This is a genomic window from Agromyces sp. Root81, assembly GCF_001429165.1.
Taxonomy (GTDB): Bacteria; Actinomycetota; Actinomycetes; order Actinomycetales; family Microbacteriaceae; genus Agromyces.
Map to the genome: position 1 here is coordinate 1 of NZ_LMIR01000002.1, position 114,363 is coordinate 114,363.

109 protein-coding genes, 1 tRNA gene, 1 other RNA gene and 1 pseudogene (1 of these 112 only partly in view) are annotated in these 114,363 nt (G+C 68.4%); 49 read left to right on the plus strand and 63 right to left on the minus strand.

The features are described from left to right. A pseudogene (locus tag ASE14_RS05025) lies at positions 1–171 on the plus strand (ABC transporter permease); the annotation flags it as partial. A 176-nt stretch (positions 172–347) separates the two neighbouring features. Here ASE14_RS05025 and ssrA read toward each other — a convergent pair. Further along, positions 348–719, minus strand: a transfer-messenger RNA (tmRNA) gene (ssrA, locus tag ASE14_RS19920). Positions 720–899: 180 nt separating this feature from the next. Between ssrA and ASE14_RS05030 the strand changes: the two genes are divergently transcribed. Further along, a complete protein-coding gene (locus ASE14_RS05030) occupies positions 900–1,577 on the plus strand; it encodes an SIMPL domain-containing protein (RefSeq protein WP_056651810.1) in 678 nt (225 codons plus the stop codon). Between the two features lie 48 nt (positions 1,578–1,625). Here ASE14_RS05030 and ASE14_RS05035 read toward each other — a convergent pair whose 3' ends face one another. From ASE14_RS05035 to prfB, 5 genes are all read right to left on the minus strand, one after another. Next, positions 1,626–2,363: a tyrosine-protein phosphatase gene (locus ASE14_RS05035; RefSeq protein ID WP_056651812.1), complete on the minus strand. Its 738-nt coding sequence runs from the start codon at positions 2,361–2,363 to the stop codon at positions 1,626–1,628. Between the two features lie 62 nt (positions 2,364–2,425). After that, entirely contained in the window at positions 2,426–2,902 is a 477-nt protein-coding gene (gene smpB, locus ASE14_RS05040; protein ID WP_056655819.1) for an SsrA-binding protein SmpB, read from the minus strand. Positions 2,903–2,997: 95 nt separating this feature from the next. After that, a complete protein-coding gene (gene ftsX, locus ASE14_RS05045) occupies positions 2,998–3,909 on the minus strand; it encodes a permease-like cell division protein FtsX (protein WP_056651815.1) in 912 nt (303 codons plus the stop codon). Continuing rightward, positions 3,906–4,961, minus strand: a complete 1,056-nt coding sequence (ftsE, locus tag ASE14_RS05050; RefSeq protein ID WP_056651819.1) for a cell division ATP-binding protein FtsE — start codon at positions 4,959–4,961, stop codon at positions 3,906–3,908. The genes ftsX and ftsE overlap by 4 nt, the downstream gene beginning before the upstream one ends. Positions 4,962–5,195: 234 nt before the next feature. Then, positions 5,196–6,302, minus strand: coding sequence for a peptide chain release factor 2 (gene prfB, locus ASE14_RS05055; protein ID WP_056651822.1), 1,107 nt, complete (start codon positions 6,300–6,302; stop codon positions 5,196–5,198). 87 nt (positions 6,303–6,389) lie between these two features. On the opposite strand from prfB, the gene ASE14_RS05060 reads away from it, so the two are divergent. Both ASE14_RS05060 and ASE14_RS05065 read left to right on the plus strand, forming a co-directional pair. Then, entirely contained in the window at positions 6,390–6,899 is a 510-nt protein-coding gene (locus ASE14_RS05060; protein ID WP_056651825.1) for a type VI secretion system tube protein Hcp, read from the plus strand. Between the two features lie 63 nt (positions 6,900–6,962). Continuing rightward, positions 6,963–8,252, plus strand: coding sequence for an MFS transporter (locus ASE14_RS05065; protein WP_056651828.1), 1,290 nt, complete (start codon positions 6,963–6,965; stop codon positions 8,250–8,252). A gap of 31 nt (positions 8,253–8,283) precedes the next feature. Here ASE14_RS05065 and ASE14_RS05070 read toward each other — a convergent pair whose 3' ends face one another. Then, positions 8,284–8,577, minus strand: coding sequence for a hypothetical protein (locus ASE14_RS05070; protein ID WP_056651830.1), 294 nt, complete (start codon positions 8,575–8,577; stop codon positions 8,284–8,286). Then, on the minus strand, positions 8,574–8,972 hold the full coding sequence (locus ASE14_RS05075; protein WP_056651832.1) for a PPOX class F420-dependent oxidoreductase: 399 nt from the start codon (positions 8,970–8,972) through the stop codon (positions 8,574–8,576). The genes ASE14_RS05070 and ASE14_RS05075 overlap by 4 nt, the downstream gene beginning before the upstream one ends. A 264-nt stretch (positions 8,973–9,236) precedes the next feature. Here ASE14_RS05075 and ASE14_RS05080 point away from each other — a divergent pair, with 264 nt between their 5' ends. Then, a complete protein-coding gene (locus ASE14_RS05080; RefSeq protein ID WP_056651835.1) occupies positions 9,237–9,458 on the plus strand; it encodes a PadR family transcriptional regulator in 222 nt (73 codons plus the stop codon). 197 nt (positions 9,459–9,655) lie between these two features. Here ASE14_RS05080 and ASE14_RS05085 read toward each other — a convergent pair whose 3' ends face one another. The 9 genes from ASE14_RS05085 to ASE14_RS20350 all read right to left on the minus strand — a co-directional run bounded on the left by ASE14_RS05085 (position 9,656) and on the right by ASE14_RS20350 (position 15,828). Continuing rightward, complete coding sequence (locus tag ASE14_RS05085) at positions 9,656–10,060, minus strand: hypothetical protein (RefSeq protein WP_056651837.1); 405 nt, start codon at positions 10,058–10,060, stop codon at positions 9,656–9,658. 26 nt (positions 10,061–10,086) lie between these two features. Next, the gene (locus ASE14_RS05090) at positions 10,087–10,524 is read right to left on the minus strand and encodes a pilus assembly protein TadG-related protein (RefSeq protein WP_162257700.1); all 438 of its coding nucleotides are present in this window, start codon (positions 10,522–10,524) and stop codon (positions 10,087–10,089) included. An 8-nt stretch (positions 10,525–10,532) separates the two neighbouring features. After that, positions 10,533–11,000 (minus strand): hypothetical protein, encoded by a 468-nt coding sequence (locus ASE14_RS05095; RefSeq protein ID WP_056651843.1) that lies wholly within the window; start codon positions 10,998–11,000, stop codon positions 10,533–10,535. After that, the gene (locus ASE14_RS05100) at positions 10,975–11,406 is read right to left on the minus strand and encodes a TadE/TadG family type IV pilus assembly protein (protein WP_056655822.1); all 432 of its coding nucleotides are present in this window, start codon (positions 11,404–11,406) and stop codon (positions 10,975–10,977) included. The genes ASE14_RS05095 and ASE14_RS05100 overlap by 26 nt, the downstream gene beginning before the upstream one ends. Beyond that, complete coding sequence (locus ASE14_RS20900; RefSeq protein WP_200953277.1) at positions 11,403–11,570, minus strand: hypothetical protein; 168 nt, start codon at positions 11,568–11,570, stop codon at positions 11,403–11,405. Before ASE14_RS20900 ends, ASE14_RS05100 begins: the two co-directional genes overlap by 4 nt. A 54-nt stretch (positions 11,571–11,624) precedes the next feature. Beyond that, positions 11,625–12,578: a type II secretion system F family protein gene (locus tag ASE14_RS05105; RefSeq protein WP_082600190.1), complete on the minus strand. Its 954-nt coding sequence runs from the start codon at positions 12,576–12,578 to the stop codon at positions 11,625–11,627. After that, positions 12,566–13,435, minus strand: coding sequence for a type II secretion system F family protein (locus ASE14_RS05110; protein WP_056651849.1), 870 nt, complete (start codon positions 13,433–13,435; stop codon positions 12,566–12,568). The genes ASE14_RS05105 and ASE14_RS05110 overlap by 13 nt, the downstream gene beginning before the upstream one ends. Continuing rightward, positions 13,432–14,664 carry a CpaF family protein gene (locus tag ASE14_RS05115; protein WP_082600193.1) on the minus strand — a complete coding sequence of 411 codons (1,233 nt, stop codon included), beginning with the start codon at positions 14,662–14,664 and terminating at the stop codon, positions 13,432–13,434. Before ASE14_RS05115 ends, ASE14_RS05110 begins: the two co-directional genes overlap by 4 nt. Before the next feature lie 423 nt (positions 14,665–15,087). Continuing rightward, the gene (locus ASE14_RS20350) at positions 15,088–15,828 is read right to left on the minus strand and encodes a hypothetical protein (RefSeq protein WP_157372823.1); all 741 of its coding nucleotides are present in this window, start codon (positions 15,826–15,828) and stop codon (positions 15,088–15,090) included. Positions 15,829–16,414: 586 nt separating this feature from the next. Between ASE14_RS20350 and ASE14_RS05120 the strand changes: the two genes are divergently transcribed. The 3 genes from ASE14_RS05120 to ASE14_RS20355 all read left to right on the plus strand — a co-directional run bounded on the left by ASE14_RS05120 (position 16,415) and on the right by ASE14_RS20355 (position 18,030). Further along, positions 16,415–17,692 carry an acyltransferase gene (locus tag ASE14_RS05120; RefSeq protein ID WP_056651854.1) on the plus strand — a complete coding sequence of 426 codons (1,278 nt, stop codon included), beginning with the start codon at positions 16,415–16,417 and terminating at the stop codon, positions 17,690–17,692. 15 nt (positions 17,693–17,707) lie between these two features. Beyond that, positions 17,708–17,789: transfer RNA gene (locus tag ASE14_RS05125), tRNA-Leu, on the plus strand. A 91-nt stretch (positions 17,790–17,880) separates the two neighbouring features. Continuing rightward, on the plus strand, positions 17,881–18,030 hold the full coding sequence (locus tag ASE14_RS20355; protein ID WP_157372824.1) for a hypothetical protein: 150 nt from the start codon (positions 17,881–17,883) through the stop codon (positions 18,028–18,030). A 27-nt stretch (positions 18,031–18,057) separates the two neighbouring features. On the opposite strand, the gene ASE14_RS05130 is transcribed toward ASE14_RS20355, so the two are convergent. Further along, positions 18,058–18,924 (minus strand): LLM class flavin-dependent oxidoreductase, encoded by an 867-nt coding sequence (locus tag ASE14_RS05130; RefSeq protein WP_056651857.1) that lies wholly within the window; start codon positions 18,922–18,924, stop codon positions 18,058–18,060. Between the two features lie 122 nt (positions 18,925–19,046). On the opposite strand from ASE14_RS05130, the gene ASE14_RS05135 reads away from it, so the two are divergent. Further along, the gene (locus tag ASE14_RS05135) at positions 19,047–19,700 is read left to right on the plus strand and encodes a heme oxygenase (biliverdin-producing) (protein WP_056651860.1); all 654 of its coding nucleotides are present in this window, start codon (positions 19,047–19,049) and stop codon (positions 19,698–19,700) included. 174 nt (positions 19,701–19,874) lie between these two features. Next, positions 19,875–20,615 (plus strand): DedA family protein, encoded by a 741-nt coding sequence (locus ASE14_RS05140; RefSeq protein WP_235511398.1) that lies wholly within the window; start codon positions 19,875–19,877, stop codon positions 20,613–20,615. Positions 20,616–20,679: 64 nt separating this feature from the next. Here ASE14_RS05140 and ASE14_RS05145 read toward each other — a convergent pair whose 3' ends face one another. The 3 genes from ASE14_RS05145 to ASE14_RS05155 all read right to left on the minus strand — a co-directional run bounded on the left by ASE14_RS05145 (position 20,680) and on the right by ASE14_RS05155 (position 24,249). Then, positions 20,680–22,173 (minus strand): hypothetical protein, encoded by a 1,494-nt coding sequence (locus ASE14_RS05145; RefSeq protein WP_162257701.1) that lies wholly within the window; start codon positions 22,171–22,173, stop codon positions 20,680–20,682. 119 nt (positions 22,174–22,292) lie between these two features. Continuing rightward, the gene (locus tag ASE14_RS05150) at positions 22,293–23,213 is read right to left on the minus strand and encodes a cation diffusion facilitator family transporter (protein WP_056651872.1); all 921 of its coding nucleotides are present in this window, start codon (positions 23,211–23,213) and stop codon (positions 22,293–22,295) included. 100 nt (positions 23,214–23,313) lie between these two features. Continuing rightward, a complete protein-coding gene (locus tag ASE14_RS05155) occupies positions 23,314–24,249 on the minus strand; it encodes an NAD(P)-dependent oxidoreductase (protein ID WP_056655824.1) in 936 nt (311 codons plus the stop codon). Positions 24,250–24,334: 85 nt separating this feature from the next. Here ASE14_RS05155 and ASE14_RS05160 point away from each other — a divergent pair, with 85 nt between their 5' ends. Further along, positions 24,335–25,252, plus strand: a complete 918-nt coding sequence (locus tag ASE14_RS05160; protein ID WP_056651875.1) for an RNA polymerase sigma-70 factor — start codon at positions 24,335–24,337, stop codon at positions 25,250–25,252. A gap of 80 nt (positions 25,253–25,332) precedes the next feature. Here the strand turns inward: ASE14_RS05160 and ASE14_RS05165 are convergent, their stop codons facing one another. From ASE14_RS05165 to ASE14_RS05175, 3 genes are read right to left on the minus strand one after another with little or no spacing between them, the layout of a single operon-like run. After that, a complete protein-coding gene (locus ASE14_RS05165; RefSeq protein WP_056651879.1) occupies positions 25,333–26,826 on the minus strand; it encodes a sensor histidine kinase in 1,494 nt (497 codons plus the stop codon). A 52-nt stretch (positions 26,827–26,878) separates the two neighbouring features. Continuing rightward, positions 26,879–28,126 carry a P-loop NTPase gene (locus ASE14_RS05170; RefSeq protein WP_056651882.1) on the minus strand — a complete coding sequence of 416 codons (1,248 nt, stop codon included), beginning with the start codon at positions 28,124–28,126 and terminating at the stop codon, positions 26,879–26,881. A 1-nt stretch (position 28,127) separates the two neighbouring features. Further along, entirely contained in the window at positions 28,128–28,757 is a 630-nt protein-coding gene (locus tag ASE14_RS05175; RefSeq protein WP_056651885.1) for an SAF domain-containing protein, read from the minus strand. A gap of 122 nt (positions 28,758–28,879) precedes the next feature. Between ASE14_RS05175 and ASE14_RS05180 the strand changes: the two genes are divergently transcribed. Continuing rightward, positions 28,880–29,173, plus strand: a complete 294-nt coding sequence (locus ASE14_RS05180) for a helix-turn-helix domain-containing protein (protein WP_056651888.1) — start codon at positions 28,880–28,882, stop codon at positions 29,171–29,173. A gap of 12 nt (positions 29,174–29,185) precedes the next feature. Here the strand turns inward: ASE14_RS05180 and ASE14_RS05185 are convergent, their stop codons facing one another. Next, positions 29,186–29,788 carry a hypothetical protein gene (locus ASE14_RS05185; RefSeq protein WP_056651889.1) on the minus strand — a complete coding sequence of 201 codons (603 nt, stop codon included), beginning with the start codon at positions 29,786–29,788 and terminating at the stop codon, positions 29,186–29,188. Between the two features lie 184 nt (positions 29,789–29,972). On the opposite strand from ASE14_RS05185, the gene ASE14_RS05190 reads away from it, so the two are divergent. Then, the gene (locus ASE14_RS05190; RefSeq protein ID WP_235511109.1) at positions 29,973–30,422 is read left to right on the plus strand and encodes an Rv3235 family protein; all 450 of its coding nucleotides are present in this window, start codon (positions 29,973–29,975) and stop codon (positions 30,420–30,422) included. Between the two features lie 93 nt (positions 30,423–30,515). Here the strand turns inward: ASE14_RS05190 and secA are convergent, their stop codons facing one another. The 6 genes from secA to mtrA form a co-directional block, all read right to left on the minus strand. Further along, positions 30,516–33,302: a preprotein translocase subunit SecA gene (gene secA, locus ASE14_RS05195; protein WP_056651894.1), complete on the minus strand. Its 2,787-nt coding sequence runs from the start codon at positions 33,300–33,302 to the stop codon at positions 30,516–30,518. Between the two features lie 189 nt (positions 33,303–33,491). Then, complete coding sequence (hpf, locus tag ASE14_RS05200) at positions 33,492–34,199, minus strand: ribosome hibernation-promoting factor, HPF/YfiA family (RefSeq protein WP_056651898.1); 708 nt, start codon at positions 34,197–34,199, stop codon at positions 33,492–33,494. Positions 34,200–34,222: 23 nt separating this feature from the next. Then, positions 34,223–35,074: a ComF family protein gene (locus ASE14_RS05205; RefSeq protein WP_056651901.1), complete on the minus strand. Its 852-nt coding sequence runs from the start codon at positions 35,072–35,074 to the stop codon at positions 34,223–34,225. 93 nt (positions 35,075–35,167) lie between these two features. After that, positions 35,168–36,853, minus strand: coding sequence for a GerMN domain-containing protein (locus ASE14_RS05210; RefSeq protein WP_162257702.1), 1,686 nt, complete (start codon positions 36,851–36,853; stop codon positions 35,168–35,170). Beyond that, positions 36,846–38,597, minus strand: coding sequence for an MtrAB system histidine kinase MtrB (mtrB, locus tag ASE14_RS05215; RefSeq protein WP_082600199.1), 1,752 nt, complete (start codon positions 38,595–38,597; stop codon positions 36,846–36,848). Before mtrB ends, ASE14_RS05210 begins: the two co-directional genes overlap by 8 nt. 8 nt (positions 38,598–38,605) lie before the next feature. After that, the gene (gene mtrA / locus ASE14_RS05220) at positions 38,606–39,286 is read right to left on the minus strand and encodes an MtrAB system response regulator MtrA (protein ID WP_056651907.1); all 681 of its coding nucleotides are present in this window, start codon (positions 39,284–39,286) and stop codon (positions 38,606–38,608) included. Positions 39,287–39,445: 159 nt separating this feature from the next. On the opposite strand from mtrA, the gene ASE14_RS20905 reads away from it, so the two are divergent. The 6 genes from ASE14_RS20905 to ASE14_RS05250 all read left to right on the plus strand — a co-directional run bounded on the left by ASE14_RS20905 (position 39,446) and on the right by ASE14_RS05250 (position 46,025). After that, entirely contained in the window at positions 39,446–40,720 is a 1,275-nt protein-coding gene (locus ASE14_RS20905) for a hypothetical protein (RefSeq protein ID WP_200953278.1), read from the plus strand. Next, the gene (locus tag ASE14_RS05230; protein WP_200953279.1) at positions 40,717–41,403 is read left to right on the plus strand and encodes a DUF4129 domain-containing protein; all 687 of its coding nucleotides are present in this window, start codon (positions 40,717–40,719) and stop codon (positions 41,401–41,403) included. Before ASE14_RS20905 ends, ASE14_RS05230 begins: the two co-directional genes overlap by 4 nt. Continuing rightward, positions 41,400–42,677, plus strand: coding sequence for a DUF4350 domain-containing protein (locus ASE14_RS05235; RefSeq protein WP_056651913.1), 1,278 nt, complete (start codon positions 41,400–41,402; stop codon positions 42,675–42,677). The genes ASE14_RS05230 and ASE14_RS05235 overlap by 4 nt, the downstream gene beginning before the upstream one ends. Further along, on the plus strand, positions 42,674–43,759 hold the full coding sequence (locus tag ASE14_RS05240; RefSeq protein WP_082600201.1) for a MoxR family ATPase: 1,086 nt from the start codon (positions 42,674–42,676) through the stop codon (positions 43,757–43,759). The genes ASE14_RS05235 and ASE14_RS05240 overlap by 4 nt, the downstream gene beginning before the upstream one ends. Before the next feature lie 19 nt (positions 43,760–43,778). Then, positions 43,779–45,116 (plus strand): DUF58 domain-containing protein, encoded by a 1,338-nt coding sequence (locus tag ASE14_RS05245; protein ID WP_056651917.1) that lies wholly within the window; start codon positions 43,779–43,781, stop codon positions 45,114–45,116. A gap of 153 nt (positions 45,117–45,269) precedes the next feature. Beyond that, entirely contained in the window at positions 45,270–46,025 is a 756-nt protein-coding gene (locus ASE14_RS05250) for an aquaporin (protein ID WP_235511110.1), read from the plus strand. 120 nt (positions 46,026–46,145) lie between these two features. On the opposite strand, the gene ASE14_RS05255 is transcribed toward ASE14_RS05250, so the two are convergent. Next, a complete protein-coding gene (locus tag ASE14_RS05255; RefSeq protein WP_056651920.1) occupies positions 46,146–47,141 on the minus strand; it encodes a stage II sporulation protein M in 996 nt (331 codons plus the stop codon). A 17-nt stretch (positions 47,142–47,158) separates the two neighbouring features. On the opposite strand from ASE14_RS05255, the gene ASE14_RS05260 reads away from it, so the two are divergent. After that, positions 47,159–48,001, plus strand: a complete 843-nt coding sequence (locus ASE14_RS05260) for an RDD family protein (protein WP_056651923.1) — start codon at positions 47,159–47,161, stop codon at positions 47,999–48,001. A 43-nt stretch (positions 48,002–48,044) separates the two neighbouring features. Here the strand turns inward: ASE14_RS05260 and ahcY are convergent, their stop codons facing one another. From ahcY to ASE14_RS05275, 3 genes are all read right to left on the minus strand, one after another. Next, positions 48,045–49,526: an adenosylhomocysteinase gene (gene ahcY / locus ASE14_RS05265; RefSeq protein WP_056651926.1), complete on the minus strand. Its 1,482-nt coding sequence runs from the start codon at positions 49,524–49,526 to the stop codon at positions 48,045–48,047. A gap of 64 nt (positions 49,527–49,590) precedes the next feature. Continuing rightward, positions 49,591–51,024: a phosphomannomutase/phosphoglucomutase gene (locus tag ASE14_RS05270; protein ID WP_056651930.1), complete on the minus strand. Its 1,434-nt coding sequence runs from the start codon at positions 51,022–51,024 to the stop codon at positions 49,591–49,593. Then, positions 51,021–51,236 (minus strand): DUF3499 family protein, encoded by a 216-nt coding sequence (locus tag ASE14_RS05275; protein ID WP_056651933.1) that lies wholly within the window; start codon positions 51,234–51,236, stop codon positions 51,021–51,023. Before ASE14_RS05275 ends, ASE14_RS05270 begins: the two co-directional genes overlap by 4 nt. A 45-nt stretch (positions 51,237–51,281) precedes the next feature. On the opposite strand from ASE14_RS05275, the gene ASE14_RS05280 reads away from it, so the two are divergent. After that, entirely contained in the window at positions 51,282–51,725 is a 444-nt protein-coding gene (locus ASE14_RS05280; RefSeq protein WP_056651937.1) for a hypothetical protein, read from the plus strand. A gap of 45 nt (positions 51,726–51,770) precedes the next feature. On the opposite strand, the gene ASE14_RS05285 is transcribed toward ASE14_RS05280, so the two are convergent. The 5 genes from ASE14_RS05285 to ASE14_RS20365 all read right to left on the minus strand — a co-directional run bounded on the left by ASE14_RS05285 (position 51,771) and on the right by ASE14_RS20365 (position 58,258). Then, on the minus strand, positions 51,771–53,246 hold the full coding sequence (locus ASE14_RS05285) for a DUF5719 family protein (protein WP_056651939.1): 1,476 nt from the start codon (positions 53,244–53,246) through the stop codon (positions 51,771–51,773). Next, the gene (locus ASE14_RS05290) at positions 53,236–56,376 is read right to left on the minus strand and encodes a glycosyltransferase family 2 protein (protein ID WP_056651942.1); all 3,141 of its coding nucleotides are present in this window, start codon (positions 56,374–56,376) and stop codon (positions 53,236–53,238) included. The genes ASE14_RS05285 and ASE14_RS05290 overlap by 11 nt, the downstream gene beginning before the upstream one ends. Positions 56,377–56,541: 165 nt before the next feature. After that, a complete protein-coding gene (locus ASE14_RS05295) occupies positions 56,542–56,862 on the minus strand; it encodes a WhiB family transcriptional regulator (RefSeq protein ID WP_082600208.1) in 321 nt (106 codons plus the stop codon). Between the two features lie 153 nt (positions 56,863–57,015). Beyond that, the gene (gene galE, locus ASE14_RS05300) at positions 57,016–57,984 is read right to left on the minus strand and encodes a UDP-glucose 4-epimerase GalE (RefSeq protein ID WP_056651945.1); all 969 of its coding nucleotides are present in this window, start codon (positions 57,982–57,984) and stop codon (positions 57,016–57,018) included. Positions 57,985–58,108: 124 nt separating this feature from the next. Further along, entirely contained in the window at positions 58,109–58,258 is a 150-nt protein-coding gene (locus ASE14_RS20365; RefSeq protein ID WP_157372826.1) for a hypothetical protein, read from the minus strand. Between the two features lie 83 nt (positions 58,259–58,341). On the opposite strand from ASE14_RS20365, the gene ASE14_RS05305 reads away from it, so the two are divergent. Further along, a complete protein-coding gene (locus tag ASE14_RS05305; RefSeq protein ID WP_056651947.1) occupies positions 58,342–59,298 on the plus strand; it encodes a GlxA family transcriptional regulator in 957 nt (318 codons plus the stop codon). Here the strand turns inward: ASE14_RS05305 and manA are convergent. Beyond that, positions 59,295–60,551 carry a mannose-6-phosphate isomerase, class I gene (gene manA, locus ASE14_RS05310; protein WP_056651950.1) on the minus strand — a complete coding sequence of 419 codons (1,257 nt, stop codon included), beginning with the start codon at positions 60,549–60,551 and terminating at the stop codon, positions 59,295–59,297. The genes ASE14_RS05305 and manA overlap by 4 nt on opposite strands. 204 nt (positions 60,552–60,755) lie before the next feature. Then, a complete protein-coding gene (locus ASE14_RS05315; protein WP_056651952.1) occupies positions 60,756–62,051 on the minus strand; it encodes an aspartate aminotransferase family protein in 1,296 nt (431 codons plus the stop codon). Between the two features lie 197 nt (positions 62,052–62,248). Between ASE14_RS05315 and ASE14_RS05320 the strand changes: the two genes are divergently transcribed. Beyond that, a complete protein-coding gene (locus ASE14_RS05320; RefSeq protein WP_162257703.1) occupies positions 62,249–63,715 on the plus strand; it encodes a hypothetical protein in 1,467 nt (488 codons plus the stop codon). A 3-nt stretch (positions 63,716–63,718) separates the two neighbouring features. Here the strand turns inward: ASE14_RS05320 and ASE14_RS05325 are convergent, their stop codons facing one another. The 3 genes from ASE14_RS05325 to ASE14_RS05335 are packed head-to-tail and all read right to left on the minus strand — an operon-like array spanning position 63,719 to position 66,320. Next, positions 63,719–64,453: a cytidylyltransferase domain-containing protein gene (locus tag ASE14_RS05325; RefSeq protein WP_056651958.1), complete on the minus strand. Its 735-nt coding sequence runs from the start codon at positions 64,451–64,453 to the stop codon at positions 63,719–63,721. Next, positions 64,450–65,328 (minus strand): aldo/keto reductase, encoded by an 879-nt coding sequence (locus tag ASE14_RS05330; protein ID WP_056651961.1) that lies wholly within the window; start codon positions 65,326–65,328, stop codon positions 64,450–64,452. The genes ASE14_RS05325 and ASE14_RS05330 overlap by 4 nt, the downstream gene beginning before the upstream one ends. Then, positions 65,325–66,320 carry a PseG/SpsG family protein gene (locus ASE14_RS05335; protein WP_162257704.1) on the minus strand — a complete coding sequence of 332 codons (996 nt, stop codon included), beginning with the start codon at positions 66,318–66,320 and terminating at the stop codon, positions 65,325–65,327. The genes ASE14_RS05330 and ASE14_RS05335 overlap by 4 nt, the downstream gene beginning before the upstream one ends. Positions 66,321–66,444: 124 nt before the next feature. Here ASE14_RS05335 and pseB point away from each other — a divergent pair, with 124 nt between their 5' ends. From pseB to pseI, 3 genes are read left to right on the plus strand one after another with little or no spacing between them, the layout of a single operon-like run. After that, positions 66,445–67,425 (plus strand): UDP-N-acetylglucosamine 4,6-dehydratase (inverting), encoded by a 981-nt coding sequence (pseB, locus tag ASE14_RS05340; RefSeq protein WP_056651965.1) that lies wholly within the window; start codon positions 66,445–66,447, stop codon positions 67,423–67,425. Positions 67,426–67,427: 2 nt separating this feature from the next. Next, entirely contained in the window at positions 67,428–68,558 is a 1,131-nt protein-coding gene (locus ASE14_RS05345; RefSeq protein WP_056651968.1) for a DegT/DnrJ/EryC1/StrS aminotransferase family protein, read from the plus strand. Between the two features lie 52 nt (positions 68,559–68,610). Next, positions 68,611–69,654 (plus strand): pseudaminic acid synthase, encoded by a 1,044-nt coding sequence (pseI, locus tag ASE14_RS05350; RefSeq protein ID WP_056651971.1) that lies wholly within the window; start codon positions 68,611–68,613, stop codon positions 69,652–69,654. A 4-nt stretch (positions 69,655–69,658) separates the two neighbouring features. On the opposite strand, the gene ASE14_RS20760 is transcribed toward pseI, so the two are convergent. From ASE14_RS20760 to ASE14_RS05365, 3 genes are all read right to left on the minus strand, one after another. Further along, the gene (locus tag ASE14_RS20760) at positions 69,659–70,159 is read right to left on the minus strand and encodes a GNAT family N-acetyltransferase (RefSeq protein ID WP_162257705.1); all 501 of its coding nucleotides are present in this window, start codon (positions 70,157–70,159) and stop codon (positions 69,659–69,661) included. Beyond that, on the minus strand, positions 70,156–71,748 hold the full coding sequence (locus ASE14_RS20765) for a hypothetical protein (RefSeq protein ID WP_162257706.1): 1,593 nt from the start codon (positions 71,746–71,748) through the stop codon (positions 70,156–70,158). The genes ASE14_RS20760 and ASE14_RS20765 overlap by 4 nt, the downstream gene beginning before the upstream one ends. A 268-nt stretch (positions 71,749–72,016) precedes the next feature. Further along, complete coding sequence (locus tag ASE14_RS05365; RefSeq protein ID WP_157372829.1) at positions 72,017–72,700, minus strand: serine acetyltransferase; 684 nt, start codon at positions 72,698–72,700, stop codon at positions 72,017–72,019. Positions 72,701–72,775: 75 nt separating this feature from the next. On the opposite strand from ASE14_RS05365, the gene ASE14_RS05370 reads away from it, so the two are divergent. The 13 genes from ASE14_RS05370 (at position 72,776) to ASE14_RS05430 (ending at position 87,465) form a co-directional block, all read left to right on the plus strand. Next, on the plus strand, positions 72,776–73,771 hold the full coding sequence (locus tag ASE14_RS05370) for a GDP-mannose 4,6-dehydratase (protein ID WP_056651982.1): 996 nt from the start codon (positions 72,776–72,778) through the stop codon (positions 73,769–73,771). Between the two features lie 37 nt (positions 73,772–73,808). Then, complete coding sequence (locus ASE14_RS05375) at positions 73,809–74,945, plus strand: LegC family aminotransferase (RefSeq protein ID WP_200953280.1); 1,137 nt, start codon at positions 73,809–73,811, stop codon at positions 74,943–74,945. 9 nt (positions 74,946–74,954) lie between these two features. Next, positions 74,955–76,148, plus strand: a complete 1,194-nt coding sequence (gene neuC / locus ASE14_RS05380) for a UDP-N-acetylglucosamine 2-epimerase (protein WP_056651987.1) — start codon at positions 74,955–74,957, stop codon at positions 76,146–76,148. After that, a complete protein-coding gene (locus tag ASE14_RS05385) occupies positions 76,145–77,239 on the plus strand; it encodes an N-acetylneuraminate synthase family protein (protein WP_056651990.1) in 1,095 nt (364 codons plus the stop codon). Before neuC ends, ASE14_RS05385 begins: the two co-directional genes overlap by 4 nt. Next, positions 77,214–77,867, plus strand: coding sequence for an acetyltransferase (locus ASE14_RS05390; protein WP_157372830.1), 654 nt, complete (start codon positions 77,214–77,216; stop codon positions 77,865–77,867). Before ASE14_RS05385 ends, ASE14_RS05390 begins: the two co-directional genes overlap by 26 nt. A 26-nt stretch (positions 77,868–77,893) precedes the next feature. Further along, entirely contained in the window at positions 77,894–78,958 is a 1,065-nt protein-coding gene (locus ASE14_RS05395) for a nucleotidyltransferase family protein (RefSeq protein WP_056651996.1), read from the plus strand. Beyond that, on the plus strand, positions 78,955–79,869 hold the full coding sequence (locus ASE14_RS05400) for a Gfo/Idh/MocA family protein (RefSeq protein ID WP_056651998.1): 915 nt from the start codon (positions 78,955–78,957) through the stop codon (positions 79,867–79,869). Before ASE14_RS05395 ends, ASE14_RS05400 begins: the two co-directional genes overlap by 4 nt. Then, positions 79,866–80,567 (plus strand): cytidylyltransferase domain-containing protein, encoded by a 702-nt coding sequence (locus ASE14_RS05405; RefSeq protein WP_056652001.1) that lies wholly within the window; start codon positions 79,866–79,868, stop codon positions 80,565–80,567. Before ASE14_RS05400 ends, ASE14_RS05405 begins: the two co-directional genes overlap by 4 nt. Before the next feature lie 30 nt (positions 80,568–80,597). Further along, entirely contained in the window at positions 80,598–81,389 is a 792-nt protein-coding gene (locus tag ASE14_RS05410; RefSeq protein WP_200953281.1) for an SDR family oxidoreductase, read from the plus strand. 117 nt (positions 81,390–81,506) lie between these two features. Next, on the plus strand, positions 81,507–82,868 hold the full coding sequence (locus ASE14_RS05415; RefSeq protein WP_162257707.1) for an O-antigen ligase: 1,362 nt from the start codon (positions 81,507–81,509) through the stop codon (positions 82,866–82,868). A gap of 31 nt (positions 82,869–82,899) precedes the next feature. Beyond that, the gene (locus ASE14_RS05420) at positions 82,900–84,234 is read left to right on the plus strand and encodes an O-antigen ligase (protein ID WP_082600214.1); all 1,335 of its coding nucleotides are present in this window, start codon (positions 82,900–82,902) and stop codon (positions 84,232–84,234) included. Beyond that, a complete protein-coding gene (locus ASE14_RS20370) occupies positions 84,231–85,472 on the plus strand; it encodes a polysaccharide biosynthesis C-terminal domain-containing protein (protein ID WP_056652007.1) in 1,242 nt (413 codons plus the stop codon). The genes ASE14_RS05420 and ASE14_RS20370 overlap by 4 nt, the downstream gene beginning before the upstream one ends. Before the next feature lie 79 nt (positions 85,473–85,551). Beyond that, positions 85,552–87,465 carry a glycosyltransferase gene (locus ASE14_RS05430; RefSeq protein ID WP_056652008.1) on the plus strand — a complete coding sequence of 638 codons (1,914 nt, stop codon included), beginning with the start codon at positions 85,552–85,554 and terminating at the stop codon, positions 87,463–87,465. An 87-nt stretch (positions 87,466–87,552) separates the two neighbouring features. Here the strand turns inward: ASE14_RS05430 and ASE14_RS05435 are convergent, their stop codons facing one another. Next, positions 87,553–88,506 (minus strand): glycosyltransferase, encoded by a 954-nt coding sequence (locus ASE14_RS05435; protein ID WP_255356071.1) that lies wholly within the window; start codon positions 88,504–88,506, stop codon positions 87,553–87,555. A gap of 99 nt (positions 88,507–88,605) precedes the next feature. On the opposite strand from ASE14_RS05435, the gene ASE14_RS05440 reads away from it, so the two are divergent. Together ASE14_RS05440 and ASE14_RS05445 are read left to right on the plus strand one after the other, a co-directional pair. Continuing rightward, complete coding sequence (locus ASE14_RS05440; RefSeq protein ID WP_200953335.1) at positions 88,606–89,856, plus strand: nucleotide sugar dehydrogenase; 1,251 nt, start codon at positions 88,606–88,608, stop codon at positions 89,854–89,856. After that, positions 89,853–90,896 (plus strand): hypothetical protein, encoded by a 1,044-nt coding sequence (locus ASE14_RS05445; RefSeq protein WP_056652018.1) that lies wholly within the window; start codon positions 89,853–89,855, stop codon positions 90,894–90,896. Before ASE14_RS05440 ends, ASE14_RS05445 begins: the two co-directional genes overlap by 4 nt. Here the strand turns inward: ASE14_RS05445 and ASE14_RS05450 are convergent. From ASE14_RS05450 to ASE14_RS05480, 7 genes are all read right to left on the minus strand, one after another. Then, entirely contained in the window at positions 90,893–91,678 is a 786-nt protein-coding gene (locus ASE14_RS05450) for a class I SAM-dependent methyltransferase (RefSeq protein ID WP_056652021.1), read from the minus strand. The genes ASE14_RS05445 and ASE14_RS05450 overlap by 4 nt on opposite strands. Positions 91,679–91,680: 2 nt before the next feature. Further along, positions 91,681–92,130, minus strand: a complete 450-nt coding sequence (locus tag ASE14_RS05455) for an FdtA/QdtA family cupin domain-containing protein (protein WP_056652023.1) — start codon at positions 92,128–92,130, stop codon at positions 91,681–91,683. A gap of 6 nt (positions 92,131–92,136) precedes the next feature. Continuing rightward, positions 92,137–93,243 carry a DegT/DnrJ/EryC1/StrS aminotransferase family protein gene (locus tag ASE14_RS05460; RefSeq protein ID WP_056652028.1) on the minus strand — a complete coding sequence of 369 codons (1,107 nt, stop codon included), beginning with the start codon at positions 93,241–93,243 and terminating at the stop codon, positions 92,137–92,139. Positions 93,244–93,262: 19 nt separating this feature from the next. After that, positions 93,263–94,999, minus strand: coding sequence for an ABC transporter ATP-binding protein (locus ASE14_RS05465; RefSeq protein ID WP_162257708.1), 1,737 nt, complete (start codon positions 94,997–94,999; stop codon positions 93,263–93,265). Between the two features lie 129 nt (positions 95,000–95,128). Continuing rightward, a complete protein-coding gene (gene gmd / locus ASE14_RS05470) occupies positions 95,129–96,157 on the minus strand; it encodes a GDP-mannose 4,6-dehydratase (protein ID WP_056652033.1) in 1,029 nt (342 codons plus the stop codon). 78 nt (positions 96,158–96,235) lie between these two features. Next, positions 96,236–97,777 (minus strand): DUF2142 domain-containing protein, encoded by a 1,542-nt coding sequence (locus tag ASE14_RS05475; protein WP_056652036.1) that lies wholly within the window; start codon positions 97,775–97,777, stop codon positions 96,236–96,238. 13 nt (positions 97,778–97,790) lie between these two features. Beyond that, entirely contained in the window at positions 97,791–98,564 is a 774-nt protein-coding gene (locus ASE14_RS05480; protein WP_056652039.1) for a glycosyltransferase, read from the minus strand. A gap of 105 nt (positions 98,565–98,669) precedes the next feature. Between ASE14_RS05480 and ASE14_RS05485 the strand changes: the two genes are divergently transcribed. The 3 genes from ASE14_RS05485 to ASE14_RS05495 are packed head-to-tail and all read left to right on the plus strand — an operon-like array spanning position 98,670 to position 100,788. Then, positions 98,670–99,647, plus strand: a complete 978-nt coding sequence (locus tag ASE14_RS05485) for a GDP-L-fucose synthase (RefSeq protein WP_082600221.1) — start codon at positions 98,670–98,672, stop codon at positions 99,645–99,647. Between the two features lie 29 nt (positions 99,648–99,676). Further along, positions 99,677–100,411 carry a glycosyltransferase family 2 protein gene (locus tag ASE14_RS05490; protein ID WP_056652046.1) on the plus strand — a complete coding sequence of 245 codons (735 nt, stop codon included), beginning with the start codon at positions 99,677–99,679 and terminating at the stop codon, positions 100,409–100,411. Next, positions 100,408–100,788, plus strand: coding sequence for a DUF2304 domain-containing protein (locus ASE14_RS05495; protein WP_056652048.1), 381 nt, complete (start codon positions 100,408–100,410; stop codon positions 100,786–100,788). Before ASE14_RS05490 ends, ASE14_RS05495 begins: the two co-directional genes overlap by 4 nt. A 168-nt stretch (positions 100,789–100,956) precedes the next feature. On the opposite strand, the gene ASE14_RS20375 is transcribed toward ASE14_RS05495, so the two are convergent. The 4 genes from ASE14_RS20375 to ASE14_RS05515 all read right to left on the minus strand — a co-directional run bounded on the left by ASE14_RS20375 (position 100,957) and on the right by ASE14_RS05515 (position 107,320). Continuing rightward, positions 100,957–103,248, minus strand: a complete 2,292-nt coding sequence (locus ASE14_RS20375; protein ID WP_157372831.1) for a hypothetical protein — start codon at positions 103,246–103,248, stop codon at positions 100,957–100,959. Next, entirely contained in the window at positions 103,245–103,541 is a 297-nt protein-coding gene (locus ASE14_RS20380) for a hypothetical protein (protein ID WP_157372832.1), read from the minus strand. The genes ASE14_RS20375 and ASE14_RS20380 overlap by 4 nt, the downstream gene beginning before the upstream one ends. Before the next feature lie 286 nt (positions 103,542–103,827). Continuing rightward, positions 103,828–104,979 (minus strand): UDP-galactopyranose mutase, encoded by a 1,152-nt coding sequence (gene glf, locus ASE14_RS05510; protein WP_056652053.1) that lies wholly within the window; start codon positions 104,977–104,979, stop codon positions 103,828–103,830. Between the two features lie 91 nt (positions 104,980–105,070). Then, complete coding sequence (locus ASE14_RS05515) at positions 105,071–107,320, minus strand: hypothetical protein (RefSeq protein ID WP_056652057.1); 2,250 nt, start codon at positions 107,318–107,320, stop codon at positions 105,071–105,073. A gap of 101 nt (positions 107,321–107,421) precedes the next feature. Between ASE14_RS05515 and ASE14_RS21090 the strand changes: the two genes are divergently transcribed. The 3 genes from ASE14_RS21090 (at position 107,422) to ASE14_RS05530 (ending at position 110,868) form a co-directional block, all read left to right on the plus strand. Beyond that, complete coding sequence (locus ASE14_RS21090) at positions 107,422–108,834, plus strand: glycosyltransferase (protein WP_235511112.1); 1,413 nt, start codon at positions 107,422–107,424, stop codon at positions 108,832–108,834. Positions 108,835–108,940: 106 nt separating this feature from the next. Further along, the gene (locus ASE14_RS05525) at positions 108,941–109,903 is read left to right on the plus strand and encodes a glycosyltransferase (protein ID WP_235511113.1); all 963 of its coding nucleotides are present in this window, start codon (positions 108,941–108,943) and stop codon (positions 109,901–109,903) included. Next, positions 109,900–110,868, plus strand: a complete 969-nt coding sequence (locus ASE14_RS05530; protein WP_056652060.1) for an NAD-dependent epimerase/dehydratase family protein — start codon at positions 109,900–109,902, stop codon at positions 110,866–110,868. Before ASE14_RS05525 ends, ASE14_RS05530 begins: the two co-directional genes overlap by 4 nt. Positions 110,869–110,873: 5 nt before the next feature. Here ASE14_RS05530 and rfbA read toward each other — a convergent pair whose 3' ends face one another. Further along, positions 110,874–111,737 (minus strand): glucose-1-phosphate thymidylyltransferase RfbA, encoded by an 864-nt coding sequence (gene rfbA, locus ASE14_RS05535; RefSeq protein ID WP_056652063.1) that lies wholly within the window; start codon positions 111,735–111,737, stop codon positions 110,874–110,876. A gap of 1 nt (position 111,738) precedes the next feature. Continuing rightward, complete coding sequence (locus ASE14_RS05540; protein WP_056652066.1) at positions 111,739–112,353, minus strand: dTDP-4-dehydrorhamnose 3,5-epimerase family protein; 615 nt, start codon at positions 112,351–112,353, stop codon at positions 111,739–111,741. A gap of 73 nt (positions 112,354–112,426) precedes the next feature. Between ASE14_RS05540 and rfbB the strand changes: the two genes are divergently transcribed. Together rfbB and rfbD are read left to right on the plus strand one after the other, a co-directional pair. After that, positions 112,427–113,422, plus strand: a complete 996-nt coding sequence (rfbB, locus tag ASE14_RS05545; RefSeq protein WP_056652068.1) for a dTDP-glucose 4,6-dehydratase — start codon at positions 112,427–112,429, stop codon at positions 113,420–113,422. A gap of 5 nt (positions 113,423–113,427) precedes the next feature. Next, positions 113,428–114,273 (plus strand): dTDP-4-dehydrorhamnose reductase, encoded by an 846-nt coding sequence (gene rfbD / locus ASE14_RS05550; protein ID WP_056652071.1) that lies wholly within the window; start codon positions 113,428–113,430, stop codon positions 114,271–114,273. A gap of 30 nt (positions 114,274–114,303) precedes the next feature. On the opposite strand, the gene ASE14_RS05555 is transcribed toward rfbD, so the two are convergent. Beyond that, positions 114,304–114,363: the 3' portion of a glycosyltransferase gene (locus ASE14_RS05555; protein ID WP_056652074.1), read on the minus strand. 780 nt of this gene lie beyond the right edge of the window; only the last 60 of its 840 coding nucleotides appear in the window; its start codon lies beyond the right edge, outside the window — the gene reads right to left on this strand; the stop codon is at positions 114,304–114,306.

A 114,363-nucleotide genomic window follows, 5' to 3' on the forward strand; every position in this document is an offset into this window, starting at 1 on the left:
GCCTGGTTCGCCGAGAACCAGCCCGTGACCTCCATCGTGACCTCCACCCGGGCCCTGTTCGCCGGCCAGCCCGTCGGCAGCGACATCTGGATCGCCCTCGCCTGGCTCGTCGGCATCCTCGTGGTCGCCTACTTCTGGGCGATCTCGATCTACCGACGCAAGATCAGCTGAGCCGAATCGGCACCCGCGCAGCGCGCGGAACGCGACGAAGCCGCCCGTCCCCTTCATGGGTGCGGGCGGCTTCGGCGTGCGCTGGAGTTCGTCGTACCACTGAGGAAGGCCCGGAATCATGCGAGAACTTCCGCATGATTCCGGGCCTTCGAGCCACAGTGTGCGACAACAGCCGTTGGTGGAGATGGGGGGAATTGAACCCCCGTCCATCGCTGTGATTCCACGCCTTCTCCGGGCGCAGCCTGTGCAAGCGTTCTGCTCGGCCCCGACCTTTGCCACAGGCGCCTAGGTCGACGGGCCCAGCCTGAATGAAGTCCCGCGTGTCGCTCAGGCGACCACACGCAGCAAGTTCCCTAGATGACGCCAGCTACCGGGGCGGGAACAGACCCGCGGGCTGACGGACTATCGGGCTCGCTTAAGCAGCGAGGGCGAAGTCAGTGCGCTTTGCATTGGCACTTATTGTTTTCCAGAGATCGTTTACGAGATAACCCTGGATCCTCGGCCCGCTTCTCGTGGGTTCGCAGACGATGTCGAAACCGATCATCCCCATGAATCGCCGTGACTGATCGCTCAGCCTGGCGGGCCGTTGTCGCACACTGTGGAGTTTTCAATTGACAGAGTGTCAAACCCCGAGCACCCATCGTTGAAACGGTGAGTACCCGGCCTTACAGTCTAGAACAGGCGCGGCCGCTCCGCCATTCCCGAGCGGATTTCACCTGGAGGTCCATGTGGCTACCGTCATCGCCGTGCGCGGCACCGCCGAAGAACGCATCGCGCCCGAGCTCGGCGCCGTCTCGCTCACGGTGAGCGCCTCGGGTGCCGAACGCGACGCGACCCTTGCGCGCACGACCGAGTCCCGCGACGCGCTCATCGCCGCCGTGCAGGGGCTCGACGACTCCGGTGCACTCGACACCTGGTCCGCCGGACAACTGCACATCTCCTCGCATCGCCCCTGGAACAACGAGGGAAAGCAGTTGCCCGTCGTGCACCAGGTGAACGCCGATGTCGAGGTCGTCTTCACCGACCTCACCAAGCTCGGGGAGTGGGTCAGCGCGGTCTCTGTGAACGGTCGGGTTTCGGTCGGCGGCATCGACTGGCGACTGACGGATGCCACGCGCAAGCGCACGCAGGAGGCCGCTCAGCGCGCGGCCGTGGCCGACGCGGTGACGAAGGCCGCCGTCTATGCCGCGGCGCTCGGGCTCGGCGCACCGTCGCCGGTCGAGCTCGCCGACACCGGCCTGCTCACCGCGCAGCCGGTGCCGCCGGGCGCCCCCGGCGAGCGGATGTTCGCGATGCGGGCGTCGGCCGACATGTCGGGCGGCGGGGGCGGCCCGGCGCAGTTCACGCCGGCGCTGCTCGTGATCGCGGCATCCGTCGAGGCGCGGTTCACCGCCGAGCCGGCCTGAGCCGGCGCCGCGACGGCGCGAAACGCGAACGCTCCGACCGCCGACCGATCAGGCGGGCTCGACGAGCAGGGTCTCGAGCTCGGCGAGTGCGCTGAGCTCGAGCCCCGACGCGAGGAGGTACTCGCGCACCGAACCGTGTTCGCGTTCGACGAGTTCGATGACGTCGTCGAGCGCCTCGCGCGGGCTGCCGCCCAAGAGCGTGCGTAGCGCGGGCGAGTCGGGCACCCCGTAGCCAGCCATGCGCGCGATCATGCCCTCGAGCCAATCGCCGGCGAGGTTCGCCTCGGTCAAGGCGTAATCGGCCACGACGGACTCCCGATCGACGCCGACCGCGAGCAGCGCGAGGGCGATGACGATGCCCGTGCGATCCTTGCCCGCGGTGCAGTGCACGACGACGGCACGGTCGCCGGCGATCGAGATCTCGCGCAGGGCGTCGACCACGACGGAGGTGTGCTGGGTCACGATGCGCTCGTAGAGCGCGTCGAGCGAGATGCCCGCCATGCCCTGGGACGCACCCGAGCCTTCGAAGACCGGCAGCCGCAGCACCTCGACGTCGAGGTCGCCGAGGTCATCGGGCATGGCCGCGACCTCCCTCTCGTCGCGCAGGTCGATGACGATGCCGACGCCGAGGTCGCGGAGCCGTTCCTGGCCGGCCTCACCGAGACGGGCGAGGCCGTCGGACCGGTAGAGCACCCCGTCGCGGACGGTGCCGGTCAGTGCCGGCAGCCCGCCGACATCGCGGAAGTTGTAGGTACCGGGAACCGGAATGCGCGTCGAGGTCTCCATCGTGCCGAGCCTACACGCGCCCGCGGCGCGGGAGCAGGGCCCGGGATCGTGCGCGGAGCGAGCTAGTCGCCGAGGTTCTTCCGGCTCGCCATGGCCCGATCGGCCTCGCGCTTGTCCTGGCGCTCGCGCAGCGCGTGGCGCTTGTCGTACTCCCGCTTGCCCTTCGCGACCGCGATCTCGACCTTCGCGCGCCCGCCCGAGAAGTAGATCTGCAGAGGCACGAGGGTGTAACCGCCCTGGCTCGTGCGGTGGCTGATCTTCACGATCTCCTGCTTGTGCAGCAGGAGCTTGCGCTTGCGCCGCGGTGCGTGGTTGTTCCACGTGCCCTCGGTGTACTCGGGGATGTGCACGGCGTCGAGCCACATCTCGCCGCCCTCGATGAAGGCGTAGCCGTCGACGAGCGACGCGCGACCCTCGCGGAGCGACTTCACCTCGGTGCCGGTGAGCACGAGGCCCGCCTCGTAGGTGTCCTCGATCGTGTAGTCGTGGCGCGCTTTGCGGTTGGTCGCCACGACCTTCTGACCGGTCTCCCTGGGCACGAGCGGCTCCTTGCTTCGATAGCGGATGCCCCGGCGCATCCGGAGCAGCCGTTCAGTCTAGCTGCTGGCGGCCGGGCGTGTCGAAACCCGGTCGATCAGACCTTCAGGTATCTCGTGATCGCGATGCCGGCGGAGACGGCGGCGAGCACGACGCCGACGAGGATCAGCAACGGAACGACGAGGAATGCGTCCGAGAGGTCGACGAACGTGAACGAGAGGTTGTCGGCGAGGTAGCCCTGCACGAAGAAGGCGACGATCGCCACCACTGCGCCGCCCGCGAGGAGCGAGCCGATGAGGCCGGCGAACACCCCCTCGAGCACGAACGGCGTCTGGATGAACCGGTTCGAGGCGCCGACGAGTCGCATGATGCCGAGCTCCCGTCGCCTCGAGAACGCGGAGAGGCGGATCGTCGTCGCAATGAGCAGCGCCGCGGCGACGAGCATGATCGCCGCGACGGCGATCGCGGTGTAACTCGCCGCGTTCAGCACGTCGAAGATCTGGTCGAGGTAGCGTCGTTGGTCGACCACGCCCTCGACGCCCGCCATGCCGGCGAGACTCTCGACGAGCACGGCCGCCTGCGACGGATCGACGAGGTTCACCCAGAAGGTCTCGTTCAGCACCTCGGGGGTCACGTAGTCGGCGGCAGGCGTGCCCTCGAACTGCTCCTGGAAGTTCTCGAAGGCCTGCTCGTGGTCCTCGAAGTAGAACTCGTCGATGTACTTCTCGAGCGTGTCGGAGGAGAGCTGCTCCTCGATGGCCGCCTTCTGCTCCTCCGTCGCCTCGCCGTCAGTGCAGCCCGCGGTGGTCGAGACGCCCGTGCAGAGGTAGACGGCGACCTGCGCCCGGTCGTACCAGTAGTTCTTCATCTGCCCGATCTGCAGCTGCAGCAGGGCCGCTGTGCCGACGAAGGTCAGCGAGATGAACGTGACGAGCACGACGGAGACCACCATCGAGGCGTTGCGGCGAAGGCCGTTCGCCGCCTCGGAGAGCACGAGACCGATCCTCATTTCGTCGGCCCCACTTCCTGGTCGTCGTCGCCTTCCCGGGGGCCTCCCGGTGCCCGGAGGCCGAGTCGTTCGGCGAGCGTCAGATGCTCGGCTGCCGCGGCGGCGGCGGTCTTCTTGGGCTTCAGCTTCTCGGGGTCGACCTGGATCGTGCCGGTGGCGGCGGCCGTGATCTCGGCGGCGGCATCGGTCACGGCGTCGGTCGCCTCGGGCTCGACGTAGAGCGGCTCGGCGTCGCGCATGACCTCTTGGGTGACCTTCGGCGCTGCCGCCGCGGGCGCCGCGGCGGGTTTGGCCGTCTTCACGGGCTTGCCGGGTTTGCCCGGCTTGCCCGGCTCCTGCTCGGGCACGTAGTCGACGTCGCGCACCGTCTGGCCGTCGTAGCCTGCGCTGCGCTCGTCGCGCACGATGTCGCCGGCCGAGAGCTCGATGACCCTTCGGCGCATCTGGTCGACGATGCCGGCCTCGTGGGTCGCCATGATGATCGTGGTGCCGCTCGCGTTGATGCGTTCGAGCAGCGTCATGATGCCCGCGCTCGTCACAGGGTCGAGGTTGCCGGTCGGCTCGTCGGCGAGGAGGATCTGCGGCTTGTTGACGATCGCCCTGGCGATCGCGACGCGCTGCTGCTCACCGCCCGAGAGCTCGTGCGGCATCCGCTTGCCCTTGCCGTCGAGGCCCACGAGCTTCAGCGTCTCGGGCACGGCCGACTGCACGTAGCCGCGCGACTTGCCGATCACTCGCAGCGTGAACGCGACGTTCTCGTAGACCGACTTGTTCGGCAGCAGCCGGAAGTCCTGGAAGACGACGCCGAGGTCGCGCCGGAAGTAGGGCACCTTGCGGCTCGAGATCGAGCCGAGGTCCTGGCCGAGCACGTGGATGGCACCCTTCGACGGCTTCTCCTCTTTGAGGATCAGCCGGAGGAAGCTCGACTTGCCGGAGCCGGAGGCGCCGACGAGGAAGACGAACTCCCCGCGGAGGATCTCGACCCCGATGTCGTTCAGGGCGGGCCTCGCCTGGCCGGGGTAGGTCTTGGTGACGGAGTCGAAACGGATCATCGAAACCGAGCCTATGGAAGGCGGGGGCAAAAGTGGGCAGCGACACCGGAATTCCGGGTCGCCGCCCACTGGATCGGGACGACCGGCTCCTCGAACGGCTCATCGGATCGGGAGATTCGCCCGAACAGCGGATCGCAGGAAGGCGACATGTTCCGAATCGAAGCCGAGCCCGACGAGGACCCGTGGGCACTGCTCAGCCGGCCTCGGCCGGAGGCATCCGCTTCGTTCGCGTGTCTACTCGGTCGGGCGCTTGCGCCACTTGATGCCGGCGGCGATGAAGCCGTCGATGTCGCCGTCGAAGACGTGGCTCGGGTTGCCGACCTCGTACTCGGTGCGCAGATCCTTGACCATCTGGTACGGCGCGAGCACGTACGAGCGCATCTGGTCGCCCCAGCTCGCGGTGATGTTGCCCGCGAGCTCCTTCTTCTGCGCCGCCTCCTGCTCCTTCTGGATGAGGAGGAGCCGCGACTGCAGCACGCGCATCGCGGCCGCACGGTTCTGGATCTGCGACTTCTCGTTCTGCATCGAGACAACCGTGCCGGTCGGGAGGTGCGTGATGCGCACGGCGGAGTCGGTCGTGTTGACCGACTGGCCACCGGGGCCGCTCGAGCGGAAGACGTCGACGCGGATGTCGTTCTCGGGGATCTCGACCTCCTGCGCCTCCTCCATGAGCGGGATGACCTCGACGGCCGCGAAGCTCGTCTGGCGCTTGCCCGCCGCACCGAAGGGGCTCATGCGCACGAGGCGGTGCGTGCCGGCCTCGACGCTCAGGGTGCCGAAGGCGTAGGGCGCGTCGATCTCGAACGTCGCCGACTTGATGCCCGCCTCTTCGGCGTAGCTCGTGTCCATGACGGTCGCCCGGTAGCCGTGCTTCTCGGCCCAGCGCAGGTACATGCGCATGAGCATCTCGGCGAAGTCGGCGGCGTCGACGCCGCCGGCGCCGGCGCGGATGGTGATGACCGCCGGGCGGTCGTCCCACTCGCCGTCGAGCAGCGTCTGCACTTCGAGGTCGCCGATCGCCTTCTGCAGCGACTCGAGCTCGGTGCGCGCCTCGGCCGCACTGTCTTCGTCGCCCATCTCGTTGGCGAGCTCGACGAGCACCTCGAGGTCGTCGAGGCGCGAATCGATCTTCTTGACGCGAGCGAGCTCGGACTGGCGGTGGCTGAGCGCGCTCGTCACCTTCTGGGCGTTCGTCGTGTCGTCCCAGAGATCAGGGGCGCCGGCCTCCTCCGAGAGCCGCACGATGTCGGCTTCGAGGGCGTCGACGTCGACGACGGCACGGATGTCGCGGAAAGTGGAGCGCAGCGCGGCGATCTCCTGCGTGAGGTCAAGATCCAACATGGCTTCCCCAGCCTAGTCGCGCCGAGCGTACAATTCGGTGCAGCGGCGAGACGTCGGGTTCGGCGGCTCCGTCGCAAGGGGGCGAGCATGTCGGGTCACGCGTATCTCACGTTCTTCGCCGATGCACCGGGCGAGTCGTCCGCCGTCGGTCATGAGGGCTGGATCGAACTGCTGACGTGGTCGTGGGGGGTCACAGCCGGCGTGTCGGCCGGGCCCGGCCACGGCGGAAGCACTGGCGGCACCGGCGGCGGCGCGGCTGGTCGGCCCGATCCGTCGGCGCTCCTCTGGTCGCACGCCTTCGACGCGGCATCCGGCAAGCTCTTCGGGCTCGCGGCGTCGGGTCGCCACATCCAGAAGGCCGAGCTCCAGGTCATGCGCACCGGCCACGAGGCGTGGCTCAGCGTGAAGATGCAGGACCTCCTGATCACCTCGGCGCACGTGACGGGCTCGGCGGAGGGCGACGTCGCGCAGGCCGTCGGCATGGAGTTCGGATCCGTACGATTCGAGTACCGGCGGCAGCGGCCCGACGGAGCGCTCGGCACGCCGGCGACGTTCGACTGGGACATCCGCTCCGGCACCGTCGCCACTGCTCCGTGAGGCGGCCGCACTGCAGCCAGCGGGTGACCATGACGGGTGCACGGCGGGTGTAGCGTCGAATCGATGACCGACTCCACGCCCCGATTCTCGTGGCGCGCGGTCATCCTCCCGGTCTACCTGCCGACCCTGGTCTTCTCGCTCGGCGAGGGCGCGATGATCCCGATCGTGCCGCTCGTGGCGAGCGAGCGCGGCGCCTCGCTCGCCCTCGCGGGCCTCATCGCCGCGATGCTCATGGTCGGCGAACTCGCCGGCGACCTCCCCGCCGGATGGCTCGTGGCACGCATCGGCGAACGCAACGCCATGATCGGGGCGGCGATGCTCGCCGTCATCGGCGTGCTCATCGCCATCGTCTCCCCCACGCTGCCCGCGCTCGCCATCGGCGTCTTCCTCCTCGGCCTCGCGACGGCCGTGTTCGGGCTCGCCCGGCACGCGTTCCTCACGAGCTACGTGCCGGTGCGCGTGCGGGCGCGAGCGCTCTCGACGCTCGGCGGCGTGTTCCGCGCCGGCTGGGCGGTCGGCCCCTTCGTCGCCGCCGCGATCATCGCGGCGACGGGCTCGAGCGAGACCGTCTTCTGGGTACTCGTCGTGGCCTGCTTCGCAGTGGTCGGGGTGCTCGTGCTGCTGCCCGACCCCGAGCGGGTGTTCGGTGCGGCGCGGCTCGCGCGCGAGGCATCCGCTTCGACGACGGCGACGGATGCCTCGGGCACGCCGCTCACCGCCGGCGAGGCCGAGGCGGCGGCGGAGTCGTCACCGAGCGTGTTCCGGGCCATCCGCGAGAATCGCGGCGTGCTCGCCCGCATCGGCACCGGAGTCGGGCTGCTCGCCGCGGTGCGCGTGAGCCGCACCGTCGTGCTGCCGCTGTGGTCAGTCTCGATCGGCATGCCGGCCGAGCAGGCGGCCCTCGTGATCGGCATCTCGGGCACGATCGACTTCGCCCTGTTCTACGCGAGCGGCCAGATCATGGACCGCTTCGGGCGGCTCTGGAACGCGATCCCGGGCCTCCTCGGCATGGCCGCGGGGCACATCGCCCTCGCGTTCACGCACGACCTGCCGTCGAACGCGCTCTGGTTCACGGTCATCGCCGTCTGGCTCGGGCTCGCGAACGGCGTGACGAGCGGCATCGTCATGACGCTCGGCGCCGACCTCGCGCCGAAGCAGAATCCGGCACCGTTCCTCGGCGCGTTCCGCATGATCGGCGACGTCGGCGGGGCGGGGGCGCCGCTCATGATCGCGGCCGTGACGTCGATCGCGTCGATCATGGCGGCGAACCTCGTGGTCGGGGCGCTCGGTCTCGTCGGCGCCGCGATGCTGTGGCGCTGGATCCCGCGCTACGTGCCGCATCGGCGCTGCTGAGGGTTGGGCCGGGGTCGTCAGGCGGAGCGCGTCAGGCCGAGGTCGTCGTGAGCGTGGCCACGATGATGATGAGCTGGAAGACGAGCACGAAGCCGCCGACGGCGACCGCACCGATCCACAGCCACCCGGCCACGAGCGTGGGGTCGTTCTTCACCTCACGCCGCCCGCGCAGCCCGAGCACCACGGCGAGCGCCGACAGCGGCACCGACGCGATCGCGGGGGTCAGTAGGGCCGCGGCGGCGAGTACGACCGCGATGATCGCGGTCCACGCGTACCGGCGACCGTCGGCCCGGCCCGGCGCCGATCCGCCGCCGGATCCGGTCATCGCCCGTTGACCTTCTCGATCTGCATGACGAGCACGACCCGGTCGGCACTGTCGTCGGGCGCCTGCTCGTCGGGGTTACCGTAGCGCTGCCCGAGGCGCACGTACATCGCACCCTCGGGGTCGGGCACGACGTCGGCGAGGCGGCCCCGCACCTCGACGTACTTGAACGGGTTCTCGGGGTCGGTCATCGAGAGCGTCATGCGGGGGTTCGCCTGAAGGTTGCGGAACTTCGCGCGCGTCGTGGTGTGGGTGAAGCGGATCGTCTGCGCCTCGGGGTCGAACTCGAACCACATGGGGTTCATCTGCACCTCGCCGTTCGGGCGCACGGTGCCGAGGTGCGCGTACACCGGTGCGGAGAGAATGCGGCTGAAGTGGTCTGAGATCTCGACGGTCATGCTCCCAGTCAATCGCACGGTGCCGGTTCGGCGGTACTCTGCGCGGTGCAAATGCTCAGCGAACCGCTTGGTTATTCGATATAACTCTAGTAGTATCGCAGTCGTGATTCCTCCGTCGCCGACACGCGGCGGAAGATGCGCACCTCCACGGCGATGTGCGCCAAACCGCCGGGGCAGGCAGGCTTCGCCTGCCCCGGCGTCCACGCTCGATCCTTCCGCCGAAGGCTGCCGCTCGTCGTATTCCCCGGCGAGTAGCGTGACCGGATGGAGCCGATCCAACGCGTCACGCCGCCGACCCTGGACGTGCTCGGAGTGCTCGTCGAATCGGCGTCGCCGATGTGGGGCCCGCAGGTCATCAAGGACTCGGGTCGCGACCCCGGGACGGTCTACCCGATCCTCGAGCGTCTCGAACGGCTCGGGTGGTTGACCTCCGACTGGCCCGCGGAGCCAGAGCGCACCGCCCCCGCCGCCACGACTACGAGCTGACCGTCGATGGCCGGAAGGCCGCGGTCCAGCTGCTGTCCGGGCGCCAGCCTCCAGCGGGTGCCGATGAACCATCGAAGCCGACGAAGACCACCTACATCATCGACCCGGCGACCGGGGCGATCATCGGCACCGAGTAGTCCGCCGGCGGGGCGATCATCGGCGCGCCGTCATCGCCCTGGTCGACAGCCCAACGGAGTTCACCCTCGTGCCGGGAGTGCGCGAAGCGCAATCGCCTGGCTGGTGGCGAAGAGCGCGATGTCGATGGCGACAGCCAGGACCGCTCCGACGATCAGCACCGCTGTCGCAGTTGCCGAGATGAACCCGACCGCGATGGCGGCGAGCACGTTGGCGATCATGACCAGGCCGAGCGCGCGACGCAGGGGCAGGCGGGAGAGCATCCAGAGCACCCCTCCGGCCCACACGACCACCGCAACTCCCGAGGCGGCGATCACGAGCGGGGGCAGCGCGACCCCGTGGGCTATCTGGCCGGCACCGAGCGCCACCGCCGTTCCCAGCGCGGCGCAGTACGCGGCATCGAGGCGCAGGCTCCACCGGCCGAACGTGTCACCGTTGATCCGTCGCATCATCGCCCCTTCGGTCATCGTGTCTTAGTGGAAGTCATCGTGTCCTAGTGGAACACGGAACGTGCGGTCGCCGTCACCTCGATCGGCACCGACAACGGCAGCAACTCGGTGTGGATCGGCGCGTACCATACGGCACGCATCGTCACCGTGGCGCTCTGACCGTCATCGGATGCCGCGCGCACGATCTCGACGTCGTGCAGCTCATGCACCGCTGATGAGAGGTAGGCGCCCGCAGCCTGCCCCACCTCGGCTGAGTCGAGTTCGAGCGAGAGACGGTCGCCCTCGACCTGCACGGTGTCGACGCTCCAGGCCTCGGCCGCGGCGAGCGCGGCACCATCGGCGAGCGTGAAGAGGCGCTTGCGTTCGAGGTAGAGCGACGTCGCCGACACCACGACGAGCACGAGCGTGAGCCCGAGCACGCAGTAGAAGATCGTGAGCAGCAGCGTCGAGCCCTGCTCGTCGCCGTCGATTCGGGCGCGCACCCGGCGCATCACGGCCCGCTCCCGGCCACATCGCGCCCGGCCGCGAACCGCGACACCGTCTGGGTCGCACTCGCTTCGAGCGGCACACTCGCCGCCTGATGGAGCGCGAGCACGTCGGGCACGAGCGGCAGCGTCACGCTCGCGGAGACGGAGACGGTCACGCGCTCCCCCGGGGCGAGGCAGTCGCCCGACGGCGAGCACGAAACGGTGACGGATGCCGCGTCGGCATCGACCCCGTAATCGTCGAGCGCGACCTGCACGGCGCGCTCCACCGCGGCATCCGCTGCCCCCGCATCGACCGCCTGCACGGCGACCCTCGCCGCCTGCCGTGCCGCGCCCTCGACGGCGAGCGCGCCGCCCTGAATCGCCGACATGGCGAGCACGAGGTAGACGAGCGGCACGAGCAGGATCATGCCGACCGTCAGGAACTCGAGCGAGGCCGAGCCCTCGTCAGTCGACAGTCTCGAGCGCAGCATGCCCGGTCACCTCCAGCGCGCGGTCGACGCCGAGGAGCCCCACGACGGGGAGCGGCGCCCGCACCGTCACGGAGACCATGGCGATGCCGTCGATGGCGATGATGCCGGACTCGATGTCGGCGGCGTAGTCGGCCGACACTGCCGAGCTGATGAGTTCTCGCGTACGCGCGATGCCCGCCCCCTCGCTCGATCCGGCGAGCGCGGCGTACCGTGCGCCCTCCGCCGCGGCGTCGAGCACGGTGTTGCGCACATGGAGTGCGAGCGCGAGCTGGATCACGGCGAGGGCGAGGACCGTCAGCAGGATGCTCACGAGCGTGAACTCCGCGACCGCCGAACCCCGTTCCTCACGCGCGAGCGCCGTGAGTCTCGCGACCCACGGGCCGGCGCCGCCGCTCTGCCGGCTCAGACGCCGAGCACCCGGTTGATCGCCTGGTCGAAGACGCCCGACAGGGCGGGGCCCGCGAGGCCCCAGATGACGATCACCAAACCTGCGGTCATGAGCGTGATCAGCACCCAGCCGGGAACGTCGCCGCGTTCGTCGTCGAACCGCCGCTTGATCGAGTTGCGCATGTGAATCCCTTTCGTCGGAGCACGGAGCCGTGCGTTCGGTGTGGTCGCGAGCCATCAGAAGCCCGCCTGCAGCACGAGGTATCCGGGGAACAAGGCGAACGCGATGGTCACCGGGAGGATCAGGAAGATCAGCGGAACGAGCATCGCGACCTCTTTGCGTCCCGCCTGCTCGATGATCGTGCGCTTGGCCTCCTCGCGGGCGTCTCCGGCCTGAGATCGCAGCACGGAGGCGAGGGGTGCGCCGCGCTCGAGGGCTCCGAGCACCTGGTCGAGCGCGCGGGTGAGCGCCGGATGATCGAGCTCGTCGCGGAGTCGGGCGAGCGCCTGCCCGAGCGGAACGCCGGTGCCGACGGATGCCACGGCCGCGGCGAACTCGGTCGGCAGCACGCCCGACCCAGCCCCCAGGCCCGCCACCCGCCGGATCGCGTCGAGCATGCCCTCCCCGGCGGTGAGGCTCAGGGTCAGGAACTCGAGCACCGTCGGCAACTCGGCCGAAATTCGCGCGAGTCGGCGCCGGGCCGCTCGCTGCAGCATCCAGTCGCGCATGACCGCGCCGAGCACCGCCGCGAGGAACGGCATGGCGACGCGGACGACCATCGGGAGTGCGCCGAACGACGGGGCGAGGATCGCCATCGCCGACGCGACGGCGAAGGCCCCGGCACTCCACGCGAGCTGCTCGCCGCGGAAACGCTCGACCGATGCGGTGGACCCCGCCTGCCGGAGGCGCCGTGCGATCGTGTCCGCTCCGCCCAGCCATTCCGAGACGACCGTGCGAACGGCCCGCCCGATCGGCCTGGCGAACAGGCCGAGCACCGGCGTCGGGTCGGCAGGCCGGTGCGCGAGCAGGGAGCGCGCTTCAGCCGAGATGTCGGCGACATAGGGCGCCACCCGCTCGAGGAGCCTCGGGCGGCCGATGCGCGGCACGGTCGAGATGACGAGCCACAGTCCGAGCCCGAGTACCGCACCGAAGACGAGCCCGAGTGCCGGCGTGCTGTTCAATGAAACCATCGGCGCTCCTCGGGAAGGCGGCCGAGCGCGACCATCGCCTGGTAGGCCACGATCGTCACCACCACGCCGGCGATGATCAGGGCGGCGCCGGCCGCGGAGTCGTACGCGACGATCGCCTCGGGACGCGATGCGAGCACCACGAGCAGCAGCCACGGCGCCGCGACGCCGAGACGCGCCGCGGCGCGGATCCACGATTGCCTGGCGACGACCTCGGCGCGAAGGGCCGCGTCTTCGCGGAGGTAGCCGGAGAGTCCCCGCAGCACCGCCGTCACGTCACTGCCACCGACCTCTCGCGCCATGCGCAGAGTCTCGAGGATGCGGTCGGCGACAGGGTCCGCGAGCGTGCCCTTCAAGCGATCGAGACACGCGCCGAAGTTGCCCGTGCGCCGGTACTCGTCATCGAACGCCGCGAATGCGGTTCTCGTCGATGACGGCCCGAGCTCGGCCAGCGCCCCCAGGCTGTCGGGCAGGGACATTCCGGCCCGCACGGACGAGACGAGGTGGTCGACCACATCGGGCCAGACGGCGCGATTGGCGGCCCGGCGACGGGTGGCGCGGGCGTGTACGAGGAGCGGCACGAGCGCGGCGCCCAGCACGGTCGCCACGATCGTGAGCACGGGAACCATGAAGACCGCCTGCGCGATCGCTCCCGCCACGAGCGCGAGGAACGCGGCGACGATCACGATGACCGCGATCGGCACCCCGGAGAGGCCCGCGAGCGCGAGCTCGTCGCGCACCCGACCAGTCATTGCGCCGCGGCGGCCGTCAGGTTCGGCCTTCGCAGGCCAGAGGAGCGGCGAGACGGTCAGCAGCACGCCGAGCCCGAGCAGCGCGCCCAGCACGAGACCGCTGCTCATCGTGCCGCCGCCGCGAGCACGATGTCGGGATCGAGTCCGACGGCACGGTACTTCTCGAGTCGCGCAGGGGCCGTGCCTGTGCCGACCAGCTCACCCGCGCGAGTCACGAAGATCGCTTCCGCATCGACAGCCGATCCGGTCCATCCGCCCGTCGGTGCCGCGATCTCTGCGACCCGCCGATGCCCGTCGCGATCGATGGCGAGGTGCACCACGAGGTCGATGCAGCTCGCGACCGTCGGCACGACGAAGGCGGAGTCGATGTTGCGGCCGGCGAGGAGCGGCAGCGTGCAGAGCTTCGCGAGCGCGTCGCGCGCGGAGTTGGCGTGGATGGTGCACATCCCGGGCAGCCCCGAGTTGAGCGCGATGAGCAGGTCGAGACTCTCGGCCTCACGCACCTCGCCGACGATGAGGCGGTCGGGGCGCATGCGAAGGGACTCTTTGATGAGGCGGCGCAGCGTGATCTCGCCGGTGCCCTCGAGGCTCGGCTGACGGCACTGCAGGGCCACGAGGTCGCGCACGTCGACGTCGAGCTCGAAGGTCTCCTCGACCGTGACCACGCGGTCGCCGGCGCGTCCGCCCGAGATGAGCGCGTTGAGCATCGTGGTCTTGCCCGTGTGGGTCGCGCCCGACACGAGGATGTTCGCGCCGGCGAGCACGCTCATGCGCAGGAACTCCGACGCGTGCGGGGTGAGCGAACCGAGCTCGATGAGCTGAGAGAGCGACCGGATACGGCGCTGGAACTTGCGGACGTTGACCGACCAGTGAGAGCGAGCCACGTCGGGAATGGCCACGTGCAGTCGCGACCCGTCGGGCAGCGTGGCGTCGACGAACGGCGACGAGAGGTCGACGCGCCGGCCCGAGTGCTGCAGCATCCGCTCGACGAGCTCGCGCACCTCGCGGTCCGAGAGCACGACCGTCGTCAGCTCCGCGACCCCGCGTCGCGCGACGAAGACCTTCGTCGGCGCGTTGATCCAGATCTCCTCGACCTCCGGGTCCTCGAAATACGGCTGCAGCTGCCCGTAGCCGGTGATCGAGGCGACGACCTCGCGCGTCGCGGCGGCCTCGTCGCCGAGCTGGGCGTGCGCCCCCGAGAGTGCGCGCTCGCTGTAGCGACGCACCTCTTCGTGGGCGTACCTGGCAGCAGCCGACTCGTCGCGCGTGAGATCGACGCCGTCACGCAGCACCCGCGTGCGCACGCGGTCGGCGATGGTGCGCACGGGGTCGGTCATAGCACCCATCATGCGCGGCAGCGGATGCCTCGCTCCGAAGTTATCCACAGGGCCCGTCTGCTCGCGGCGCTCGACGGGCGCACCTAATCCGTTGCCGGCTACCCGCCCACTGGACTCGACTTATTCGAAATGGAGGCCGCACCCCGGCAACGCGTTCTGGTGGGCAGTCTTGACGGATGACCACTCGGCCCTCCGGCGGGAAGCTTCATCGCAGGAGCCGCGATCTCCGTGTGAACTTCGCGAGATGAGAACGGCTCATCTCACCGCCGGTGGGTTCATACACGGTGCGGGCCTGTTGAGGGCATTTGTCGCGATTCCATCGGCGCGGTCTGCAGCAGCCGGTTACGTCACGAGATCCCGGCTCACGGCGTCCCTCGTGGCCGTCGGGCCGCGGTGGCTCGCGATGTCGGGCGCATCGCGTTGTTACCGCAGTCCGTTTTTGCGTTTCGCTTCTTTGTACTGCTGGTTCAGTACATAGTCACGCTTCTCCCTCTGCCTGGCATCTTCGCGCGAAGCAGCAGAAGCCGCACGCTCACGTCGTTCGATCTCGCGCTGCTTCGCCAGTTCTGCGGCTTGGCGTGCTTTCGCCTCGGACTTCGCCTTCTTCGCCACACGCTTTCGCTCCACGTTGGCAGCGACCACTTCACCGACCCCGTCGATGGCCAGCTTGGAACTGAACGAAGTCCCGTTTCCTGCCCACGCCGCTGACAAGTTCTCGACCGCCGACGCCGCGACAGGGAGCGCTCCTGAGGTACGGAGAATTGACGCAAACGACGAACCTGCTTCGACGACTTTGCGAGCGTACTCGGCACGCGCCCCATCAAACGATGCCTCTTGGGCGCGACGCCATTCCGTGTGTTGATCGGCGGTGAGTTGAGGCTCATGCCCGACCGACTTCACAAGCAGTTCCCATCTGTCTCCGAGGTGAGCTGCCCATGCACGTTGGGTCTTCTCGTTCGAGCTTCCGTACGTCGCCTCGAAGTACTGCCAGAACGCAGCACCGCTCTGTTGATCGAAACTATCGATCAGCTTTCGGTCGGGCTCGAATCCCAGTGAGCGCTCCCATACGGCTCGACGCGCGGCATACCACTCGGGGAATACATCTTCGCCGTACACGAGATGCGGAGAATCAAGGGACACGGGAAACCGCACTGGTTCGACCATCTGCCATCACCCCTCAGTCGAGAATCAGTACCCCCACCATACTTAACGCCGAGAACGTATGGACCGGCGACTCATTCGCTCCTTGACCGGTGGTGGCGCAAGGCCCCAGCCCGTTGGCGATGGCTCATGGGAAATCAGCTGGACCTGCGACCTCGGCAACGAGTGGTGGTCGAGCAACGTGGGCTGCGGGAAGGCTGTAGCACGAAGCTCAGCGCGCAGACCGCATGAACAATCAGCATGCATCGTCCGTCTGCCCCCTTCCATTCCATCGCGGACGTGCACCGAACGGGTCGAGTGGGTGGTCTTCGAGCACGCAATTTCCTGCCAGTCGCAACTCATCCGACTCGTCGTACCAGCGTCGTGGCAACCCCATCCGAGAAATCCGGCTGAGATCAACGACATGCTCGCGGCGTTCCAGCAGGAACAGCCCGCGCTCGGCGGACCGGTGCCGCGAACAGTCGAGCGACGCATGTTTCTGGGATTGTGCGGTTCGACGCACCGCAGCTCACCTCAGCTGGGAGCCGACCATTCCGCTCGGTCCGGCCCACCTGCTCACTAGACTCGGCTCACTCGAAATGGAGGACCGATGAGCATTTCACTCGACTCGGACGTCGCCCGCGCGGCAATTGCGAAGCGCGATCTCGTCGTCGATCTCGCCCGTGTGGCGTGCGTGCTGCTCGTGGTCGTCATCCACCTGCTCATGATCGGCGTCGGCATCGGACCCGACGGGGCGATCATCGCCTCGCGCCCGCTCGAGGCGCAGCCCTGGTTCGCAGCCGCGACCTGGGCGGGGCAGATCATGCCGCTGTTCTTCGCCCTCGGCGGCTTCACGGCCCTGACGGCGTGGCGCAGCCTCGAGCGACGCGGCGGCGACCAGGTCGATTTCGTGCGCGGCCGCGTGCTGCGGCTGGCCCGCCCCGCACTTCCGCTGTTCGTCTTCTTCTCGATCGCGCTCGGCGCCGCGACGATGCTCGGCGTCGACCCCACCCTCCTCGAGATCGTGGCAACGGGCGCCGGCAGCCCGCTCTGGTTCATCGCCGCGTTCGTGCTCGCACAGGTGTTCGCCCCGACGATGGTGCGGCTGCATGCAATCGCTCCCGCGCGAACCATGCTCGTGCTCTTCACTTGTGCCGTGCTGGTCGATGCCGTCCGCGTCGCCACCGGCATCGTCGAGATCGGCCTCCTGAACCTCGTCTTCGTCTGGTTCTTCGTGCAGCAGCTCGGCTTCTGGTTCGCCGACGGCTGGTTCCGTGACCGACGACGTTGGCAGCTGATCGTCCTCGTCGTGGTCCCCTACCCGCTGATCGGCGGACTCGTGGCGGCGGGCTGGTACTCCCCCGACATGCTCGTGAACCTCAACCCGCCGACGGTGCCGCTCGCACTGCTCGGCATCGCCCAGGTGAGCCTGCTCGCGCTGCTGCACCGTCCGCTCACCGCGCTCATGCGGCGATCGTGGATGCAGGCGGCCGTGCTCCTCGTCGGCAGCCGCGCCATGACGATCTACCTCTGGCACCTGCCGGTGATCATCGCCGTGTCGGGCCTCGCCCTGCTGGTGCCGGTGCTCTCTCCGATCCCGGGCAGTGCCGCGTGGTGGGCGACCAGGCCGATCGTGCTCGTCGTCGTGCTCGCGATCGTGATGCTCATCGCCATGCCGCTCTCACGGTTCGAGACGGCATCGACGGCACTGCACGACGGCTTCCGCCGCCCGAGCGCCCTCGCCACCTGGACCGCCGCCGCGCTCACCTTCCTGCCTGCGGCCGCCGTCATGCAGTACTTCCTCGACCTGCCGATCGCCTTGTTCGGCGCTGCCTCGCTCACCATCGCACAGTTGCTGCTCCGAGGGCGGCGCGCCCGAAACGCCTAGACTGGTCGGGCACTCGCGGGAGTGGTGAAATCGGCAGACACGCAGGATTTAGGTTCCTGTGCCTTCGGGCGTGTGGGTTCAAGTCCCACCTTCCGCACGCGGCTACGTGACGCAACGGCGCGAAATCCTGTCCAAGCGACAGCGGTCGCGCTAGCGTCGAATCACAGACGCCTCAGGAGGAACGCATCATGACCGATTTCGTCGACCCGCTCGAAGAGCCCCTGAGCCTCGACCGCGACCCCAACCGCCCCGACTCCCTGCCGACCGAGATCGACGAGGAGTGGGTCGAGTACGACGCCGACGGCAACGAGATCAAGAAGGACGACACCTCGGCCTGAGCGGTCGACCGGCGGCACCGGCGCCGGTCACACCGACGGCGGCCCCGCCGTGATGCGCGCACGCGCCGACGCCTCGATGCGTTCGGCGGGCACCGACCAGTCGGACTCGAGCCACCACGTCGCCCCCGCATCGGCCCAAGGCCGCACGATGGCGGCGTCGGCCGCGGCATCCGTCCCGCTCGTCGTGCCTTCCTGGATCACGTCGAACGGTCGGTCGACGACCCCCAGCTCGGCGCGCTCGGCGAGGATCCAGGCCAGCGCCTCGGCCGCGATCTCAGGCGTGAAGAGCCGGGTCTGCTCCTCGGCGCTCGACGGTGACGCGCCCGGCGGCGCGTAGTTGGGGATCCATCCGTCGTACCGTGCGACCCGGCGCATCGACTTCATGCGCGGCCAGAGCCCCACGACCCATGTGGGAATGCGCGGCTCCTGCACGATCGCCGGCGGCAGCATCGAGTCGGTGCGCTTCGCCCGGTAGTGCTGCCCCTCGAATTCGAACGGCTCGGCCTTCCACATCTGCTGCATGAGCTCGAGCGACTCGTCGAGCAGCTCGGCGCGCTCCCTGCGCCCGGGGTCGTCTTCGAACGTCCAGAATCGCGGCTCGGCCTCCGAGACACCGAGCCCCGCCGAGAGGATGACGCGGCCGCCCGAGAGCCGATCGACCGTCATGGTCTGCCCGGCGAGCTCCCACGGCCGCCGCCGCGGCACCGGCGTGAGCATCGTGCCCAGCTTGATGCGGTCGGTGACCATCGCGGCCGCCCCGAGCGTCGCCCAGGGGTCGGTCGCCCAGATGCCCTCCCAGACGAAGAAGCCGTCCCACCCGGATGCCTCGGCGAGCCCAGCGAGCTCGACCGCGAGGTTCGGATCACTGCCCGTGTAGATGAATCCGTATCGCATTCGGTCGAATCTACGGCCACCCGCCGACATCCGTTCGCGTCCTCGTGCGACGAACCCCGAGCGCCGTTCAGCTTCTCCCCCTAGGATGTAAGGCAAACCTAACCTCACCGAAGGGTCGCCCCATGACGATCGCCCCCACCGCCCCGGCTCGCACCGACGCCGAGCCCCTCGACGTCGCCGCCCTCGTGCGCGCGGCCTCCGCCGACGACCACAAGGCCGCCGAATCGCGCGGCTACATCGTGCAGCTCATGGGCGGCGAACTCTCGCTCGAGGAGTACACGCGCTACCTCGCGCAGTTCGGCTGGGTGTACGAGGCCCTCGAAGAGCGCGGCAGTCGCGAGGGCGACCCGGCCGTGTTCGACCCCGAGCTCGCCCGCATGGCCGCGATCGAGGCCGACCTCGTCGCGCTCGGCGCCGCCGACTGGCGCACCGCGCACCCGCCGCTGCCGGCGACCGCCCAGTACGCCGCCCACCTGCGGTCGGTCTCCGACGACGACGTCCGCTACCTGGCGCACCACTACACGCGCTACCTCGGCGACCTCTCGGGCGGTCAGGCCATCGCCCGGCTCGTGGCACGCCACTACGGCGCGACCCCCGAGCAGCTGAGCTTCTACCGGTTCGAGATCGCCGAAGACGGGGTCGTGCGCTACAAGCGCGGCTACCGCGAGGCGATGAACGACCTCGCGCTCGCGCCCGAGCAGGTCGACGCGCTCATCGCCGAGGTCCGCACCTCGTTCCGCATGAACAGTGCGATCTTCGAGGCGCTCTCCGCCTGAACGCGTCCGACCGGTGCGCCCGCCGCCTCATGACGCCGGCTCACTCCACGGAGTGAGCCGGCGTCATACTCCAGGCGGATGCCGCGCGCACTCCCCGTCGGTAGACTGCATCCACACCACGCCGCCTGCCGACCGGCATTCGCCGTGCCCGACGACCACAGGAGATCCCCAGTGATCCACACCTCACTCATCCCGTGGCTCGACCCTGAGACGATCATCTCCGGAGCTGGGCCGTGGGCACTCGTCGTCGTCTGCGCCATCGTGTTCGCCGAAACGGGCCTGCTCGTCGGATTCCTGCTCCCCGGCGACACGCTGCTCGTGATCTCGGGCCTGCTCACCCACACCTCGCTCGTCTTCGGCGTCGACATCTGGTGGGTGTGCCTCGCGATCGGCGTCGCAGCATTCATCGGCGGTGAGGTCGGCTACCTGATCGGCCACAAGTTCGGACCACGCGTCTTCGAACGCAAGGAATCCGGCCTGTTCAGCGTCAAGAACGTCGAGCGCACGAACGCCTTCTTCGAGCGCTTCGGTGCGCTCGCGATCATCCTCGCCCGCTTCGTTCCGATCGTGCGCACGTTCGCCCCCGTCGCCGCGGGCGTCGGGCACATGAACTACAAGAAGTACACGCTCTACAACCTCGTCGGCGCGCTCATCTGGGGCGCGGGCCTCACCTACTTCGGCTACCTCATCGGCTACATCCCGCCGATCGCGGACTTCGTGCAGGAGTACATCGACGTCATCCTCCTCGGCGCCGTCGTCCTCACGCTCATCCCGACGCTCTGGCACTACTTCGCCTCTGCACGCAAGGCGAAGCAGGCCGAGGCCGCCGGCGCCGACGTCATCACCGACGAGGAAGAGGCGGCTCACCTCGTGCTCGACCCCGAGGTCTTCGAGCGCGGCCCCGAGGAGCGCTAGGTATCCAGCTCGATCGCTCGCTCGATCGCACGATCGCGAGCTACCCGACCCCGGGGCGCCGCTGTCAGCGCTGGTACATGACGATCGTCGACCGGTTCGTTTCGAACTCGCTCACTGCGGCGAATCCGTGCGCCCCCAGAATGAACGGCGCCCCGCGGAGCTCCCCCGTCGCGGGCGATCCCGCCGTGACGAGCCACAGCCGGTCGATCCCGTCGAGCCGCGACCCGATCTGGTTGAAACCGACCGTGATGTCGGAGAAGCCCCCCGTCGTCTTGAACGAGCGGACGAACGCGACGTCCGTCGTGTTCGCGAACGCGGCCGGATAGCCTGAGAGCGCCAGCCGCGGCTGCGTATTGCCGACGTTGGAGTCCTCCAGGAACACCCCGTCGCCCAGCTCGGCGTGTCGCTGGATGTAGTCGGCGATCTGGGCGAGATCGCTTCCATCGTTCTTGGCCAGGGGCGTGCGCTGGGCGAGATAGCCCGGCGCGCACGCAAGCGCAAGCGCAGCCACCAGCAGCCATGCCACCGGCTTCCAGGGGGTGATCGTGAAGGCGAGCGCGAGCAGCACGGCGACCGCCGGCACTGCGAAGGACAGGTAGCGGGGTGTGAACACCGAGCCGACCGCGGCATCCGCCATCAACAGCATGAGCAAGGGGATGAAGAACCAGGCCAGTGCGAGGCCGAGCAGGCGGCGCCGAGCGGGCGAGAGGCGACGAGCGAAGCACAGGGCCAGCACGAGGGCGACCACACTCGCGCCGGCCGCAACGTCCCGGGACAGTTGGAAGGCGGGCTCCGTGAGAATCCCCCACAGATCTCGGCCGGGCTGGTAGGCGATCCAGGAGATCTGCTTCTTCTGACGGAGACCCTCCTGGATCAGCGGGAGCGTGGACAGAACGGCGAGCACGGCAGCCGCCAGCCAGGAGAGGACGACTCGGCGCTGGCGATGGCGGCGCCAGAGGTAGAACCCGTGGACCAGGATCAGGAGCAGGGAATACAGGAAGACCGCGGCCCCGACGATGAGCATGGCAGCGTAGGCCAACCACCAGCGACGGCGCCCGCCGCGTAGCGCAACCAGCAAGACGACCGTGGTCCACACGGCGACCGCTGCACTCACGGCATAGGAGCGTGCCTCCGCCCCGATGAAGGTGACGTGCGGCAGCATCGCGAAGACCGCACCGGAGATGACCGCGACGTGCATGCTCGTGAACATCGATACCAGCACGACCAGGCCGGCGGCCGCCGCGCCGATGGCCAGTGCGGAGAGGGAGCGGGTGGCCAGCTCTGACTCGCCGAAGAGACCGATCCACACCTTCATCAGCGAGTAGTAGCTGAGGTGGACGACATCGACGTACTCGGTGAAGGTGAACAGCTCCCTCCAGCTGAGCCGGGCAGCCATCACTGTGGCGACCTCATCGAACCAGTACGAGGGAACCCACGATCCGGCGAGAGAGACGGTGAACGCGACGAAGCCGACAACGCTCGCCCCGCGGTACCGCCGAACCGGGAAAGGAGTCCTCCGGCGCTGCAACTTCTCCGGTGCGATCGACGCTGTGTCCACGAGGCCCTCCCTCAGATCTCCTGCGAGGGTACCGGCAACTCGTTTGGCGAAGTTCTTGCAGATCGTGTTCCAGTTCCCGAAGTGCTCGGGGATGTCGCGCCACGGCACCCCAGGCGCCGTCAGGGATGCTGCGGCTGCTCCCGTTCGGCCCGGCCGGCCGGCTCGAGCTGGAAGGTCGAGTGCTCGACGTCGAAGTGCTCGCTGAGACATCCGCCGAGTTCGTCGAGCAGTTCGCCCGTGCGGCCCGTGGCGAAGACCTCGGGCTCGACCTCGACGTGCGCGCTGAAGACGTGCGAGCCCGAGGTGATCGCCCACACGTGCACGTCGTGCACCGCGACCACGCCGTTCGTTCGCAGGATGTGCGCACGGATCTCGGCGACGTCGGTGTCGGCCGGCGCCGACTCGAAGAGCACCCGCGCCACGTCGCGGAGCAGCGACAGCGCTCGCGGCACGATCAGGGCCGCGATCGCCAGCGATGCGATGGGGTCGGCTGCGTCCCAGCCGGTGAAGACGATGACGAGTGCGGCGACGATGACGAGGGCCGAGCCGATGAGGTCGCCGAGAACTTCGAGGTAGGCGCCACGGAGGTTGATCGAGTCCTTCGCGCCGCCCCGCAGCACGAGCATCGCCGCGACGTTCGCGACGAGACCGATGGCCGCGACCACGAGCATCGGCACGCCCTGCACCTCGTGGGCTTCGCCCTCGGCGCCGGTCATGAGACGGCCCACGGCGCTGATTGCGACCGAGACCGCGACGACCACGAGGATGACGCCGTTCACGAGTGCGCCGAACACCTCGGCCCGCCGGTATCCGTAGGTCTGGCGGTCGGTCGCGGGCCGAGCCGCGACGAACGCGGCCACGAGGGCGACGACGAGCCCGATGAGGTCGCTCGTCATGTGCCCGGCGTCGGCGAGGAGTGCGAGCGAACCGCTGAAGACGGCGCCGATCACCTGCACGACGAGGAAGGCGCCGATGATCGCGATGGCGATCCAGAGGCGGGTGCGGTTCGCGGTCGCTGCGTGGTCGTGATCGTGTGCCATGTCACGTCCAGCGTATGCCGGGAACGGGCGATCGGCCCTAGATAGGAATGAGTCGCGTTCTCAGCCCTGCCACGTGGCCGCCGCCCCTCCGCCCGTCCGCTCAGCCGAGCCCCGTGCGGAACCCCTCCCGCCAGCTCGGCCAGGTGGGAGTCCACCCGAGTTCGCGCTTCGCCTTCGCATTCGATGCGCCTCGCGCCTTCGTCATCATCGAGACGCCGTGTTCGCCGATGAGCGGCTTCGCGACCCATGCCGGCACGTGCATCGGCGGCTTCGCGCCGATGGCCTCGGCGAGCGCCGGCAACCACTCCGAGACCGGCGCCGGCTCGTCGTCGACGATGTTGTACACGCCGGCAGCACCGCGGAGCACGGCCGCGGCGGTCGCCGACGCCGCGTCGTCGGTGTGGCAGAACGAGGTGACCCCCGTGCCGCTTCCCACCAGTGGGAGCCTGCCGGCCTCGAGCATCGTCACCATCTCGCCGCCTCGTCCGAGCGCCTGCCCGGGGCCGTACAGCGCCCCGTAGCGCAGGGCGAGTCCGCCGACACCGGTCGTCGCCTCCTCGACGTACCGGATCGCGGCGAGCGACTCCTTCGAGGCATCCGTCGGAGTGGGGTCGAGCGGGTCCTCCTCGGTCTTCACCGCACCGCCGGTGCGTTCGTACGGCCAGCCCGCGTAGCTCTGCGCGATGAATCGCACGTCGCCCACCTCAGCAGCCGCAGCCAGCAGATGATCGGTGCCCCGCGTGCGCAGCTCGTTCGTCGTGGCGAAGGTGCGATCGAAGTGCTTGAGGTCCGAAACGCCGCCCCCGAGCGCGGTCAGTTCGTGCACGATCACCTCGGGCCGGGCCGCGAGCACCGCGGCCCGAACGGATGCCGCGTCGAGCCCGTCCATCACGAGGCCATGAGCTCCGGCCGCATCGATCGCCGCCACCCGCTCCCGCTTGGTCGTCGTGCCGAACACCTCGTGACCGTCGGCCAGAAGCTGCGGCACGAGCTTCGTTCCGATGGCGCCCGTGGCGCCTGCGATGAGTACACGCATCTCGGTCTCCTTCTCTCTCACCACCTCCGACGAGGCTGCCCCCGCATCTGTGACACCGCAACCTCACGTGTGCCATCCTCGAACAATGGCGATCACCGGCGAGACGCAGGACGCACTTCGACCGCTCATGTTCTCCATCGCGTACCGCATGCTCGGGAGCGTCGTCGAGGCGGAGGACGTCGTGCAGGACGCCTACCTGCGCCTGCAGGAACGCCAGGTGGCCGGCGAGGAGATCCGCAATCCCGACGCCTTCGCCGTCACGGTCACGACGAGGCTCGCCATCGACGTGCTGCGCTCGGCGCGACACAACCGCGAGGTCTACGTCGGCCCATGGATGCCGGAGCCCCTGCCCGATGACGACTCGGATCCCGCACATCGCATCGAACGCGACGAGACGCTCTCGGTCGCCTTCCTCGCCGTGCTCGAACGGCTCGGTCCCGTGGAGCGGGCCGTGTTCCTCCTTCGGGAGGTGTTCGCCTACGACTACGGGGCGATCAGCGAGGTCGTCGATCGCGACGAGGCGGCCTGCCGTCAGATCATGCACCGGGCAAAGGCCCGCATCGCCGAGCGGCGGCCACGGTTCGACGGCATCGACGAACGCGACTCGGCACTCGCCGACGCGTTCTTCGCCGCGCTCGAGGCGGGCGACGTCGACGGTCTCGTCGACCGCCTGGCCGACGACGTTGTGTTCTACGGCGACGGCGGCGGCAAGGCGCCCGCCATCCAGCACCCCATGCACGGCGCGGTCGCCGTGGCGCGCTTCCTCGCCGGACTCGTCCGGCGAGGAAGCCGGGTCGGCGTGCGATTCGACCAACGTTCGGTGAACGGCGCGCCCGCGCTGTGGGTGCGAGCCCCTGACGGCGCACTGCTGAGCGTGCTCATGGTGGAGTTCGCCGACGGCTCGGCACAGGTCATCGCGAACCAGCTGAACCCCGAGAAGCTCGTGCACCTCGGACCGGTCGGCGATACGTTCGCCCTCTTCGGCGGCAGGGCCGAGGCCTGAGGAGGCGCACCCTCCGGTCCGCCCGCAGGAACTGACGGGGCGCGGCGGCCCGAGGCATCCGCTCGATCAGGCCGCTGCGATCAGGCCGGCGCGATCCAGCGGAGCGGCACCTCGATCGTGACCTCGGTGCCGCGGCCCACTACGGTATGCCAGTCGATCGTGCCGCTGAGCTCGCCCTGGATCAGGGTGCGTACGATCTGCGTGCCGAGCCCCTCGCCGACCTTGCCCTCCGGCAGGCCCGAACCGGTGTCGCGCACGGTCACGGTGAGCGTGGTCTGCGAGCGGTCGGCCGTGATCTCGACGTCGCCCTCCTGGCCCGCGAGGCCGTGCTCGACGGCATTCGTGACGAGTTCGGTCAGCGCGAGCGCGAGCGGGGTCGCGTACTCGCTCGGCAGCACGCCGAACGAGCCGGACCGCTTCGGGTGCGCCGTCGTGTTGTGCGCCGAGGCGACCTCGGCGACGAGCAGCAGGGCCCGGTCGAACACGGCGTCGAAGTCGACGTTCTGGGTCAGCCCCTCCGAAAGGGTGTCGTGCACCACCGCGATCGCCCCGACGCGGCGCATGGCCTGCGTGAGCGCCTCGCGCGCCTCGTCGGAGTGCGTGCGCCGCGCCTGGATGCGCAGGAGCGAGGCCACTGTCTGCAGGTTGTTCTTCACCCGGTGGTGGATCTCGCGGATCGTCGCGTCCTTGGTGATGAGCTCCTGCTCCTGGTGGCGGAGCTCGGTGACGTCGCGGCTCAGCACGATGGCGCCGATGCGCTCACCGCGGTGGCGGATCGGGATCGCCCGGAGCGAGACCGTGACTCCGCGCGACTCGACGTCGGTGCGCCAGGGCGCGCGGCCGGTCACGACGAGCGGGAGCGATTCGTCGACCACGAGCTTGCCGGCGAGGAGCCGCGTCGTCACCTCCGCGAGCGACTCGCCCTCGAGCTCGTCGTCGAAGCCCATGCGGTTGAACGCGGAGAGGGCGTTCGGGCTCGCGAACGTCGTGATGCCGTCGACGTCGAGGCGGATGAGTCCGTCGGAGGCGCGCGGGGCGCCGCGGCGCGGCCCGGTCGGGGCACCGAGGTCGGGGAAGTCACCCGACGCGATCATCTGGAAGAGCTCTTCGGCGCACTCGTTGAACGTGAGCTCCTGACGGCTCGGCGTGCGCGTCGCGCCGAGGCTCGTGTGCCGGGTGATCACGGCCACGGGCTCTGGGGCGACGTTGGTGCCGGTCGTGGTGAGGCGGCGCATGACGGGCACCGCTCGTACCCGGGTCGGCATCTCCTCGTACCAGTCGGGGGCGGATGAATCGACGATCCGCGCGGTCGAGTAGGCCTGTCCGACGAGCTCGCGCCACTGCGGCTTGATCGCCTGGCCGACGAAGTCGCGGTAGAAGAGGGTCGCGGCGCTCGACGGTCGGGAGTGGGCCACGGCGACGAAGTCGTCGTCGCCTGAGGGGACCCACAACACGATGTCGGCGAAGGCGAGATCGGCGAGCAGCTGCAGGTCGCCGACGAGCATGTGCAGCCAGTCGACGTCGGCCTGACTGCTGCGGCCCTGGGCGAGGACGAGATCACTGAGGGTCGACACAGCTCAAGCGTACTGCCCGGTGCGCGCCTCGGGTCGCAGCCCGATGCGCTCCTCAGCCGGTCGAAGCCCGGCGCAGCACCGGTATCGCGAACCCGCGCCGCCGTACGGGCTCGGGTGCCGGCACGAACGCGTCGAGCGCGAAATCGCGGATCGCCGTGCGCAACGGCGATCGCGGTGCCGCATCGCGCAGTGTGCGGGCGGTGAGGATCGCGGCATCCGTCGCTTTGGCGTCGTGGGGCAGCAGTGCGGCATCGCCGAGCCCGCCGAAGCGGCGCAGCGTCTGACGCACCTGCCCGTGCGCGTCGATGCCGAGCGCACTCGTGCGGACCCGGTTGACGACGACGTCGACCCGTTCGGGTTCGACGAGCTCAACGAGCTCGCCATGGCCGCGCAGCAGTCGCGACAGCCCGACGGGATCGGCGAGGCCGACGGCCACGACACGGTCGGCCGCGGCGAGCGCAGCGAAGGTGGCGGCGTTGCGTCGCGGGGCGAACTGGTCGCTCGTCAGCTCCTCGTCATGCTCGAGGCTGAACCCGGTGTCGATGACGACGTACTCGACCCAGTCGCGCAGCGCCCCGATCGCAGCCGTCACGCGGTCGCGCGAGAGTTCGGGCCAGCGGCTCGGCCCGACGAGCCCGGTGAACACGTTGAATGCCGCTCGCGGCGCGGTGTACCGCTGCGCGATGCGCTCGAGTTCCGCACGGTCGAGTGCGTCCCCGCCGGCGAGACGGCACGCCGAGGCGAAGCCGGGCGCCTCGTCGAGCAGGCCGAGCGCCGGTGCGATCGCGCCCCCGTACGGATCGGCGTCGACGAGCGCGACGGTGTGTCCGGCCGCGGCGATCTCGGCGGCGAGGTTGATGGCGAGCGTGCTGCGGCCGGGCGCTCCGCCCGGGCCCCAGACCGCGATGACGGATGCCGCGCGCTCGTCCCTCGCTCGTCGGTCGCCCACTCGCGACGGGACGGGAACGCCGCCGCTGACGAGCGCTTCGATCTCCGTCCATGGGGCGTTCGCATCGACGACCTCGTGCAGGCCGAGTTGCGAGGCGTGCGCCCGCTCGGCATCGCCGCCGGCGAGCGCCACCAGGCGGATGCCGCGATCGTCGCACGCGCTGAGCAGCTCGGCGCTGAGCGTGCCGCGGCCGGCCCCCACGAGCACGACATCGGGACCGAGCACGTCGAGGTTTCCGAGGAGGTCCCGCCAGCCGACGAGCCGGGCGACGATCGTGTGCCCGTGCTCGACGATGTCGGCGAGGATCCGGTCCTCCGTCGAGCCGTCGAGGGCGAGGGCGAGTCGAGCCACCTCACTCCCCCGTCGACCGAGCGGGCACGAGGTCGATCGCGTCACCGGTCGCGAGCGCCCCCAGGAGTGCCGCGACCTTCTCGCGCGGGATCAGGATCTCGACCGAGACACCGGCGGTCGAGACCATCCCCTCGCTCTCGATGACGCCGGCGATCTCGGCGCCCGGCACGAGCACGGTCGGCGGCTCGAATCCGCCGCGTTCGACCTGCTTCGCGGTCCAGACGTCGACGCGGGCGCCGGCGGCGATGCCGGCGGGCAGCGGCCCCCTGCTCGGCACGACGACGGTCGCGAGGCCCGTGCGGTCGACCTCGTCGACCGCGGCCGTCGGCACGAGCTCGCCTGCCTCGATCGTGCGGGCCACGACGAGCCCATCCGAGGGCAACCCGCCCGCCGCGAGGTAGTGCTGTCCGCTCCCGCCGAGCCGGACGGACTCTGTGGCGAGGTCGTCCGCCTGGATGCGCGTGCCGGGGGTGAGCGTTTCGCGGGCGACGTAGACCTCGACACCGTCGTCGAGTCCCGACACGAGAGTCCAGACGCCGACGGTCGACCCTGCGATGAGCACGATGCCGATGATCAGGCGCGGATCGAGCCGGATTGCGCCCCGCTCGCCCCGCTCGCGACGTGTCGTCATGTGCGTTCCCTTCGGAGTGGCGCCGGGTCGCGCCGGGGTCTATCGTCACCCGAACCCGGGACACGGTCCGGAAGTTATCCACAATCACCCCTGCCGACCCGCAACCGGTCGATAATCAACACATGACCTCTCCAGGTTCGGGCGATGAGATCGGCCGGTTCCTCACGCTCGCAGACGCGGCCGAGATCCTCGCCGTCGATGTCCCGGCCGTCGACGAACTGGTCCGTTCCGGCGAGCTGCCGGCGATCCGGGTCGGTTCCACCGGGCCGTGGCGCATCGAGCGCGTGCAGCTCGAGGTCTGGATCGAGCTGCAGTACGAGGAGACCCGCAAGTTCTCGGCCTGGAACCAGGGCGAGTTCGCGAACGTCGTCGAGCTCTCCGGCGCGCACGGCGCGCGCCTTCGCCCGGTCGACTGACCGCGACTCCGCTCAGCCGACGTCCACGACCAGGACGCGGGCGAGCGGCACGATGCGGTAGCCGTGCACGGCGTTCTCACGCCTCGGGCGATCGGCGTCGTGCAGTGCGAGGTCGATGTGGTCGCGCGCGACCCGGTCGATCGTGCCGTGCGATTCGCCGTCGAGGGTGCTGAGGCGCACCGGCGTGCGGCGTCGGCAGAGGTCGCGCAGCACGAACGGCAGGCCGAGACGTTCGGCGATGCGAGCGGATGCCTCGGGCACCGACGCGAGGCTCGGCTCCAACTGCGCTCGGGTGGGGAGCAGGGCGGCGATCGCCGCGATGGGAACGACGCACTGCGCGGCACCGCCTCGTGTCCCCTCCGCCGACCGGCCGCTCACCCAGTCGCGGCCGAACACCTGTGGTCGGAGGTCGATCGTGCGCCCGCCATGGAGTTCGATGCGGATGAACCCGGCCGGGTCGTCGGCGTCGGACCGGGCGATCGACGCGAGCCGATCGCGCAGTGTCAGGCGGCCGAGGCGCAGGCGTTCCTCTTCGACGGCGAGCGCGCGCTCCTCGTCGCGCTGGTCCTGGTCGATCTGCGACTCGAGGTCGTCGAACAGCAGGTCCCAGCGCATGCAGCGACGCTACATGGCGAACCACCTGATCCGAAACGTTATCCACAGGGTTGCGAAACCTCTTGACATCGAAACGGAGGCTCACCTACGGTTCACACAGGAATCACCCGACGTCCCCCACTCGGGGGTGATCCTGTCGCTCGGCCGAAAGACCAGGCGAGCCCTCCTCCCCCATGGAGTACAGATGACCGCACGCGACGCGATCGGCACCCGAACTGCCGTGACCCGCACCTCGACGGCGCGCCTCCTCGACGACGACGAGTACTTCGCCCGCCAGCCCGCCCGCCGCACCGAGCTGCCCGACCCCGAGCCGCTGCTGCGCAGCCTGACCCACTGCGTCATCGAGGCGCTGGCCGGCGCTCGCGACCTCGAGCAGCTCGCGAGGTGGGTCGACGACGACGTCTACCGCAACCTCTCGAAGCGGGTCGTCCTCGCCGCTCGGGCTCGCCGGGCCAAAGGGCAGTCACCGCAGCGCCCGGCCTTCTCAGTGGGCCGAGTGCACCTGTGCGAACCGGCCGACGGCATCGTCGAGGCCGTGGTCATGGTGCACCAGCGCGCGAGATCTCGAGCGGTCGCGATCCGCATCGAGGGCTTCGACCAGCGCTGGCGCGCGAGCGCCATCGGCGTCCTCTGAGCACGCTGACGCTCTCGCCCGCGCAACACGACGTCCAGCAGACGCGAAACCCCGGTCGGTGCACTGCACCGACCGGGGTATCGTCGTCGTCCGTCAGCGACCCTTGCGGTCCTGGGCCCGACGCTCCGCACGGTTCTGCGGCTCGACCTCGCCACCGGTGCGCTGACCGAAGGCTCCGCGCGACTCCTCGGCCGCGGGCACCTGGTTCTCGGCCACGGCACGACGGGCGCGCTGCGTCGCCGCCTGCTGCACCTGACCGCGCTGGTTGCGCACCTCGACACCGCCGGCGTCGCTCGGCGCCGAATAGCTGAGCTTGTCGTCGGCCGCCCCCTGGCGACCGAGTCCCTTCGCCTCGATCTTCGCTCCGGCGGCACCGGCCTGCGGCGCCACCTCGACCTCGAGGTTGAAGAGGAAGCCGACGGTCTCCTCGCGGATCGATCCCATCATCTGCTGGAACATCGCGTAGCCCTCGCGCTGGTACTCGACCAGCGGGTCGCGCTGCGCCATGGCTCGCAGGCCGATGCCGTCCTTCAGGTAGTCCATCTCGTAGAGGTGGTCACGCCAGCGCCGGTCGATGACCGAGAGCACGACGCGGCGCTCGAGCTCGCGCATCGCGGGCGAGCCGAGCTGCTCCTCACGGCGGGTGTAGGCGACCTTCGCGTCGGAGAGGATCTCACGGCGGATGAAGTCGCGGTTGACCCGTCCCTTCTCTCCGGCCTCGGCGACGACCTCATCGATCGTGATGCCGATCGGGTAGAGCGTCTTCAGCTCGGTCCAGAGTGCGTCGAAGTCCCACTCCTCGGGGTTGCCCTCTGCCGTGTGGCTGTCGAGCACCTCGTCGATGACGTCTTCGAGGAACTTCTGCGTGCGCTCGTGCAGGTCGTCGCCCTCGAGGATGTGACGACGGTCACTGTAGATCGCCTCGCGCTGACGGTTCAGCACGTCGTCGTACTTCAGCACGTTCTTGCGGATCTCGGCGTTGCGCGCCTCGACCTGCGACTGCGCCGAGCGGATGGCCCGCGAGACGACCTTGGACTCGATGGCGACGTCGTCGGGCACGCCGCGCGACATGAGGCTCTCGGCCGCGCCGGCGTTGAAGAGGCGCATGAGGTCGTCGGTCAGCGACAGGTAGAACCGGCTCTCGCCCGGGTCGCCCTGACGGCCGGAGCGTCCGCGCAGCTGGTTGTCGATGCGTCGCGACTCGTGACGCTCGGTGCCGAGCACGTAGAGTCCGCCGGCGGCGAGCACCTTCTCGGCTTCGACGGCGACCTCGGCCTTGACCTTCTCGAAGACCTCGTCCCACGCGGCCTCGTACTCCTCCGGAGTGTCGACCGGGCTGAGTCCGCGCTCGTGCATGAGCTGCACGGCGATGAACTCGGCGTTGCCGCCGAGCATGACGTCGGTACCGCGGCCGGCCATGTTCGTCGCGACCGTGACCGCGCCGTGGCGGCCGGCCTGGGCGACGATCGCAGCCTCACGAGCGTGGTTCTTCGCGTTCAGCACCTCGTGCCGCACGCCCTTCTTGGCGAGCAGGCGCGACAGGTACTCGCTCTTCTCGACGCTCGTGGTGCCGACGAGCACGGGCTGGCCCTGCTTGTGGCGCTCCACGATGTCTTCGACGACCTGGCCGAACTTCGCCTCCTCGTTCTTGTAGACGAGGTCGGGCTGATCGATGCGCACCATCGGCTTGTTCGTGGGGATCGGCACCACGCCCAGCTTGTACGTCGACATGAATTCGGATGCCTCGGTCTCTGCGGTACCCGTCATGCCCGAGAGCTTCGCGTAGAGACGGAAGTAGTTCTGCAGCGTGACGGTCGCGAGGGTCTGGTTCTCGGCCTTGACCTGCACACCCTCCTTCGCCTCGATCGCCTGGTGGATGCCCTCGTTGTAGCGGCGACCGACGAGGATACGGCCGGTGTGCTCGTCGACGATGAGCACCTCACCGTTCATCACGACGTAGTCCTTGTCGCGCTTGAACAGGGCGTTGGCCTTGATCGAGTTGTTGAGGAAGGAGATGAGCGGGGTGTTGGCCGACTCGTAGAGGTTGTCGATGCCGAGGTAGTCCTCGACCTTCTCGATTCCGGGCTCGAGCACGCCGACCGTGCGCTTCTTCTCGTCGACCTCGTAGTCGACGTCGGGCACGAGTCGCTTCGCGAGGTTCGCGAACTCGGTGAACCAGCGGTTCGCCTCGCCCGATGCCGGGCCCGAGATGATGAGCGGCGTGCGCGCCTCGTCGATGAGGATCGAGTCGACCTCGTCGACGATGGCGAAGTGGTGGCCGCGCTGCACCATGTCGCTCGCCTGCCAGGCCATGTTGTCGCGCAGGTAATCGAAGCCGAACTCGTTGTTCGTGCCGTAGGTGATGTCGGCGGCGTACTGCTCGCGGCGCACCTGCGGGTTCTGGCCGGCGACGATGCATCCGGTGGTCATACCGAGGGCACGGAACACGCGGCCCATGAGCTCGGACTGATAGCTCGCGAGGAAGTCGTTGACCGTGATGACGTGCACGCCGCGGCTCGTGAGCGCGTTGAGGTAGGCCGCGGTCGTCGCGACGAGGGTCTTGCCCTCACCGGTCTTCATCTCGGCGATGTTGCCGAGGTGGAGGGCGGCGCCGCCCATGAGCTGCACGTCGAAGTGGCGGAGGCCGAGCGTGCGACGGCTCGCCTCGCGCACCGCGGCGAACGCCTCGGGCAGCAGGTCGTCGAGCGACTCGCCGCTCGCGTAGCGCTCACGGAGTTCGACGGTCTCATTTCGCAACTCGTCGTCGCTGAGCGCCTGGAATCCGTCTTCGAGGGCGTTGATCGCCGCTGCGTAGTTCTCCAGCCGCTTGAGGGTGCGGCCCTCACCGACGCGGAGGACCCTTTCCAGAATCGAAGCCACGAATGTTCTCCTGTTGTCGTTGGGCGCAAGGCCGCGGATCGAACCCGGGCACGCCCGCTGCCGCCATGCAGACGGCCATCATAGCCATGCTAGCGGGGAACGAGCCGCACCCTCCCGACCTCGTCGAGCGGTCGGCCGGAGCCGAACCGCCCGACGGGGTCGGTGAGCACTTGACTCAGGTGGCCGTGGTCACGCGCTGGCGCGCTGCAACTCGACCGGCGAGGTCGATGTCGACCGCTCCTCGGCCTGCTCGTCGAGCCCGATGAGGCCGTAGTCCCAGCCCTTCCGCCGGTAGACCACGCTCGGCCGGCCCGACTCGGCATCGACGAAGAGGTAGAAGTCGTGCCCGACGAGCTCCATGAAGTAGAGCGCGTCGTCGACCGTCATCGGTGCCGCCGTGAACATCTTGCGCCGGATGACGACCGGCGTGTAGACCTCGTCTTCGTCGACATGCGGTTCGTTCTCGTCGACGACCGGGATGCTGCCGGTTCGTACCTGCGCGAGTACCTCGGATGCCGCGGCGTGCACTCCGACATCGGAGAATCCGACATCGGTGGCCTCGCGCAGCGAGGTCGGCCGTCGTGATCCCCCGCGATGCACCTTGCGGCGGTCCTTCGCCCGCCGGATGCGCTCGAGCAATCGCCCGAGTGCGACGTCGAACGCCGCGTACTTGTCGGAGCCGTCTGCCTCGGCACGGACCACTGGTCCCTTGCCGACGAGGGTGAGCTCGACGCGGTCGGGCCCGGGGTTGCCGTTCTTCTCGTTGTGCCGACTGAGCTTCACGTCGAGTGAGATCGCGCGCTCTGCCAGATGCGACACCTTCTCGGACTTCTCCGCCACATAGGCGCGGAAACGGTCCGTGATCCCCAGGTTTCGTCCGACGATGTTCAGTTCCATGACGACCTCCGTTCACCGGCGTGTCACCCGGTTCTGAAGGGTGGATCGACCACGCCTGTCCTGCCACCGTAGCCCCCTTGTGCAGCAAAGTCACGGAGTGAATGCCGAGAGGTCCCTGCATGTCGCGGGAACCTGCGCGGCGTCTCGGCGAGCACCGCGATCGCCACCGTCTCGCCGCCTGCCGCAGCAAGGGCTCGCACCGCTTCGGCGAGGGTCGAGCCGGTCGTCACGATGTCGTCGACGAGCAGGAAGCGACGGCCGCCGAGTGGGGAGCGCGCGGCCGCGGTGCCGTTCACGAGGCGCGGGAACGAGCGCATGCGCGCGCGGACGACGAGTCCGCCAGCGGCGTTGCGCCGCCGCGCCTCGGCATCGAGTCCGGCCTGGTCCTCTCGCTCCCTCGCGAGCTCGAGCACCGGCACGGAGCGGATGCCGCAGCGCCCGAGCAGTACCTCGACGGGCACGTATCCCCGCGCACGACGGGCCGCGGGAGTCGATGGGATCGTGCACACCTCGACCGACGTACCGTCTGGCACTCCGGCGAGCGCGGCGAGGAGCGAGGCGCGCAGGGCGGAGGCGAGGGCCGACGCGGCATCCGTTCGCCCGCCGTCCTTGAAGGCGCCGAGCACCGACGCGGCGACGCCCGAGTACTCGAGGCCCGCCCAGAGGTGCAGGCCGGCCCGTTCGAGGCGGCGGGGCTCGGGAACGAGGGCGAGGCGGCAGGCGGGGCACACGGCGTGATCGGCAATCCCGCAGCCGGAGCACGAGACTGGGAGGAGCACCGCGATCGCGTCGCGCAGCGCCGCGCGCGCCAGCGTCCGAAGCGGGCCGAGCGCAGGGCGAACGCCATCGGGAGGCAGATCGGCGTCACCGGCCATGCGACCACTCTGACGGACGACGACCCTCCGGAACTCGACATACGGCTGAGCGACGGCATGCTGCCCGTCAACCCCTTGGGGAGGGCGAGTCGCTCAGTCGGGCTGCTGCGACGCCATGAGCAGGATGCCGCTTGCGCGCGCCTGCCAGCCGACTCCGCTCGGCACCTCCAGAAGACCCGCCGAGGTCAGCAGCCGGATGTCGCGCACGCTGTTGCCGCCATCGATCGCGGTGGCGTCATCGGGCCCCAGTCGGGGATCGTCGGCGAACCCGCCGAGCTCCTGCGTGATCACTCGCGTGCCGCCGCCGGGCAGTGCCGTAAGCGAGGCCACGGTGCCGGCATCGAGCCAGGTGACGTCGCGCGGCGAGCCGACGATGTCCGCCAGCCCGAGCGTGACCGTGCTGAGTGCGACCGGTATGCCGGCGGCATCCCTCTGGATGGAGGCGGCGACGAAGTGGGTCGCGTTCCCGTCGCCGAGGAGCGCGACGAGCCGAGTCGAGTCGCGGGAGATCTCGAGCGCGGCGATCGACGACCCGCTCCACGGCACCGGAAGTTGCACCGCGTCGGCTGATCCGTCTGCCGGTCGGACCACGAGTTGATCGGGGAAGGCGCCGGGCACCGTCCAAACGACGCCGTGACCGTCGAGTGCCGGCACGATCAGCCCGTCGCGCGGATCGAACGGCACCGCCTCCTCACCCGCTCGAACGATCGACACTCCGGCACCGGTGAGCACCGCAGCCGACTCGCCGCCCGACCCGAGCGCGGCGCCGATGGGAGCGAGCGCCTCCACCTGCGGCGAGAGATCGGGGATCTGCTCGATGCCCTCTCCTGAGGTTGCGAGGTAGCCGAAGGTCGTGCCGTCGAAGACGACGGGACGCGGATCGACCGGTGGGTTCTTCAGCGGCGCAGGCGAGAGTTCGGGAACGTTCTGCTCGACGCCGTTGAGCGACAGGGCGACGTCGTCGACGTTGCGCACGCCGTCGAGGCTCTCGTCCAGCTGCTCCTGCATGCGCTGCACGTTCACGATGTCGTCGTCGGTGGCGCCCGAGAGATCGACGCTCGCCACCCGGCCGGACACCGGAACGGACGCCGAAGCGAGCCGAGTGCCCTCGGGGAACGCCGAGCGGACGCCTGCCGCAAGCCAATCGGAGGGGCCGACGAGCAGGGCGCGCACGATGCTCGTCTGTGCGGAATCCCGGCCGGCGAACCAGCGGAGGTCCGGCACGAGGTAGTCGAAGTCGCCCGAGTAGAAGAAGAGCGGATAACTGCGGAAGACCTGCGAGAACGTGGTCTGGTCGGTGAGCAGCCCGGGCGGCGCCAGCGAGATGCGCCACTGACCCTCGACCTGCTCGAAGTCGTACCGGAGTTCGATCGGGGTCGACTCCGAGATGTCGTACTGCCCGGTCGGCGAGAGCTGGGCAGCGGGCGTCGCGTCGACGACGATGGACGTCTCCCCGACCTCGGTGAACCCGCGATCGGCGAGCACGTCGATGGTCGCGCCGTCGCTGGCGCTCCACTCGTCGGCGAACGTCGGAGTGAGGAACTGGCGTGCCACCTGGTAGCCGTTGCGCGGACTCGCAGCCGCATCGATGAAGCCCTCGAGGATCTGCAGCTGACTCGCATCCTGCACCGGGCCGGGAACGATCGTGTCGAGCTCGAGCGACTCCTCTGCGGGCGCCGGCGCTTCGGCGTTGACCCCACCGGAACTCGGAATGGACACGCAGCCGGCGAACAGCACCGCGACCGCGAGGACGGAGGTCCCGAGCACTCGTCTACGCATCGTTCGCCTCCCAGCCGCCGGTGCCGGCCCGTTTCGATGCCGCAGCGCGCCCCGCGGCATCCGTCTCGACGGTCGTCTCGGTCGCGACCGCGCGCACGACGCCGGTCGCCGGCGGGCCCGTGGCATCGATGTCGTCGGGCTCGAGCGGCAGCGGCGAGACGAGCGGCTCGTCGCCCTCGACACCCGCGCGTGGCAGCGTGAGCCGGAACACGGTGCCCGAGCCGCGTCGCGACCAGACCTCGAGGGTGCCGCCATGGGCGACGGCGTCTTCGAGCGCGATGGCGAGCCCGAGGCCGGTGCCGCCGATCGTCCGGGTGCGGCTCGGATCGGCCCGCCAGAACCGGTCGAACACGCGTGCCGACTCGTCGGCGGTCATGCCGAGTCCGTAGTCCCGCACCGACAGCGCGATGGCCGATGCATTGCTGTCGACGGCGACGACGATCGGGCGCCCCTCGCCGTGCTCGATCGCGTTGCCGAGCAGGTTCCTCACGATCCGTCGGATGCGGCGCGGGTCGACCTTCGCGTCGAGATGGCCTCCCGGCGCCTCGAGCCGGAGTTCGCTGCCGCGACTGCGGGCCAGCTCGTGCATCGACTCGATCGCATCACCGGCGAGATGCACGAGATTCGTCGGCTCGGTCGCGAGCTCGACCGAGCCAGCGTCGTAGCGGCTGATCTCGAGCAGGTCGGAGAGGAGGGTCTCGAACCGCTCGGTCTGGGTGTGCAGCAGTTCCACGGTGCGCGAGGTCGGGCCGGGGAAGTCGTCGCGCTGGCCGTAGAGCACGTCGCCGGCGAGCCGGATGGTCGTCAGCGGGGTGCGGAGCTCGTGCGAGACGTCCGAGACGAAGCGCTGCTGCATCACCGAGAGCTCCGCGAGCTCGCGGATGCGCGCCTGGAGGCTGTCGGCCATGCCGTTGAACGAGGCGGCGAGGGTGGCCAACTCGTCTTCGCCCTTCTCGGGCATGCGCACGCCGAGGTCGCCGGCCGCGAGCCGACGGCTCGTCATCGCCGCCGAGCGGATGGGCTCGATCACCCAGCGGACCACCAGCAGCGTGATGCCGCTCAGCAGCACGAGCAGGGCCACCGCGCCGATCGTGCCGACGAGTTGCATGAACGAGAGGGTCGCCTGCGCAGCGGCGAAGTTGTAGCCGATGTAGAGCTCGTAGTCGCCGACCGCGGGCACGGCGATGGTGCTGCCGACGACCACACCGGGATCGTCGGCGCCGGATCTGCCCTCGAGCGCGACCGACTGCCAGTACTGACCGGCTTCGCCGGAACGCACCTGCTCGTGCAGTTCGGGCGTGATGACGCCCGAGAGGCTCGGCGCGATGCGCGTCGGCGGTGCGCTCTCGCTCGTGACGTCGTCGGGCTGGAAGTACGCGATCGACGCGCTGCCCGACACGCTGCGCACGGTGCGCTCGATGTCGGCCATCACCTCCTGCATCGACGCGCGGTCGGACGCGACCGATCCCTCGAGGATGAGCTGCGCGGCCCTCGTCGCGTCGTTCGCGTCCTCGAGCGCACCCTCGAGCTGCGTCTTGAAGAGGTTGGAGGCGATGCTGAAGGAGATGTACAGCCCGATGATGAAGATCGCGAGCGAGGAGAGCGCGAAGGTGATGATCACCGTGCGGAACTGCAGCGAGCGCCGCCACAGTTCGACCGCATGGCGCGGCAGTGCGGCGAGGCCATTCACGATGTCTCGCCACGAACCGGCACTGAACAGTGCCGGGGCCTCCGCCTGCGACATCCGCCCGCCTAGGTGGTCGCGCCGGCTCGGTAGCCGACGCCGCGCACCGTCATCACGATGCGGGGATTGTCGGGGTCGTGCTCGACCTTCGCCCTGAGGCGCTGCACGTGCACGTTCACGAGCCGGGTGTCGGCCTTGTAGTGGTAGCCCCAGACCTGCTCGAGCAGCATCTCGCGGGTGAAGACCTGCTGCGGCTTCGAGGCGAGCGTCAGCAGCAGGTCGAACTCGAGCGGGGTGAGGTTGATACGTGTGTCGCCTCGGCGCACCTCGTGGCCGGCCGCGTCGATCGTGAGGTCGCCGATGCCGAGCGTCGAGGCCGCCTGATCGGGCGCGGGGCGAAGGCGCGTGCGGATGCGCGCGACGAGCTCCTTCGGGTTGAAGGGCTTGACCATGTAGTCGTCGGCACCCGATTCGAGGCCCTTGACGACGTCTGTGGTGTCGGTCTTCGCGGTGAGCATGATGATCGGCGTGCCGGACTCCGCCCGGATGCGCCCGCACACCTCGATGCCGTCGATGCCCGGGAGCATGAGGTCGAGCAGCACGAGGTCGGGCTTCGACTCGCGGAAGGCGGCGAGCGCTCCCGTGCCGTCGGCGCAGAAGAAGGGCTCGAAGCCCTCGGTGCGCAGCACGATGCCGATCATCTCGGCGAGGGCCGTGTCGTCATCGACGACGAGTACGCGTGGATTCATCCGTTCATTCCTGTCAGCACCGCCGGGTCACGGCCGAAACCAGTGCGTCAAGCGTAGTCGGTCGAGGCGGGAAGGCCACCAGAATGCCCTGTGGAGGGACATCGGCGGGTCGGCGAAGTGTGCGAGCATGGTTGGAATCCGCCGGAAGGAGTCACACAGGTGTCAGACCACGACTGGCAGGCGCCCGGCGGTGCTCCCGCTCAGCCGCCCGCTCCAGATGCCGCGGCCACGCCTCGATCAGAGCCGCCGGCCTTCCCACCCCCGGCCTACGCGCCGCCGGCCTTCCCGCCCCCGGTGTACGCGCCGCCGCCCGTCGCGCCGCCGAGCTACGGCGTGGCACCGCCGGTCGGCGCACCGCTCGGCTGGACGCCGCCCCCGAAGCCCGGCCTGCTGCCGCTGCGACCCCTCGGTTTCGGCACCCTGCTGTGGGCGCCGTTCCGTGTCCTGCGCCGGAACCCGGCCGCCACCTTCGGCACCGGGCTGGTCGTGCAGCTCGTCTCGGTCATCGCGACGCTCGCCGTCATGGTGCCGTTCATGGTCTTCGTCTTCTCCCGCATCGACAGCGCATCCTCCGCGGATGCCGACGCCGTCGCCTCGGGGGCCGTCGGCGGATTCGTGCTCCTCATGCTCGTGCCCCTCGCGCTCTCGCTCGTGGCGAGCGCATTCCTCCAGGGCGTCATGGTCGTCGAGGTCGCCAGCGGCACGCTCGGCGAACGACTCGGGTTCGGCGCCCTCTGGAAGCGTGCGGCCAAGCGCATCTGGCCCCTCCTCGGGTGGACCGCGATGATCACGGGCGCCCTCCTCGTCGTCGTGCTCGCGTTCGTGCTGGTCATCGTGCTCGCCGCACTCGCCGGCACGACCGCGCTCATCGTCGCGATCCTCGTCACGATCCTGGCCGGGCTCGGCATCGCGGCATTGACGGCTTGGCTGGGCACGAAGCTCGCCCTCGTGCCGAGCGTGATCGTGCTCGAAGGCGTCGGCGTCGGTGCCGCGATGCGGCGCTCGTGGCGACTCACGGGCGGCTTCTTCTGGCGCACGTTCGGCACGCTCGTGCTCGTCGGCGTCCTCCTCAATCTGGCCTCGCAGGTGGTCGTGCAGCCGGTCTCGCTGATCGGCACGGTGCTCGCGGCGATCATCGACCCGACGGGCTCGGGAGCGGCCGTCGCCGTCACCGTCGTGACGATGGTCATCACGCTGATCCTCTCCCTCCTGATCGGCGCGATCACCGCCGTGGTGCAGGCCGCGCTCGTCGCCGTCATCTACATCGACCTGCGCATGCGCACGGAGGCCCTCGATCTCGACCTCGTGCGCCACGTCGAGCAGCGCGACGCGGGTCTGCCCGTGACCGACCCCTACCGCGCTCCGGCCCCGGCGCCCACTGCTCCGCCTGCTCCTCCCGCGCCGGTGCCGCCTGCCGCACCCGGCCCCGCGTGACCGTGACCCTGCTTCGCGGCACCCCGCTCGACCCCGACGCGCCCGAGGCGCGCCGGTGGCTCGAAGCCGAGTTGGGCGGGCCGGAGTACGTGGCCGCGAGGCCGAGTCCATTCGACCTCGCCATGCAGGCGATCCGCGACTGGATCGTCGGCCTCTTCGAGGGGGCGACGGGTCTGCCGACACCCGTGCTCACCCTGCTCCTCGTGCTGCTCGCGCTCGCCGTGGTCGTCGTCGGACTCCTCGTGTTCGGCGTGCCGCGGCTGCGTCGTCGCCGGCGCAGCGAGGTGCCGCTCTTCGACGACCACGATCGACGCGATCTCGAGACGCTCCGCCGGGCGGCCGCTGCGGCGGCCTCGGCCGGCGACTGGCCGCTCGCGATCGAGGAGCGGTTCCGCGCCATCGTGCGCGGACTCGTCGAGCGCGAGATCGTCACGGTGCACCCCGGCACCACGGCGCGGGCGTTCGCGGATGCCGCGGCGGCGGCGTTCCCCGAACTCGACGCCGACCTCCGCGCTGCCGCTGCCGACTTCGACGCCGTTCGATACCTCGGCGGACGCGGTTCGCCCGATGACTACGAGCGGGTGACGGCACTCGAACGGCGCATCGCCGAGGCGCGACCGACGGGTCGGGGCGACCATGGGGCATCCGCTGCCGATCTCGACCCCGTCGGGGTCGCTCGATGACGGCGAGTCTCGAGGCCGGCGCACCCGTGGTGACGCCGACCGTGCGTGCGTTCATCCGCCACCGCCGCACCTGGATCGTGATCGCCGCGGTGCTCGTGATCGGCGCGCTGCTCGTGCTCGCGATCCAGGGCGGTGCCCGCCAGCCCGGCGCACCGCTCGCGCCCGACAACCCCGGCCCCGCGGGGGCGAAGGCGCTCGTCGAGGTCCTCCGCGACCATGGCGTGACGGTGACCGAGGCGCGAGCGCTCGACGCCGCACTCGACGCCGCGGACGGCACGGCGACGGTGCTCCTCTACGACGAGTACGGCCTCCTCGACGACGACCGGCTGACCGAGCTCGCTGAGGCGGCCGAACGGCTCGTCGTCGTCGAACCCGGATTCACCGCGCTCGAGACGCTCGCACCCGGCATCCGCTTCGCCGGGGCCGCCAGCGGGCCCCTCGACGAGGTCGCCTGCGATCTCGGCCCGGCCGAGTCGGCGGGCTCCCTGTCCGACGGACAGCGCCTCGTCACCGTCGACGAAGGCGCGGCCGACGCCGGCTGGGAGGGCTGCTTCCGCGACGGCGAGTTCGGCTTCGCCGTCGCGAACGGTCCGAGCTCGGCCGGCGGCGATCTCACGATCGTCGGCGCGACCACGGTCTTCGCCAACGAGACGATCACCGGCGCCGGCAACGCGGCGCTCGCGATCGGCCTCACCGGAGTCACCGACGAACTCGTCTGGTACCTGCCGGGTCCCGCCGACGTCGATGCCGCCGATGCACCGACCCTCGGCGAGCTGACCCCGGGGTGGGTGAGCCCCGTGATGGTGCTCGCGATCGTCGTGGTCATCGTCGCCGGCGTCTGGCAGGGGCGTCGTTTCGGTCCGCTCGTCGTCGAGCGGCTACCCGTGCACGTGCCCGCCGGTGAGACGAGCGAGGGGCGCGCACGCATGTACGCCCGCACCGCCTCCCGCACCCACGCCCTCGACCAGCTGCGCATGGGCACGATCCGGCGCATCGCGCGGGTGCTCCGCCTCCCCCGGTCGGCCGACGTCGACCAGGTGACGGATGCCGCGGCGCGCGCGACCGGCCGTGACGGCGCATCCGTGCACCGCCTGCTCGTCGGCGCCCTCCCCGCGAACGACCGCGAACTCGTCGATCTCGCGAACGACCTCGCCCGACTCGAGGCGGAGGTGCATCGCACGCTCGACCCCCGGGCCGCGGCACCGCGCGCTTCCGGCAGCGCTCACGCCGCCGAGCATCCCGATCGTGACGACCCCACAGGAAGGCGACCATGACCGACCCCATCTCCGCTTCGACCAGCGCGGCGACCGGCGCTTCGACCGACGCGTCAACCGACGCTTCGACCGGCGCTTCGCCCGGCGCTTCGACCGACGCGTCAACCGACGCTTCGACCGGCGCGGCGACCGACGACGAGCTCCGTGCGGCGCTGAACCGCGTGCGCACCGAGGTCGGCAAGGCCGTCGTCGGACAGGACGGCGCAGTCACCGGCCTCATCATCGCGCTGCTGACGCGCGGCCACGTGCTGCTCGAGGGCGTGCCCGGCGTCGCGAAGACCCTGCTCGTGCGCACGCTGAGCCGCACGCTGCAGCTCGACACGCGCCGCCTGCAGTTCACCCCCGACCTCATGCCCGGCGACGTCACGGGCTCGCTCGCGTACGACCCGCGATCGGGCGAGTTCGCGTTCCGCGAGGGGCCGGTGTTCACGAACATCCTGCTCGCCGACGAGATCAACCGCACCCCGCCGAAGACGCAGTCGGCCCTGCTCGAGGCGATGGAGGAGCGCCAGGTCTCCGCAGACGGCGTGACCCGCCCGCTCCCCGACCCGTTCATGGTGGCGGCGACGCAGAACCCGATCGAGTACGAGGGCACCTACTCCCTGCCCGAGGCGCAGCTCGACCGGTTCCTGCTGAAGCTCGTGCTCGACGTGCCCGAGCGCGACGCCGAGCTCTCGCTCCTCCGCCGCCATGCCGACGGCTTCGACCCGCACGACCTCGCCGCGGCCGGGGTCACCCCCGTGCTCGGCGCGCCGGAGCTCGCTGCGGCGCGCGCCGCGGCATCCGCTGTTCGGGTCGAAGACGACGTGCTCGGCTATCTCGTCGACCTGGCGCGCGCGACCCGCCGCAGCCCCTCGATGCGGCTCGGCGTGAGCCCCCGCGGCACCACCGGGCTCCTCGCCGCGGCGAAGGCGTGGGCCTGGCTCACCGGATACGACTCGCTCACCCCCGACCACGTGCAGGCGATGTTGCTGCCCGTCTGGCGTCACCGCGTGCAGCTCCGGCCCGAGGCCGAGCTCGAGGGCGTCTCGGTCGACGCGGTGCTGCAGTCGATCGTGCAACAGGTGCAGGTACCCCTCTGACGATGACTCGGATCTCGAAATGTCACTGACCGGTCGGTTCGCGCTCCTCGTCGCGCTCGGCGTCGTGCCCGTCGTCATCGCGGGCACCGCCGGCGCGCCCGCGGCCTGGCTCGCCCTCGTCGGCTGGCTCGCCCTCGTGATCGGCGCGGGCGTGCTCGACCTGTCGCTGGCGGCGTCGCCGCGACGCGTGGCGCTGCGCCGCGAGCTGCCCGACCGGGTGCGACTCGGCGAACCGATCACGGCCGTGCTCAGCGTCGAGAACCTCGGGCAGCGGATGCTCCGGGCCACCGTGCGCGACGGCTGGGAGCCGTCGGCCGGGGTCGCCGGCCGCAATCGCAGGCGGCTGCGGGTCCCGCCGTCGGAGCGACGTCGCGTCACCATGCAGCTGACCCCGTTGCGGCGCGGCGACCGGCGCACCGATCAGGTCACGATCCGCTCCGCCGGGCCGCTCGGGCTCTGGTCGCGACAGGCGACCCTCGTGTCGCCCGGCCGGGTCCGAGTGCTGCCGCCGTTCCACTCGCGCGTGCACCTGCCGTCGCGGCTCACGCGGCTGCGCGAGCTCGACGGGCGCACTCCCCTCCTCATCCGCGGACAGGGGACGGAGTTCGACTCGATCCGCGAGTACGTGCGCGGCGACGACGTGCGCTCGATCGACTGGCGGGCCACCGCACGGCACACCGACCCCGAGGTGCCCGGCGGCACGCGGCTCATGGTTCGCACCTGGCGGCCCGAGCGCGACCGGCGCATCGTGATCGTCGCCGACACCTCCCGCACAGCGGCGGCCCGCATCGCCGACGAGCCGCGCCTCGACACGGCCTTCGAGGCTTCGCTCCTCCTCGCCGCGCTCGCCTCGCATGCGGGCGACCGGGTCGACTTCCTTGCATGGGACCGGCGCCTCCGCGGGCGCGTGCACGGCGCGAGCGGCCCTGAGCTGCTCGCCCGGATGGTCGACACGATGGCCGGCATCGACGCCGAGCTCATCGAGGCGGACTGGGCGGCCGTACCCGCGCAGGTGCGGCGCATCACGAGTCGGCACGCGCTCGTCGTGCTGCTCACCGCGGCGGATTCGCCCGGAACGGCGCGCGGACTCCTGTCGGTGCTTCCGCAGCTCACGTCGCGGCACACCGTGGTCGTGGCCTCCGTCGCCGACCCCGCCCTCATCGATGCAGGGCGGGCCCGCGACGACCTCGTCCAGGTCTACGCCGCCGCAGCAGCCGAGCGGGGCCTGCTCGATGGTGAACGCGTCGGCGCAGCGGTTCGGCGCCTCGGGGCGCTCACCGTGACCGCCGCCCCGCTCGAGCTGCCACCGGCGCTCGCCGACCTCTATCTCGAGCTGAAGGCCTCCGGCCGGCTCTGAGCCCGCACGAGTCACCGCGAGACGCGCGCACTCAGCGGATTCACAACATTCGCGCGCGGTTCACGCGTGGCGGCCGCTGCGATCGATATGGTCGGCTCAGGCACCAGGGGGTTGGTGCCGTTGTCGTGCTTTCTCCCCTACGAAAGGATCCACGTGTCCGACACGTCACCTGCGATCGAGGCTCCCTCGACCGCGCAGAAGCTCACCGCCGAGTTCATCGGCACCTTCATCCTCGTCTTCGGCGTCATCGGCACCGTCGTGTTCGCAGCAGGATTCGCCGGAGGCGACGGCGGACTGAACGTCGGGTTCCTCGGCGTCTCCCTCGCCCTCGGCCTCTCGGTCGTCGTGGGCGCGTACGCGTTCGGCCCCATCTCGGGCGGGCACTTCAACCCGGCCGTGAGCATCGGCCTCGCGGTCGCCGGCAAGTTCTCCTGGAAGGCGGTCGGCCCGTACATCGCGGTGCAGATCCTCGGCGGCATCCTCGCGACCACCGTGCTCCTCGGCATCCTCTCCGCCGGCCCGAAGTTCGACATCATCATCTTCACGGGCGCATCGACCGGCTACGACGTGCTCTCCCCCGGCCACTTCGGCCTCGGCTCGGTCTTCCTCATCGAGACGGTCGCGACGGCGGTCTTCCTCTTCGTGATCCTCGGCGTCACGAGCGCCCGGGCCGCGGTCGGGTTCGCCCCGCTCGCCATCGGCCTCACGCTGACCCTGCTCGCGCTCATCGCGATCCCCGTGTCGAACGCCTCGTTCAACCCGGCACGCTCGATCGCCACCGCCCTCTACGGCGGCGGCATCGCATGGAGCCAGCTGTGGGTCTCGATCGTCGCCCCGATCCTCGGTGCGGTGATCGCCGGCCTCATCTACAAGTTGGTCTTCGACCGCTCGAAGCAGCTCACCGCGTAACCTCGCAGACGACGATGGCGGATGCTCCCTCGGGGGCATCCGCCATCGTCGTCTCGGGCCGGGAGCCGACGGGCGTCGCCGGGAGCCGACGGGCGTCGCCGGGAGCCGGCGGGCGTCGACTCAGCCGGCGACGATGCGCTGCGAGCCCGCGTCGAACTCGACGAGATCGCCGGTCTCGCCGGCGCGACTCGCGCGACCGCCGAGCACGAGCATGTACGCGAGGAATCCGCCGAGCGCCACGACGCCGATGCCGATCTTCACGGGCCACGGCCACGGCGCCGGGGTGACGAACCCCTCGATGATCCCGGAGACGAAGAGGAAGAACACGAGGCCGATCGCCACGCTGAAGAGCGCCCGGGCGTCTTCGGCGAGTGCTACGCCCCGCGGTCTCGGCCCGGGGGCGACCCACGACCAGAAGATGCGGAGCCCTGCCGCGGCGGCGACGAAGACGCACGTGAGCTCGAGCAGTCCGTGGGGCGCGATGTAGAGGAAGAACGTGTCGGCCTCGTCGTAGGCGAACATGACCGCCGCGTTGACACCGAGGTTCTGCGCGTTCTGCAGGATCACCCACGGCACCCACACCCCGAGGATCCCGAAGGCCACGCACTGCGCCGCGATCCAGGCGTTGTTCGTCCAGACCGCGCCAGCGAAGGACGCAGCGGGATTCTCCGAGTAGTACGCGACGAATCCCTCCTCGGCGATCTGCCGCAACTCCTCCTCGCTGCCGAGCGCAGCGAGCACGCGCGGGTCGGCGCTGATCCACCACGCGTAGAGCGCCGCCACGACGACCGTGAAGATCGCCACGGCGAGGGTCAGCCACCGCAGCCGGTAGAACGCAGCCGGCAGGCTCACGACCGCGAATCGGGTGAACTGCCGCAGCGGGTTCTCAGGGGCACCGGTGAACGCCAGCCGAGCCCGGGCGAGCGTGACCGAGAGCCGGTCGCCGAGCGCCGAGGAACCCGCGGTCGCCTGCACGAGCGAGAGGTCGGATGCCGCACTCTGATACCGCTCGATGAGTTCGTCGGCCTCTGCGCCGTCGAGCCGTCGGCGGCGTGCGAGCGCGTCGAGTCGCTGCCAGTCGTCATGACGAGCGGAGGCGAGCGCATCGAGATCCATCTGCTTGAATACTACCCATGGCAGATGCCCCCGCCGTCGCTCAGAGCGTCGCCCGATTCGACGACGAGGGCGTCGTGACCGGCGAAGCCGTCGCGCTCGACGTCCGGCCCGCGAGCGCCGTCATCCGCGCCGGCGGCGCGGTCATCGACGTGCTCCTCTCCGTGCTGCTCTTCCTCGGCCTGCTGTTCGCGGTCTCAGGGCTCGGCATCGATCAGAAGGGGTTCCAGGCCGTCCTGATCGCGGGCATCGTCACGTGCATCGTGATCGTGCCGACGACGGTCGAGACCGCATCTCGCGGCCGCTCGCTCGGCAAGCTCGCGATGGGGCTCCGCGTCGTCCGCGACGACGGCGGCGCGATCGGGTTCCGGCACGCGTTCATCCGTGCGCTCACGGGAGTCATCGAGATCTACCTGACGTTCGGCGGCCTCGCCGTGCTCGTCGGGTTCCTGAACCCGTCGTCGAAGCGCCTCGGCGATCTCCTCGCCGGCACGCACGGACAGGTCGAGCGGGTGCCGAAGCTGCCGTCGACGGCTTTCGCCGTGCCGGCCGAGCTCACCTCATGGGCGGCGATCGCCGATGTCGGGCGACTTCCCGACCCGATCGCACGCCGAGTCGCGACGTTCTTCGTCAACGCCGAGCACCTCTCCCCCGAGAGCCGCGCGCGCGCCGCGGCGTCGCTCGCCGTCGAGGTGACGCCGTTCGTCTCGCCCCTGCCCGATGCGCCGGCCGAGCGCTTCCTCGCCGGGGTCGCGGCACTCCGACGCGAACGGGACGCCGTCGCGCTCGCGCTCGTCGACGCCCGCATGGCGTCGCTCTCCCCCGAGCTCACGTCGACGCCCCCCGGGTTCCCGGAGCGCTGACCCGGCCCGACGGATGCCGCGAGCCGCGGCATCCGTCACCGGATCAGTAGCGGTAGTGGTCGACCTTGTACGGCCCCTCGACGGGCACGCCGATGTAGGCCGCCTGCTCCGGCGAGAGCTCGGTGAGCACGACGCCGAGGGCGTCGAGGTGCAGGCGGGCGACCTTCTCATCGAGGTGCTTCGGCAGCACGTAGACGCCGACCGGGTACTGCTCGGGGCGGGTCCACAGCTCGATCTGGGCGAGCACCTGGTTCGTGAACGAGTTCGACATCACGAACGACGGATGCCCCGTGGCGTTGCCGAGGTTCATGAGCCGCCCCTCGGAGAGCACGAGGATCGAACGCCCCGTCGGCAGCCGCCACTCGTGCACCTGCGGCTTGATCTCGACGCGCTCGGCGCCGTCGAGCGACTCGAGCGCGGCCATGTCGATCTCGTTGTCGAAGTGGCCGACGTTCGCGACGATCGCCAGGTGCTTCATGCCCAGCATGTGCTCGACGCGCACGACGTCCTTGTTGCCGGTGCACGTGACGAAGATGTCGACCTCGCCGACGACGTCGTCGAGACGCGCGACCTGGAAGCCGTCCATCGACGCCTGGAGCGCGCAGATCGGATCGACCTCCGAGACGATGACTCGGGCGCCCTGGCCGCGGAGCGCCTCTGCCGCGCCCTTGCCGACGTCGCCGTAGCCGACGACGAAGGCGACCTTGCCGCCCATGAGCACGTCGGTGGCGCGGTTCAGGCCGTCGGGCAGCGAGTGGCGGATGCCGTACTTGTTGTCGAACTTCGACTTCGTGACCGAGTCGTTGACGTTGATCGCCGGGAAGAGCAGCTCCCCCTCGGCGTGCAGCTCGTAGAGGCGGTGCACGCCGGTGGTGGTCTCCTCGGTGACGCCCTTCAGCTCCGCGGCGATGCGGGTCCAGCGATCGGACGAGAGCTCGAGGCTGCGGCGCAGGGTGTCGAGCACGACGCGGTACTCGTGGCTCGCGTCATCGGCTGCCTCGGGCACGATGCCGGCCGCCTCGAACTCGCGGCCGCGGTGCACGAGGAGGGTCGCGTCGCCGCCGTCGTCGAGGATCATGTTGGGGCCGATCCAGTCGGCGCCGGATGCCGCGGCCTCCGCCGACCAGTCGAAGATGCGGTCGGTGCACCACCAGTACTCTTCGAGCGACTCGCCCTTCCAGGCGTAGACCGGCACGCCGGCGGGCGCATCGACAGTGCCCTCTGGGCCGACGACGATCGCGGCGGCCGCTTCGTCCTGCGTGGAGAAGATGTTGCAGCTGGCCCAGCGCACCTGTGCGCCGAGCGCGACGAGGGTCTCGATGAGCACGGCGGTCTGCACCGTCATGTGCAGGCTGCCGGCGATGCGGGCGCCGGCGAGCGGCTTCGACGCACCGAACTCGGCGCGGAGGGCCATGAGGCCCGGCATCTCGTTCTCGGCGAGCCGCAGCTGGTGGCGGCCGGCATCGGCGAGCGACAGGTCGGCGACCTTGTACGGGAGGGCGGTGATCGCGGGCAGCGTGGTCATGTGCCCATTCTGCCAGTTCGACCCCCGGCACCGTTCGCGGTGCCGTCGGGCCACCGCGAACGCGTCAGGAGCGAATGAGCGCCAGCACCTCGTCGCGGATGGCCGCCATCGTCGGGGCATCCTGGCCTTCGGCGTTCAGACGCAGCAGCGGCTCGGTGTTCGAGGGCCGAACGTTGAACCACCAGAACGCCTCGTCGCCGCTCGTCATGCCCGTCACGGTGAGACCGTCGAACTCGTCGAACTCGGCCCGGTCGGTGAACGCCTCGACGATGCGCGTGTACGCGGCGGGCACGTCGTCGACGACCGAGTTGATCTCGCCCGAGAGCGAGTACGGGGTGAACCGGGTCGACATCTCGGAGAGCGGCGCCTCCTGCGCGCCGAACTCGGCGAGCACGTGCATGGCGGCGAGCATGCCGTTGTCCGCGCCCCAGAAGTCGCGGAAGTAGTAGTGCGCCGAGTGCTCGCCGCCGAACACGGCGCCGGTCGCCTTCATCTGGTCCTTGATGAGCGAGTGCCCGACGCGGGTGCGCACCGGGGTCGCCCCGGCCTGCTCGATCACCTCGGGCACGAAGCGCGAGGTGATGAGGTTGTGGATGACCGAGACATCCGCTTCGCCCGCTGCGCGCACTCGCGCGATCTCGCGGAGCGCGACGATCGCGGCCACGGCGGAGGGGTTCACGGCCCCGCCCTGCTCGTCGACGACGAAGCAGCGGTCAGCGTCGCCGTCGAATGCGAGACCGAGGTCGGCACCGTGCTCGACGACCGCGCGCTGCAGGTCGACGAGGTTCGCGGGCTCGAGCGGGTTCGCCTCGTGGTTCGGGAACGTGCCGTCGAGTTCGAAGTAGAGCGGCACGATCTCGAGGGGCAGGGCCGACAGGCCTGCTGCGGTGCCGAGCACGGCCGGCACGGTGAGGCCGCCCATGCCGTTGCCGGCATCGACGACGATCTTGAGCGGGCGGACGTCGCTGAGGTCGACGAGCGAGCGCAGGTAGGCCGCGTAGTCGGCGAGCACGTCGACCGTGGTGACGGCACCCGGCACGGGGACCGGCGCGATGCCGTGCTCGAGGTAGTCGGCCGCACGATCGCGGATCGCGGCGAGACCGGTGTCGAGCGAGATGCCCTGGGCGCCCGCACGCGAGAACTTGATTCCGTTGTAGGCGGCGGGGTTGTGACTCGCGGTGAACATCGCCGCGGGCGCGTTCATCGAGCCGGAGGCGAAGTAACTCTCGTCGGTCGAGCACAGGCCGATCGAGACGACATCGGCGCCGCGGGCGATCGCACCGCGCGCGAACGCCTCGGCGAAGCCCGGCGAGGAGTCCCGCATGTCGTGCCCGACGACGACCTTGCCGCCGCCGGCGCCGACCTCGTCGACGAACGCCGCGGCGAGGGCCTCGACCGTCTCGGCAGTGAGCCCGTCACCCACGATTCCGCGGACGTCGTAGGCCTTCACGATCGCGTCGAGGCGCGCTCGTGCCTCGGAGGGTGCAGCGGAATTCATGCCTTGAAACCTACCTCACCGATGCTGACGTGCCGTACGACCTGCCACCCGACGGGCGCCGACGTGCGCTCGGCGTGCCGGGCGCAGAGGTCGTAGCCGTGGGGCTCGCGGGTGGCCGCGAGCGGGCCGAGCACGGCCATCGAATCGGCATAGTCGAACGTCAGCGTGGCGACCGCTTCGGCGGCGCAGGCAGTGCGCGAACAACGTCTCATGGCTCCACCAGAGTAGCGAGCATCACGGCCATTACGATGGAGGGTATGCCCCGATCCCGTCGTGTCGCCTCCGAGCCGCGCTCGCCCCGGCGACTCGCCAGGGACCGTCACGGCCGCGGACTCCGCTCCGCCGTCACCGGACCGCACCTGCCGATGCTGCACAACCGGCTCGACGACTTCGACATCACCGTCGGCACGACCGCGGCCTACCTCCGCGGCCTCTGGCCCGAACTCGACGGCGTCGTCTTCGAGGTGTCACAGGGCCCGGCGGAGGCCATCCACGACGACCACGTCGACCGTTGGAAGGTCTTCCACGACGAACGGCGCATCGTCTTCTACCGGCTGCCGATCGTGCGGTTCCTGCGCCTGCAGGAGGGCGAGGAGCGCGAGGAGAAGCTCCTCATCGAGAGCTGCGTCTTCCGGGCGATCGCCGACCTGCTCGGCAAGGACCCGTGGGAGCTCGCACCGGGTCGCTACCGGCACCTCTGAGCCGACAGAGCCCGACGGCTCGACGAGCGTCGCGCCTGGCCGTGACTACCGCGGGAAGACTCGGATCGGCGAGTCGAGCGGCCCAGGAGGCTGCGCCCCGAACGCCGCGAGCTCGCCCTCGCCGCTGAACGATACCGAGGCATGCACGCCGGCGACGCCGGCGAGCGAGACGATCGCACCCTCGTCGACCTCCACGGATGCCGCGGAGCCCGCGTCGATTGTCACCGCCCGGGTCTGCCCGTCGATCGTGAACTGCACCTCCGCGGCGTCCTCACCCTCGTTGGCGAGGTGGAGCATCGGCGATGGACCGTCGGGCACCGCGATCACGGCGGCTTCGAGCAACGGTGCCGTCGACGCGAACCAGGCGAAGTCCCCGGATGACGCGGCATCCGCATCGCCCGGCTGCGTCGCGCCGGCCGCAGCGGCCGTCGTCGCGCGTGCGGCGGCCACGATGGGTCCGTCGGCGTCGAGCCGCACGGTGTACACGCCGGCGTCGAGCACCCCGAGCGGCACGTCGGTCGCGCGACCCGGCTGCAGCGTCGTCTCGATGGTGGATCCGCTCGCACCCGCCTCTGGCACGACCCCGATCGACACGTCGACCGGTTCATCGCCGGTCGCGAGCAACCGCACGGCGGGGAAGTCGTCGCCCTCGGCGTGATCGTCGGTGGGATCGACGCCGCCCGACTCGGCGACGACGAAGCCCGGGATGACCTGGCTGTTCGCGGGCATCGCCGCCACGCCGGTGAACTCGACCCCGGCCGGGGCGAGCCCGTCGACGGCGGACTGCTCGAGTGCGGCCGCGATCGTGCCGCCGGTGCTCGTCACGTGCACGACCGGCGAGGCCACGTTCGGTGCGAGCCCGGCGAGCGAGACGACCCGTTGGCTGCCGGCGGGCACGATGATGCCGAGCGCCGAACCGGCCTCGATCGCCCCGGCCTCGCCGATCACGCGCACGTCGACGGTGGCGGCGACGTCGGTGGGGTTCGCGAGCGAGACGAGGCTCGTGCGCCCGAGCGTCGTCGAACCGGCGACGAGCCACGACTCGGCGGCGGCCTCGGCGCACGAGGCGGCGGCGAACCCCGTGATCGTCTCCGTGTCGGCCGACTGCGACTGGGCTCCGGCGAGCAGGCCCGCGCCGACCGATCCGGGTTCGACCGCGAGCACCACGGGCGTGCCGTCGCGGTCGGCACGCGGGTTGCCCGGTGTCGCGAGCGGCGTCTCGGTGATCTCCACGTCGTCGGGGTCGGCACCGAAGACCACGTCGGCCGAACCGATCGACGATGCCGTCGTCGCGGCGGCCGCGTCGTCGGCGAGGGTGAGCAGCGGGCCGGGGCAGACTCGCTGCTGCCGGCTCTCAGCGGGTTGCACGACGAGCGACGGGGGCGTCACCCGCTGCTCGGGCCACGGCACGAGGGCCGCGGCGCCGAGGGCCGCGGCTGCGAGTGCCGCCGCCACGAGGAATCCGGCGGCACGACCGCCGACGCGGGCGATGGTTCGGGCGACGTTGCGATCAGCGGGCATCGTCGTCTCCCTTCGTCTCGGTCGGCCGGTCGGATGGCTCCGCCGGCTGGTCGTCGGGCGGTGGCGGATTCACGTCGGGGCGCACGTCGTCGGCGCCATCGGTCGCAGCGGCGCCCGCAGCCTCGACGGCCTCGGCGGATGCGTCGGTCGTCGCGGTCTCCGTCACGGGCCCCACGTCCGACACCGTGGTGGTCCCGGTCTCGTCGGTCTCGGCCTCCTCGGCCGCTCCTTCCGCTCCGGCCGCTCCGGCGGCTCCCGCGTCATCCGCGTCATCGGAGTCGACCGGGTCGACCGCTCGCGGCTTCCGCCCCCACCGCTGCTTCCGAGGCCGCTGCTGCACCGGGCGACGATCGGCCTCACGGCCTGCGCCCGTCGGGATGGAGAGCAGGAGCGTGGCCCCGAGCACGATGACCTGCACTGCCGTGATCAGCCCGGTGAGCGCGCCTCCGGCGTTCGGCGGGATCTGCGCTGCAGGGGCATCGGGTTCGGCGGCGCTGAACCTCCACAGCGTTCCGAAGTCGGTCTCGCCGACGGCGATCAGGGCCGCATTGCCGTCGAGCGCCGTTCGCGCCCGCGTGCTCGTCGCCTCGGACTCCCGGTCGTCGCCGGCCGGAGGGGCGAGCAGCACGAACGAGACGCCGAATTCGCGGATCGCGGCATCCGGGTCGAATCCGCTGCGCGAGGCGAGGTTGCCGGCGATCTCCGCCAGCTCCTCCTCCGAGGCGCTCATCTCCTCGAGCGTCTGCTCGAGCGTCGACTGCTCGTCGAGCGTCGTGCCCGTGCCTCGTTCGAGCGTGGCCCTGATGCTGCCGTCCGCCTCGGGCTGGATGCGGAGCGTCGTCACCCGCGGGTCCGTGTCGGCCTCCGCACCGACGAAGGCGGGCAGCGTGCGCTCCGCGGCCGGGGCGATCGCGGTCGACACGGTGGCGATGCCGAGTCCGGTCGGCAGCACGGCGGCGACCACACCGGCGGCGACGAGCCAGGCGAGCACGGCAGCGCCACGGCGGACTGCGTTCAACGCGATGACGGCCGCGAGCGTGAAACCGAGCCATTCGAGGCTCAACCCGCCGCCCGTCCAGACCTGCACGGCGTCGGGTCCGGCGACCGCGACGGCGATGTGCGCGGTCGCCACGGCCGTGGCGAACCCGAGCAGCGCGACGCCGAGGCTGAGCACCGCACCGCGGATGCCGGGAGCGAGCACGGCGGCGAGCGCGGCGACGATGAGCGGCACGACCAGCAGCGTCACGAGCAGCTTCGGATCGATCGCCGAGCCCTCGCCGAGGACGGAGGCCCAGCCGCCCCACGCCTCGCCCGGGAACCCGAGCGCGAGCTGCCACGCCGAGGGAGCCGCACTGTCGAGCGGGAGACCCGGGTCCGCGAGCAGCGCGAGCGGGGTGTCGCGGCCGATCTGGGCGAGCACGAGGGGTGCGAAGAGCACGAGGGCCGGAATCGGCAGCCCTGCGAGGCGCACCGCCGCCCGACCGCTCACGGCGAGTCCGACGAGCCACGCGACGAGCAGCGCGGGCGCGAGGCTCGGTGCCGCGGCGATCACGCCGGCGAAGAGGAGCGACGCCGTCGCGGCGGCGGCCCACGACGTGGCAGCTCCGAAGACGGCGAACGCGAGCCATCCGAGCAGCATGTGGGCGATCACGGCACCCGGTCGCCCGTCGGCGAGGGCGACGAGGAGCGGCGGCGCGAGTCCCCAGACGAGCGCGGCGACGGCGCGGACCGAGCCGCGCTCGGTCAGCCGGGATGCCGCGAACCAGGCACCGAGCGTCGCGACCGGCACCGCGACGATCCAGAGCAGCACGAGCACGAACGACGGCGCCCAGAATGCGAGGGATCCGAGCACGGCGAGCACGCCGGCGAAGGGGTCGGCCGCGCCGACGAATCCGGGTCCGATGTCGCGCCAGCCGTAGGCGGCGTTGCGCCACAGTTCATCGAGCCCGCTCGACAGCGGGAGGAGCCCGCCACCGCTCAGGCCCTGCGCCCCGAACAGCCAGGAGAACAGTCCGACGGAGGCCACGATCGATGCGAGGAGCACCCAGCCGCCGCCGGTGCCGAGGAACTGGAGTTCCTCCTTGCGACCGCGTGCACGGGCGCGCCGCGCCTCAGCGGCGTGCTGGCGCCGGCGGCGCACCTCGTCGGGCGGCATCCGGAGCGGCGCGATCGCCGACCAGCCGGTCGTGCGCGCCGACTTCAGCCGTCGCCGCGCACGGGCCACCCGCATGCCCGAGAACATCGTGCCGAGCGCCGCAGAGAACTCCCCCGTGATCGCACCCGGCGACTTCACGAGCAGCAGCCGGATCGAGCGGAGGATCGCGAGCGGCAGGTAGGTGAGCCAGTGCACCGGCACGGCGACCGCGGGCGCGTAGACCAACCGGCGGTGCAGGGCGGCGGCACGCGCCGCACGGGTGCGACGCCGACTCGCTCGGGCTCGCGGGTCGGCGGGCGGGCCGACGACGCCGTCGCCCGCGAAGCGCACGTGCGCCTCGGGCACCACCGACACCCGGTGACCGGCGAGGCGGGCGCGGATCGAGAAGTCGAGCGCGTCGTCGACGGTCGGCAGCGCCGGGTCGAACCCCTCGAGCGAGCGCCAGACCGTGTGCCGCACGAGGATCGCGGCCGGGTCGAGGCCGAGCACGTCGCTCAGCCCGTCGTGCTGGCCCTGGTCGAGTTCGTCGGACACGAGCGACACGCTGCGTCCGAACCGCGTGATCGTGCGGCCGAAGGTCGCGATGCGGTCGGGGGCGTCCCACTCGCGCAGCTTGGGCCCGGCGATCGCGACGGACTTCGCCGTCTCGAGGGTCGCCACGAGGCGCTCGAGCGCGTCCGGCGCTGGCGCCGTGTCCTCTGCGAGGAGCCAGAGCGCGTCGGCGTCCGAGGCCGGCGCGTCGAGGACCCGCTCGCCTGCGCGCACCGCTTCGCCGAACGACAGCCGCTGCGAGAGCTCGACGATGTGCGTCGGCGAGGCCGTTGCGGCGAGTTCCCGCGCCTCGGCGTCGGCCTCCGTGAGCACGATGACGAGCGCATCCGGGGAACGGCGCTGCGCTCGAAGTGCTTCGAGGGAGCGTCTGAGGTGGTCGCCACCGTGATGTGCGACGAGGACGGCGGTGACTCTGGGGAACATCGGGGTCAGCCTAAGCCGCGCACCCCGCGGCATCCGTCACCGCACCGGGCGTGCCTCGAAAACAGATGACCGGAGTCGTGCGCCGCGCCGGGGCCGGTCGTGAGAGCCGTGCGACCCGCGGGAGCGCTGCGGTCCGCGCGCCGGATGACGCGCGGACCGAGCAGCTCAGACCGCTCGCTTACGAAGCTTGCGACGCTCCCGCTCGGAAAGCCCGCCCCAGATGCCGAAGCGCTCGTCGTTGCCGAGCGCGTACTCGAGGCACTGATTGCGTACCTCGCATCCGGTGCAGATCTTCTTCGCGTCCCTCGTCGATCCGCCCTTTTCAGGGAAGAACGCCTCAGGATCGGTTTGCGCGCACAGCGCGTCGCTCTGCCATGCCAACGGATTGTCATCGTCTGTGACCGAACGAACCCCCGGAACGCCCAGCCTGACCGGATCGATGAACCAATCGTCAGGTACTCCAGAACGATATTCAGGATTGCCCATATCGTCTCCCACCCAGTTGTACCGACCACCCAGAGGGTGTGTCACGACCAATTACACCGGTGTAATTCCCGTGAGTCAAGTCGCAGATGGTAAACCCTCAATCCGCTGTCGAGGCTTGAAGCCGGTCTCGACACGCCGGGTGTTGAGCAGACGTTATGAATCGGATGCCGCTCGGCGGGCCTGCCAGGCGCTCTCGACCATCTCGGCGAGCGTGTGGCGCATGCGCCAATCGAGGTCGCGGGCGGCGCGTTCTCCCGACGCCACGATGCGCGCGGGGTCGCCCCCGCGGCGCGGTCCGACCTCGGGCGCGAACTCGATACCGGTCACCTCGGCGACCGCTCGCATGATCTCGCCGACCGAGACGCCGTCACCCGATCCGAGGTTGTAGACGGACTCGACCGGCTCTCCCGCGTCGAGTCGTCGCGCGGCGACGACGTGGGCCTCGGCGAGGTCGGCCACGTGGATGTAGTCACGGACGCAGGTGCCGTCGGGCGTCGGGTAGTCGGCGCCGTTGATGCGCGGCGTACGACCGTCGAGGAGCGCGTCGAAGACGAGCGGGAAGAGGTTGTGCGGGCTCACGTCGAAGACCTCGGGCGTGCCCGAGCCGACGACGTTGAAGTAGCGCAGGCTCGTGTGCCGGAGACCAGCGGCCTTCGCCTGGTCGGCGAGCAGCCACTCCCCGATGAGCTTGGATTCACCGTACGGCGACTCCGGATGCTTCGGGGTGGCCTCGGTGACGAGGTCGACGTCGGGCGTGCCGTACACGGCGGCGCTCGACGAGAAGACCATGCGGTCGACGCCCTTCGACTCCATCGCGGCGAGCAGGGTCGCGGTTCCGGTGACGTTCTGCCGGTAGGTGTGCAGCGGCTGCTGCACCGAGACGCCGGCGTACTTGAACCCGGCGAGGTGCACGACGCCCTGGACGTCGTGCTCTTCGATGGCGCGCTCGATCACCGAGCCGTCGAGGATGCTGCCGTTCACGAAGGGGGTTCCGGCGGGGACGAACTCGTGGCGACCCGACGACAGGTCGTCGAGGACGACCGCCCCGATGCCCTGCGACTCGAATGCGCGCACGACGTGCGCTCCGATGTAACCCGCTCCCCCGGTGACCAGCCAGCTCATGTTCCCGCCTTCCGGCGCGGTGTCTCCGCGCCGGAGTCGATCGTATCCGGGCTCAGCCTCGACTTCGCCCGGAGGCGCTCATAGGCTGCGCCGGGAGGCGCTCATGGGCTGCGCCGGGAGGCGCTCAGACGGTCCGGGTGGGCCGGTTCTCGGCGTGACGGTTGCGGTCGCTGATCTCAGGTCGACCGTAGCCATCGGTGTCGAGGCGGAGCACGGTGGCGAGCACGCCCCAGACGGCGAGTCCCGCGAGGACGAGGAAGATGATCGTGGTCATGGCAGTAAATCTATGACTTGTGAGATACTGCCGAAAGTGGCAGAGTGGACATCAAACGTTCGATTCCTGCCAACGGAGGCCGAGTGCTCCAGACCATCGCCTGCATCGCCATGCCCCAGATGGCGCCCTTCGAATTCGGCGTGCTCTGCGAGGTGTTCGGCATCGACCGCAGCGACACCGGCGGCCCGACGTTCGACTTCCACGTCGTCGCCGCGGAGCCCGGCGCCATCCCCACCAAGCTCGGATTCGACATCGTCGTGCACGAGGGGCTCGATTTCGCCCGTACCGCCGATCTGGTCGCCGTGCCGGCCGCGCTCATCGACGAGCCCGTCGACGACCGGGTCTCCGAGGTGTTGCGCGACGCGGTCGAGCGCGGCGCCTGGGTGCTCTCGGTGTGCTCGGGCGCCTTCACGCTCGGCCGGGCCGGTGTGCTCGACGGCCGCCGCGCCACGACGCACTGGATGTACACGGAGCGGCTCGCCGAGATGTTCCCGCACGCCGTCGTCGACGCCGACGTGCTCTTCGTGCAGGACGGCAAGGTCGTCACCGGCGCGGGCACCGCAGCCGGCATCGACGCGGCGCTGCACATCGTGCGCACCGAGCTCGGGGCGAGCGCCGCGAACATGATCGCGCGTCGCATGGTCGTGCCGCCGCAGCGCGACGGCGGTCAGTCGCAGTTCATCCAGACGCCGATCGCCGAGTGCCGCAGCGACTCCTTCGCGAAGATCACCGAGTGGATGGTCGAGCACCTCGACGAAGACCTCACCGTCGACCTGCTGGCCCGCAAGGCGCTCATGTCTCCGCGCACCTTCGCCCGCCGGTTCCGGGCCGAGACCGGCACGACGCCGAACGCCTGGCTCAACCGTCAGCGGCTGCTTCGAGCTCAGCAGTTGCTCGAGGAGACCTCGTTCACGCTCGAGGAGATCGCACGCGACACCGGGTTCGGCGCGGCCGCGGTCATGCGGCACCACTTCGTGAAGGTGCTGCAGACGACGCCGACGGCGTACCGCCGACTCTTCGGCATGCGGGTCGCCTCCTAGCCCGCAGAGGTCGTGCCGGCTCCTGTCGTCGCGATCCAGGCGATGCCCGGACCGGCGATCGACAGCTCGCCCTCGTCGGGCGTCACGTAGACCGATTCGCCGCGACCGATCGAGACGGATGCCCCGGTGCCGCCGCGGACCGTGACGCCGTCGCCCTCGACGACGACGATCGCCGGACCGTCGATGGCGACGCGTGCGACGTCCGTCACGGGCTCGACCCGGTACAGCTCGAAGTCCGGCACGTCGGGCCGGAACGCCACGACCCCGGGCGAGACTTCGAGCGGAGTCAGGTACGGCGCGGCGATCGGCGTGAAGTCGAGCACGTCGACGAGCTCGGTGACGTCGATGTGCTTCGGCGTCAGGCCGCCCCGCAGCACGTTGTCGCTGGCCGCCATGAGCTCGATGCCGAGGCCGTCGAGGTACGCGTGGATGTTGCCGGCGGCGAGGTACAGCGCTTCGCCGCGCACGAGGCGCACCCGGTTCAGCAGCAGCGAGATGACGACGCCCGGGTCGCCCGGGTAGGCCTCGGCGAGCGCGCCGACCGTCTCGAACGACGGCGCGTAGGGCGAGGCGAGCGCGGTCTCGGATGCCGCGAGCGCCGTGACCCTGCCGATCACCCACGACGCCTCGCCGGTGTCGCCCCCGCGGCCGTCGCGCAGCAGCCACTCGACGGTGTCGCGCAGCGCATGCTCGCCCGACAGCCGGGATTCGAGGAGGTCGAGCGCGCCGGGGTCGGGCTCGGGCGCCGCGGCATCCGCTGCCCGAAGCACCTCGAGCACGCCGCGCACCTCGCTGAGCGGGCGGAACCCCGAGAGCGCGTCGAAGGTGTCGCTCACCGCGACGATGAGTTCGGGCTTGTGGAACTCGTCCTTGTAGTTGCGGTCGTAGGCCGTGAGCGGCACGCCGTCGGCCTCCTCGCGGGCGAAGCCGGCGCGCGCCTGCGCGGGCGTCGGGTGGGCCTGCAGCGACAGCGGTGCTGCCGCCGCCAGCACCTTCAAGAGGAAGGGGAGCCGCGCGCCGTCGCTTGCGAGACGCGCACCGAGCGCCTGCTCCGGGGCGGCCTCGATCCAGGCGGCGAGGTCGGCGTGGCCGACGGATGCCGCGTCGAGCACCTGCGCCGGCGAACCCGCGTGCGCCCCGAGCCAGAGCTCGGCCTCCGGCCCTCCGGAGGCCTCGGATCCGCGGAACTCCGCGATCGCAGTGGTCGAGCCCCACGCATAGTCGCGCGGAGTGTTGCCGATCGCCGTGAACATGCTCGAGGGTTCCTCTCGGTCGTGTGCGTCAAAACTACCAAGGCCTCGGGGGCGGTTCCGCGGTCGCATCCGCCGGCTGATCGGCATCCATCATCTGTTCGCGCTGTGGGCCCATGGCCGGATGCCCCGCCCGACGAGTGGATCGAGCTCGCCACGGGCCGGCCTTACGGCTCAGCGCGAGACATCGCTTCCGTGACCGTCGATTCAGCGCACCGACTTCGCGAGGGTAGTGACTTCGGCATCCAGGAACCCGTGAGGATCGCCCGATTCGATCGCCAGTTTCACCACTCCGAGCGCGTGCGAGTAGGCCGCGCCGATGGTGTCGAATGCCGCGTCGTCGTGCGCGGCCGAAACGTTGTGTGTTGCGATCATGAGCACTCCGCTCCGGCTCATCTCCTGCATGAACAGCACCTTCAGCAGATCGAGCTGTTCGCCGAGCTCTGGATTCCACACGAGGAACGTCCACGTCGGATGGCCCGACAGGGAGACGACGTCGTTCATCTCGAGCGCGTCGATGGCGGCCTGGGCCCGATCGCGCACCGTCTCGCCGTTGCGGTACAGCGTTTCGATGGCATCGGTGTTCGCGATGCGATCGAGCACGACGTTCGCTGCGGTGAGCGAGAGGAGTTCTCCACTGAACGTGCCGGAGAAGAACACGCGCTCGAGCAGCATCATGAGGTCACGCCGGCCGGCGACGGCCGAGACCGGATAGCCGTTCGCCAACCCCTTGCCGAACGTCGAGAGGTCGGGAGTGACGCCGAAGTACTCTTGCGCGCCGCCCTTGGCGAAGCGGAATCCCGTGATCATCTCGTCGAACACGAGGATCGCGCCGTATCGGTCGGCGAGCGCGCGCAGCCCCTCGAGATAACCGGGTTTCGGGAACACGACATTCATCGGCTCGAGCACGATGGCGGCGGTCGGGGTCGCACGGAGCACCTGCTCGACTGCGTCGAGGTCATTGAACGGAACCGCGTGCACGAGCTCCTTCACCGCACCCGGAACACCCAGGTTGCGCGAATCCATCGAGGCGATCGTCCAGTCGTGCCAACCGTGGTAGCCGCAGGTGATCACATGGTCGCGCCCGGTGAAGCCTCGGGCGACGCGCACGGCCGCGCTCGTCGCATCCGAACCGTTCTTGCCGAAGCGCACCATCTCTGCGCTCGGCACCATGTCCACGAGCTTCTCGGCGACGACGGCCTCGATCGGATGCGTGAGCGAAATCGTCACGCCGCGGCTGAGCTGTTCGATCACAGCCGCGGTGATCTCGGGGTCACCGTAGCCGAGCGTCACCGATGCGAGCGCGTTGACGAGGTCGACGTACTCATGGCCGTCGACGTCCCAGATGCGGCAGCCTTCAGCACGGTCTCCGTAGATCGGAGCAATGCCGGGCGGGAATGTGCCGCGGGACTTGCTGTAGGTCTGCGCCCCCAGGGGAATCGTCTTCTCTGCGCGCACGAGCTGCTCGATCGAACGTGCATAACGTGAGGTGTCGGATACCACTGATGCTCCCTTGGTGTTCGGCCGGTCCCGTTCGCGCCAGCGGCGGCCTCCGTGGTCTGGTTCTTCCGCGTCGTCGTGGTGCGCACACAGCCGACGTTCACAGCGGCGTCGAGCTGTGTCGCGTGGAATCCATAGTATCTTTGCGGCGGTATCGGGACGACATCACGACCTTCCCGAGCCGCAGAAATGGAGCTGACATGACCACGGCTGTAGTGCTGATCACGACCTACGACCCGTCGTGGCTGTCGATCTTCGACCAGGTCACCCGCGACGAGTTGGCGGCAGGTCATCGTGTCATCGCGCTGGACGCGACTGCGCTCCTCACCGCCCCGGTCGACAGCTACGACCGCGCTGTCCTCCGCGGCCTGAGGATCGAGCATCCGGGCCACGATCTGCCGGAGCGCATGCGGGAGCTCGGTGCCGAGTACCGGCACATCGACGTCGCCGACACCGACACGTCGCTCCTGGGGGACGATCTCGAATCCGAACTCGACATCGCCGTCCAGTCCGCGTTGATCACGTTCTACCGCACAGACCGGCCCGACCTGTCGCGCCGACGGATCGCACGGGTCGCCGATGGCCTCCGACGCGAGGGGCGCGCGATCTACCGACTGATCGGCCGGCTGCACGCAGAGGAACCGGACCTCGCCATCGGCTACGTCGCCAACGGACGCTTCCCGAACCAGAAGCTTGCGACACTCGCCTACCGCAATGCCGGCCTGATCACGAAGCACCTGGAGAAGGGCGAGGGCCCGAAGCGCGCGTACGTGCAGGACTACGCCCCGCAGGACCGGCTCGGCTCCCAGGGGAGCGTCGATTCGGTACTCGCGCGCCTCGCCGACGCGGAGGTCGAGCAGATCGCGGACTCGTGGCTCGCCAAGCGTGCTCCGGCTCATGACTCTCGCAACGAGTTCTCCGCCCTCTGGAGCGACCAGATCCCGTCGAGGATCGGCGTTTGGCGCACGGAAGGCGAGAAGATCGTCGGCTTCTTCACCTCGTCTCAGGACGAGTTCCAATTCCTCGGTCCCGAGTGGCACCTCCACGATTGGGCCGACCAGTTCCAGGCGTTCGACGCGATGCTGACGCGATTCGAAGCCGACGGCTACCGTGCGTTCCTCCGTGTGCACCCCAACCTGGCCACGAAGGAACACGGATGCTTCTCACGCGAGCGCGAGGGAATCCGACGGCTCGCCGAGCTTCATCCGGAACTCGTGGTCATCTGGCATGACGATGACGCGAACACGTACGAACTCCTCGGAGCATGCGACGCCGTGGTGGTCTGGGATTCCACGGTCGGCCTCGAAGCGAGTGCCCGCGGCATCCCGGTGTGGGCCACCGCGACGACTCGCTACGGCCTCATCGCCGACGTGCGGGAAGTCCTCTCGGCCGACTCGCTCGCCGTCGCCGGAACCGCTCCATGGCCCGTCGATCCGCGCGGCTCCAAGCGATTCATCGCCTACCTCGTCGAGCGAGACGAGGACATCACGACCGCACCCGCCGACTGGATGTCCTGGAATGCCGGCAGCCCACCGCTCGGCGTCCGGCTCGCCGCAGTCACGGTGAGCGGAGCGATCCCATCACGGGTCGAAGCGGTCCGGTCACTGGTCGATGTCTACCGGCACCGCGGGCGACAGGCGAACCTGCGGGCCATCCGTCGGCGCTGACGATCAGATTCGAGAGCCGTCGTTTCGCGCGAGGTCGTCAGACGTCCGTGCGAGCTCGGGGCGGCGTTCGAGGAGCGAGAGGATCTCGGACTGACCGAACGGCCGACGGGAGTCGTAGAGGGCCGCGTAGACCGCAGCAGCGAACTCGAGGTCGTCGGGGACGTCGACGGTCCAGCGCAGCTCCGAGCGGTCGGGGACCTGAGCGACGTTCAGGAGCGAGAATCGATCGGGTCGTGAGTACATTCCGAGGGTCACATGCTCCCGCTCCCGCGTCGACAAGTCGAGGACTCGGAGCCGGGCGAATCCATCCGCCGAGATGCATTCGACGTCGAGTCCGTCGGGATACGTCGGCTCGAGGGTGTTCGAGGTGTAGTCGGAACCCGACTCGAGGTGCCGCTGGATCACCTGGTCGATGACCCCGACGTCGCAGAGCGGGCAGTCCGCCGTGAGTCGGACGATGGTGTCGGGTTCGAACTCGTCGACGACGAGCGCGAAGCGGCCGACGACGTCATCGAGAGGCCCGCGACGCACCTCGACTCCGGCGTCAGCGCACGTTGCGGCGAGCGCGTCGTCGGATGCCGCCACGGATGTCGCGACGACGAGCTGATCGATACGCGAGCTCGACCGCAACCGTTCGACCTGGCGAAGGATCATGGGAACGCCGAGGATCGGCCTCAGAACCTTGCCGGGCAGACGAGTGGAACTCACGCGTGCCTGCAGGACGGCGAGCGTCGTCATCGGACCACCTCGCCGATCGGCCACCGTCGCGGGTCGAGGACCTCGTCGGGCAACCGCCACGCGGGCAGGGTGGCGGACGGCCCTGCCGTCCACGCGTCGACGAGTTGGCCGAGCTCGTCTGCCGAGGTCGCTCCGACCAGCACGCCGTCGGCGAGCGGATGCGCCGCCAGGAACCCGAGCACGACCGCGAGCACACTCGTGTGCGCGGCAGCCGCCAGCGATCGCAGGTCCTCGACGACCGGACGAAGTGGCGCGAAGAACCCGCTCAACTGTTCGGGCTCGAGCAGGAGAAGACCCTGCAGCAGCGCACTGCGGACGTGGATCTCGACCCCGTCGCCATGGAGCTGTGCGAGCAGCGGGTGATCGAGCAGCCGCCGGTCGGCCACGTTGCCGGGGATCTGGACCAGGTCGAGGTCGGGAAACGCCTCGAGGGCGCGTTCGAGGCTCTCGACGTCGTAGACGCTCGCACCCGCCCGGCCGATGCGGCCTGAAGCACGCGCGTCGCGGAGGAGGTCGACGGTCTGCCCGCAGCGTACGTCGTCGAAGTCGCTCAGGCGGTGGAAGAGCACCCCGTGCAACGTCGGGACGCCGAGTGATTCCTGCGATGCACCGAACAGCGCGTGCGCGCTCGGCGCTTCCCGAGGGTCGTCGGGGAGGCTGAACTTCGTGATGTAACGTGCGCCTTCGGCCGGATTCAGCACGCCGAGGCGCTCCTGCGCATCGCCATAATCCGCCGCGGTATCGACGAGGGCGATGCCCGCTTGCGCTGCGAGCCCGAGGATCTCGGTCACGACCGCGTCGGACAGGCGACCGGTCGCGTTCGTGATGCCGTAGCCGGCGCCGAACTGGGCCGATCCGAGTACCAGTTCGCTCACGACACCACCACCGCTGTGACCGCTTCGATCGTCATGACCACTCTTTCTTTTCCGTTGCCGTCGAACAGTTCACGCGCCCGGCCCGACATCGCGCGGCGGAGCCCTTCGTCATCGATGAGCGTCTGCAGCTGCTGCTTCACATTCGAGATCCTGTCACCGCCGACGAGGTCGATCGTCAGCGCTGCGCCCGCACGCCGCACCTCTCGGAGGGACGCGACCTGGTTGTCGACGACGGCGATGAACACCGCCGGGATCCCGAGCGTGCAGACGTCCCACGCGCTCGTGCCGGTCGCCGACACGACGATGTCGGCCCAGCCGAAGAGGTCGGGCAACGCTGGGCTCGGTGCGACGATCGTCAGGTGCTCGACGCTCTGCCATGCGTCTCCGATCGCCACGTGGTCGGACGCCGGTGCCACGACCGTGAGCTCGATGCGGTCGCGCAGGTCCGCGAGGGAGTCCACGATGCGCGCACTCATCGAGAGCGGGTCGCTGCCCCCCATGAAGACGAGGATGCGCGGACGACCCGAGATGGACCACCGATTCGGGCGCCGTCGTTCGATCACCGCATCTCGGACGAGCGCATAGGTGCCGCCGAGAAGCGTGCCCGGGGGGTACCGATCGGGATCCTCGTCGGCGCCGAGATTCTGGTCGAGCAGGAGCGTGGCCTCGATCCCGCGCGCGTCCCCGTCGACCAGCGCCAGCACTCGAATGCGTCGCGCGATGGCTGAGATCTCACTCGCGGGGATGGCGTATGAATCGACGACCAGCCAGTCGGGCGCCATCTCGAGGAGCTGCTGTGCATCGAGTTCGTCACGACCGCATCGCAGCACGGTGACCGGCGCGCTCGCGATCGCTTCCTCGAGCCAGTCGACTCCGGATCGGCAGGTGAGGAGTTGCACGTCGTGGCCCCGAGCGACGAGCGCCTCCGCGAGCGTCAGGCACCTCATCACATGCCCGGTGCCCTGCGCGCGGCCGGCATCTGCTCGGAGCACCACTCGCATCCTGAAGGCTCCCGTCTGGTCGGCTGGGAGAAATACTGCCCGCAATGTCGGTATCCTCTAACGTGCGTTCAGATTCCACTGTCCGCACGACGGACTACCCAGGGAGTTTCTCGGAGTGTCAATTCTAAGCGGGTCTTCGATCCTTGTGACCGGCGGCACCGGTTCATTCGGGAAGGCGTTCATCAAGTACGCACTCGACAACCTCAGCCCTGCGAGGATCGTCATCTACTCCCGCGATGAGCTGAAGCAGTACGAGGCTCGCCAGCTGTTCAAGGACGACCCCCGTCTTCGGTGGTTCATCGGCGACATCCGTGATCAGCACCGCCTGAAGCGCGCGATGCACGGCGTCGACTTCGTAGTGCACGCAGCTGCGCTCAAGCAGGTCGACACGGCGGAGTACAACCCGTTCGAGTACGTGCAGACGAACATCGTCGGCTCGCAGAACGTCATCGAGGCCGCCATCGACTCCGGTGTGAAGAAGGTCGTCGCACTCTCGACCGACAAGGCCTCGAGCCCGTTGAACCTCTACGGCGCCACGAAGCTCGCCGCCGACAAGCTCTTCCAGTCCGCGAATCACTACGCGGCCGGTTACGTGACCCGGTTCTCCGTCGTCCGATACGGCAACGTCATGGGCAGCCGCGGTTCGGTCGTCCCGTTCTTCCGTCGACTCGTCGAAGAGGGCAAGCCCCTTCCGATCACCGACTCACGGATGACCCGATTCTGGATCACGCTCCCCCAGGCCGTGCAGTTCGTGGTCGACTCCTTCGATCAGATGGTCGGCGGCGAACTGTACGTGCCGCGCATCCCCAGCATGAACATCCTCGACCTCATCGCTGCGATCGCCCCCGAAGCCGAGACGTACGAGATCGGCATCCGGCCCGGCGAGAAGCTCCATGAGGAGATGATCTCCGAAGACGACAGCCGCAGAACGGTCGTGCTCGGTGACCGCTACGCCGTACTGCCGTCCGTCGCCGAGTGGGGGTTCGTACCGCCCGAGGGCGATCCCTTCCCCGAGGGCCAGGCGTACCGTTCCAACACCAATGACCTCTGGCTCACCACCGACGAGATCCGTGACCTGCTCGGGAGTCTCGACTGAGGATGGGCATCCCCTACGGACGCCAGTCCATCGACGACGATGACATCGCCGCGGTCGTCGACGTGCTCCACGGTGACTGGCTCACCATCGGACCGCGGGTGGCCGAGTTCGAGTCGGAGATCGCACGCGTCGCCGGTTCCAGCGGGGCCGTCGCGGTCTCGTCCGGCACCGCGGCGCTGCACTGCGCGTATGCCGGCATCGGCATCGGCCCCGGCGACGAGGTGATCACGACGCCGCTGACGTTCGTCGCGACCGCCGCCACCGCGATGGCGCAGGGAGCACGGATCGTGTTCGCCGACATCACTCCCGATACCGGCACGCTGGATCCCGCGGCCGCGGCCGCTGCCCTCACGCCCCGAACACGGGTGATCGCGGGGGTCGACTACGCCGGGCACCCCATCGATGCGCGCGCACTCGGCGATGTCGCCCACGGCGCCGGCGCGGTGCTGCTCGAAGACGCCGCACACTCCATCGGCTCCACGTTCGAAGGAATCCCGGTCGGCTCGCTCGCCGACGTCACGACCTTCTCGTTCTTCCCGACGAAGAACATGACGAGCGGCGAAGGCGGCGCGGTCGTCGCGAAGGATGCGGCGGTGCTCGATCGCATCCGCACGTTCCGCTCGCAGGGGATGGTGCGCGACCCTGCGCTGCTCCGGTACCCCGACGAAGGACCCTGGCACCAGGAGGTCCACTCGATCGGCCTGAACTATCGCCTCCCCGATGTGCTGTGCGCCCTCGGCCAGAGCCAACTCGCCCGACTCGATCGATTCAAGGCGAAGCGCGCCGCGATCCACGCTCGGTACAATCGCGAACTCGGCGGCATCGACGGCTTGACGCTTCCCACCACCCGTGCCGGCGTCGACCCGATGTGGCACCTCTATCCGATTCGCGTGCCGGCGCCCGAACGCAAGCGCATCTTCACCGAGTTGCGCGCCGCGGGCGTGCTGGTCCAGGTGAACTACCTGCCCGTGTACTGGCACCCGGTGTTCGAAGACCTCGGGTATCGACGCGGGATGTGCCCTGTCGCGGAGACCTACTATCAGGAGGAGATCTCGCTGCCGATGTACGCTGATCTCTCCGAGCACGATCAGGATCGCGTGATCGAGGAGTTGCAGCGCGCCCTCCGCGTCTAGCCCCAGCTGCCCGGCGAATGAGCGGTCCGGCCATCAGAGAAAGTCATTCACGTTGACGAATCCCACCTTCGAACGCCCGAACCGGGCGCCGTTCATCGTCGCCGAGATCTCGGGCAACCACAATGGATCGCTCGAGCGAGCGCTCGATATCGTGCGCGCCGTGGCCGACGCCGGCGCGCATGCCGTGAAGATCCAGACGTACACTGCCGACACGATCACCCTCGACGTGGACTCTCCGGCCTTCCGCGTGAGCGATGGCCACGCCTTGTGGGGATCGCGCACGCTGTACGACCTCTACCAAGAGGCTCACACGCCCTGGGAGTGGCACGCGCCGATCTTCGACCTCGCGAACAGTCTCGGACTCGTCGCGTTCAGCACGCCGTTCGACGAGACCTCCGTCGACTTCCTGGAGTCACTCGACGTTCCGCTCTACAAGATCGCGTCGCTCGAGATCGTCGATCTGCCGCTCATCGAGCAGGTCGCACGCACCGGCAAACCTCTCGTGCTCTCGGTGGGCACCGCCTCGATCGCCGAAGCCGCTGCCGCCGTCGAGGCGGCTCGTCGCGGCGGCGCCACGGATCTCACCCTGCTCGCGTGCACCAGCTCGTACCCGGCCGTCCCCGACGATGCGAATCTGCGCCGCATCCCCGCCATGGCCGATCTGTTCGGCACGAAGGTCGGCCTCTCCGATCACACGCTCGGTATCGGCGTCGCCGTCGCAGCCACGGCGCTCGGCGCGACACTGATCGAGAAGCATGTGACGCTGTCCCGCGCCGACGGCGGCGTCGACTCCGCGTTCTCGCTCGAGCCTGCGGAACTCGCGCAGCTGGTGCGCGAGACGGATGCGGCGGCGCGTGCGCTCGGCTCCTCCGACGTCTGGGCGACCAGCGCCGAGAACGAGTCGCTCAGGCTCCGCCCCTCGCTGTATGTGACGGCCGACGTGCGCGCGGGCGATGTCGTCTCCCATGAGAACGTGCGCTCGGTCCGTCCCGGCGGCGGACTGCCCCCTGCCGACCTCGATCGCGTGCTCGGGCGTCGGTTCAACACCGACGCGGCGATGGGCACACCCCTGAACTGGGATCTGTTCGCCAGCTGAGCGGTCAGATTTTCGGCGAGGCCCCGCGCAGCGGTGACTCCGCGAGGTCGCAGGAGTAACGATCGAACTCGCCGTCGCCGCCGAGCCTGGTGAACCCGAGTCGTTCGAAGAGCCTGACGCTCGCGGTGTTCGACGGCCGGATGACTGCGGTCAGCCGGCCGGTTCCCGGGTGATCCTCGCGATAGGCGTCGATCGCGCCGCGCAGCACGACGGAGGCGATCCCCTTGCCGCGGACCGACGGCGCCAGGTTGATGCTCACCTCGGCGGCGTCGGTGCGCTCGTCGAACCGGCACATGCCCACGGCGCTCGAATCCGATTCGACGGCGATGTAGATCTCGCGCAGCGGATCGGCGAGTGCCGACTCGAACCACTCGACGTGTCCGGCCCAGGAGATCTCACCCGTACTGACCGACGCGGCACGCGAGGTCGAGTCGTTTCGCCATTCGAACACCGCTGCGGCATCGGAGAGCCTCGCACGGCGGAACTCGATCTCGGCCAAACTCACCGCCCTCCGACTGAGGCATCCGCCGCGAGGTGCGACCTGATCCGACCGGCGAGCGAGTCCGGGTCCGCCTCGGCGGACCATCGGGCTTCGGCGAACCCGAGCAGGCGTTCGCGCAGCAGCGCACTCTCCTCCTCGAGCGTCACGTCGATGGGCGGCCAGAGTTTCGAGTCGGGGGCCGCGTCGAGACCACCCTTCACGACGTCCAGCAGCACCTCTTGACTCGATTCGGACAAACCCCGATTCCGAATCGCGAGCCGCTCTCGCACCAGCGGGCCGTGCTGAAGGACGAGGAATACGAACTTGTTCCAGAGCCGCAACCGGAGGCCCGGCTTCTTCGGCCGCACCGCGATCGGGCGAGACGAGACGGCGTCGGAGAAGTCGACCGCGAACCGGCTGAACAGGAACGCGTACCAACGGTAGGCGCGACGCGCGTTCTCGAGCGACCACCCCTCGCGAAGCGCGGCGTCGATCTGTGCGCCGTACTCCTCGGTCGTGTGCCCGACCCGGTTCAGCGTGCTCGGGTAGGTGTAGAAGTCCGCGTTGGACGGCACGACGACGGGAATACCGAACGAAGACAACTCCGCACCGACCGTCGAACGGAAGTTCAGGAGCACATCGACGATCTGCATGATGTCGTACAGGGCCAAGCCGTCCGACGGCATGTTGAACGTGATGTTCTTCGGCGCGTCGTCGCGGCGGGCCATGATCTGACTCGCGACGGGCGAGAGCACGTTCTCGCGCTTGTTCGGGAACATCCTCGGATGCAGGCGGAGCAACAGGTGCACATCGGGATGCCGCCGCGCGTATTCGAACAGGAAGTCGACCCATTCGAACTGATCGGCGAAGAGCGAGGTCTGCGTCAGGTTCGTCGGGATCGCATCGATCAGCCGAACACCCATCAGCTCATCTTCGCTCGACATCGCGGCGAGCAGCACGCGCGCGCCGTCGGCGATGCCGAGCCGGTGTCGGAGCTCACGCGACCCGGTGCCCTCGAACGCGCTCGAGTAGGCGAACGCGCTGCTGCCTTCTAGCAACCCGTCGAAGTGCGACGCCACGAGATCGATCTCGGACTTGCCGATCGGCGCCCGGCTGTACTCGTTCCACGCCTCCGAGCGGAACACGTCCTCCATCGTGTGCCCGCTTGCGAGGATCGAGAGCGTCTCGGCCCGCCTGACGATGTGGTGGCCGCCGTGAATCGTGTAACTGCGGATGCCACGGGCCCGTGCAGCGGCGGAGAACGCGTGGTTGACCGAGTAGTGATCGTTGTAGACGATGATCGCGTCCGGCCGCTCGGCGTCGAGGATCTTGGCGCCTCCCAAGTAGGCGTAGAGGGTATTGCGCAACTGTCCGACGTAGTGGGCCCAGACCGCCGGAGTGAGGTCCGTGCTGACGAGCTTCAGGTTCAACCAGAGCTCATAGGCCGCGTACCGGCCGAGAGGTACGCCGTCGAGCTCGAATTCGGTCCAGGTGTCGGGGCGGAGGGACGCGACGACCGATTCGACATAGTCGCGGTCCGCGTCGGTGACCCACTCGTCGAGGACTATCGCGGGGATCTGCATCCGCTCGGTGATGAAGTCGCGTCGTTTCACGCATGCTCGGCAGACCTGTTCCCGAGTCGCGAGGGGCGAATCGATGCCGACCCCCGCCGCCGACATGGCAACGCAGTGGACCTTCAGAATCCCGTCGCACCGCACTGCCGCGACTTGGACGCCGCGCGCGGCGAAGGACTCGGCGACGAGCCCCTCGGGAAACGAGTGCTCCCAAACGTTTGAGAACGGCGAGAAGAACAAGACTTTCACTTGCCCAGCCTAACAAGGCGCGTCGCTGCGGCCCGGTCTGCCGACGCTCGGCTGCGAGTCAGCCGGAGACTGGTTCGAAGACTCGTTGCCGCACCGGGCGGGTGTTCTCGAGCGTGCGGTGGGAAGGGTACTGACCGACGACGACCGAGTGCGACGGAACGTCGGCGTTCACGATGAACGACCTCGCGGCGAACACGACATCGTCGCCGATCACGCTCCGCCCCAGCACACTCACTCCCGAGTAGAGGATCACTCCGTCGCCGAAGGTCGGGTAGATTCCGGCATCCGCTCCGACCGTGCAGTTCTGGTACACGACGAGGTGCTCACCGTATCGGGCGTTTCCGATGACCGAACCGACCGGGTGCACGAGCAGGAAGACCTCGGGCATCCGCACCGAGTAGAACAGATCGAGGCCGTGCATGATCTTGTTCAGCCCGAAGAGCTTCGTGGGCGTGCTCGTGTCGCCGGTCGCCTGCCACGCCGAGTTCGCCACGAAGTACAGGAACGCGGCCATGTGGTCGCCGTTCAGGTGGTCGAACGCGATCGAGCCGCCGACGTTGTAGTACTTGCGACGGATGCCGGCGAAGCAATGCTCGACGCGGTCGTAGGCCTGCGCGACCGCGGCTCCGAGGTCGATCTCAATGCCGCGTCCGTCCGGCAGGTGATTCGCGAGGAGCCGCTCGAGGTATGCGGTCATCTCAGGCTGATCGAGGGACGGGGTGAGCATCGGTCGGTCGGACATGCGACAACGCTACACGCGACCGCTCACCTGACGCCGCGGACCGGTGCCCGCCGGCGTGCTTATAGAATCGACCGCATGAGAGTCTTGGTAACCGGAGCTGACGGGTTCATCGGATCACATCTCGTCGAAGCATTGGTTCGAGACGGACACGACGTGCGCGCGATCGTCATCTACAACTCGCTCGACTCGTGGGGATGGCTCGATTCGGCACCCTCCGAGATCACCTCCCAGGTCGAGGTCGTGCCGGGCGACATCCGTGACCCAGCCCTCATGATGTCGGCCGTCGCGGGCTGTGACGCTGTGCTCCACCTGGCCGCGCTCATCGCGATCCCCTACTCGTATGTCGCGCCCGACCTGTACGTGCAGACGAACATCCAGGGCACGCTGAATCTCCTGAACGCCGCGCGCACCGCAGGCGTGTCGCGTTTCATCCACACATCGACCAGCGAGGTCTACGGCACCGCCCGGTACGTGCCGATGGATGAGGGCCATCCGTTGCAGGGGCAGTCGCCGTACTCGGCGACGAAGATCGGCGCCGACCAGATGGTCAACTCGTTCTTCACCTCGTTTGAGCTGCCCACCGTCACGATTCGCCCGTTCAACACCTTCGGCCCTCGCCAGTCCGCACGTGCGGTGATCCCGACGATCATCAGCCAGATCGCGGCAGGGAAGAAGAGCATCCAGCTCGGAGCGCTCAGCCCCACCCGTGACTTCACCTATGTCAGCGACACGGTCGGCGGCTTCCTCGCCGCCCTCAGTTCCCCTGCGGGAGTCGGAGAGGTCATCAACCTCGGCGCCGGATTCGAGGTGTCGATCGGTCAGACGTTCGATCTCATCGCCGAGCTCATGGACAGTGACGCGGTGGCGACCGAGGACCCGAAGCGGGTCAGGCCCGAGAACTCCGAGGTCGAGCGGCTGTTCTCGAACAATGGCAAGGCCCTGGATCTGCTCGGCTGGAAGCCCGAGCTGCTCGGGATCGAGGGATTCCGCGAAGGTCTGGGACGAACGATCGATTGGTTCTCTGACCCTGCAAACCTCGCCCGCTATCGCACCGACAACTATGTCGTCTGACACGTCGTCGCGCGACACCGCATCCACCGACGGGTTCGTGGCGACCCTGCGAGGCGTCGTCGGAACCGATGAGTTCGTCGGACTTCACACCCCCGAGATCGGGCAGATCGATCGTGCCCTGGTCGACGAATGCCTCGTGTCGACATTCGTGTCATCGGTGGGCCCGTTCGTCACCCGCTTCGAAGCCGAGATCGCAGAGTACACAGGCGCACGACATGCGATCGCGGTCTCCAACGGCACCTCCGCACTCCACGTCGCGCTCGTCCTCGCCGATGTGCGGCGCGACGACGAGGTCATCGTGCCGTCGCTCTCGTTCATCGCCACCGCGAATGCCGTCAGCCATGCCGGCGCACATCCCGTGTTCGTCGACAGCGACGCCGCAACCCTCGGCATGAGCACGAGCGCGCTCGCCGACATGCTCTCCACGATGGCTCCGACCGATGGCGGCCTCATGAACCCGCGTACGGGGCGCCGGGTCGCCGCGATCGTTCCGATGCACACGCTCGGACATCCCGTCGACATCGTCGGCATCTGCGCCGTCGCGGCTCGCTACGGGGTACCCGTCGTCGAAGACGCCGCCGAATCGCTCGGCAGCTTCGTCGGAGAGCGCCACACCGGAACCTTCGGCCGGCTCGGCGTGCTGAGCTTCAACGGCAACAAGATCGTCACCACTGGCGGCGGCGGCATCATCCTCACCGATGATGATGCGCTCGGCGCGCTGGCGAAGTCGCTCACGACCACGGCGAAGGTACCCCACGAGTGGGAGTTCGAACACGACGCGGTCGCTTGGAACTATCGCATGCCGAACATCAACGCGGCCCTCGGCGTCGCCCAACTCACCAAGCTCGAAGGATTCGTCGACGCGAAGCGTCGACTCGCAGCGAACTATCGTGCAGCGTTCGCGGACGTGGACGGGTTCACGTTCCTCGATGAGCCCGAGGGCACGCGGAGCAACTACTGGCTGGCCGCCGTTCGAATCGACACCGATGATCGAGCGGATCGCGACCGTCTCCTGCGCGCGGCGAACGACGATGGCGTGCAATGCCGCCCCCTGTGGAACCTGCTGAGCGAGCAGCAGATGTACGCCGAGTGCGAATGCGGCGACCTCTCCACGGCCCGTGCACTCGTCGACAGCGTCATCTGTCTGCCGAGTTCGCCTCGCCTCGCGAGCTGAGGCAGCCAGATGGCTCGAACGATCGCGATTCTCACCGGCACCCGTGCGGACTACGGCCTGCTCAAGTTCCTGGCTCGTGCGGTGGCCGAGGATCCGAGAACCGAGCTGCAGCTCATCGTCTCAGGAAGCCATCTCAGCAGCGAGCACGGCTCCACGGCCAGTGAGATCGAGTTCGATGAACTGCCCATTGCGGCGCGAGTGCCCATCTGGAGTGGCGACGACGAGCCGATCGCCGCTGCCGGTGACACCGGAGCAGCGGTGAAGGCCTACGCGGAAGTCCTCGGTCGGCTGGATCCTGAGGTCGTTGTCGTGCTCGGTGACCGGCTCGAAGCCCTCGCGATGGCGCTGGCCGCCACCGTCCTCGGCATTCCAGTGGCGCACGTGCACGGCGGTGAGCTGACCGAAGGCGCAATGGACGATTCCCTCCGGCACGCGATCACGAAGCTCTCGCACCTTCATTTCGTCACCACACCAGAGCACCGCGCACGGGTCATCCAGCTCGGCGAGTCCCCCGATCGCGTGCACCTGCTCGGGGCACCGGTGCTCGACGCCATCGCACAGATCGAAATGCTCTCGCCGACGCAGCTCTCCGAGCGATTCGACGTCGAGTTCGACGATCGAACCGTCGTGATGACGATGCATCCGGCCGCATTCGATGCGCCGCCGACTTCCGAGATCCTGCGACGTGCCCTGACGGCGATCGAACGCACACCCGACATCCGTCTGGTCATCACCGGCACGAACAGCGACATCGGCAGCGACGAGATCCGGTCGGAGATATTCGCGTTCGTCGCCGCGCACGCCGATCGGGCGCACTACGTCGAGTCCTTCGGCCAGCTCGCATACCTCAGCGCGGTCCGTGCGAGCGGTGCCGTCATCGGCAATTCCTCGAGCACCGTGCTCGAGGCGCCCCTCCTCGGCACGCCGTCGATCCTGCTCGGCGATCGCCAGTTCGGTCGACCGCTCTCCGAGAGCGTGCTCACGCCCGAGAGCACGACCGACGACATCCATCAAGCGCTGCAGACCGCGCTCAGCCGACCGTTCCGAGAACGAGCCCAGGCGGTCGAGTCGGTGTTCGGCAGCGCCGGCTTCGCGGAGCGCTCACTCGAGGTACTCGCCACCTTCCCGGCCGCTCGCTCGCCGCGCAAGCGCTTCCGGGACATCCCCATGCCCGACGGCCTTTTGGAGGACGAAACACCATGACCGACCAGCTGCTGATCATCGCCGAAGCCGGCGTCAACCACAATGGCTCGCTCGCGCGGGCGCTCGAGATGGTGGATGTCGCCGCCGAGGCGGGCGCGGACATCATCAAGTTCCAGACGTTCACCGCCGACAAGCTCGCCCGAGACGATGCTCCGCTCGCCGACTATCAGGCGGCGACCTCGACCGGTCAGCGCAACCAATGGGAACTGCTGAAAGGGCTCGAACTCACGCACGACGAGTTCGTCGCCATCCGTGACCGTTGTCGTGCGCGCTCGATCGGGTTCCTCTCGACCGGATTCGACCTCGACGAACTCGCTTTCCTCATCGACGAGCTCGAGATCCCGCTCGTGAAGATCGCGTCGGGCGACCTCACCTTCGCTCCCATGCTCGTGCGCGCCGGCGCCTCCGGGCTGCCGACCATCCTTTCGACGGGCATGGCGGACCTGCAGGAGATCGGCCGCGCACTGAAGTTCCTCGCGTTCGGCTACGCGATCCACGATCGTGTCGTCCCCTCGGATCTCGCACCGACCGACGCGGAGCTCGATCGCGTGTGGTCGAACGAAGCGCTCCGGCAGACGCTCGCAGCACGTATCACGGTCTTGCACTGCACGACCCAGTATCCGGCGCCGCTCTCGTCGCTGAACCTCCGGGCGATCGACACGATCGCCGAGACGTTCGGCCTGCCCGTCGGCTATTCCGACCATTCGCTGGGCGACCTCGCGTCGATCCTCGCGGTCAGTCGCGGCGCGACGGTCATCGAGAAGCACTTCACACTCGACACGACGCTCGAAGGGCCCGACCACGCGGCATCCCTCGGCCCAGGGGAACTCGTCGATTTCGTCGCAAGGCTTCGAGAGATCGAGCTCGCGCTCGGGAGCTCCGTGAAGGAATGCCAGCCCGAGGAGCTCACCAACCGGAGCGCGGTACGGCGGAGCCTGGTTGCAGCACGACCGATCGCCGAGGGTGGGCTCATCACGCAAGACGACCTCGAATGCCGGCGGCCGGCCGGGGGTCGCACCGCCTTCGACTTCTGGCAGGTGGTCGGCACACGAGCATCCTCCGATCTTGCCGAAGGCGACTATGTCGGTTGACGACGGCGCTCGACGCCTCATCATGCTCGGAGGTGGCGGGCACGCACGAGTGCTGCAGGAGACCCTCGCTGCGGCCGGTCGGTCGCTCGGCGGCTACATCGCGCCCGAGCGATCGACGTTCCTCGTCGACACCGACCACCTCGGCGGCGACGAGGCCTTGGATGGGCTCGAAGCCGGCGAAGTGCTCCTCGTGAACGGATTGGGATCGGTCGGCGACCCGACCTCTCGGCGTCGCGTGTTCGTCGAGGCCACGGCGCGCGGGTTCTCATTCGCGACGGTCGTGGATCCGAGCGCGACGGTGCGGTCGAGCGCCCGGATCGGTCACGGCGCCCAGATCCTCGCGGGCTCGATCGTGAACTCCGATGCCGTCGTCGGCGACGACTGCATCGTCAACTCCGGCGCGATCATCGAGCACCACGCGACACTCGGCGCCCATACACATGTCGCCCCCGGCGCCGTCATCGGCGGATCGGCCACGGTAGGCGAGTCGACGCATGTGGGACTCGGCGCACGCCTCATCCAAGGTGTGGCGGTAGGCTCTCTGTGCACCATCGGGGCAGGAGCGGTCGTGATCCGAGACGTCTCGAGCGGCGTCACCGCAGTCGGCGTGCCGGCCGTCAGTCGCTGACTCCGCGATCCTGTCCGTGTGAAAGGTTGGAGAACACACTGAACGACATCGCTGGTCTGCGCGTCCGGGCCGAGAGCTCTGTACGGGACTGCATCGCTGCGATCGGCGAGAACCGTCGCAAGATCGCACTCGTGGTCGATGCCGACGACATCCTCCTCGGCATCGTCACCGATGGAGACATCCGTCGCGGCATTCTTCGCGGACTCTCGATCGACGCATCGGTGACCGAGATCATGAACGACCGGCCGACCGTCGCCTCCCCCGACGAAGACGCCGAGTCCGTGCTCTCGAAGTTCGATGTCCCCGGTATCGACCATGTGCCGGTCGTCGGGCCCGATGGCAGGGTTCTCGATCTGATCACGCGAGGCGGTCTGCACGCCGCGAAGCCCGTTTCGACTCCAGTCGTGCTCATGGCGGGCGGCCGGGGGCAGCGGCTGTACCCGCTCACGAAGGATGTGCCGAAGCCGATGCTCCCCATCGGGGAGATGCCGCTGCTCGAGATCATCCTGCGACGACTCGCGGCGCAAGGCTTCGTGAACGTCTACATCTCGGTGAACTATCTCGCCGACGTCATCATCGACCATGTCGGCGACGGCCGTCAGTTCGGCCTCAAAGTCGAGTATCTGCATGAAGACAAGCCGCTCGGAACGGCGGGGGCCCTCGCGGCCCTGGCCGGCGCCTTCCACGAGCCGTTCCTCGTCATGAACTCCGATCTGCTCACCCATGTCGATCTCCGCGAACTGCTCTCCTTCCACAAGGCGAACTCCGCGGCGGGCACCATCGGCGTCCGCGAGCACGTGATCGAAATTCCGTACGGCGTCGTGAATCTCGACGGCGTCAAAGTGGCTTCAATGGCTGAGAAGCCGCTGCACCGATCACTCGTGAACGCCGGCATCTACGCGCTCGAGCCTCTGGTCCTCGACCGCCTCTCTCCGGGAGAGTATGCCGACATGCCGACGCTGCTCGGCATGCTCATGGCCGAGGGGCGTGATGTCACGGCGTTCCCGATCCACGAGTCGTGGTTGGACATCGGACGCCCGGAAGACCTCATCCGCGCGCGGACCGACTCGGACAAGTGGATGACGCAGTGACGAGAGCCCTCGTCATCGGGGCGGGATCGATCGGGCTTCGCCATGCCGTCGTGCTCCAGGAGCTCGGCATCGAGGTCGCGTTCGTCACCGCGCGCACCGACCTTCCGGAGCCGTCCTTCGGCTCCGTGGATCTCGCCGTCGCGGAATTCGCCCCCTCGTACGTCGTGATCGCAACCGAGACCTCCGAGCACGAACGAGCGGTCGCCCGGCTGGCCTCCACGGGCTTCTCCGAAACCCTCATGGTCGAGAAGCCGCTCGCTGTGCGCCCCGACGTGTTCGGGCCCGCTCGATTCCAGCGCGTCGGCGTCGGCTTCAACCTCCGATTCCACCCGGTACTCGACGCCCTCCGCCGCGAGCTGGTGACGGCGAAGGTCGCGACCATCGAATCCTACGCAGGCCAGCACCTCACCTCGTGGCGGCCCGATCGCCCGGTCCACGAACAGTACTCCTCGAGCCGCGCCCGCGGAGGCGGGGTTCTCCGCGACCTCTCGCACGAACTCGATGCCCTCGGATGGATGCTCGGATCCTGCGCGGGAGTCTTCGCGCGCGGTGGTCGCGTGACCGATCTCACCGTCGACGCCGACGACGCGTGGGGGATGGTCGCCGAGTACGAGCGCTGCCCGGTGGTCACACTCCAAGTGAACTACCTCGACTCGCGACCGCGACGGCGCATCATCGCCAACACCGATCGCGGCACGTTCGAGGCAGACCTCATCGCCGGCACGTTGACGACGGCCGAAGCCACCATCGCATTCGATGTGGAGCGCAACGCGACCTACCGCGCCATGCACGTCGCCATGCTGTCGGAGGACGGTCGAGACGTGGCGACCGTCGCCGATGCCGTCGCGGTCGACCAACTCATCGATGCAATCGAACACAGCGCAGGGGTCAAGGAGTGGGTGCAACCGTGAATAGAATCTGCACGATCACCGTGCGGGCGGGATCGAAGGGCGTGCCCGGCAAGAACTGGCGCCTGATCGCTGGACTGCCGCTGTTCGCGCATTCCGTGCGGCACGCCGCCGAAGCGGGCATCTTCGACCGCATCGTCGTGACGAGCGATGCTCCCGAGGTACTCGACGTGGCCGGCGATCACGGGGCCACCGACATCGTCGTGCGTCCGCTCGAGCTCGCGAACGACACCGCGGGGAAGGTTCCCGCGATCGTGCACGCGCTTCTCGAGACCGAGCGGCGGCACCACACGCGCTTCGACACGGTCGTCGATCTCGATGCGACGTCGCCGCTGCGCTCGATCGCCGACATCCGTGGGGCCGTCGAGCTCCTCGAAACGACCGGGGCCGACTCCGTGATCACCGGGAGCGAGTCCCGCCGATCTCCGTACTTCAACCTCGTCGAGCTCGACTCGGTTTCGGGCACGGTCGCCGTCTCCAAGCGCCCCGGCAAGCCCGTTCTGCGCCGGCAGGACGTGCCGCGGACGTTCGACATGAATGCCTCGGTGTATGCATGGAAACGAGACTCGCTCGTCGCTGACCCAGTGGTCTTCTTCCCGACGACCCGGCTCTTCGAGATGCCGGAGTCCCGCTCGCACGACATCGACACCGAGCTCGACTTCGAGTTCGTGCGCTGGCTGATGGAACAACGGAAGGACTGAAACATGGGTCGCTACACGAGGCTCTATGACTTGCGCGAGCATGTTGCCGTCGTCACCGGCGGTGCCGGCATCCTCGGGACGGAGACTGCGTCCGCACTTGCAGACCACGGCGCCCGCGTGGCCGTCGTCGACGTCGATGTCGAGCGGGCCACAGCCACCGCATCAGCGATCGCCTCGGAGTTCGACGCGACGGTGATCGGCGTGGCATGCGACGTCACCGACCCCGCCTCCATCGCAGCGGCGACCGAGACCATCGAAGGGGAGCTCGGCCCGATCTCGATCCTGCACAACAACGCCGCCACGAAGGGGAGCGACCTCGCCGCCATGTTCGCGCCTGTCGAGGAGTACTCGCTCGACACGTGGCGGGAGATCATGGCGGTCAACCTCGATGGCCTCTTCCTCGTCTCTCGGCACATCGGTGGCCTGATGGCGGATCGGAAGCGCGGATCGATCATTCACACGTCATCGATCTACGGCTCGATGGGCCCGGACCAGCGCATCTACGAAGGGTCCGAGTACCTCGGCCGAGCGATCAACACCCCACCGGTGTACTCCGCGTCCAAGGGTGGTGTGATCGGCCTCACTCTGTACCTCGCCACGTACTGGGCGCAGGCCGGTGTCCGTGTCAATGCGCTGACTCCCGGAGGCATCGCATCGGGGCAGAACGAGGAGTTCGCTCGCCGATACAGCGCACGGGTTCCGCTCGGCCGCATGGCCGAGGCGCGCGAGGTAGCTGCGGGTCTGCTGTTCCTCGCATCAGATGCTTCCAGCTACATCACCGGACAGAACCTGCACGTGGACGGCGGGCTCAGCGCTTGGTGAGAGCCGAACCACGCTGACGCAGCTCGCCCGGGTCGCGCACCCTCGGCGACGAACGCGCTGCATGCGTGATCTGCAGCCCCACACCCCATGGACGCACCGGACGATAGCCTTGATCCCATGAGCACCGATCGACGCCGCTGGATCACGGCGTATGCGACGTTCGCCCTGTTCACCGTGATTGCCGGCCAGTTCTGGCGCAACCTCCTCGGATGGTGGGGTTTCGGCATCGTCGCCGCGCTCGTGCTCATCGGCGCCGTCGTCATGGTCGCGCAGGTGAAGCCGAAGTGGATCTGGCGCCGCGTCCCGAAATCGACCCTCGTCTTCGTGCTCCTCGCAACGGCCTCGATCGCGTGGTCGTACTACCCCGGGGCATCCGCGCTCGGCGTGTCCATCACACTCGCGACCACGTTCACCGCCATCGCCCTCGTGCTGTGCCTGAATTGGACGCAGTTCGTCCGCTGCCTCGGCGGCGCGCTCAAATGGGTGCTCGGGCTCTCGCTCGCCTTCGAGCTGTGGGTCGCGATCTTCGTCGGCGGCCCAGTGCTGCCGAACTTCCCCGACTTCGAGGTCACTGGCGAGAAGCTGCCCATGGCCTTCTACTGGTCGCGCGGCCTCCTCTTCGACGGCGGCCCGATCGAGGGCATCGTCGCAAGCCGCAACCTCCTCGCGATGGCGGCGCTGCTCGGACTCGTCGTGTTCGGCGCCATGCTCGTCGCCGTCAGCGTGCGGCGCGCATCGGGCATCACGTGGATCGTCGTGGCCGGGGTCGTCTTCGCACTCACCAGGTCGGCGACCGTCATCCTCGTCGCCGTCATCGTGCTCGTCGCGCTCGGCTTCGCGCTGTGGGCCCGGCGGGTCGGACCCGATCGCCGACGCGGGGTCTACTGGACCGCAGCGGCAGCGCTCGTCGCGTCGGTCACCGCATTGATCGTCTTCTGGGATCGCCTGCTCGACCTCTTCGGCAAGAGCGAAGACCTCACCGGCCGGTTCGACATCTGGAACTCCGTGATCGGCCTCGCCGTCGAGCGCCCGTGGTTCGGCTGGGGCTGGGTCGGCTACTGGGTTCCCTGGGTCGAACCGTTCCAGGGGCTGGCCGTGCGGAAGGGCGTCACCTACCTGCAGGCGCACAACGCCTGGCTCGACGTCTGGATGCAGCTCGGCATCATCGGCGTGATCGCGTTCGCCTCGATCGTGATCGGCGCACTGTGGCGCTCGTGGTTCCTCGCCGTCGACCGGCCGATGGATGCCGCGGGACGACCGCTCCCCCACTCCGCCGCCGCCCTCGTGCCGCTGCTCCTGCTCGTCGCGCTCATCGGGCAGAGCTTCGCCGAGAGCCGCCTCCTGATCGAGAGCGGCTGGCTCCTGCTCATCGCGATCGCCTGGTCGACCAAGCAGCGCCAGTGGGAGCACGAACCATTGCCTGCTGAACCCGTGCCGGTGCCCGCGTCGCGGATGCCTCCTCCCGAGGTCGCTCGATGAGCCGACTCGTGCGCGCCGGAGCCAGGCGCCGATGAGCATTCACGGGGAGGGCCCTGAGCGAAGTCACAACCGGTCCGATGCATCGCGGCTGAGTGCCGCACTACGCGAGTTCGTCGGCTCGGCGCGCTTCGCGCAGGCCCTGACCCTGCTCGCCGTCGGCCTTGCATTCTCGACGCATGCCGTCCGCAGCATCATCGGCACGCCCGGGCTCATCGCCGCCATCGCCGGGCTCGTCGTGCTCTGCGGCGCATCGCTCGTCGCTCGGTGGCGGGCAGTCGAGTGGTACGGCATCCTGCCGCTCACGATCCTCGTGTTCATCGGATGGTGCGCCGCCTCGGTGCTCTGGAGCAGCCTGCCCGCCCTCGCCTCGCTCGCCAGAGTCGGCTACCTCGTCGCCTTCACCTTCGTCGGCATCTACATCGCGCTCATGCGCGACACGATCCAGATCGTGCGCGCTTTCGGCGATGTCATGCGAGCGCTGCTCGGCGCCTCGATCGTGCTCGAGGTGCTCTCGGGCATCATCCTCGACATACCGATCAGGATCCTCGGCATCCAGGGCGTCATCGCCCAGCTGGGGCCGATCCAAGGCGTCTTCGGATCGCGCAACATGCTCGGCTTCGTCGCCCTCATCGCGCTTCTCACGTTCCTCGTCGAGTGGCGCATGAAGATCGTGCAGCGCGCACGCGCCATCGCATCGCTCGTGCTGGCCGGCCTCTGCCTCGTCTTCTCCGGTTCGCCGACGACGTGGTTCGCGCTCGGCGCGGCACTCGTGGCGCTCGCCGCGCTCTACGGGCTCCGGCGGGCTTCGGCGCCGACGAGGTGGCGGTGGCAGATCGCCCTGCTCGTCACCGGTGTCGTCGCGATCATCGCCGGGTGGATCTTCCGTATCCGCATCATCGAACTCCTCGACGCGCGCAGCGAGTTCGATGTGCGCCTCACCGTCTGGCGCGAGCTCTCCCGCTACCTGAACCTCAACCCGCTGCAGGGTTGGGGCTGGGTGGGCCCATGGCCGGATGCCCCGCCGTACACGTGGATCGAGCTCGCCACGGGCCGGCCACATGGCTCAGCGCTGAACGCGTACATCGACGTGTACTTCCAGGTGGGCGTCATCGGTGCACTGCTGTTCATCGCGCTTCTCGGCGTCGCCCTCGTGCGCGCATGGCTGCTCGCCTCGACCCGGCGAAGCGTGGTGTACGTGTGGCCCGCACTCATGCTCGTCGCGATCGCGGTGACCTCGTTCGCCGAGAGCTTCGCCCTCGTCGAAGGCGGCTGGATGCTGCTCGTGGTGTGCGCGGTGAAGGCCGCACGCGACATGAGTTGGCGGGACGCCCTGTCGTTGAACCCGGCTGCGAGGGGTGGCGTGTGAAGGGGCTCCAGCGACTCGTGCGGGCGACGGGCGGGTATGGCGCCTCCGTCGTCGTCAGCGGCATCGTCAGCATCGCCGTCATCCCTGCGGTGATCATCCTCGCCGGCGCCGACGCGTGGGCGGCGATCGCGATCGCACAGGCGGTTGCCGGATTCGCGTTCGTGATCGCCGTGTTCGGCTGGGGCGTCACCGGCCCGACTCGAGTCGCCGCGCTCCCCTCGGAACAGCGCGGTGGGTACTATCTCGGTTCCTTGGTGAGTCGAGGCTGGCTCACGCTGCTCGTCACGCCGCCGTCGATCGTGCTGGCGGCCCTGATGCAGCCCGATTACGTGCTGCTGGTCGCTCTGACCGTGACGTCGGGCATCATCGCCGCGCTCGGCGCGGGATGGTTCTTCGTCGGCGAGCGCAGCCCCACCCGGTTCCTGCTCCTCGACACGCTTCCGCGAACCGTCGGCACGATCGTCGGAGCAGGTGCGCTCATGCTCACGCACGACGCCGTCTGGTTCGCCGGCGTTCAAGGCGCCGGCGCGCTCTGCGCGACGGTGCTCTCGAGCATCAGCATTCTGCGCCGGTACCGCGGCTGGCGGCTTGATCTCCGACCGGTCCCTGCCTTCCGGAGACTGCGCGGACAGACGCCCGAGGTCGCGATGTCGGCGACGTCGGCCGTCTACGTCAACCTGCCGATCATCGTGGTCCAGCTCATGCTCCCCCAGGCGGTCGCGACCTTCGCCCTCGCCGAACGCATCATGAGACTCGCGCTGTATTCGACCCGGCCGATCGTCCAGATGGCTCAGGGCTACGTTCCGGCGACGCCGCCCGAGGAACAGCTTCGTCGTGCCCGCCTCGTCGTGAAGGCGGCGCTCGTCCTCGGGTTGTTGGGAACCGCCGCGTACACCCTGCTCGGACCCTGGATCGGAGATCTGTTGTCGGGTGGCGAGCTCAGCATCGATCTCGCACTCGCAGCATCCTTCGGCCTGGCGCTCGGCGCCCTCCTCGCCTCCCAGCTCACCGGGTTCGCGTGCCTGACCGCCTTCGAGCGCACGAGGACACTCGCGGTTTCGACGATCGCCGGTGCGGTCGTCGGCGGGATCCTGTTGGTCCCTCTCGCATTCCTGATCGGGCTGCCGGGCGTGGCGCTTGCGATGGCTGCGGCCGAACTCGCCGTGTTGGCGGTGCAACTCCATGCACTCCGGTCCGTGCTCAGACCTCCGGTCGATGGGGCGAAGGTTAGGCTGTAGTCGGTGGCAAGACGCCCCAGCCGCACCGGCGGCGCACCGAAGGGCGAGTCGCCCCCCGAATGACACGGAGTACGTACGAGTGACCGAGTGGACGACGATCCAGAATGTCGTGTTTTCGACGGACAACGATCCCGATGTACTGCCGCTCTACGCAGACCCCGAAACCTGGGCGAAGTTCGGCGACCGCCCGGTCAGAGTCAGTGAGCGCTCGCACATCGACGAGATCGTCGGCCGGACGAGCATGCGCATCGACGCGGGAGCGCGGGTGTCGTTCGCCAGCTACTTCAATGCGTTTCCCGCTTCCTACTGGCAGCACTACACGAACGTTTCGCGCTTGCGTCTCCTCGTCGACATGCGCGGCGCCTGCACCGTCCTCGTCTACCGGTCGAACGCGCAGGGCATCGCCCAGCACGTCGAATCGCAATCGCTCGATGGAGACGCGACCGCGACGTTCGACCTCCCGCTGGCGACCTTCGGCGACGGCGGCTGGTACTGGTTCGACGTGATCGCGCACAGCGAGTCGGCGACCCTCCTCGGCGGCCGCTGGGAGACCGCGGATCCCGAGATCACGCCCGGACTCGTCTCGCTCGGCATCACGACGTTCAACAAGCCCGACTACTGTGTCGAGACCCTCGACACGATCGCCAGCGATCCGGGCGTCGTCGACGTCATCGACCGGATCTTCCTCGTCGACCAGGGAACGCAGAAGGTGGCCGACCAGGACGGCTACCCCGAGGTGGCCGAGAAGCTCGGCGAGCGCCTCCGGATCATCACCCAGAACAACCTCGGAGGATCCGGCGGGTTCGCCCGTTCGATGGCGGAGACCCTCGACCGTCCCGACAGCGACTTCGTCCTGCTCGTCGACGACGACGTGAAGATCGAGCCCGAGAGCATCCTCCGTGCAGTGCATTTCGCCCGTCATTCCAGAAGGCCGACGATCGTCGGCGGGCACATGTTCGACCTCCTCGACCGGCCGGTGCTCCACGCATTCGCGGAGGTCGTCGACCCGGAGCCATTCATCTGGAAGGCCACGGTCAAGGAAGACGTGCCGCATGACTTCCGCGTCAGCAATCTGCGCCAGACCCGTTGGATGCACTCCCGAATGGACTCCGACTACAACGGCTGGTGGTTCTGCCTCATCCCGACCAAGGTCATCCGGGAGATCGGACTGGCTCTGCCGGTGTTCATCAAGTGGGACGACGCGGAGTACAGCCTGCGAGCACGCGAGCACGGCTTTCCGACCGTCAGCCTTCCTGGCGCAGCACTCTGGCACGTGTCCTGGCTCGACAAGGACGACACGATCGACTGGCAGGCCTATTACCACGCTCGCAATCGGTTCGTTGCAGCGCTGCTCCACTCGGACTATCCGCGAGGCGGCAAGCTCCTGCGCGACAGCCGGCGCTGGGACCTGAAGCACCTGCTGGGCATGCAGTACTACCCGATCACTCTGCGCCACATGGCGCTGAACGACGTACTCCGCGGACCCGCGCATCTGCACGAGACCATGCCGACGAAACTCGGCGAGCTGCGCTCGCTCGCAGGCGAGTTCCGCGAGAAGCGGGTGTTCAAGACCGACGGAGAACTCCCCCACGCCAATCGGGGGAAACAGTTCTATCCGGTGCCGAGCGGAACGCAGCAGTCGAAGGGCCCGACCGGTCTCCCGCTCATCCTGTACACCGCGCGCATGCTCGCTCGCCACTGGCTCACGAAGCCGGCGCCCGCGAATGTGGAGAATCCCGAGGTCGAACTGGCGAAGCGGGATGCAACCTGGTTCCGCACCCCTGGGTTCGACAGTGCACTCGTCACCACGGCCGACGGCTCGGGCAAGAGTTGGTTCGCACGCGACCGCGGTGAGTTCCGCCGGATGCTCCGACAGAGCAACCGACTGCACCGGCGCCTCGGCCGCGAGTGGGCGACATTGGCCAAGGAGTACCGCGAGGCGCTCCCCGAGTACACGTCCGTCCAGGAGTGGCGCAAGACATTCGAACGCTGAGGCCGTCACGGGCACGGCGGGCCGCACCAGGCCCGAATCCGCGACCGCCCGGCCCGGCGCATCCGCGATCACCTGGCACAGGTCGAGTCAAGCTGAGAGAGCGTTCCGTGCAGCTCGATCGCGCTTCGTTCTGCGGAGTGCGAGCACGCATGAGACGGCAACCCCCTTGGCCACGCCCAGCGGCGTACCGTGGAACACCTGGCGGTTGACCCACGCATCGGCGGCGTAGTCGCGCTCCGGCGTTCCGGCGAGCACCGTCGCGAGCGACCCCGGAAGCACCTCGAGTTCCTGCCACGGCAGTGCGGTGACCGTGTGCGTGCCCTCATCGGCTCCCACGTAGCTGACGAGGTTTCGATTCGGAGAGACGACGAGGGATCCAGTCGACCACATGCTGGCGATCCAGCGGTAGGCCCACGTGGAGATCCGCTCCGCCGCAGCGTCTGCGAAGTTCTGGCGCCATTTCACAGCGGCCCATCTGCTCCCGACGATCGAGTGCAGCTCCGAGAGCGTGGCGCGGCGGGCCCAGCCGAGATCCACGTCGAAGTTCCGCCACGCGCGTTCCCAGGTGCCCCATGCCACCGATTCGGGGTAGATCGTCAGTCGACTGCCGCTGTCACCCTTCGAGAGTTTCGAGACGGGCACGACGTTGTACCCGGAGACATGGGCGATGCGCGTATCGTCCCGATGCCGTTCGAGCATCGCCTCCATGTACGGAAGGAAGTCCGGACCGGGGAGGACGTCCTCCTCGATCACGATGACCTGTCCGTGTTCGGCGATCGCCCACGACACCGCATCGACGACCGCCTTCCGCAGACCCAGGTTCGTCGGCCGCCGCCGCACCGAGACATCGTCTGTCCAGTCGATCCCCGCGAACGCCTCGTGCACCGCCTCGACCTTCTGCGCGTCGCCGGCACGTTCGGGCTTCGGGCCGTCGACCGACACCATGATGATCGGCGGCGCGAGCTCCCGGAGGCGTTCCACGAGCGCTCGGACTTTGTCGGGTCGGTTATAGGCGAGAATGAGTAGTGGGGTGTGGCGCACCGACAGTCCTTTGTGATGGAGGTCCGACCCTGAAAATGGCGCAGATCGCAATCCGCGCCATTCCCGTTTCGTCGAGCTAAGGATACGACCTTGAAAGCAGTGATCGTTGGTCTAGGATACGTCGGCCTGCCCCTCGCGCGGGCCGCGTCCACGTCGGGCATCGACGTGACGGGACTCGACCTCAACGAGCGCACTGTCAAGGATCTGAACCAAGGTCGGAGCCACATCGACGACCTGAGCGACGCCGACATCGCCGCGCTTCTCGAGACCGGCTTCACCGCGACGACGGATGCCTCGGTGATCGCCGACGCCGACGTCGTGGTGATCTGTGTTCCGACACCGCTCGATGAATCCGGTCGCCCCGACCTCGCCGCGGTGATCGGCGCGACGAAGGCCGTCGCCGCGCATCTGACCGGCGGCAGCACGGTCGTCCTGGAATCGACGACGTATCCGGGCACCACCACCGAGATCTTGAAACCGCTGCTCGAAGCGAACGGCATGGTGTGCGGGCGCGACTTCCATCTGGCCTTCTCACCGGAGCGCATCGACCCGGGCAACGAACACTTCACCATCCTCAACACGCCGAAGGTCGTCGGCGGGGTGACTCCGAAGTGCACCGAACGCACCGTCGACTTCTACTCTCGGTTCATCGAGCAGGTCGTGACGACGAAGGGTCCACGCGAGGCGGAGACCGCCAAGCTCCTCGAGAACACGTATCGGCATGTGAACATCGCGCTCGTGAACGAGATGGCGCAGTTCTGCCATGCCATGGGCATCGACATCTGGGACGTCATCGGCGCTGCGAAGACGAAGCCGTTCGGATTCCAGTCGTTCACGCCCAGCGCCGGCGTCGGCGGGCACTGCATCCCGATCGACCCGAATTACCTCGCGTACAAGGTCCGCGCCGATCTGGACCGTCCGTTCCGTTTCGTCGAGTTGGCTGAAGAGATCAACCAGGGAATGCCCGTGTTCGTGACACGGCGCCTTCAGGACCTCCTGAACGAGAGCAGCTTGGCCATGCGAGGGTCGACCGTGCTCATGCTCGGCGTCACGTACAAGCCCGACATCTCCGACCGTCGCGAATCGCCGGCGGTTCCGCTCGCACGGAAGCTGCGAGCACTCGGCTGTGAGCTCCAGTACCACGATCCGTACGTCGACGGCTGGACGGTCGACGACGAGGCCGTCGTTCGTGCGACCGACCTCGAGTCGGCATGTGCCGCCGCCGATGCGGTCATCATCGTGCAAGCCCACCGTGCGTACCGTGAGAACCCTGCGGCGATCGTCGACTCGGGCACGCCCACCCTCGACGCGACGGGGAAGTTCGCGGGGCCGACGTTGGAACGCCTGTGACGACCCCACCTGCACACGCGTACTGCACGTACTTCGACAGCGGATACCTCTCCCGAGGGCTCGCTCTGATCGATTCGCTGCGTCGGCACGGCGACGACGCACCGGTCTGGGTGCTGTGCCTCGACGACGCGGCACACGAGTACTTGACCGAATTGGCGGATCCATCGATCCGACCGATCATGGTCGATGCCCTCGAGGATGCAGAGCCCGGACTCTCGGCCGTCAAACCGGGCCGATCCCGGATGGAGTACTACTTCACCTGCACGCCGCTCCTGATGCGCTACGTGATGGATCAGCATGACGTGCGCGATGGTGTGGTCATCTACCTCGATGCCGACCTCTACTTCTTCGATCGCCCCGCACTCGTGCTCGACGCGCTCGGTGACGGTTCGGTCGGCATCATCGAGCACCGATACCCGCCGCGACTCGAGCGACGGCTGGCCAAGTACGGTCGGTTCAACGTCGGGTGGGTCGGCATCAGAAACGACGACAACGGTCGATCGTGCCTGAACTGGTGGGCTGAGCAGTGTCTCGAGTGGTGCTTCGACGTGCCGAGCGACGGTCGATACGCCGACCAGGGCTACCTGAACGAGTTCCCCTCGCGGTTCGACGGAGTGCGGGTGCTGTCGAACGCCGGATTCAATCTCGCTCCGTGGAACACCGGGCGACACGACATCGCTGTCACGACGTCGGGCGGTTCTCCCGCCGTCACCGTCGACGACGGCCAACCGTTGGTCTTCTTCCACTTCCACGGGATCAAGGCCGCCGGCGGATGGTTCATCACGAGCCAGCTCGTGTACGGCAGTCCGATGAGTCGACGGCTTCGTGAGTACGTCTACGCGCCGTACATCGACCAGATCGTCCGTTGCTCGGCAGAGGTCTCCGCGAGCGGGCACGCGATCGAGCCGGTCGTCGCTCGCAGGGGGAAGGGCGTCAGAGGGCTCATCTTCCGCGCGCAGCGCTTCGTGTTCGACCGCGCCGCGATCGTGACGGCGAACGCGGTCAAGCCGTCGCGAGCCGATCGACCGGCGACGCACTAGGAAGCGTCGCGTGCGGGTGCTTCGACGTGCAGCACCCAGCTCTCCGAAACGGAGGGGATGCCGATGTATCGGCGCAAGTCGTATTCCAGCCCGGGGAGGCTCAGCTCGCGAACGAGCCCGAGCTGTTCGCACGTCTGCTCGAATTCGGTGCGCCCGAACACGAACTCGAGGGTGGGCTGACCATACGCGTATTTCCCGAAGCGGGTCGTGGCTGCTTCGTCCGTGAGGGTCAGCCCGTGCAGCACGATGCGCCCCTTCGCTACGCGCGCGTACTCGGCCAGCGCGCGCTTCCAGTCGGGCATGTGGATGAGGGCGACGCCATCGAGCACGAGCTCCATCTCATCGTCATCGAACGGCAGATCGTAGGCGCTCGCCGTCCGGAAATCCCGCCCGGGGAAGTGCCGTCGCGCGTTGGCGATCATGGCTTCGGAGATGTCGATGCCGACGTAGCGGGAATCGGGGTACCAGGCGTCGACGAGTTCGGAGAGGTAGCCGCCGCCGCACCCGACCTCGAGCACACTCTCGAGCGTGTCACCGCACGCATGAAGCGCGGAGCGCAACGCTTCGATGTCCGCGCGTGGCCGGCCCCGTTCCAAGGCCTCGGCGACGAGCGGGCGCCACGCACGATCCTGCCGTTCGGCGGTGGCTTCGTTCCACACCTCGAACGCGCCGTCGCCGAACGCATCGACATCTCTGGTGTAGCCGCTCGACGCCAGTACCCGGCTCGACAGCTTCGGCATCCATTGTGCTGCGATGGGAACAGCCCACGACACGAGCGACATGCCTACACCGTAGTCGTTGGCCCCCCGACCAGGTCAAGGAACTCGGCGTAGTCGTGCACGTAGTCGGCGCCGTCATAGGTGTGCGATGCGAGCACGACCAGCACCGCGTCATCCGAATAGTCGTACTGCGTCCCCCAGGTCAATGGCGGCATGTGCAGGCCGAGCGACGGGCGGTCGAGCACGACGACCTCCCGGCGGTGCCCATCGTCGACCATCGCCCGCACCGAACCGTTGACGCAGACGAGGAACTGATGGCATTCCCGATGTGCGTGGATGCCCCGCGGCTCCCCTTCCGGCACGCCGGCGATGACGAACATCCGCCGCACCTCGAACGGAAGCTGCTTCTCGAACTCCGCGACGACGAGGAGCCCCTTGTCGTCGACGTGCTGGGCGAGCTCGACCAGGTGTGCGGTCTGCCCGGCCGTCGTTCCGGTTTCGTTCGAACTCGCCACCGCTGCTCAGAGCTCCCCGAGAGCCTCGCACACGCGATCGACCTCGTCGTCGCGGAGCTCCGGGAACATCGGGATCGAGAACACGGTGTCCGTCGCATGTTCGGTCGACGGCAACGACCACGTCTCGTCCGGAGGCTGAATGGGCTGCCGATGATCGGCGACCGGATAGTGCACGTCGGTCTTCACACCGAAACGGTCGAAGACGGCTCGTGCGTCGGCGCGATGCTCAGCCTGCACCACAGCCAGGTGCGCGGTGAAGGATTCGTCTGCCGTGTTGACGACACGCACCGTGGTCGCTCCCGCGGTCTCGTATCGGCGATGGATGTCGCGTCGTCGCGCGTTGTTCGCATCGAGCCGCTCGAGCTGCACCGCCACGATCGCGGCCTGGATCTCATCCATGCGGGAGTTTCGTCCGTGCGGGCGCTCGATCGTGTACTTCGCGCCCCAACCGTACTGGCGCAAGCTGCGGACTCGAGCAGCGAGATCCTCGTCCGCGGTGAAGATCGCGCCGCCGTCCCCCATGCCGCCGAGATTCTTCGTCGGGTAGAAGCTCGTCGTCGCGATACGTCCGAAGGTTCCACCGCGCCGCCCCTCGATGCTCGCGCCGAACGACTGAGCGCAGTCCTCGACGACCGGGATACCCGCCTCGTCGGCGACCGCGACGATCTCCTGAACGGGGGCGAGAGCGCCGTAGAGGTGGGTGACCACGATTGCGCGCGGCGCTTCGGGCAACGTCTCCAGGGCAGCCCGAACCGTCGCTGCCGTCGGCAGCAACGTCATCGGATCGATATCGCAGAACACCGGGCGAGCGCCGAGCAACCGGGTAGCCACGCTCGTGTAACCGCCGGCGTTCGCGACGGTCAGCACGCTGTCTCCGGGCCCGACCCCGAGTGCCGCGAGCGAGAGCTCGAGCGCGTCCGTGCCGTTTCCGAGCGTGATCGCCTCCCCCGCACCGAGGAACGACGCGAGGGCGGCCTCGAGAGTCGAGTTCTCAGGTCCGAGGATGTACCAGCCGCTCCGAATCACTCGCGAAACCGATGACTCGATCTCAGCGATCAGATCGTCGTCGAAACGCGACAGGTCGTTGAACGGGACCGGAGGCTGACTGGTCATCTGGTTCCTCTTCGCTTGCTCACTCATCGATCGCCATCAGTTTGACGTACTGCGCCACCATCGGAACCGTCCGCGTGAGCGTCTTGAAGTCGCCGTTCGCAGTGACCCGGCCGTCTTCCATGACGTAGACGTTGTCGGCGTGCTGCACCGTCGAGAGACGATGCGCGATCACGACGACGGTCACGTGGCCGTGGAGCTTGCGAAGGCTCGCGCTGATGAATGCCTCGGAGCCTGCGTCCAACGCGCTCGTGGCCTCGTCCATGATGAGCAGGCGCGGCTCGGTGTACAGGGCGCGGGCCAGTCCGATTCGCTGGATCTGGCCGCCGCTCAGTGAGTTCACCTGCTTGCCGACCGAGGTGTCGGCGCCCTCGGGCAGGGAATCGATGAACTCGGCGAGATTCGCCGCCTCGATCACTCGACGCAGCCGGTCACGATCGATGTCGCGCGCCTCATGGCCGATCGCGATGTTCTCGGCGATCGTCCCCGAGACCATGCCTGGCTTCTGCGGTACGTACGAGATGAGCCCGGGAGCCAGATACCGCAGTTCCAAGGGGGTTGCCGGCCCGATCGACACCGTTCCCTGATCGGGCATCACCAGTCCGAGCAACAGGTCGACGAGCGTCGTCTTGCCCGCACCCGACGGACCGATGATCGCAGCGAAACTCCCGCTCGGGACCTCGATCGACACCTGATCGAGCGCGTTGTGCACTTCGCCCGGGTAGGCGAAGTCGGCCTTGTCGATGAAGACCGGGAGACCGTCCCTGTGAAGTTCGACCAGATCCACCGTCGACTCCGTGCTGGGGCTCGTCGTCTTGCGCCCCGTCTCGCGGAGCAGTGATTGCGCCAGATTGGCCTGTTCGAGATAGACCTTGATCTGCACGAAGGAGTTCTGCAATGGCAACAGCGACGCCATGATTCGCATGCCGCCCGTCAGGAAGACGCCCAGCACGACGACGCCCGTCGCGAGACCGTTCGTCAGGAACTGCTGGGCGACGAGCGCCACGACCCCGACGATGAGCGCCGTCTCGATGATGTAGCGCGGCATTCCTCCCATGAACGCGAAGGTCGCGCTGCTTCTCGCTAGTTGCGCGCGAGCTTGCGCCAACCGTCCGATGTAGAAGTCCTGCTTGCCCATGACGGCGAGTTCGCGGAAGCTGTCGAGGCTGTCGCTGATCACATTGGTCGACCCGATCATCCCCTCGGTTCCATCGCGCCCGGCCCGCTTCAGTACTCGCCCGATGAAACCCTGGATCGTGAGCGCGATCCCGACGAAGTACGCGATCGCGAAGAACGCCGCGACCGGGTCGACGAGGAAGAACGCGATCGAAATGACCACGAGCAGGAATCCCTCGCTCACGATGGTCGCCATCGCGTTCAGCAGACCGCTGAACGCTGCGCTCGTCGATCCGGTGACCGCGAACTGGAACTCCGCCTTCGAGAATCGCTTGGCGTCGTCGAGCGAGCCATGCAGCAGGTACTCGGAGATCTCTCGCGCATTCCTCGTCTCCACCGCGGCGATGTGGAAGGCGAGCTTTCGACTGAGGTAGATCGCGAGCGCGGACTTGCCGACGAACACGACGAGCACGAGCAGGACGAGCCACAGGATCGAGTCCGTGGTGATCGTCGCGATCGAGACACCGAGGAACTCGAGCGGCACGCCTTCTGCGCCGGCCTGGGTCGCACCGATCGTGGCGATGATGCCGATCAGGAACACACCTGCGACGTCGAGGAGCCCCGAGAGAGTCCGCCCGGCCACGAGCAGAAAGTACTTCCTACGCTCTGCCGGGGTCATGAAACTCAGCGACGTACGAACAGCGTGGAGCATTGTGTCAGCCTACCTTAGGGGTATCGGCGGGCGGCTCGTCTCGCGACGGGAGCAGCGTGGTCATTCCTCGACGACGGTGTCGATCCAATGCGTGCCCGACGCCTCGAGCGCCGCGATGTCGGCGTCGACCATGAGCGCCGCAAGGCGCGGCGGAAGCACCTTCGGCTTCCAGCCCAGCAGTCGTTCCGCCTTGCCGGCGTCGCCGATGAGGGAGTCGACCTCGGTCGGGCGAAGATACCGCTCATCGAAGTGCACGTACTTCTGCCAATCGAGTCCCGCATGTTCGAACGAAAGCTGCAGGAAGTCACGCACGGTGTAGCTCGTACCCGTGGCCACCACGTAGTCCGTCGGTTCGTCGTGCTGGAGCATCCGCCACATGGCCTCGACGTATTCGGGTGCGTATCCCCAGTCGCGCACCGCGTCGAGGTTGCCCATGAACAGCTCGTCCTGCAGACCGGCCTTGATCCGAGCGACGGCGCGCGTGATCTTCCGGGTGACGAACGTCTCGCCGCGGCGCGGCGACTCGTGATTGAACAGGATCCCGTTCACCGCGTACATCTCGTAGCCCTCGCGGTAGTTGCGCGTCACCCAGTACGAGTAGAGCTTGGCAGCGCCGTACGGCGACCGCGGATAGAACGGCGTCTCCTCGCTCTGCGGCGGCGGGGTCGCCCCGAACATCTCCGAGCTCGATGCCTGGTAGTAGCGGCACTGCAGTCCGATCATGCGAATTGCTTCGAGCAGGCGGATCGAGCCGAGCCCGGTGGAGTTGCCGGTGTACTCGGGCTCGTCGAAGCTCACTCGAACGTGCGATTGCGCCGCGAGGTTGTACACCTCGTCGGGCTGGATCGAGTCGAGCAGCGTGGCGAGGCGGGATCCGTCGCTCAGGTCGCCGTAGTGGAGGAACAGGCGGGTTCCCTCGAGGTGCGGATCGGCGTACAGGTGATCGATTCTGGCCGTGTTGAACGTCGAAGCGCGTCGGATCAAGCCGTGCACCTCGTAGCCCTTCGAGAGAAGGAGCTCGGCAAGGTAGCTTCCGTCCTGACCGGTGATGCCCGTGATGAGGGCACGCTTCGTACGCGTTTCGTTCATTGTTGTGTTCTCCACGGCTCAGCGGCCTGCTCAGGCTCGCACGTGCGACGATCGGGCGGCGAGCACCCGTCGAAAATCCTAGCGCAGCGCCGCTGCGCGACCGCTGGACCGAGGCTCGAGCACTGCGTGCGCGGAGATGCCTTGGAGCTCCCGAACCAGAATGACGAGCACCGCCGCGAACGCGGCGCTTCCGACGAGCCACACGACCATTGGGGCCGGAGCGACGGGCCACCACCACTCGATGTCGGCGTTCAGGTTCCAACCGCCGCCGCCGACACCGGTGATGAACCGGCGCAGGGTGAAGTGCAGCGCAACCGACTGCGCGATCGCGAGCGATACGACGACGAAGCCCAGTTGCACTCCAGAGAACGTCAAGCGATGCCGGTCGACCTGCAGCAGAGCGAGCCCGGCGAACAGCACGATGAGCGGGAGCAGATAGCGGGGCTGCACGTTGGCACCGACCAGGTCGCCGCTCTGCTGGAGCACGTACGTCGGCAGCAGCCACAGCACGAGCGCTGCACCGATGAGCACGATCGTCTTCCGGATCGACTGCGACCGAAGGCCGGCGAACACGACACCCGCGGCGACCGCCATCGCGCTGAACGCGACGAGGGCGGGCAACGGCGTATCGAACCAGCCGAGGGACCAGGAGCCGAACACACCCTGCCAGAGCGACTGCACGTTGACGAGGTTGCTCAGCAGGATCGAGGCCGCGCTCTGCTCCTCGCTGTCGACGGAGCCATCACTGAGGCCCGACACCGACACCGTCGACTGCAGCGACGAGAAGTAGAACACGGCAGCGACCACGGCCATCGCAGCAGGCAGGAGCGCGCTCAGCCAGAACGAACGCTCGCGCCGAGCGGAGAGGAACACGACGGCCGCCATCGCGAGCACGGCGTAGACGGCGGCGTCTCCCCGCGACCCCGCCGACATCACCGTCAGCAGCACCACGAGCCCGCCGAGCGCGATCTTCCGCCTGCCCGACGTCTCGAAGTACCCGAGCAGGGCCAACCACACCGAACCGCCGCCGATGATCGCCCAGGCGCTCGGATTGTTCGAGGCGATGAGGAACAGGCCCAGCGGAACCGAAGTGACGATCCATGCCCAGAGCAGTGCGGGCCGGCGGATCGCCGGCAGCAGGAGGTACAGCACGCTCGTGATCCCCACGAACAGGGCGATGTTCACGGCGCGCATGGCGATGACCGATGCCTGGATGTTCGGGCTCGCGAAGAGATTCATCGTCGCGTAGTAGACCGGCGGGTAGTTGTTCTGGAAGCTGCCGCGATCCGTCTCGATCAGGTCGCTCGTGCTGTGCCCGTCGAGATCACTCGTGCAGGCAGCACTCTGCTCGGGCTGATGGCGGTAGCAATCCGCCGCGGTGAAGACCTCTGCGGGCACCTTGCGGGTCGCCGGGTCGCCGGTCGTCTCGCAGAGGCCGTCGCGGTCTCCGCCGGCGCACCAGATACTCGCGAGGTGGAAGTCATCGTCGGGACTTGCACCGACCGGGGAGGCGAGCGCCCAGCACATCAGTGCGACGACGGCGAGCAGCGGCACGAGGAAGATCGCACGGAATCGACGTTTGGCGGGAATCGCGGTTTCGGTGCCCTGGGTGTCGGTCATTGCTGCTCCAGTCTCAGTTCGCCTTCGCGCTGACACGCTTCGCGGCGAACGCGGATGCCCAGCGGATGGGGTGATTCCAGAGCGGACTGAGAGGTCGGAGCACTGTGGGGAGGTGGCGCCGTTTCACCGCCTCGGACTCGAGGGATGAGCTTCGCCGGTTCGAAACCGTGAGCGAGTCGGGATGCCAGCGGAAGGCCGAGACCGCGCGTCGGGTCCAGATGAAGCGGCCGTGGCTTCGGAGTTTCAGGAAGGCGTCGAGGTCCATGGCGTACTTGAGTTCGACATCGAACCCCCCGATCGCCTCGAGCGCGTCCAACCGGACCATCGTTCCCGGATGCGGGATGAGGTCGGGGCCCCATGGCAGGAGGAGCTTCGCAAGCCCGCCGGCGTTGCTCACCGCGAGAGTCGTTCCGGACGGATCGATGTAGTCGCACCCGCCGTACGCGAGCACCGCGCCGTCATCCGCCTCGAGGCTCTGGAAGAGGAGACCCAACCCTCCGGGACGGAAGAGGTCGTCGTCGCCGATCCATGCGTAGTACTTCTCATCCGATCGGGCGGAGAGTCCGCAGTTGATCGCCGCCGAGATACCGGTCTTCGGGTCATCGACGATGACGGCGCCATGGGCGGCTGCGAGTTCGCGCGCCTCGATCGCGTGTGCAGGCGTGACGACGACGAGCGTCAGACGGACGTCGGCCCGCTGGGCGTCGACCGATTCGAGCGTCTCGGCGAGCGTGTCCAAACGGTCGCCGAGCGTCGGAAGCACGACGAGGATATCTGAGCTGGTCATGGTCACGTCTCTATTGCGAAGGATGGGGTACCCGCGGCACCAGCGCGAGCGAGTACTCTGGAGAGTCGCCCGCCGGCGAATTTGGGATCGAGGAGTTTAGGTTCAGTGAGCAAAACTAACACGCCGACGAGTCACGCCCTCGACCGCGCGAGCCGCGTCTACGTCGCCGGACATCGCGGCCTCGTCGGCAGCGCGATCTGGCGTCATCTGGCCGATTCGGGGTTCGACAACCTCGTGGGAGCGACATCCGCCGAACTCGATCTGACCGATCGTGAGCGCGTGTTCGAGTTCATGCACGAGACACGTCCCGATGTCGTCATCGATGCTGCGGCACGAGTGGGCGGCATCGTCGCGAACAACTCCTTCCCGGCCGAGTTCCTGAGCGAGAACCTGCAGATCCAGGTGAACCTCATGGATGCCGCGAACGCCGAATCGGTCGATCGCCTGCTCTTCCTCGGTTCGTCGTGCATCTACCCGAAGTTCGCGGCCCAGCCGATCGCCGAGTCATCCCTGCTGACCGGGGCCCTCGAACCGACCAATGACGCATACGCGATCGCGAAGATCGCCGGCATCATGCAGGTGCAGGCGTCGCGCCGGCAGTACGGCCGCAAGTGGATCTCGGCGATGCCGACGAATCTGTACGGACCCGGTGACAACTTCCACCCCGAGAACTCGCACGTGCTTCCCGCGCTCATCCGCCGCTTGCACGAGGCGAAGGTGCACGGCAGTCCCGAGGTCGTGATCTGGGGCACCGGCACTCCCCTTCGCGAGTTCCTGTACGTCGAGGACCTCGCAGAGGCGTGCCTCTTCCTGCTGGAGAACTACGACTCCCCCGAAACCATCAACGTCGGAGTCGGCTCCGATATCTCGATCGCCGACCTGGCAGCGCTCGTCGCACGCGTCGTCGGCTACACCGGCCGTCTCACTCAGGACGTCTCCAAGCCCGACGGCACGCCGCGCAAGCTGCTCGACGTCTCTCGCATCAATGGACTCGGCTGGAGCGCGAAGACCAGTCTCGAGGCCGGTGTCACCGCGAGTTACGAGTGGTACCTGGACCACCTCGATGCCCTGCGGGCCAAGTGACCGTCACCAGGATTGTTAGGATCTGACGCATGGGGCACAGGTTCCAAGGCACGCTGATCGTGATGCCCGCATTCAACGAGCAAGAGTCGGTCGGCGATGTCGTCCGCGAGGTCTACGAGAAGCTCCCCGGGGTGGCCTGCCTCGTCGTCGATGACGGGTCACGCGACGACACCGTCGCTCAGGCACGGGCCGCCGGAGCAGCCGTCGCATCGTTGCCGTTCAATCTGGGTGTCGGCGGTGCGATGCGCGTCGGATTCAAGTACGCGCTCGAGCACGGCTACCGGAACGTCGTGCAGATCGATGCCGACGGGCAGCACAACCCCGAAGATGCGGCACGCCTCATCGACCAGCTCGACCGCTCCGACCTCGTCGTCGGCGCGCGTTTTGCCGGCGAAGGCGACTACGCAGTGCGAGGACCGCGCCGCTGGGCGATGGTCGTGCTCGCCTCGCTGCTCAGCAAGACCGCGAAGACCGAACTGAGCGACGCGACATCCGGCTTCCGCGCTTCCGGGCCCCGCGCCGTTCGCCTCTTCGCCGAGCACTATCCGGCCGAGTACCTGGGCGACACGGTCGAGTCACTGGTCATCGCCGCCAGGGCGAACTGTTCGATCAGCCAGGTCCCCGTCGCGATGCGCCCTCGCGCCGGAGGAGTGCCGTCGCACAACCCGGTGAAGGCGGCGGTCTTTCTCGCCCGCGTCGGCATCGCGGTCGCATTCGCGTTCCTCCGGCCGCGGGTCGCGCTCACTCGAGAGGCCACATCGTGAACCCGGTCAGCTACATCTTCGGAATCGTCGTTGCGATCGCCGTGCTCGGCGTCGTGATCGAGATGCTGCGCCGTCGCCGGCTTCGCGAGCGCCACGCGATCTGGTGGCTGCTCGCCGGGGTGTTCGCACTCGTCATCGGCGTGTTCCCGCAGACCCTGCAATGGGCTTCGGACCTGGTGGGGGTCGAGGTACCCACGAACCTGGTGTTCTTCGTCAGCCTCGCAGTGCTGTTCCTCGTGTGCCTGCAGCACAGCGCTGAACTCACCGACCTCGAGAACCAGAATCGCGCACTCGCCGAAGGGCTCGCGTTGCAGGACCTGAGGATCAGGGAACTCGAGTCCCACGCCCGCACGAACCCGAGCGACGAGAGCCGCTGACCGAACCCAGCTCGGGGCGCGCCCTCGCGGATGCGACGACGCGAGCGAGTCCGGTTCGAGACCTGCCGTGTCATACCGCGCCCCGCGGAATGACACGGCAGGTCTCTCGCGAGAACACTCGCTCAGCTGCGCTCTCCGCCCGAATGCCGCTCCGAGCGCAGTCGACTTCTACGCATCGGGTCCCGTTGGAATCAGCGTGACGAAATGCCACGGCACGTTCAGGTATCCGATCGAGTCGCCGCCGAGATGGTTGAAGAGCCACATCGAACCGATCGGGCGCTTCATCCCGCCATCGAGCAGGTAGATCGTGTTGCTGTCGGCATCACGGAGGAACTTCGTGGCAGGTGCCCCCACCGGAAGCTGGTTGCAGGTGAACCGATCCAGCTCGAGGTAGGTGATCGGATACAGCGACTCCTGCTCCGCCGGGACCAGATGGATCGATCCGCTTCCCGAAACGTACTTCCTTCCGTCGCAGACGAATCCGAACCCGAGCACGGACGGCGCGATCGGGTAGGCGTCGATGCGATCCTGCGGGAACGTCTCCCAGGCCGTGATCCCCGCCGCGTTGGTCATGATGAAGCTGCTGACCGGGATCCGGTTCATCGTTCCGTTGATGAGCCAGATGGTCGCATCGCCCGGCGATCGGACGAGTGACCCGGCGGTGAGGGCGACGATCCCCTTCGGAAGCGCGGCGATCACCGATTCCGAGACCGTCAGGATGTTCGGTGTGCCACCGGGAGACATCGCCATGAGCGCGGCCCATGAGCCGATCGGTTTCAACTCCGTCGGCATGACCACGTACACCGTGGCATTCGACGCGCTCTTGACGAGCGCACCGACGCTGATGGAGCCGAGCGAGGTGTAGGTGTTCACGAGCGCCTCCGACATCGGGAGCGCTGCTCCGTTCGTCCACCCCCCGACGCCCGCCGGCCAGGTCTGCCTGCCTGCGGCACTCAGGAAGTGGACTTCGGGCTTACCCGGAACAGCGACGGTGCCCTCGAACAGAATGCCGCTGTTCGGGATCAGCGCGATACTCGGCCAGCTCAGTACGCCTGCGTTCCGTGCCGGAATGCCGAAACTCGACGCCTGACCGGGCACTCCGTAGCGCTTCGATCCCGTGAGGAAGGAGAAGTTGTTCGTGCCGCGCTCGTTGAAGAAGACCGAGTCGCGCGTGATCGGCGCGCCGAGCGGGAGGGCCGACACCGCGCCCTCGGTCAGCACGTTGAACCCCGCTGGAATACCGGCGAGAGCCTGCGACTGGTCGTCGAGGATCTCGCGCTTCTGACCGTCTTTGATGTAGTACCGGTTGCCGGCCGTGGTCCCGAGCACCGGGAGCAGGTTGGGTCCGGTGCGGAACGCGGAGATCTGCCCTTCCGTGAGCTGGACGTAACCGTCCTCCGCGCACGATGCACCGTAGTCGACGGCCTGCTGGCATGAGGTGATCCCGAGCTTGATGCCTGCGTCGAAGAAGTAGATGCTCCCGTCCGGACCGCGGAGTGTGCGCCCGACATCGTGCTTCGTCGTGAAGCCGTCGAGATAGCCCTGCGAGACGATGCCGACAGCACCGAGTGGCGCCAGCGCGGAAAGCACCTCGAGACTCGGCACTCCGTACTTCGCGCCACCCGAGACGAGATAGACCGTGGACGACGCCGACGTCTTCACGAGGCTCGTATCCGAGTTCGGCGAGCCGAACCAGTCGCTGTAGATGCGCCAGAAGTTGCGGTTTCCGTACGCGCTGCAGGAATCGCCCGTGCCGTAGAGATTCGCGAGGGCGGCCGCGTTGGGCTGGTACGGCGTGTAGTTGTAGAGGCCGGCGGTCGCTTGATTCGCGATGTACACCGGACTCGATCCGCACGACAGCTCCGTGTCGTAACGGATGTAGTTCACCCGACCGGCCTGGTGATTCCAGTTGCCGGGATTCGCGGCATAGCTCTTGAACTGCCGTGCAGCGTGGTACACCTGGAAGAAGAATCCCGCATACGCCGGATCGCATGCTGCGGTGTCCGGACAGCTGTACCCGGTGGCAGACGCGTACTGTCCTGCAGAGGGCCAGGTGTCCGTGACCAGGCTCTGTTCCTTCTGAAGGAGAACGAGCAACACCTTCTGGCTGATGCCGCACGCAGCACCCACCTTCGCGATGATCGCCGAGGCCGATTCGCCGCCAGCTCCGGTGTACGCCGCGCACCGCCCTGCCAGGGCAGGCATCGACGGCGTGTTCTGCGTGTACGAGGGCAGGCAGGTGTATCCGCTCCGACAGGAGGGAAGCTTGCCTGCGATGAACGACTGCACCTCGCCCGCGGTCATCGCGGAGCCGTTGAAGAAGTTCGCGTCGCTGATGAGGTTGCCGGGATCGAACTGGGCGGCATCAGCCGCTTCCGCGGACTGGGTCGGCGTGAAGGTGATGAGCGACGCTACGAGGGCGATCGCACCGATCCACGCAGCGGGAACACGGAGTTTCACGGAATCTCCAATTCAACGGTCTCGGACGTCGTCGTCGCCTGTCCGGATGAATAGTCGAGCTCGACGGTCCAGGTGCCGCGGGTGAACTCGGTGATCGGCAATTGCACGGTCCCGCACGTGGTGTTCGCGGCATCGGCGGCACCGTCGTTCTCCCGAGTGACGGTCGCGCCGTCAACGGTGGAGGTGAGGATGAACGTGCACACGCCGTCCGACTCGACCACCCCTGAGACGAATCCCGAGACCGACACCGTCGTGCCGTCGACGTCGACTCCGGCGACGGTCACGACGCTCATGGCCGTCGCCGGCGCGGCCGACTGAGTCGGTTTCGTCGACTCGGTCGACTCGGCAGAAGTCGCCGTTTCCGAACCACCGAGACTCGCGTCCGGCGACATCGTGCACGCGCTCAGACCAGCGGCCCCGACGATCAGCGCACTCGCAGCGGCAGCGCGCAGCACCCAGAATCGAACCCTCAAGTTCACCCCCAACTTTACGGAACAGAGTCCACGTTAGGGGGCGAGCCCACCTCAGAGCGAGAGGCGCGCGCGAAAGCATTGCCTGCGCGGTATGCGCGGCACGACGTCAGGCGAGGTCGGGAACGAGTTTGTTCGTGAACATCGACAGAGCGGAACCGATCGCCATATGCATGTCGAGGTACTGGTATGTACCGAGGCGACCCCCGAAGTGCACACCGTTCTCCTCAGCGCAGAGTTCGCGATAGGCGAGCAGACCGGAACGGTCCTCCGGCGTGTTGACCGGGTAGTACGGCTCGTCGCCCTGTTCCGCGAAACGCGAGAACTCGCGCATGATCACGGTCTTGTCGGTCGGATAGTCGCGCTCGGGGTGGAAGTGGCGGAACTCGTGGATTCGAGTGAACGCCACATCGGCGTCCGCATAGTTCATGACCGGCGTGCCCTGGAAGTCACCGACAGGGATCACCTCGCGCTCGAAGTCGAGGGTGCGCCACGTGAGTGCGCCCTTCGAGTAGTCGAAGTAGCGGTCGACCGGGCCGGTGTAGACGACGGGGACCTGCCCGACGACAGCCGTCTTGTTGACCGGCTGCGACGCGTCGAAGAAGTCGGTGTCGAGGCGCACCTCGATGTTCGGGTGGTCGGCCATCCGTTCGAGCCAGGCGGTGTATCCGTCGGTCGGAAGGCCCTCGAACGTGTCGTTGAAGTACCGGTTGTCGTAGTTGTACCGCACCGGCAGCCGGCTGATGACCTCGGCCGGCAGTTCGGTCGGCGCGGTCTGCCACTGCTTGGCCGTGTAGTCGCGAATGAACGCCTCGTACAGGGGGCGCCCGATGAGCGCGATGGCCTTCTCCTCGAGGTTCGATGCCTGGCGCGCATCGCCTTCGGTGGCGTGGCCCTGGATCAGTTCTCTCGCCTCGTCTGGCCGGTACGCCGAGTGGAAGAACTGGTTGATCGTTCCGAGGTTGATCGGGAGCGGATACACCTCACCGCGATGCGTCGTGTACACCCGGTGCTGATACGGCGTGAACGTGGTGAACTTGTTGACGTACTCCCACACCGCGGGATTGGACGTGTGAAACAGGTGCGCACCATAGGTGTGCACTTCGATGCCCGTCTCGGGATCGGCCTCGCTGTAGGCGTTCCCGCCGATGTGCGGGCGACGGTCGATGACGACCACGCGAAGGCCGAGCTGCGTCGCGCATCGCTCGGCGATCGTGAGCCCAAAGAATCCGGATCCGACGACGACAAGATCAGCGTTCACAGTACATTCCTTCTCATCAGCACTCGTCTCCACTCGGAGCAAACACCAATCCTAACCGCTCTGGCGTCCCGCCCGCGGCGCAGGCGTCGGTTCAGGGGCGGGGCGCAGGTGCATCGCCCCGGCGGGTCGCCGCCGCGAGCCGGTCGACCATCGATTTCGGCGCATCCGGGTTCGAGAGGACCCGCCGTCCCCGTCGTCGCAACAGCATCCAGCCCACCGCGAGCAGCACGATCAGCAGACCCGCCGCCGCCTGCACCACCCATCCCGGTGCGAAGAACGACACGGTGACGACCGTTCCGGCAGCGTCGTCGGCGACGTCGACCCCGAGAAGGAATCCCTCCACGGGTTCCGCGGCGAGCGCAGCTCCGTCGACGCGGTACCCGGGCCACGGGATGCGGCTGAGCGCCACCTGGCCGCCCTCCGCACCCACCTCGTCCACGCGGAACGACACGCCCATCGCGTCCTGATGCAACACGGTGACCTCGGTGCCCGGGGATGTCCACACCACCCCGCCGGCGCCTGCGACCGGTTCGTCCCGAACGATCAGCCGTGTGTCGGGGGTGTCTTCGACGACGTGCCAGTCCGGGGGCACCTCCGCGAAGAGCGACCGGGGGTATCCGACCTTCACCACCTGCACCGAGCTCACGCCGAGCAGGTCGACCAGGGGAACGCCCGTCTCGGGCATGGGCTTGAACAGATCCTTGTAGAGCTCAGGACAGGTGATTCCGTTGTAGTCCATGCACGTCGCTTCAGCGTACGCAGCGTAGAAGACCGACGTGTAGGCGTTCTGAACGGGCACGCGTGTCACGTACCAGAGGTTGCTGACCACGCTTTCCGACCAGGGGAAGTCGGCCTCCTCGTTGACCTTCGGCCCCCCGACCACGAGGACGTCGCCGACCGCGCCGTCGAGCTGCGTTCGATAGTCCGAGACCTGCGTCGGAACGCCGTAGTCGCGCAGCGGGGCCTGCCGGTGGGTCGCATGCTGCGGAACGAGCAGGGCGACGGACAGCAGCATGACGACCGAGGCGACGAGCGGGGTGGCCCGCACGGTGAAGCGCCCGAACAACGGCTCCTTGAGGAAGGGCAGACCACGTGCGGAGTACGCGCGGTACGCGAACCAGATCACCACGACACCGGCCACCCAGATGTAGAGCATGACGCGCCAGAACTGGGGCGACTGGGTGAACGCGAACCAGATGCTGAGCGAGTACCACACGGAGGCCGTCACGAAACGCGTTCGCGTCACCGGTCGGAGCCTCGCCGTCGAGAGCCCGATCGCGACCACGAGGAGCACGCACATTGCGAGATACGGCATGAGCCGCACCGGGAATCGAAGCGGTCCGATATCGCTCGGCAGAAGCACCGCGAACGCGGCGAGGCCGAGCATGATCAGCAGACTCGATTCCGCCTTCAGCCGTTGGAGCAACGTCCGCCAGTTCACGAATGCCAGCAGCGGGACGAACCATGCGATGTAGAGGAGTGGCGCGTTCGGCCCCGGGGAGAAGAAGTAGCCCATGTCCGGAGCGCCGATCGCGCTGGAGGACGCGGCGAGATTCGAGAGGTCGACCGTGAGCAGTCCGGTGTTGGCGAGACCTGTGGATCGAGCGCTCACCGGCGCCGTCAGGAGCGAGGGAAGGTGGACGACGATCGCGAACAGGCCGGCGAACAAGGCGATGACGATCCCGCGAAGCGCCTGATCGCGTTGGCGCGCCACCAGGGCCTCGACGATGGTCGCCGCGATGGTGAGCCCCAGGAAGAGCGTTCCGTGGACGTAGCCGATGCCGACGAGGAGCAGCGAGACGCCGACGGCCGGAAAGATGGACTTGCCACGGAAGACGGCTCTCCGCGTCAGCGCCCAGGCGAGCGGCCACATGGACCAGGCGAGGAGGCCGTTGACCCACGAGGCTGCATCCATGTAGAGCGTGAAGCCGGCGAGCGGTGCAGCGGCGGCGATCACCGCGGACCACGGACGACTCGCCATGAACTCGCGTGCGAGCAGGTAGGCCCCGAGTCCCCCCAGGATCAGGCAGGCGACCTTCACCGCGGTCGAGAAGACCAGCAGGCTCGGAACGAGATGGGAGGCGAGACCGATCCCCCACAGCACGGGGCTGAAGAGGCCCCAGGCCCCTTCAGCGAGGTACTGGCCGGACTGCCAGACCGTCGGGTTCACGAACGACCAGTCGCCTGCGAGGATCCGGTCGCCGATCTTGTACCACTGGCCGTAGGCTCCGGCCTGCGTGTCGTCGGCGAAGAAGAAGGTCGGGAAGAACGCGATCGAGATCGCGACACCCGCGAGAACGGCCGCGACGACGGCGAGGGGCCAGACGAGTTTCGACTTCACCTGTCGATTATCGCCCACGCGCTCGGCTGGTCAGACACCTCACAGTGCGACGCCGGTATCCTGACGTCCAACCCGATCTTTCTGGAGCGCCGAGAACCGACATGTCCGACACAGCACGATCGGCCGACGAGAACCCCCGCCCACCCGCAGGAATGCAGGGGGCGCCGGGCCCACTCCTTCGCATCATCCGGAACCAGCAGGTCGCCTTCCTCCTCGTCGGGGGGACGAACACCGTGATCGGGTTCGGGTTCTTCGTGTTCTTCGAATTGACGATCGGCCAGCTCTGGGGGTATCTGGCAACCCTCGTGTTCGCCCACGTGTTCAGTGTGCTGTGCGCGTTCGTGCTCTATCGCACCTTCGTCTTCAAGGTCCGCGGACACGTCCTGCGCGACCTTGCACGCTTCGAAGTCGTCAACCTGGTCTCGCTCGGCATCAATCTGCTGCTGCTGCCGCTGCTCGTCGAAGTCGGTCACCTTCCGGTGATCCCCGCGCAGGCGCTCATCGTGATCGTGACGACTCTCGTGAGCTACTTCGGGCATCGCGGCTTCTCGTTCCGTCGCTCCGCGAAGGAACGAGGCCGACACCACGCCGAGCAGATCGCAGCGAACGCATCCGAGCACCCCGTCCCACCCAGGAGAATTGCCGCAATGAACCCTCTCGTCTCGATCGTGATTCCGGCGTACAACAACGCCGACTACCTGGCGGAGACGATCGACTCCGTGCTCGCGCAGACCTACCCGAACCTCGAAGTGATCATCGCCGATCACGCCTCGACCGACTCGACCCGTGCGGTCATGCGCGAGTACGAACACGACGAGCGGGTCACCCTGCTCGACACTCCAGGCGGAGGCGGCGCGCTGCGCAACTGGAACCGGGTGAGCCAGGCCGCGACCGGCGAGTACCTGAAGCTCGTCTGCGGCGACGACCTGCTCGACCCGTCCATCGTCGAGAAGCAGGTCGCGGCGCTCAGTTCGACGCCCGGCGCCGTGCTCGCGGCATCCGCTCGTGACATCGTCGACGCGAGCAGTCGCCCGGTCATCGCCGGACGTGGACTGCCGGGGCTGCTCGGCCACCACACCGGAATCGAGGCGATCCGGTCGACGGTGCGCCACGGCACGAACGTGTTCGGCGAACCCGGCTGCGTTCTGATGCGTCGCGACGCTCTCGAGGCGATCGGCTGGTGGGACTCGCGTTGGCCGTACCTGATCGACGAGGCCACCTACGCGCGAGTTCTCCTGCAGGGAGATTTCGTCGGCGTACCCGGCTCACTCGCCGGATTCCGCATCTCCGACAGCCAATGGAGCGTTCGCCTCGCACGACAGCAGTCGGAACAGGCCATCGGGTTCCACCGATGGCTCCACGAGGAGCACCCCGACGTCATCGGCCGCACCACACTCGCGATCGGCAACACCCGTGCGCGGATCATGGCCATGACGAGACGACTCGCGTACGTCTACCTCGGTCGCCGGATGTCGAAGTCGGCCGCGCTGACCGCTGCCAGCGGTGCTTCCTGATGGGCGGTTCGGTCGGATGCCGCGAGGTGCCACTGTGGTAACGTCGCCTTCCGTGACGGCTGGCTTTTCATCGTCCGCTGACGCGGATCACCGGATCTCCATCGTCGTGCCCGTCTACCAGGGTGAAGCGACCCTGCCGCGTCTCCTCGAAGAGATCGAGCCGCTGACGCACGTCGGATCCACGCCGGACGGTCACAGCTTCACGGTCGAAGAAGTACTTCTCGTGTTCGACAACGGACCCGACGGCTCCGCTCGCATCATCCGTGAGCTCGAGGCCCGCCACCCGTTCGTGCGCGCGGTCTGGTTGAGCCGGAATTTCGGACAGCACGCCGCGACGCTCGCCGGCATGGCCTCCTCGGGCGGCGATTGGATCGTCACCCTCGATGAGGACGGCCAGCACGACCCCGCGCTCATCGGCGGCCTGATCGATACCGCGATGCGCGAGCAGGCGAACGTGGTCTATGCGAAGCCCACCAACAAGCCATCCCACGGGGTTCTGCGCAATACGGCGTCCAAGGGCTCGAAATGGCTGCTCACCAAGCTGTTCGCGGGATCGAACGCCCCCGACTACCAGAGCTACCGTCTCGTCCTCGGCAACATCGGGCGCAGCGTCGCCGCCTACTCGGGGTCGGGCGTCTACCTCGACGTCGCGATGGGCTGGGTGTCGAACAAGACCGTGACATCGCCGATCGTCCTCCGCGACGAAGGCGACCGGACGTCGGGCTACTCGACGCGCCGTCTCTTCTCGCATTTCTGGCGCATGATCCTCTCGAGCGGCACCCGCGGCCTCCGATTCGTCAGCGTCCTCGGGATCGTATTCGCCGCGATCGGTGCGGTGATAGCGGTCTACGTGCTCATCGAACGCCTCACGGGCCACATCGACACCGCAGGATGGGCATCGATGATCGTCATCGTGCTGATCACTTCGGGCGCGATCCTATTCTCGCTCGGCGTCATCGCCGAGTACATCGGCATCAACGTGAACATGGCGATGGGCAAGCCCCCGTATCTCATCACGAGCGATCCCGCACACGGCCCGCTCGGTCGCGGCCGCCCCGAGAAGCCGTGACGACGTACGCCTGGATGATCGGCGCCCGAGGACTTCTCGGCAGCGCGATCAGCACGGCGGCCCGTCGACGTCACAGCTGGAAGGTTCTCGACGCCGAGCCGCTGCCGTGGGGCGGCGACCGGCTCGAAGCCGCAGTGGGCCGCGAAGCCTCGCGGCTCTTCGAAGCCGCGGCCGGTCCAGGTGATCGATGGGTGATCGTCTGGGCTGCCGGCGTCGCGGTCACGAGCAGTCCCCAGTCGGCGTTCGACCACGAGCTCGCCGAATTCCAACTGGTCGTCGACACGATCGCCGCAACGATCCGGGTGTCGGCAGCGGAGCGCCGCGGCACGATCTTCTTCGCTTCGTCAGCGGGCGGCATCTACGGAGGATCCGAGCGGCCACCATTCGATGAACACACGACGCCGGCTCCGATCTCGCCCTACGGCCGATTCAAGCTCGCCGGCGAAACGGTCCTGCGCCGTCTCGCAGACGAACTCGCGATCACCGTCGTCCTCGGCCGGATCGCGAACCTCTACGGCCCTGGTCAGCGGCTCGACAAGATGCAGGGACTCATCTCGCATCTCGCACGGGCCCAGTACTCTCCCCAGCCCGCATCGATCTACGTCTCTCTCGACACGATGCGCGACTACATCTTCGCGAAGGACTGCGGCGAACTCATCTGCGACGTGATCGCACGTTCGTTCGAGGAGCCCGAGCCCATGACCGTCGTGAAGAACATCTCGTCGGGTCAGGCCGTCACCATCGCCGATCTGCTCGGCTACTTCCGCATCCTGGCCAAGCAGCATCCGCACGTCATGCTCGGCAGCTCCGCCGCTGCCGCACTCCAGGCGCACGACCTTCGTCTCACGTCGACCGTGTGGCCGGAAGTCGACCGTCGTGACTTCACCCCACTCCCAGCGGGCATCCATGCGACGATGTCCGACCTGCTCGTGGCGATCCAGGCCGGGTCCACCGCCCGGCCCTGATGAGGTCAGGCTGAAACGAGTTGCGCCAGGTAGGCGCCGTAGCCGCTCTTGGTGAGCGGTTCGGCGAGCGCACGCAGCTGAGCGTCATCGATCCATCCCGCCCGCCACGCGATCTCCTCGATGCAGCCGATCTTGAATCCCTGCCGCTGTTCGATCACGCGCACGTAGTCGCTGGCCTGCATCATCGACTCGAAGGTGCCCGTGTCGAGCCAGGCCGTTCCGCGATCGAGCACTTGCACGCGAAGGTCTCCGCGGTGGAGGTATGCCTCATTGACCGAGGAGATCTCAAGCTCGCCGCGTTCACTCGGAGTGATCGTCTTCGCGATCTCGATGACGCTGTTGTCGTAGAAGTAGAGGCCGGGCACCGCGTAGTTGCTCTTCGGCGATACGGGCTTCTCCTCGATGGACCTCGCCACCATCGCCTCATCGAACTCGACGACGCCGTAGGCCGTGGGATTCGACACGTGGTACGCGAAAATGAGCGCGCCGGCGACGTCGGAGTTCTGTCGAAGAGCGGTGCCGAGTCCTGCTCCATGGAAGATGTTGTCGCCAAGGACGAGCGCGACGCTCTCATCGCCGATGAACTCCTCCCCGATGAGGAACGCCTGCGCGAGTCCGTCGGGCGAGGGCTGCACGGCGTATTCAAGACTGATCCCGAGCTCGGACCCGTCCCCGAGCAGCGCCTGGAACTGCGTCTCGTACTCGGGCGTGGTGATGATCAGGATCTCGCGAATGCCCGCCATCATCAGAGTCGACAAGGGGTAGTAGATCATCGGCTTGTCGTAGATCGGCATGAGCTGCTTCGAGATGCCGCGGGTGATCGGCCACAAACGCGTGCCGGATCCGCCTGCCAAGATGATGCCGCGCATTTCAGTCCTGCACTTTCGTCTCGAGCGACGCGTACCAGGCCCGCGCCGCACTCCAGTCGGGAAGGATGCCCAGCTCGAGCGCCTCGGTGAGCGACGGCGCCTGCTGGTCCTTCGGCGAGATCAGCAGCTCGTCGACCGGAATCGGAAGGTCGAAGCCGATCGAGGGATCGAGCGGATCGATGGCATGCTCCGCGGTCGGATTGTAGACATCGCTCACGAGGTACGTCACGACGGTCTCGTCCTCGAGCGCGAGGAACGCGTGTCCGAGCCCCTCGGACACGTACACGGCGCGCCGGTCGACGGCATCGAGCCGCACGCTGTCCCACGTACCGAACGTCGGCGAGCCCACCCGCAGGTCGACGACGAAGTCCAGGATCGCGCCATGGGCGACGGTCACGTACTTCGCCTGCCCCGGCGGCGTGTCAGCGAAGTGGATTCCCCTGAATGAGCCCCGACGCGAAACCGAGGTGTTCCCCTGACGGAGATCGAGACTGTGGCCGACCGCCTCATGGAGCCGATCATGCCGATAGAACTCGATGAAGCTCCCCCGGTCGTCCGAGTGGATGCGTGGCGTCACGACGTAGGAATCGGGCACCATCAGCTCTCGAATCTGCACTTGACGATCCTACCAATCGCCGCCCGGCTAGAATTGCGTGGTTGTCCAGCACACAGAGTGAGGCCGTTCGCACATGAAAATTCTCGTCACCGGTGGCGCCGGGTTCATCGGCTCGAACTTCGTGCACCACGTTCTGGAGCACACCGAGCATGCCGTCACGGTGCTCGACAAGCTCACGTACGCGGGCAACCTCTCCTCGCTCGACGGCCTGCCCGCCGACCGGTTCGAGTTCGTCCACGGCGACATCGCCGACGCCGCGCTGGTCGACACCCTGTTCGCGCAGCACGATGCCGTCGTCCACTATGCCGCTGAGAGTCACAACGACAACTCCCTCGACGATCCTCGCCCCTTCCTCGAGACGAACATCGTGGGCACCTACACCCTGCTCGAAGCCGCGCGTCGCCACGATCGCCGTTTCCATCACATCTCGACTGACGAGGTCTACGGGGATCTCGAGCTCGACGACCCTTCGCGATTCACGGAGCAGACCCCGTACAACCCGTCGAGCCCATACTCCTCGACGAAGGCGGGCAGCGACCTGCTGGTCCGAGCCTGGGTGCGCTCGTTCGGCGTGCAGGCGACCATTTCGAACTGCTCGAACAACTACGGCCCCTACCAGCATGTCGAGAAGTTCATCCCCCGCCAGATCACGAACGTTCTGCGCGGCGTCCGCCCGAAGCTCTACGGCTCGGGCGAGAACGTGCGCGACTGGATCCACGCCGACGACCACTCCTCCGCTGTGCTCACGATCCTCGAGAAGGGCGTCATCGGGGAGACCTACCTGATCGGCGCTGACGGCGAGAAGAACAATCGCGACGTCGTGGAGCTCATCCTCACGCTGATGGGACAGCCCGCCGACGCGTACGACCATGTCATCGACCGCCCAGGTCACGACCTGCGTTACGCGATCGATTCCACGAAGCTCCGGAACGAACTCGGCTGGGCGCCTCGACTGAGCGACTTCGAGTCGGGGCTCGCCGAGACCATCGCGTGGTACCGCGAGAACGAGGCATGGTGGGCGCCCCAGAAGGACGCCACCGAGGCCCGCTACACGGCACAGGGCCAGTAGTTCCGATGCGGACTCTCATCACGGGCGCCTCGGGGATGCTCGGGCGCGACCTGCAGCGCGCCTTCTCCGATCGCGATGTGACGGCCCTGGACCGCAACGGACTCGACGTGACGGACGCGAGTGCGGTGCTCGACGCCGTCGCCGGGCACGACGTCGTGGTCAACGCTGCCGCCTACACCCGAGTCGACGCAGCGGAGAGCGACGAGGACACCGCATACGCCGTCAACGCGCTCGGTGCGAAGCACCTGGCCCAGGCGGCCTCCGTGCACGGTGCGCGACTCGTGCAGGTCTCGACGGACTACGTCTTCGACGGCACCTCGACGACGCCGTATCCCGAGGACGCCCCGCTCAGTCCGGTGTCGGCATACGGACGGACGAAGGCGGCCGGCGAAGCACTCGCGCTCGCCGAGAACCCCGGTCGAACCTATGTCGTGCGGACCGCATGGCTGTACGGCGAACATGGGCCGAACTTCGCCGCCACGATGCTCCGACTCGCATCCGAGCGGGAGAGCTGGAACGTCGTCGACGATCAGATCGGCCAGCCGACCTGGTCGTTCGACCTCGCACGGAAGATCGCCGAACTCGTCGGCAGCGGGGCTCCTGGCGGCATCTTCCATGGAACCAGCTCAGGGCGCACCAGCTGGTTCGGGTTCGCGCAGGAGATCCTCCGCCTGGCTGGGCTCGACCCCGAACGCATCTCACCGATTCCGAGCAGCTCGTACCCGACGCCCGCGCCCCGACCGTCGTTCAGTGTGCTCGGCCACGACGCATGGGGCCGGATCGGACTCGCGGAGATGCGCGATTGGCGCACCGCCGTGGCGGCATCGGGCGTCGCGTCGACGATGCGTTGAGGCGGGCCCGACGAACACGACCGGGATCGGTTACGGTCGGTCGGGTTCGGCGCTCCCCGCGATGAGCTTCCGATAGGCCACACGCCGAAC

Bases quoted from the DNA above. Each gene is read 5' to 3' on its own strand.
- ASE14_RS05035 (WP_056651812.1), bottom strand. From the start codon at position 2,363: ATGGAGACCTCGACGCGCATTCCGGTTCCCGGTACCTACAACTTCCGC.
- ftsX (WP_056651815.1), bottom strand. From the start codon at position 3,909: ATGAGGATCGGTCTCGTGCTCTCCGAGGCGGCGAACGGCCTTCGCCGC.
- ftsE (WP_056651819.1), bottom strand. From the start codon at position 4,961: ATGATCCGTTTCGACTCCGTCACCAAGACCTACCCCGGCCAGGCGAGG.
- prfB (WP_056651822.1), bottom strand. From the start codon at position 6,302: ATGTTGGATCTTGACCTCACGCAGGAGATCGCCGCGCTGCGCTCCACT.
- ASE14_RS05060 (WP_056651825.1), top strand. From the start codon at position 6,390: ATGTCGGGTCACGCGTATCTCACGTTCTTCGCCGATGCACCGGGCGAG.
- ASE14_RS05065 (WP_056651828.1), top strand. From the start codon at position 6,963: ATGACCGACTCCACGCCCCGATTCTCGTGGCGCGCGGTCATCCTCCCG.
- ASE14_RS05070 (WP_056651830.1), bottom strand. From the start codon at position 8,577: ATGACCGGATCCGGCGGCGGATCGGCGCCGGGCCGGGCCGACGGTCGC.
- ASE14_RS05075 (WP_056651832.1), bottom strand. From the start codon at position 8,972: ATGACCGTCGAGATCTCAGACCACTTCAGCCGCATTCTCTCCGCACCG.
- ASE14_RS05080 (WP_056651835.1), top strand. From the start codon at position 9,237: ATGGAGCCGATCCAACGCGTCACGCCGCCGACCCTGGACGTGCTCGGA.
- ASE14_RS05085 (WP_056651837.1), bottom strand. From the start codon at position 10,060: ATGACCGAAGGGGCGATGATGCGACGGATCAACGGTGACACGTTCGGC.
- ASE14_RS05095 (WP_056651843.1), bottom strand. From the start codon at position 11,000: ATGCTGCGCTCGAGACTGTCGACTGACGAGGGCTCGGCCTCGCTCGAG.
- ASE14_RS20900 (WP_200953277.1), bottom strand. From the start codon at position 11,570: ATGCGCAACTCGATCAAGCGGCGGTTCGACGACGAACGCGGCGACGTT.
- ASE14_RS05105 (WP_082600190.1), bottom strand. From the start codon at position 12,578: ATGGTTTCATTGAACAGCACGCCGGCACTCGGGCTCGTCTTCGGTGCG.
- ASE14_RS05110 (WP_056651849.1), bottom strand. From the start codon at position 13,435: ATGAGCAGCGGTCTCGTGCTGGGCGCGCTGCTCGGGCTCGGCGTGCTG.
- ASE14_RS05115 (WP_082600193.1), bottom strand. From the start codon at position 14,664: ATGACCGACCCCGTGCGCACCATCGCCGACCGCGTGCGCACGCGGGTG.
- ASE14_RS20350 (WP_157372823.1), bottom strand. From the start codon at position 15,828: ATGGTCGAACCAGTGCGGTTTCCCGTGTCCCTTGATTCTCCGCATCTC.
- ASE14_RS05120 (WP_056651854.1), top strand. From the start codon at position 16,415: ATGAGCATTTCACTCGACTCGGACGTCGCCCGCGCGGCAATTGCGAAG.
- ASE14_RS20355 (WP_157372824.1), top strand. From the start codon at position 17,881: ATGACCGATTTCGTCGACCCGCTCGAAGAGCCCCTGAGCCTCGACCGC.
- ASE14_RS05130 (WP_056651857.1), bottom strand. From the start codon at position 18,924: ATGCGATACGGATTCATCTACACGGGCAGTGATCCGAACCTCGCGGTC.
- ASE14_RS05135 (WP_056651860.1), top strand. From the start codon at position 19,047: ATGACGATCGCCCCCACCGCCCCGGCTCGCACCGACGCCGAGCCCCTC.
- ASE14_RS05150 (WP_056651872.1), bottom strand. From the start codon at position 23,213: ATGGCACACGATCACGACCACGCAGCGACCGCGAACCGCACCCGCCTC.
- ASE14_RS05155 (WP_056655824.1), bottom strand. From the start codon at position 24,249: ATGCGTGTACTCATCGCAGGCGCCACGGGCGCCATCGGAACGAAGCTC.
- ASE14_RS05160 (WP_056651875.1), top strand. From the start codon at position 24,335: ATGGCGATCACCGGCGAGACGCAGGACGCACTTCGACCGCTCATGTTC.
- ASE14_RS05175 (WP_056651885.1), bottom strand. From the start codon at position 28,757: ATGACGACACGTCGCGAGCGGGGCGAGCGGGGCGCAATCCGGCTCGAT.
- ASE14_RS05180 (WP_056651888.1), top strand. From the start codon at position 28,880: ATGACCTCTCCAGGTTCGGGCGATGAGATCGGCCGGTTCCTCACGCTC.
- ASE14_RS05185 (WP_056651889.1), bottom strand. From the start codon at position 29,788: ATGCGCTGGGACCTGCTGTTCGACGACCTCGAGTCGCAGATCGACCAG.
- ASE14_RS05190 (WP_235511109.1), top strand. From the start codon at position 29,973: ATGACCGCACGCGACGCGATCGGCACCCGAACTGCCGTGACCCGCACC.
- hpf (WP_056651898.1), bottom strand. From the start codon at position 34,199: ATGGAACTGAACATCGTCGGACGAAACCTGGGGATCACGGACCGTTTC.
- ASE14_RS05205 (WP_056651901.1), bottom strand. From the start codon at position 35,074: ATGGCCGGTGACGCCGATCTGCCTCCCGATGGCGTTCGCCCTGCGCTC.
- ASE14_RS05210 (WP_162257702.1), bottom strand. From the start codon at position 36,853: ATGCGTAGACGAGTGCTCGGGACCTCCGTCCTCGCGGTCGCGGTGCTG.
- mtrB (WP_082600199.1), bottom strand. From the start codon at position 38,597: ATGTCGCAGGCGGAGGCCCCGGCACTGTTCAGTGCCGGTTCGTGGCGA.
- mtrA (WP_056651907.1), bottom strand. From the start codon at position 39,286: ATGAATCCACGCGTACTCGTCGTCGATGACGACACGGCCCTCGCCGAG.
- ASE14_RS05235 (WP_056651913.1), top strand. From the start codon at position 41,400: ATGACGGCGAGTCTCGAGGCCGGCGCACCCGTGGTGACGCCGACCGTG.
- ASE14_RS05240 (WP_082600201.1), top strand. From the start codon at position 42,674: ATGACCGACCCCATCTCCGCTTCGACCAGCGCGGCGACCGGCGCTTCG.
- ASE14_RS05245 (WP_056651917.1), top strand. From the start codon at position 43,779: ATGTCACTGACCGGTCGGTTCGCGCTCCTCGTCGCGCTCGGCGTCGTG.
- ASE14_RS05255 (WP_056651920.1), bottom strand. From the start codon at position 47,141: ATGGATCTCGATGCGCTCGCCTCCGCTCGTCATGACGACTGGCAGCGA.
- ASE14_RS05260 (WP_056651923.1), top strand. From the start codon at position 47,159: ATGGCAGATGCCCCCGCCGTCGCTCAGAGCGTCGCCCGATTCGACGAC.
- ahcY (WP_056651926.1), bottom strand. From the start codon at position 49,526: ATGACCACGCTGCCCGCGATCACCGCCCTCCCGTACAAGGTCGCCGAC.
- ASE14_RS05270 (WP_056651930.1), bottom strand. From the start codon at position 51,024: ATGAATTCCGCTGCACCCTCCGAGGCACGAGCGCGCCTCGACGCGATC.
- ASE14_RS05275 (WP_056651933.1), bottom strand. From the start codon at position 51,236: ATGAGACGTTGTTCGCGCACTGCCTGCGCCGCCGAAGCGGTCGCCACG.
- ASE14_RS05280 (WP_056651937.1), top strand. From the start codon at position 51,282: ATGCCCCGATCCCGTCGTGTCGCCTCCGAGCCGCGCTCGCCCCGGCGA.
- ASE14_RS05285 (WP_056651939.1), bottom strand. From the start codon at position 53,246: ATGCCCGCTGATCGCAACGTCGCCCGAACCATCGCCCGCGTCGGCGGT.
- ASE14_RS05290 (WP_056651942.1), bottom strand. From the start codon at position 56,376: ATGTTCCCCAGAGTCACCGCCGTCCTCGTCGCACATCACGGTGGCGAC.
- ASE14_RS05295 (WP_082600208.1), bottom strand. From the start codon at position 56,862: ATGGGCAATCCTGAATATCGTTCTGGAGTACCTGACGATTGGTTCATC.
- galE (WP_056651945.1), bottom strand. From the start codon at position 57,984: ATGAGCTGGCTGGTCACCGGGGGAGCGGGTTACATCGGAGCGCACGTC.
- ASE14_RS20365 (WP_157372826.1), bottom strand. From the start codon at position 58,258: ATGACCACGATCATCTTCCTCGTCCTCGCGGGACTCGCCGTCTGGGGC.
- manA (WP_056651950.1), bottom strand. From the start codon at position 60,551: ATGTTCACGGCGATCGGCAACACTCCGCGCGACTATGCGTGGGGCTCG.
- ASE14_RS05320 (WP_162257703.1), top strand. From the start codon at position 62,249: ATGACCACGGCTGTAGTGCTGATCACGACCTACGACCCGTCGTGGCTG.
- ASE14_RS05325 (WP_056651958.1), bottom strand. From the start codon at position 64,453: ATGACGACGCTCGCCGTCCTGCAGGCACGCGTGAGTTCCACTCGTCTG.
- ASE14_RS05345 (WP_056651968.1), top strand. From the start codon at position 67,428: ATGGGCATCCCCTACGGACGCCAGTCCATCGACGACGATGACATCGCC.
- ASE14_RS05365 (WP_157372829.1), bottom strand. From the start codon at position 72,700: ATGTCCGACCGACCGATGCTCACCCCGTCCCTCGATCAGCCTGAGATG.
- ASE14_RS05370 (WP_056651982.1), top strand. From the start codon at position 72,776: ATGAGAGTCTTGGTAACCGGAGCTGACGGGTTCATCGGATCACATCTC.
- neuC (WP_056651987.1), top strand. From the start codon at position 74,955: ATGGCTCGAACGATCGCGATTCTCACCGGCACCCGTGCGGACTACGGC.
- ASE14_RS05385 (WP_056651990.1), top strand. From the start codon at position 76,145: ATGACCGACCAGCTGCTGATCATCGCCGAAGCCGGCGTCAACCACAAT.
- ASE14_RS05415 (WP_162257707.1), top strand. From the start codon at position 81,507: ATGAGCACCGATCGACGCCGCTGGATCACGGCGTATGCGACGTTCGCC.
- ASE14_RS05420 (WP_082600214.1), top strand. From the start codon at position 82,900: ATGAGCATTCACGGGGAGGGCCCTGAGCGAAGTCACAACCGGTCCGAT.
- ASE14_RS05450 (WP_056652021.1), bottom strand. From the start codon at position 91,678: ATGTCGCTCGTGTCGTGGGCTGTTCCCATCGCAGCACAATGGATGCCG.
- ASE14_RS05460 (WP_056652028.1), bottom strand. From the start codon at position 93,243: ATGACCAGTCAGCCTCCGGTCCCGTTCAACGACCTGTCGCGTTTCGAC.
- gmd (WP_056652033.1), bottom strand. From the start codon at position 96,157: ATGAACGAAACGCGTACGAAGCGTGCCCTCATCACGGGCATCACCGGT.
- ASE14_RS05475 (WP_056652036.1), bottom strand. From the start codon at position 97,777: ATGACCGACACCCAGGGCACCGAAACCGCGATTCCCGCCAAACGTCGA.
- ASE14_RS05480 (WP_056652039.1), bottom strand. From the start codon at position 98,564: ATGACCAGCTCAGATATCCTCGTCGTGCTTCCGACGCTCGGCGACCGT.
- ASE14_RS05490 (WP_056652046.1), top strand. From the start codon at position 99,677: ATGGGGCACAGGTTCCAAGGCACGCTGATCGTGATGCCCGCATTCAAC.
- ASE14_RS20380 (WP_157372832.1), bottom strand. From the start codon at position 103,541: ATGAGCGTCGTGACCGTCGCCGGAGTCGACGTCGACGGCACGACGGTG.
- ASE14_RS21090 (WP_235511112.1), top strand. From the start codon at position 107,422: ATGTCCGACACAGCACGATCGGCCGACGAGAACCCCCGCCCACCCGCA.
- rfbA (WP_056652063.1), bottom strand. From the start codon at position 111,737: ATGCGCGGCATCATCTTGGCAGGCGGATCCGGCACGCGTTTGTGGCCG.
- rfbB (WP_056652068.1), top strand. From the start codon at position 112,427: ATGAAAATTCTCGTCACCGGTGGCGCCGGGTTCATCGGCTCGAACTTC.
- rfbD (WP_056652071.1), top strand. From the start codon at position 113,428: ATGCGGACTCTCATCACGGGCGCCTCGGGGATGCTCGGGCGCGACCTG.